The organism is Paenibacillus tianjinensis (assembly GCF_017086365.1).
In the GTDB taxonomy this organism is placed as follows: domain Bacteria; phylum Bacillota; class Bacilli; order Paenibacillales; family Paenibacillaceae; genus Paenibacillus_AQ; species Paenibacillus_AQ tianjinensis.
Genome location: NZ_CP070969.1, coordinates 576,716 through 692,058, shown reverse-complemented (window position 1 = coordinate 692,058; position 115,343 = coordinate 576,716). Strand labels below are relative to the sequence as shown.

General features: G+C 48.9%; 88 protein-coding genes, 2 rRNA genes, 2 pseudogenes and 1 riboswitch (1 of these 93 cut by a window edge). Of the genes and pseudogenes, 22 read left to right on the top strand and 70 right to left on the bottom strand.

The annotated features are described in order from the left end of the window. From JRJ22_RS02975 to JRJ22_RS02965, 3 genes are all read right to left on the bottom strand, one after another. A protein-coding gene (locus JRJ22_RS02975) for a response regulator transcription factor (RefSeq protein WP_206103169.1) crosses the window boundary here: on the bottom strand, positions 1 to 1,069 show its 5' portion. The gene continues 488 nt to the left of window position 1, outside the view; 1,069 of the gene's 1,557 nt are visible here — the first part of the coding sequence; the start codon lies at positions 1,067 to 1,069; its stop codon lies off the left edge, out of view. A gap of 16 nt (positions 1,070 to 1,085) precedes the next feature. Then, positions 1,086 to 2,882 (bottom strand): cache domain-containing sensor histidine kinase, encoded by a 1,797-nt coding sequence (locus JRJ22_RS02970; RefSeq protein WP_206103168.1) that lies wholly within the window; start codon positions 2,880 to 2,882, stop codon positions 1,086 to 1,088. 82 nt (positions 2,883 to 2,964) lie between these two features. After that, positions 2,965 to 4,647, bottom strand: coding sequence for a glycoside hydrolase family 66 protein (locus JRJ22_RS02965; RefSeq protein ID WP_206103167.1), 1,683 nt, complete (start codon positions 4,645 to 4,647; stop codon positions 2,965 to 2,967). A 725-nt stretch (positions 4,648 to 5,372) separates the two neighbouring features. Between JRJ22_RS02965 and JRJ22_RS02960 the strand changes: the two genes are divergently transcribed. Together JRJ22_RS02960 and JRJ22_RS02955 are read left to right on the top strand one after the other, a co-directional pair. Continuing rightward, complete coding sequence (locus JRJ22_RS02960; protein ID WP_232381015.1) at positions 5,373 to 7,895, top strand: glycoside hydrolase family 31 protein; 2,523 nt, start codon at positions 5,373 to 5,375, stop codon at positions 7,893 to 7,895. A gap of 100 nt (positions 7,896 to 7,995) precedes the next feature. Then, positions 7,996 to 8,403: an alpha-amylase family glycosyl hydrolase gene (locus JRJ22_RS02955; RefSeq protein WP_206103166.1), complete on the top strand. Its 408-nt coding sequence runs from the start codon at positions 7,996 to 7,998 to the stop codon at positions 8,401 to 8,403. A gap of 38 nt (positions 8,404 to 8,441) precedes the next feature. On the opposite strand, the gene JRJ22_RS02950 is transcribed toward JRJ22_RS02955, so the two are convergent. After that, positions 8,442 to 10,598 carry a putative bifunctional diguanylate cyclase/phosphodiesterase gene (locus JRJ22_RS02950; RefSeq protein ID WP_232381014.1) on the bottom strand — a complete coding sequence of 719 codons (2,157 nt, stop codon included), beginning with the start codon at positions 10,596 to 10,598 and terminating at the stop codon, positions 8,442 to 8,444. Between the two features lie 213 nt (positions 10,599 to 10,811). Next, a pseudogene (locus JRJ22_RS29635) lies at positions 10,812 to 11,513 on the bottom strand (histidine kinase N-terminal 7TM domain-containing protein); the annotation flags it as partial. A gap of 277 nt (positions 11,514 to 11,790) precedes the next feature. On the opposite strand from JRJ22_RS29635, the gene sstT reads away from it, so the two are divergent. Then, positions 11,791 to 13,032 (top strand): serine/threonine transporter SstT, encoded by a 1,242-nt coding sequence (gene sstT, locus JRJ22_RS02945; RefSeq protein ID WP_206103164.1) that lies wholly within the window; start codon positions 11,791 to 11,793, stop codon positions 13,030 to 13,032. Positions 13,033 to 13,095: 63 nt separating this feature from the next. Here sstT and JRJ22_RS02940 read toward each other — a convergent pair whose 3' ends face one another. Then, entirely contained in the window at positions 13,096 to 14,367 is a 1,272-nt protein-coding gene (locus tag JRJ22_RS02940) for a carbohydrate-binding domain-containing protein (RefSeq protein ID WP_206103163.1), read from the bottom strand. Positions 14,368 to 14,919: 552 nt separating this feature from the next. Between JRJ22_RS02940 and JRJ22_RS02935 the strand changes: the two genes are divergently transcribed. The 3 genes from JRJ22_RS02935 to JRJ22_RS02925 are packed head-to-tail and all read left to right on the top strand — an operon-like array spanning position 14,920 to position 16,037. Then, positions 14,920 to 15,495: an NADPH-dependent FMN reductase gene (locus JRJ22_RS02935; RefSeq protein WP_206103162.1), complete on the top strand. Its 576-nt coding sequence runs from the start codon at positions 14,920 to 14,922 to the stop codon at positions 15,493 to 15,495. A 57-nt stretch (positions 15,496 to 15,552) separates the two neighbouring features. After that, entirely contained in the window at positions 15,553 to 15,753 is a 201-nt protein-coding gene (locus tag JRJ22_RS02930; protein WP_232381013.1) for a (4Fe-4S)-binding protein, read from the top strand. 2 nt (positions 15,754 to 15,755) lie between these two features. Next, on the top strand, positions 15,756 to 16,037 hold the full coding sequence (locus JRJ22_RS02925; protein ID WP_206103161.1) for a GNAT family N-acetyltransferase: 282 nt from the start codon (positions 15,756 to 15,758) through the stop codon (positions 16,035 to 16,037). Positions 16,038 to 16,123: 86 nt separating this feature from the next. On the opposite strand, the gene JRJ22_RS02920 is transcribed toward JRJ22_RS02925, so the two are convergent. The 3 genes from JRJ22_RS02920 to JRJ22_RS02910 all read right to left on the bottom strand — a co-directional run bounded on the left by JRJ22_RS02920 (position 16,124) and on the right by JRJ22_RS02910 (position 18,893). Next, positions 16,124 to 17,281, bottom strand: coding sequence for a cobalamin-independent methionine synthase II family protein (locus JRJ22_RS02920; RefSeq protein WP_206103160.1), 1,158 nt, complete (start codon positions 17,279 to 17,281; stop codon positions 16,124 to 16,126). Between the two features lie 131 nt (positions 17,282 to 17,412). Further along, positions 17,413 to 18,030 carry a hypothetical protein gene (locus JRJ22_RS02915; RefSeq protein ID WP_206103159.1) on the bottom strand — a complete coding sequence of 206 codons (618 nt, stop codon included), beginning with the start codon at positions 18,028 to 18,030 and terminating at the stop codon, positions 17,413 to 17,415. A 62-nt stretch (positions 18,031 to 18,092) separates the two neighbouring features. Next, complete coding sequence (locus JRJ22_RS02910) at positions 18,093 to 18,893, bottom strand: hypothetical protein (protein ID WP_206103158.1); 801 nt, start codon at positions 18,891 to 18,893, stop codon at positions 18,093 to 18,095. A 318-nt stretch (positions 18,894 to 19,211) separates the two neighbouring features. Between JRJ22_RS02910 and JRJ22_RS29630 the strand changes: the two genes are divergently transcribed. Next, complete coding sequence (locus JRJ22_RS29630; RefSeq protein ID WP_222850467.1) at positions 19,212 to 19,301, top strand: putative holin-like toxin; 90 nt, start codon at positions 19,212 to 19,214, stop codon at positions 19,299 to 19,301. A 223-nt stretch (positions 19,302 to 19,524) separates the two neighbouring features. Here JRJ22_RS29630 and JRJ22_RS02905 read toward each other — a convergent pair whose 3' ends face one another. The 5 genes and pseudogenes from JRJ22_RS02905 to JRJ22_RS02885 all read right to left on the bottom strand — a co-directional run bounded on the left by JRJ22_RS02905 (position 19,525) and on the right by JRJ22_RS02885 (position 29,761). Continuing rightward, a complete protein-coding gene (locus tag JRJ22_RS02905; protein WP_206103157.1) occupies positions 19,525 to 21,939 on the bottom strand; it encodes a restriction endonuclease-like protein in 2,415 nt (804 codons plus the stop codon). Next, a complete protein-coding gene (locus JRJ22_RS02900) occupies positions 21,911 to 24,019 on the bottom strand; it encodes an MrcB family domain-containing protein (RefSeq protein WP_332461364.1) in 2,109 nt (702 codons plus the stop codon). The genes JRJ22_RS02905 and JRJ22_RS02900 overlap by 29 nt, the downstream gene beginning before the upstream one ends. Positions 24,020 to 24,162: 143 nt before the next feature. Further along, positions 24,163 to 24,858: a nuclease-related domain-containing protein gene (locus JRJ22_RS02895; protein WP_206103155.1), complete on the bottom strand. Its 696-nt coding sequence runs from the start codon at positions 24,856 to 24,858 to the stop codon at positions 24,163 to 24,165. Positions 24,859 to 25,166: 308 nt separating this feature from the next. After that, positions 25,167 to 25,487, bottom strand: a pseudogene (locus JRJ22_RS02890) (ATP-binding cassette domain-containing protein); the annotation flags it as partial. Between the two features lie 248 nt (positions 25,488 to 25,735). Then, positions 25,736 to 29,761: an S-layer homology domain-containing protein gene (locus JRJ22_RS02885; RefSeq protein ID WP_206103154.1), complete on the bottom strand. Its 4,026-nt coding sequence runs from the start codon at positions 29,759 to 29,761 to the stop codon at positions 25,736 to 25,738. Between the two features lie 626 nt (positions 29,762 to 30,387). On the opposite strand from JRJ22_RS02885, the gene JRJ22_RS02880 reads away from it, so the two are divergent. Then, positions 30,388 to 34,041, top strand: a complete 3,654-nt coding sequence (locus tag JRJ22_RS02880) for an S-layer homology domain-containing protein (RefSeq protein WP_206103153.1) — start codon at positions 30,388 to 30,390, stop codon at positions 34,039 to 34,041. Positions 34,042 to 34,173: 132 nt separating this feature from the next. Here JRJ22_RS02880 and JRJ22_RS02875 read toward each other — a convergent pair whose 3' ends face one another. Both JRJ22_RS02875 and JRJ22_RS02870 read right to left on the bottom strand, forming a co-directional pair. Next, the gene (locus JRJ22_RS02875) at positions 34,174 to 35,136 is read right to left on the bottom strand and encodes a helix-turn-helix transcriptional regulator (RefSeq protein WP_206103152.1); all 963 of its coding nucleotides are present in this window, start codon (positions 35,134 to 35,136) and stop codon (positions 34,174 to 34,176) included. Positions 35,137 to 35,183: 47 nt separating this feature from the next. Further along, a complete protein-coding gene (locus JRJ22_RS02870; protein ID WP_206103151.1) occupies positions 35,184 to 35,753 on the bottom strand; it encodes an SF0329 family protein in 570 nt (189 codons plus the stop codon). 212 nt (positions 35,754 to 35,965) lie between these two features. Here JRJ22_RS02870 and arr point away from each other — a divergent pair, with 212 nt between their 5' ends. Next, a complete protein-coding gene (gene arr, locus JRJ22_RS02865) occupies positions 35,966 to 36,382 on the top strand; it encodes an NAD(+)--rifampin ADP-ribosyltransferase (protein ID WP_206103150.1) in 417 nt (138 codons plus the stop codon). Here arr and JRJ22_RS02860 read toward each other — a convergent pair. Further along, positions 36,373 to 37,365: a tRNA dihydrouridine synthase gene (locus JRJ22_RS02860; protein WP_206103149.1), complete on the bottom strand. Its 993-nt coding sequence runs from the start codon at positions 37,363 to 37,365 to the stop codon at positions 36,373 to 36,375. The two genes, arr and JRJ22_RS02860, sit on opposite strands and share 10 nt — an antisense overlap. Before the next feature lie 188 nt (positions 37,366 to 37,553). Between JRJ22_RS02860 and JRJ22_RS29095 the strand changes: the two genes are divergently transcribed. Together JRJ22_RS29095 and JRJ22_RS02855 are read left to right on the top strand one after the other, a co-directional pair. Then, positions 37,554 to 37,637, top strand: a complete 84-nt coding sequence (locus tag JRJ22_RS29095; protein ID WP_232381148.1) for a putative holin-like toxin — start codon at positions 37,554 to 37,556, stop codon at positions 37,635 to 37,637. Positions 37,638 to 38,086: 449 nt separating this feature from the next. Further along, positions 38,087 to 39,385: an MFS transporter gene (locus JRJ22_RS02855; RefSeq protein WP_206103148.1), complete on the top strand. Its 1,299-nt coding sequence runs from the start codon at positions 38,087 to 38,089 to the stop codon at positions 39,383 to 39,385. Between the two features lie 380 nt (positions 39,386 to 39,765). Here JRJ22_RS02855 and JRJ22_RS02850 read toward each other — a convergent pair whose 3' ends face one another. From JRJ22_RS02850 to JRJ22_RS02840, 3 genes are all read right to left on the bottom strand, one after another. Further along, positions 39,766 to 40,392, bottom strand: coding sequence for a type 1 glutamine amidotransferase family protein (locus JRJ22_RS02850; protein ID WP_206103147.1), 627 nt, complete (start codon positions 40,390 to 40,392; stop codon positions 39,766 to 39,768). A 121-nt stretch (positions 40,393 to 40,513) separates the two neighbouring features. Further along, positions 40,514 to 42,127, bottom strand: a complete 1,614-nt coding sequence (locus JRJ22_RS02845) for an ABC transporter permease (protein WP_206103146.1) — start codon at positions 42,125 to 42,127, stop codon at positions 40,514 to 40,516. Positions 42,128 to 42,153: 26 nt separating this feature from the next. Next, positions 42,154 to 43,035, bottom strand: a complete 882-nt coding sequence (locus JRJ22_RS02840; RefSeq protein WP_206103145.1) for an ABC transporter ATP-binding protein — start codon at positions 43,033 to 43,035, stop codon at positions 42,154 to 42,156. A gap of 319 nt (positions 43,036 to 43,354) precedes the next feature. Here JRJ22_RS02840 and JRJ22_RS02835 point away from each other — a divergent pair, with 319 nt between their 5' ends. Continuing rightward, positions 43,355 to 43,972 carry a TetR/AcrR family transcriptional regulator gene (locus JRJ22_RS02835; protein WP_206103144.1) on the top strand — a complete coding sequence of 206 codons (618 nt, stop codon included), beginning with the start codon at positions 43,355 to 43,357 and terminating at the stop codon, positions 43,970 to 43,972. Between the two features lie 132 nt (positions 43,973 to 44,104). Here the strand turns inward: JRJ22_RS02835 and JRJ22_RS02830 are convergent, their stop codons facing one another. Beyond that, positions 44,105 to 44,302, bottom strand: a complete 198-nt coding sequence (locus JRJ22_RS02830; RefSeq protein WP_206103143.1) for a hypothetical protein — start codon at positions 44,300 to 44,302, stop codon at positions 44,105 to 44,107. Positions 44,303 to 44,575: 273 nt separating this feature from the next. Continuing rightward, complete coding sequence (locus tag JRJ22_RS29625) at positions 44,576 to 44,740, bottom strand: DUF4368 domain-containing protein (protein WP_408637884.1); 165 nt, start codon at positions 44,738 to 44,740, stop codon at positions 44,576 to 44,578. Between the two features lie 569 nt (positions 44,741 to 45,309). Between JRJ22_RS29625 and JRJ22_RS02820 the strand changes: the two genes are divergently transcribed. Then, the gene (locus tag JRJ22_RS02820; protein ID WP_206103141.1) at positions 45,310 to 45,918 is read left to right on the top strand and encodes a transglutaminase-like domain-containing protein; all 609 of its coding nucleotides are present in this window, start codon (positions 45,310 to 45,312) and stop codon (positions 45,916 to 45,918) included. 350 nt (positions 45,919 to 46,268) lie between these two features. Here the strand turns inward: JRJ22_RS02820 and JRJ22_RS02815 are convergent, their stop codons facing one another. The 7 genes from JRJ22_RS02815 to JRJ22_RS02785 form a co-directional block, all read right to left on the bottom strand. Continuing rightward, positions 46,269 to 50,705, bottom strand: coding sequence for a coiled-coil domain-containing protein (locus JRJ22_RS02815; protein ID WP_206103140.1), 4,437 nt, complete (start codon positions 50,703 to 50,705; stop codon positions 46,269 to 46,271). Continuing rightward, positions 50,689 to 51,444 carry a DUF6063 family protein gene (locus JRJ22_RS02810; RefSeq protein ID WP_206103139.1) on the bottom strand — a complete coding sequence of 252 codons (756 nt, stop codon included), beginning with the start codon at positions 51,442 to 51,444 and terminating at the stop codon, positions 50,689 to 50,691. The genes JRJ22_RS02815 and JRJ22_RS02810 overlap by 17 nt, the downstream gene beginning before the upstream one ends. Further along, entirely contained in the window at positions 51,431 to 52,960 is a 1,530-nt protein-coding gene (locus JRJ22_RS02805) for a replicative DNA helicase (protein ID WP_206103138.1), read from the bottom strand. The genes JRJ22_RS02810 and JRJ22_RS02805 overlap by 14 nt, the downstream gene beginning before the upstream one ends. Beyond that, positions 52,948 to 54,000 carry a Wadjet anti-phage system protein JetD domain-containing protein gene (locus JRJ22_RS02800; RefSeq protein ID WP_206103137.1) on the bottom strand — a complete coding sequence of 351 codons (1,053 nt, stop codon included), beginning with the start codon at positions 53,998 to 54,000 and terminating at the stop codon, positions 52,948 to 52,950. The genes JRJ22_RS02805 and JRJ22_RS02800 overlap by 13 nt, the downstream gene beginning before the upstream one ends. 441 nt (positions 54,001 to 54,441) lie before the next feature. Then, on the bottom strand, positions 54,442 to 55,158 hold the full coding sequence (locus JRJ22_RS02795) for a M24 family metallopeptidase (RefSeq protein ID WP_206103136.1): 717 nt from the start codon (positions 55,156 to 55,158) through the stop codon (positions 54,442 to 54,444). A 68-nt stretch (positions 55,159 to 55,226) separates the two neighbouring features. Further along, positions 55,227 to 55,364 carry an HAD family hydrolase gene (locus JRJ22_RS29620; protein ID WP_206103135.1) on the bottom strand — a complete coding sequence of 46 codons (138 nt, stop codon included), beginning with the start codon at positions 55,362 to 55,364 and terminating at the stop codon, positions 55,227 to 55,229. 768 nt (positions 55,365 to 56,132) lie between these two features. Next, positions 56,133 to 56,270, bottom strand: coding sequence for a terminase small subunit (locus JRJ22_RS02785; protein ID WP_206103134.1), 138 nt, complete (start codon positions 56,268 to 56,270; stop codon positions 56,133 to 56,135). 333 nt (positions 56,271 to 56,603) lie between these two features. On the opposite strand from JRJ22_RS02785, the gene JRJ22_RS02780 reads away from it, so the two are divergent. The 6 genes from JRJ22_RS02780 (at position 56,604) to JRJ22_RS02755 (ending at position 64,317) form a co-directional block, all read left to right on the top strand. Further along, positions 56,604 to 59,600: an OmpL47-type beta-barrel domain-containing protein gene (locus JRJ22_RS02780; protein WP_232381012.1), complete on the top strand. Its 2,997-nt coding sequence runs from the start codon at positions 56,604 to 56,606 to the stop codon at positions 59,598 to 59,600. 95 nt (positions 59,601 to 59,695) lie between these two features. Continuing rightward, entirely contained in the window at positions 59,696 to 60,031 is a 336-nt protein-coding gene (locus JRJ22_RS29515; RefSeq protein ID WP_332461363.1) for a helix-turn-helix domain-containing protein, read from the top strand. 239 nt (positions 60,032 to 60,270) lie between these two features. Continuing rightward, on the top strand, positions 60,271 to 60,801 hold the full coding sequence (locus JRJ22_RS02770; protein ID WP_206103132.1) for an IS3 family transposase: 531 nt from the start codon (positions 60,271 to 60,273) through the stop codon (positions 60,799 to 60,801). Further along, positions 60,740 to 60,871 (top strand): IS3 family transposase, encoded by a 132-nt coding sequence (locus tag JRJ22_RS29615; RefSeq protein WP_408637861.1) that lies wholly within the window; start codon positions 60,740 to 60,742, stop codon positions 60,869 to 60,871. Before JRJ22_RS02770 ends, JRJ22_RS29615 begins: the two co-directional genes overlap by 62 nt. Before the next feature lie 548 nt (positions 60,872 to 61,419). Next, positions 61,420 to 63,258, top strand: a complete 1,839-nt coding sequence (locus JRJ22_RS02760; protein WP_206103130.1) for an HSP90 family protein — start codon at positions 61,420 to 61,422, stop codon at positions 63,256 to 63,258. After that, positions 63,259 to 64,317: a hypothetical protein gene (locus JRJ22_RS02755; protein WP_206103129.1), complete on the top strand. Its 1,059-nt coding sequence runs from the start codon at positions 63,259 to 63,261 to the stop codon at positions 64,315 to 64,317. Between the two features lie 162 nt (positions 64,318 to 64,479). Here the strand turns inward: JRJ22_RS02755 and rlmD are convergent, their stop codons facing one another. From rlmD to JRJ22_RS02735, 4 genes are all read right to left on the bottom strand, one after another. Further along, positions 64,480 to 66,030: a 23S rRNA (uracil(1939)-C(5))-methyltransferase RlmD gene (rlmD, locus tag JRJ22_RS02750; protein WP_206103128.1), complete on the bottom strand. Its 1,551-nt coding sequence runs from the start codon at positions 66,028 to 66,030 to the stop codon at positions 64,480 to 64,482. Positions 66,031 to 66,174: 144 nt separating this feature from the next. Beyond that, on the bottom strand, positions 66,175 to 67,068 hold the full coding sequence (locus JRJ22_RS02745; protein WP_206103127.1) for a diacylglycerol kinase: 894 nt from the start codon (positions 67,066 to 67,068) through the stop codon (positions 66,175 to 66,177). Between the two features lie 187 nt (positions 67,069 to 67,255). Further along, positions 67,256 to 68,023 carry a sirohydrochlorin chelatase gene (locus JRJ22_RS02740; RefSeq protein WP_206103126.1) on the bottom strand — a complete coding sequence of 256 codons (768 nt, stop codon included), beginning with the start codon at positions 68,021 to 68,023 and terminating at the stop codon, positions 67,256 to 67,258. Positions 68,024 to 68,026: 3 nt separating this feature from the next. Beyond that, positions 68,027 to 68,317, bottom strand: a complete 291-nt coding sequence (locus JRJ22_RS02735) for a YerC/YecD family TrpR-related protein (RefSeq protein ID WP_019913624.1) — start codon at positions 68,315 to 68,317, stop codon at positions 68,027 to 68,029. Positions 68,318 to 68,755: 438 nt separating this feature from the next. Here JRJ22_RS02735 and JRJ22_RS02730 point away from each other — a divergent pair, with 438 nt between their 5' ends. Then, positions 68,756 to 69,301: a tyrosine protein kinase gene (locus tag JRJ22_RS02730; protein WP_206103125.1), complete on the top strand. Its 546-nt coding sequence runs from the start codon at positions 68,756 to 68,758 to the stop codon at positions 69,299 to 69,301. Positions 69,302 to 69,339: 38 nt separating this feature from the next. On the opposite strand, the gene corA is transcribed toward JRJ22_RS02730, so the two are convergent. The 13 genes from corA to JRJ22_RS02665 all read right to left on the bottom strand — a co-directional run bounded on the left by corA (position 69,340) and on the right by JRJ22_RS02665 (position 81,507). Continuing rightward, a complete protein-coding gene (gene corA / locus JRJ22_RS02725) occupies positions 69,340 to 70,299 on the bottom strand; it encodes a magnesium/cobalt transporter CorA (RefSeq protein WP_206103124.1) in 960 nt (319 codons plus the stop codon). A gap of 252 nt (positions 70,300 to 70,551) precedes the next feature. Further along, a complete protein-coding gene (locus JRJ22_RS02720) occupies positions 70,552 to 71,454 on the bottom strand; it encodes a response regulator (protein WP_206103123.1) in 903 nt (300 codons plus the stop codon). A 3-nt stretch (positions 71,455 to 71,457) separates the two neighbouring features. Next, positions 71,458 to 72,750 carry an ATP-binding protein gene (locus tag JRJ22_RS02715; RefSeq protein WP_206103122.1) on the bottom strand — a complete coding sequence of 431 codons (1,293 nt, stop codon included), beginning with the start codon at positions 72,748 to 72,750 and terminating at the stop codon, positions 71,458 to 71,460. 88 nt (positions 72,751 to 72,838) lie between these two features. Further along, positions 72,839 to 73,489 (bottom strand): amino acid ABC transporter permease, encoded by a 651-nt coding sequence (locus JRJ22_RS02710; protein WP_206103121.1) that lies wholly within the window; start codon positions 73,487 to 73,489, stop codon positions 72,839 to 72,841. 60 nt (positions 73,490 to 73,549) lie between these two features. Beyond that, positions 73,550 to 74,200, bottom strand: coding sequence for an amino acid ABC transporter permease (locus JRJ22_RS02705; RefSeq protein ID WP_206103120.1), 651 nt, complete (start codon positions 74,198 to 74,200; stop codon positions 73,550 to 73,552). Between the two features lie 153 nt (positions 74,201 to 74,353). Beyond that, on the bottom strand, positions 74,354 to 75,211 hold the full coding sequence (locus JRJ22_RS02700; protein WP_206103119.1) for a glutamate ABC transporter substrate-binding protein: 858 nt from the start codon (positions 75,209 to 75,211) through the stop codon (positions 74,354 to 74,356). 32 nt (positions 75,212 to 75,243) lie between these two features. Continuing rightward, positions 75,244 to 75,972, bottom strand: a complete 729-nt coding sequence (locus JRJ22_RS02695) for an amino acid ABC transporter ATP-binding protein (RefSeq protein WP_206103118.1) — start codon at positions 75,970 to 75,972, stop codon at positions 75,244 to 75,246. 356 nt (positions 75,973 to 76,328) lie between these two features. Beyond that, a complete protein-coding gene (locus tag JRJ22_RS02690) occupies positions 76,329 to 77,318 on the bottom strand; it encodes an inorganic phosphate transporter (protein ID WP_206103117.1) in 990 nt (329 codons plus the stop codon). A 13-nt stretch (positions 77,319 to 77,331) separates the two neighbouring features. Further along, complete coding sequence (locus JRJ22_RS02685) at positions 77,332 to 77,949, bottom strand: DUF47 domain-containing protein (RefSeq protein ID WP_206103116.1); 618 nt, start codon at positions 77,947 to 77,949, stop codon at positions 77,332 to 77,334. A 204-nt stretch (positions 77,950 to 78,153) separates the two neighbouring features. Beyond that, complete coding sequence (locus JRJ22_RS02680; RefSeq protein WP_206103115.1) at positions 78,154 to 79,254, bottom strand: DUF3048 domain-containing protein; 1,101 nt, start codon at positions 79,252 to 79,254, stop codon at positions 78,154 to 78,156. A gap of 123 nt (positions 79,255 to 79,377) precedes the next feature. Next, positions 79,378 to 80,154, bottom strand: coding sequence for a DODA-type extradiol aromatic ring-opening family dioxygenase (locus JRJ22_RS02675; protein WP_206103114.1), 777 nt, complete (start codon positions 80,152 to 80,154; stop codon positions 79,378 to 79,380). A gap of 134 nt (positions 80,155 to 80,288) precedes the next feature. Then, positions 80,289 to 81,119: an alpha/beta hydrolase family protein gene (locus tag JRJ22_RS02670; RefSeq protein ID WP_206103113.1), complete on the bottom strand. Its 831-nt coding sequence runs from the start codon at positions 81,117 to 81,119 to the stop codon at positions 80,289 to 80,291. Between the two features lie 187 nt (positions 81,120 to 81,306). Continuing rightward, the gene (locus tag JRJ22_RS02665) at positions 81,307 to 81,507 is read right to left on the bottom strand and encodes a hypothetical protein (protein WP_206103112.1); all 201 of its coding nucleotides are present in this window, start codon (positions 81,505 to 81,507) and stop codon (positions 81,307 to 81,309) included. A 184-nt stretch (positions 81,508 to 81,691) separates the two neighbouring features. Here JRJ22_RS02665 and JRJ22_RS02660 point away from each other — a divergent pair, with 184 nt between their 5' ends. Continuing rightward, positions 81,692 to 82,354, top strand: a complete 663-nt coding sequence (locus tag JRJ22_RS02660; RefSeq protein ID WP_206103111.1) for a DUF1129 family protein — start codon at positions 81,692 to 81,694, stop codon at positions 82,352 to 82,354. A 40-nt stretch (positions 82,355 to 82,394) separates the two neighbouring features. Further along, entirely contained in the window at positions 82,395 to 83,336 is a 942-nt protein-coding gene (locus JRJ22_RS02655; protein WP_206103110.1) for a hypothetical protein, read from the top strand. Between the two features lie 54 nt (positions 83,337 to 83,390). Here JRJ22_RS02655 and ilvA read toward each other — a convergent pair whose 3' ends face one another. From ilvA to JRJ22_RS02535, 24 genes are all read right to left on the bottom strand, one after another. Next, the gene (gene ilvA / locus JRJ22_RS02650) at positions 83,391 to 84,653 is read right to left on the bottom strand and encodes a threonine ammonia-lyase IlvA (protein WP_206103109.1); all 1,263 of its coding nucleotides are present in this window, start codon (positions 84,651 to 84,653) and stop codon (positions 83,391 to 83,393) included. A gap of 195 nt (positions 84,654 to 84,848) precedes the next feature. Continuing rightward, on the bottom strand, positions 84,849 to 87,026 hold the full coding sequence (locus JRJ22_RS02645; RefSeq protein WP_206103108.1) for a methyl-accepting chemotaxis protein: 2,178 nt from the start codon (positions 87,024 to 87,026) through the stop codon (positions 84,849 to 84,851). 435 nt (positions 87,027 to 87,461) lie between these two features. Beyond that, positions 87,462 to 87,701, bottom strand: coding sequence for an aspartyl-phosphate phosphatase Spo0E family protein (locus JRJ22_RS02640; protein ID WP_206103107.1), 240 nt, complete (start codon positions 87,699 to 87,701; stop codon positions 87,462 to 87,464). Positions 87,702 to 87,925: 224 nt separating this feature from the next. After that, positions 87,926 to 89,332 (bottom strand): helix-turn-helix domain-containing protein, encoded by a 1,407-nt coding sequence (locus tag JRJ22_RS02635; RefSeq protein WP_206103106.1) that lies wholly within the window; start codon positions 89,330 to 89,332, stop codon positions 87,926 to 87,928. Positions 89,333 to 89,679: 347 nt separating this feature from the next. Then, positions 89,680 to 90,993, bottom strand: coding sequence for a tetratricopeptide repeat protein (locus JRJ22_RS02630; protein WP_206103105.1), 1,314 nt, complete (start codon positions 90,991 to 90,993; stop codon positions 89,680 to 89,682). Between the two features lie 288 nt (positions 90,994 to 91,281). Next, positions 91,282 to 92,547, bottom strand: coding sequence for a phosphoribosylamine--glycine ligase (purD, locus tag JRJ22_RS02625; RefSeq protein WP_206103104.1), 1,266 nt, complete (start codon positions 92,545 to 92,547; stop codon positions 91,282 to 91,284). Between the two features lie 23 nt (positions 92,548 to 92,570). Then, positions 92,571 to 94,118 (bottom strand): bifunctional phosphoribosylaminoimidazolecarboxamide formyltransferase/IMP cyclohydrolase, encoded by a 1,548-nt coding sequence (gene purH / locus JRJ22_RS02620; protein WP_206103103.1) that lies wholly within the window; start codon positions 94,116 to 94,118, stop codon positions 92,571 to 92,573. Positions 94,119 to 94,561: 443 nt separating this feature from the next. Beyond that, positions 94,562 to 95,176 carry a phosphoribosylglycinamide formyltransferase gene (gene purN, locus JRJ22_RS02615; protein ID WP_206103102.1) on the bottom strand — a complete coding sequence of 205 codons (615 nt, stop codon included), beginning with the start codon at positions 95,174 to 95,176 and terminating at the stop codon, positions 94,562 to 94,564. Then, complete coding sequence (gene purM / locus JRJ22_RS02610) at positions 95,176 to 96,216, bottom strand: phosphoribosylformylglycinamidine cyclo-ligase (protein ID WP_206103101.1); 1,041 nt, start codon at positions 96,214 to 96,216, stop codon at positions 95,176 to 95,178. The genes purN and purM overlap by 1 nt, the downstream gene beginning before the upstream one ends. A 649-nt stretch (positions 96,217 to 96,865) precedes the next feature. Then, a complete protein-coding gene (gene purF / locus JRJ22_RS02605) occupies positions 96,866 to 98,362 on the bottom strand; it encodes an amidophosphoribosyltransferase (protein WP_206103100.1) in 1,497 nt (498 codons plus the stop codon). Beyond that, positions 98,347 to 100,593 (bottom strand): phosphoribosylformylglycinamidine synthase subunit PurL, encoded by a 2,247-nt coding sequence (gene purL, locus JRJ22_RS02600; RefSeq protein ID WP_206103098.1) that lies wholly within the window; start codon positions 100,591 to 100,593, stop codon positions 98,347 to 98,349. Before purL ends, purF begins: the two co-directional genes overlap by 16 nt. After that, positions 100,571 to 101,260, bottom strand: coding sequence for a phosphoribosylformylglycinamidine synthase subunit PurQ (gene purQ / locus JRJ22_RS02595; RefSeq protein ID WP_206103096.1), 690 nt, complete (start codon positions 101,258 to 101,260; stop codon positions 100,571 to 100,573). Before purQ ends, purL begins: the two co-directional genes overlap by 23 nt. Before the next feature lie 5 nt (positions 101,261 to 101,265). Then, entirely contained in the window at positions 101,266 to 101,511 is a 246-nt protein-coding gene (gene purS, locus JRJ22_RS02590; protein ID WP_019913657.1) for a phosphoribosylformylglycinamidine synthase subunit PurS, read from the bottom strand. 121 nt (positions 101,512 to 101,632) lie between these two features. Next, complete coding sequence (locus JRJ22_RS02585) at positions 101,633 to 102,523, bottom strand: phosphoribosylaminoimidazolesuccinocarboxamide synthase (protein ID WP_206103094.1); 891 nt, start codon at positions 102,521 to 102,523, stop codon at positions 101,633 to 101,635. A 370-nt stretch (positions 102,524 to 102,893) separates the two neighbouring features. Continuing rightward, positions 102,894 to 104,189 (bottom strand): adenylosuccinate lyase, encoded by a 1,296-nt coding sequence (gene purB / locus JRJ22_RS02580; RefSeq protein ID WP_206103092.1) that lies wholly within the window; start codon positions 104,187 to 104,189, stop codon positions 102,894 to 102,896. A gap of 6 nt (positions 104,190 to 104,195) precedes the next feature. After that, positions 104,196 to 105,404, bottom strand: coding sequence for a 5-(carboxyamino)imidazole ribonucleotide synthase (gene purK / locus JRJ22_RS02575; protein WP_206103090.1), 1,209 nt, complete (start codon positions 105,402 to 105,404; stop codon positions 104,196 to 104,198). Further along, complete coding sequence (purE, locus tag JRJ22_RS02570; protein WP_206103088.1) at positions 105,401 to 105,886, bottom strand: 5-(carboxyamino)imidazole ribonucleotide mutase; 486 nt, start codon at positions 105,884 to 105,886, stop codon at positions 105,401 to 105,403. The genes purK and purE overlap by 4 nt, the downstream gene beginning before the upstream one ends. A gap of 236 nt (positions 105,887 to 106,122) precedes the next feature. Continuing rightward, a riboswitch (purine riboswitch) is annotated at positions 106,123 to 106,224 on the bottom strand. Positions 106,225 to 106,423: 199 nt separating this feature from the next. Continuing rightward, positions 106,424 to 106,858: a universal stress protein gene (locus tag JRJ22_RS02565; RefSeq protein WP_206103087.1), complete on the bottom strand. Its 435-nt coding sequence runs from the start codon at positions 106,856 to 106,858 to the stop codon at positions 106,424 to 106,426. Between the two features lie 50 nt (positions 106,859 to 106,908). Further along, positions 106,909 to 107,172, bottom strand: coding sequence for a DUF1294 domain-containing protein (locus tag JRJ22_RS02560; protein ID WP_206103085.1), 264 nt, complete (start codon positions 107,170 to 107,172; stop codon positions 106,909 to 106,911). A 94-nt stretch (positions 107,173 to 107,266) separates the two neighbouring features. Beyond that, complete coding sequence (locus JRJ22_RS02555; RefSeq protein WP_232381010.1) at positions 107,267 to 108,511, bottom strand: MFS transporter; 1,245 nt, start codon at positions 108,509 to 108,511, stop codon at positions 107,267 to 107,269. A gap of 264 nt (positions 108,512 to 108,775) precedes the next feature. Continuing rightward, positions 108,776 to 110,914: a DNA topoisomerase III gene (locus JRJ22_RS02550; protein WP_206103083.1), complete on the bottom strand. Its 2,139-nt coding sequence runs from the start codon at positions 110,912 to 110,914 to the stop codon at positions 108,776 to 108,778. Positions 110,915 to 111,114: 200 nt separating this feature from the next. Next, complete coding sequence (locus JRJ22_RS02545; RefSeq protein WP_232381009.1) at positions 111,115 to 111,933, bottom strand: acyl-[acyl-carrier-protein] thioesterase; 819 nt, start codon at positions 111,931 to 111,933, stop codon at positions 111,115 to 111,117. Positions 111,934 to 112,134: 201 nt separating this feature from the next. Then, positions 112,135 to 112,251: ribosomal RNA gene (rrf, locus tag JRJ22_RS02540) — 5S ribosomal RNA — on the bottom strand. 56 nt (positions 112,252 to 112,307) lie between these two features. After that, positions 112,308 to 115,234: ribosomal RNA gene (locus JRJ22_RS02535) — 23S ribosomal RNA — on the bottom strand. Positions 115,235 to 115,343 lie beyond the last annotated feature (109 nt).

The following is a 115,343-nucleotide window of genomic DNA, read 5'->3' as shown; positions in this document are numbered from 1 at the left end:
GGCTGCACGCCTCCAGCTGTACTTGTTCCGGTCTCAAGATCCCGCTCTTCCAGCGTTCAAGCGCAAAATCAATTGCGAATGAAGCCGGATCACCCTTATGAATCATCTCAAAGAAGGGTGTCCAATCATGATTTGCTTCTGTATCTGTTAACGTTTGAACATGATTGACTTCCGATCCGCCCCATCGGTACAAGCCGCCAAGCCCTTCAAAAAATCGTCTTTGGCAAGCCAATCTGCTCTCGGCATATCCCTTAAGTATTCTGCGCACTCCTTGCTCCTGGGCGAAACCCAATGAAGTTGAAATTCCCCATTTGGCTTCGAGCAGCCGCTTCCACTGGTCGAGCTGTTCTTCAACCTCCCCTTCGAGATCCGGGAAGATGAGAAACAGGCTGCTTTCAGCCACCAGCAGTGCGCTTCCTTCCCTCATCTGTTCATAGAACCCTTCCTGCAGTTCCTCTAGCAACAGCTGCACATACAAATATCCGTAATTTTCTCTCCACTCCTCAGCAGCATCCAGCATAAGATGAACACAGACATAGGATTCTTCCAGCCATGCCGGAGCCCAAACGGTTGATTCGGGAAAGGTCTGCTCTTGGGCGATGTATCTTTTGATTTCCTGTTCGACACGCTTTCGGTCCAGATAGAGCGCCCCCTGCTGGTAATGATTAAGTTCGGAATCCTTTCTCCTTTCCTCCTCCAGCATGGAAATACTACGGTGAAGGACGGCAAGAAGGTCTTCCCGCTTCAAGGTCAGCTTTAATAAATAATCAACGGCGCCTAGCTTAAGTCCTTCTTTTACGTATTCAAAGTCACTATAATTGCTGATCAGGATCACCTTTAGCCAAGGACAAAGTGCCAGTGCCTGCTTCATCAGTTGAATGCCGTTCAGCAAAGGCATTTTGATATCTGTGATCAGAATATCGAAGGAAAGACTTTCTAAAGCAGACAATGCCTCCACACCGTTAGCGTAATGGTCTTCAACCGTCATCCCTTCCTTATCCCAATCGATAAATGCACTGATACCATTGCGGATAACAGGCTCGTCATCTACAATAAGAACTCTATACATGGTCTCCCCCTGTCTGCTAATTCTCAGATGCCGATTCTTCAAATTTTCTTAACAAAATGCGTACAGTGGTTCCTTGGTCAAATCCGCTTACAATAGACCATTCCCAATTTCGGGCGTAATAAAGCCGCAACGTGTCATAAATATGGCGCAGACCGATACCAACTTCTCCATTTTCAATAGCAGTCCCCGGGTTGTTCAATGCTTTCAGCTTTTCATCCCCAATGCCTAAACCATCATCTTCCACTACAAATTCCAAGTCTCCTCCACACATCCGAATTCTTATCGAGATCCGTCCGCCCGCATTTTTCGGTACGATCCCATGAAATATGGAATTTTCCACCAATTGCTGCAGCAGCATGCGGGGGATCATAAACTTCTCCGTACCCGGCTCAACGTCCAGGTTCAGACCAAAGGTTTTTTCATAACGAAGCTCCAAAATGATCAGGTACTTCCGGATAATATCCAGTTCCTCTTCCACCGTGATCATACTCCCGCTTTTGCCCATGTTAGCCTCCAGCAGATGGTTTAGAGCGAGCAAAACTTGAGATGCACGGCCGTTCTGGCCGGAATCAATAAGCCACCGCAGCGTGCTAAGCGTATTATAAAGGAAATGGGGATGTACCCGGTGCATGACAGCCCGAAGCTCTGCATGATGCTTTTCGCTTTGTTCATCCTCCACCTGCTGCATTAAATTCCCGATTTCATGCAGCATGATGTTAAACTGCTTGCTCAAAAAGCCGATTTCATCAGAGGTTCGAATGACTGCCCTTACGTTTAGGTCTCCTTGTTGAACGTGCAGCATACTTTGGGTTAGTTGTTTTACGGGTTTGGTCACCCATCCGGCAATGAACAGCCCGATACCGATAGCAATCATGGAGAAAACTGCAGAAGATAATAATATCCAGGTCTGGAGGCGTTCCAGCTGTCCGCTGATTTCATCAACCGGTACTGTCCCTACAATCATCCAACCGTTGCTCAGCAGCTGCTTAACCCCGTAATAAGGTATGCCGTTCATGACAAACTCAAATTCCACTGCATCATCGCCCACAATCCTTTGATACAAGTCGGGATTATTCACCTTCTGGTTGATCATTTCGAGATTGGAATCGATCATGACTCTCCCTCTGGAATCCACAACGAAAAACTTTCCCGTAACTCCGAGCTCCGGCTGCCGGATCGTATTCAGAATCGACTGCCCGTCCAAATGAACCTGCACCAGCCCGATGTTCCGCATGGTATTAAAATCCTTCAGCACTCTTCCAACAGGCAAAACCAGATCCGTATTGACGCCGCCTCCGCTGAAATGGTCGTACTGAAGGCCCTGCCAAACCAGCTCTCCGTCTTTTCTTTTGGCTTCCTTCACCCATTCCAGATCTGACAGACGCAACTGCTTAAGTCCGGAGTCGGAAAAGGTGCCGCTGCCCCACCCTCTTCCCTCCTCCTTCAATAAATAAACGATTTTGATGAAAGAATTAGAATAGACATAGTTATTCAGCAAAGTATTAATATATTGAAAGTTCCAGTTCTCTTCGTACGACGGACTGCTGTTAACTTGCATCGCAGCGCGTTGAATGTTTGGATCGCTGGAAATAAAATCGGAGGCATCTACTCCCACGTTTAGAATAAAAGAGAGCGACTCTGCCGTTTGTTCGGCGATTTGAAGGGTGGATTCCCGTACGTTTTTCTTCAGGATGGAGTCGGCCACCCAGTAGAAGGACCCGCTGGTAAATATGGTCGGGATTAAAATCACGAGCAGGAGGACCAGAATAATTTTGGTGGTGAAGCGATTTGATATTCTGTATTTGTGAAACATAGTGCCTCCTATTTCATTTCTTCCTAAGAGTGTACAAGATGAAAGACTCATTACCAATGTTAATTACAGGAAAAAGAGCCGTCTATTCCTTATACTCGACAACCGCCATGTCCCAATATTTCAGCTTGGGCAGCTCCCATGTCAATACACCGTCCCGCTGCGAGAACGCTAGAGATTGGGGTGAGCCCTGGTTATAATCAGGGGAAGCGAACCACACTTTGGCAACCGGTTTCTCCATTTTCACAGAAACGGCAACATTCCGCCTCTCTGCCGGCTCTGTCTGCTTTCCGTTGCTGTCATTCCATTCCATAGTAGAAGCATCTGTGAAATTGATGAAATGAAATATGTCTTTCCCATCCTTCCTTTTAGTGAAGGACCATACTTTACCTTGCTCAGCTTGATCCGAAACGGCAAGTTCTCCCATTCCTTCGGCTCTCAGTATGGAAGCTTCCGTGTGATCCCGCAGCAGATTCTGATAAGCTACCAGAAAATCGTAATAATGGATCAGCTGTTTTTCCAAATCCGGAGACAGACTTAGATTCTTATGAGGAAAATATTCTTTGGCCAGCATGTTCTCCCCAAGCTCCAGATGAGATCCTCCAGAGGCGAAAATCACCGCATCCGTCAGCAGAATCCCCGGCGTGTTGAACTTTCCCGGTGAGTCGGATAAATGATAATTCATATAAGCGGCTAATACCGTGTTTAGCCGGTTCCCGCTGTATTTCGAATTTTCTTCAATCACTTCTTTCAAATTCTGATAACCCGGATGATTCCCCCATACCTCGGTGTAGAGAAACTTGACGGGAGCTTCACGCGCAATAATTTCCTGACCAAATTGTCCGACTGCGTTCATCACATAATCCACATTAAGCCTCGCTTTGGCTGTGTTCAGGAAAGCAGGATAAGTCTCAGCCAGGTTGATGCTTTTGCCATCATAGGTCCAAAGCGCGCCCCGGTCTCCCAACTGGTCCACATGCCAACCGTCAAAAGGCAGAGCCTCGAACGTCTTGAGTTCCTGGTCGATCAGGTAGTTCTGCCATTCCGGATTAGAGGGATCATACATATAAATATCGCTTGCCCATTCTTTCGGAAGAGGGTGTTTATCCTGCTCAGCGTGCGTTGGATCCTTGTATAAGCCCCATTCCTTCTTCAGACCTTCCTTTTCCCCATCCGCATAGGCCCCAAAGAGCAAATTGTAGTTCATGGCTTTCATGCCACGTTTGTGCGACAAGTCGATATAGCCTTTCACCGTTTCGAATGCCACAGGACGGTTAGCAATGTCTTTCCATTCCGCCAAAGGCTTGCCGTCTTCGAAGGGGATAGGCTGTTGATGCTTATATTGCCAATCATAGAACTGGATACCATTGATATGGAACCGGTTTAGTCGTTCGATTACTCGGGACATCTCGCCCTGATTTATGGCAGGGAAATCGGCTAAATATCCGTAACGGGGGAACTTGCCCCATTCAGAGGAGACGTCAACAGCAATATTCATTTGATCGGCTGTCTTGCCGTTTTGCTCATAGAACACTTCGGCCATATACCCTCTTCCTTCATCCTCGGGGGGATTCCAGCTCCAAGTCAGCTGATTTCCTTTCGTTTTCAGCCTCGCTTCCTCCACAATCCGTTCCATATGCAGATAACGAATATGGAACACTCCGCCGGAAACGGGCTTCTTTAATTTTAAGTGAAACTGGACGCTCTCTCCGGGTTTATAAGCCGCTTTATCCGTAGACAGCTCCTCAAGCAGGGAGCCTCTGTGCATTTGAACATCCACTTTTTGAGGGCCAGAGACTTTGTCAGAAACCTTCTCACAGGCCGATGTTGTCCAAATAGCTGTACAGATTACAAGGGCCGCGGCCGTTCGTATCATCCTGCTAGTTCTCATTCACTCTCACTCCTATCTATAGATTTTTAACATTATCCACTATGTAATCGCTCCCAAACCGTGAGGTGTCCTATATTTTCATAATCGCATAAAATATTGCACCCTCCTGTTTTTTACCTAAAATCCGGAAAATCAACATCCGACTTTATAAAAAATATTAAATACTCCAAAAACCACCAACTGAAGTGTGCTATTTTGCGAAATGCAACAATAAAAAAGGTTGACTTCTTGGCGCTGAGCTTTGTTAAAGAGCTATCCTATAGCCCCATAGAACCATACTTAACCATATATATCCATATTATTGGTAATGATTTGACAACAGGCGAAGTCGCCAAAAAAATAACCTGTTTAAGCGCAAATCTATGCCCGGCGCTGGTTTAGCTTAGGTTGAAGCATTATTTAGGAAACGCTTTCTATTAAGTATATTGACTTGTTCGTTCATCCCGTAGGAGGTTATCCCCATTGTTCATGCCGTTTTTACTTGCTAACTTTGTAGAGGGCACCGGAATCCGGAGTTTTCGCTTTAGGAAAAGGATGTCTGCTTACTAAACTAATTCGGAATGGGAGAGAAATCTATGCGTAAAAAGTTAAGGACTTTGAGCATGTCAAAAAAACTGGGACAAACTGCTATATGCCTGGGTCTGCTGACAGGAACAGTCACGGCAGTGCTTCCGGTCAACGTGGCTTTTGCGGAAACGCAGCCTGAAGCGGATACTCCGCTAGACAAACAGAATCTTAAGCCATTATCCGTACAATCGTTAGAAGCATTGGAAAACGGCGTAAAACTGAACTTAGGAGACTATCAGGGCTATATCAGACTCTTCACAGAGGACATGGCGAAAATCTCGGTAGTGAAGAACGGTGAAGCGGAATACGAGTCCCATGGAATTGCCAAGAAGAATTGGACTACACCTGAGTTTAAAACAACAGAAACAGATAAGGATTACACTCTATCCACTAATGAAATCACAGTGAAAATTAATAAAAGCCCGTTCGGCGTCAAGTTTTTGGACAAGCAGGGTAATGTCATTAACGAAGATGCGGCACAAGGTGTAGGCTATGAGAACGGCAAGCCTTATGTATTCAAGAAAACGGATACGACTGAAAACTTCTATGGATTCGGTGAGCAATCCGGCGGGCTGAACAAGCGAGGCAAAAGTCTTGGCATGTGGAATACGGACGCCTATTCCTATAACAAGGATACAAAATATCTTTATACCTCTATTCCATTCTTCATAGGACTGAAAGATAAAAAGGCATACGGTATTTTCTTCGATAATACGTATCGCTCTTACTACGAAATGGCCAGCGAAAAAGACGACTACTACTATTTCTACGCCAACGGCGGCACGCTGACCTATTACTTCATCAATGGCCCGGAAATCGGTGATGTCATCGATACATATACCGAGCTTACGGGAAAATCAGAAACGCCTCCAATGTGGTCGCTGGGATTCCATCAAAGTAAATGGGGCTATACACCGGAAGAGCTGGTGAGTGTGGCCAATAAATACCGTGAAAAGCAAATTCCGCTCGATACGATGCATTTTGATATCGACTACATGGATGGCTACCGCGTGTTCACCTGGAACGATCAGTACAAGCAAGCACTTCAGACACTGAAGGGTGAGGGGTTTCACGCGATTACGATCAATGATCCGGCTGTCAAGCAGGACGAGAACTATAGTGTGTATCAAGAAGGAACCAAAAATGACTATTGGGCGAAAAATCCGGACGGTTCTACTTTCATCGGTGAAGTGTGGCCGGGAAAATCCGCTTTTCCGAATTTCCTGAAGAAGGATGTCCGCGATTGGTGGTCTGACAATCTGGCTACTCTCTATAATCAAGGGGTGGACGGCATCTGGAATGACATGAACGAGCCTGCTGTTTTTGATGGGCCATTCCATACCATGCCGCTTGACACTGTATTTGAAGATGACAACGGTAAAAAGGTATTGCACACGGAATACCACAATCTTTACGGACACGATGAGGCGGAAGCGACTTATAACGGTGCTCTGCAGCATAAACCGAATACCCGTCCGTTCGTATTAACCCGCGACATGTACGCAGGAACACAGCGTTATGCTGCACTTTGGACAGGGGACAATGTAAGTAACTGGGAGCATTTGCAAATGTCGATTCCGATGAACGCAAACGTCGGATTGTCCGGAGTTCCGTTTGTCGGAAATGATATCGGCGGCTTTGCCAAATCGCCGGGCAATGTTCCGACGCCTGAGCTGTTCGCGAGATGGATCGAGGTCGGTGCCTTCCTGCCGTTTGCCCGCGACCACTATGACAATAGCGCAAAATCAGGACTCGGAAGCGGACAGGAACCTTGGGAATTCGGCAAAGAAGTTGAGGATATCAGCCGGAAATACATTTCGATGCGTTATGAGCTGATGCCGTACTTGTACAATCAATTCAAGAAATCGGCCGATAATGGCCAACCGGTTCAGCAACCGCTTGTTTACCAGTTCCAGGACGATGCGAAAACCTATAACATTGAAGATCAGTACATGTTCGGTGATTCGCTCATGCTTGCACCTGTCGTACAAGAAGGTCAAACGAGCCGTGAAGTGTATCTGCCGGCAGGCGAGACATGGGTGGATTACTGGACAGGAAAAGAGTATGACGGTAACCAGGCCATTACAGTAAAAGCTGATCTTGGAATGCTGCCTATCTTTGTAAAAAACAACTCCATTATTCCTCGTCAGGAAGTAGAGCAGTATACGGATGAGAAGAAGCTGGAAAACCTGATTCTTGACGTTTACCTGAACGATAAAGCCAGCTACAGCTTCTACGAGGACGATGCTGAAACGTTGGATTACAAACAAGGCGAATACAATGTTACAGATTTCCATGTGGAGGAGAAAGATAACCGCATCGAGTTCGAGCAGGACAAAAAGACGCAAAACTATACATCCGATATTAAGTCCTACACGCTTAAACTGCACAACGCCGAGGAACCGAAGAAAGTGCAAGCGGCTGATAACAAATATGCCAAAGCCGGCAATGCAGAAGAATTGAACAAACAGGAACGTGGTTATTACTTCGATTCGGGAGAGCACGTTCTGTATGTCAAAATCCCTGTAAACGAAAACCACAAAGTAAAAATTCAGTAATAAGATTTACGGTCATTGCCGGATAAGAACAGTAAACGGGCTGGAGCGTTTCGGCTTCAACCCGTTTGCTGTATATTCCACAAATCCCAAAGGGGGAGAGATGAAAGTGACTATTGATCTTGCTCTTAACCACACCAGCAGCCAACATGCTTGGTTTCAGGAAGCATCTAAGGATAAAAACAGCCCGTACCGGGATTATTATATCTGGGCTGACTCGAACACCGACCTGAATGAAAAAGGACCCTGGGGACAACAGGTATGGTATGAAACGTATCCTGGTTCCGGAGACTTTTACTACAGCTTGTTTATTGATTCTATGCCTGACTTAAACTTTGATAATCCCAAAGTCCGGGAAGAGATGGTGAGCGTCGGCATGTATTGGCTGAACCAAGGCACTGACGGATTGTGCCTCAATCCGGCAGCCATGCACATCTATGAAGAAGTTGATAACAATGCCGCTTGGTGGGAGGAGTTTAAGCAGGACTTAATACAAAATCCTTTTCAATAGCTGCATTGATTCTCCGCAACCACACTTCCATATTCACTTTAAAAAATCCCTTCTACCTCTGACGCTGGCATTGGTTTATAGAAGTAGTACCCTTGGATCTCATCGCATTTATAGGTGTTAAAGAACTCAACCTGGGATGCGGTTTCAACCCCTTCGGCAATGACCTGAAGCTCTAAGTTTTTGGCCAGCTGAATGATCGTCTTGGCTATGGCTTCATCCTTGTTCCCTGTGGAAATACCGCGTACAAACTGCATGTCAATTTTGATCCGGTCTACAGGCAATGTCTTTAACCGGCTTAAGGAAGAATATCCGGACCCGAAATCATCAATTGAAAGGGATACTCCCAGCTCCTTCAGCTCATGAAGCACATGGACAATATCGTCTTCCCCGTCAGCTGCAGCACTTTCAGTGATTTCTAGTTCAAGATATTTCGCTTCGAGGCCCGTTTCATTTAGGATGCCGCCAACAAGGCTAAGCAGATTCCGCTCCTGGAACTGTACAAGCGATAGGTTCACTGCCATGCGGATGGGCGGCAGCCCCATTACCTGCCACTCCTTAATCTGCCGGCAAGCGGTCTCGAGAACCCACTGGCCAATCGGGATAATCAGCCCGGTCTGCTCTGCCAGGGGGATGAAGGTCGCCGGTGAAATCATTCCTAACTCCGGGTTATTCCAACGGATCAAGGCCTCAAGCCCCACGATTTCTTGGGTTGAAACACTCACTTGCGGCTGGTAGTGCAGCACGAACTCATTTCTTTCCAGTGCCCTGTACAGACTGTTTGTCAGTTGCGTTTTTTGGAGCACCTCTTCTTTCATCGCTGGTGAGCATAAGGTGTACTGGTTCTTTCCCTTTTCCTTCGAAGCGTACATCGCCAGATCGGCATTTTTAATTAATTCCTCTGTAGTTTCGCCGTCTGTTGGATATACTGCAATCCCTGCACTGGCGGTAATGAAAAATTCCTGGTCTTTGACCATCACGGGCTGAGTGATCGACCTCATCATTGTTCCGGCAATCCTCTTAATGTCCTCCACCCGGTCTATTCCAGTGAGCTTGATCAAAAATTCATCCCCGCCAAAACGTGACACCATATCATGTTCCCGCAAACACCTAGATAACCTGACTGCCACTTGTTGCAGCATCTCGTCTCCACCCAGGTGGCCTATGGTGTCATTAACGGATTTGAAAGCATCCAAATCTATGAAAAGCACACCAATGAGATTGCCGGTTCCTCTGGCTGAATGGATCGCCTGTTCCAGCTGATTTTTAAACATGGCATGGTTAGGAAACCCTGTCAAAGCGTCATAATACGCCATGTAGCGGATTTCCTTCTCAGCCTCCACTTTTACAAGCGCATCTGTCAATAAGTTGGCCAGGATTCTCAGCAGCTTCTGATGATTTTCCCCCAAGGATTTCACCGCTTTGACGGATGCGAAGAACAGAATCCCCATAATTCTCCCTTTATTTCTTACCGTAATGGAGATCAGCGACTTCATCTGATGAGACTTAAACGTTTCAATTTCCGCTTCGGCTTCTGGCGGCAGCATCTCCACGTCTATTACATTTACCAGGTCACTGTTTAACATCTCGTTCATCCACCACGGGAATGTATCGCGGGTCAGCTTAGGAATCATGTCCATCGCGGATTCAACGCCTTCATCGCACCATTCAAACACCTTTTGATGTTCGGTTAATCGAACGAAAAAAGTCCGGTCTACCTGAAAGTGCCTTCCGCTAAGCTCTAACAGTTCATAGATTTTCTCATCCAGGTTGGATTCGGTAACCTTAACAAAATCACCGGAAATATGAGAAACCATTTTCTGAAACCTGATTTGCGCTTCATTTTCCTCAAGACGCTGGAGGTATACCCGGTTGACAAAATAGGCCAGCCAGAGGGTGATACCTAAGATCCCAATCCGGGCAAGATAATCCGACCCATCCACCTGCACCATTGTTTTCGGTATTTTCGCCCAAATGTAGATTTGCGTAGTCAGAATTGCAATGCCTATCCACAGGATCATCAGCCGCTTGTTGAAAAGAACGGAGAGCATCACAATAATAAAAGGCGCTGCCCATACGGTAATACTTGCAGAATCAATAAAGTTGACCGCGATCAGAAGGATGGACGCTAACATAATAAGAATGAAGATGTATTCTTTATAATCCGCCTTAATGGGCAGAAATTTAATAATCGTCAATAACGCCCCTATCGCAAAAAAGAAAAAACTGAATAATAAAACAGCGTGGAAATGGGGGGCTTTCTGATTGAAAAAATACTGTGCGGCGAAATTCAGCATCCCACCTATGATGTACACGAAGGACATGATTTTTATAAATCTGTCCATGTTGACTTCACTCAATATTTTCCCCGGTTCAGCCCGGTCGCTTTTTTCCATTCCCATTAGTCCATAACGTTTAATTGCATAGAAAATCGCGGTTGTAGGCAAAAGTAGAATAATAGGTGCCACTTGGATGACTTTATATGATGTATATGCATTTATAATCACATCTGTCAGGGTTGCCAATATCGTAGCTATGGTACATGAGGATATAAACAAATAAGCCAGTTTTTTCTTTAAAGGGTCTTCCGTCTTTCTCCCCCAAGCCCAGAGCAGCAGCAATACCCCAAGGATAAAACTAACGTAATACAGGTTGAAATATACATTCGCCCAGTCGTTCGCTGAAACATTAGCCCAACCCATTGCAGTATTCACAAGCTTGTAATGTCCCCTGGCGGTATCACTATAACCAAACACAAAAACGTTCACCACCACGGGCAGGTACAGTAGCACATAAATCCATTTGGTTTTTAGAATTTTATTTCTCTCCGTCAGAATGAGACAAGAATGCAGCAGTAGGCTGTAAATGGTTCCCCAACCGAGCGAAGTCAGTCTGCGCCAAAAGATAGCAGTTTCATAGTCCGGCGCTGAATTAGAAATAGAAAAACAAAATGCCCATACTGAAACAGATAGAAATACTGCTGAAAAGACCCTATTTAAAGTGTTTCTAGCGTTGATGGATAGCGTGTATATTCCCAAAATGAAATAGATAGCAAACGCAATAAAAAAAACCAAAGAAAAAATAGATGCTAATGACAATATTGCCCCCCCCATCTTTCTCTGCAGATCATGCTTGTCAGAGAGAAACCTTAAGTAATATGACTACACCTATATTTCGGTAAACATCGGAGTTCTTATTAATATCACATGAGTAAAAGACCTGGCCACTAGTGAATAATTACGCACAGTTATTTCCACTCTCACACAACCGGTAAGTTTCATGATAAACTAGGCTAAATATAGTCGCCTTAACATAGTAAAGCAGCTATGCATCAACATAGTAAAGCAACTAGGCTGAATTATATTTTCATATTGATACCGGAGGGAATACATGAACGCATTATTGCTCAAGTGGAACCAAGTCAGCCTAGTAAAACGAATATTTATTGGGATCATAGTGGGTATTGTCCTGGCTTTAGCGATTCCACAAGCAACAGGGATTGCCATTTTCGGCTCCTTGTTTGTATCCGCCTTAAAGGCCGTTGCCCCCGTATTGGTCCTGCTCTTAGTAATGACAGCTATCTCACAGCATAAAAAAGGCCACCAGACAAATATGAAGTCCATTCTTGCCCTTTATGGTTTAAGTACATTTTTAGCGGGGTTGCTTGCGGTTGTTGCCAGTTTTGTATTTCCAGTGACCTTGTCCCTGGTAACGGGAGCGAATGACCTGACTCCGCCAGATGGGATTGTAGAAGTGCTTAAGTCGTTGCTGTTTAAGGTTGCCGACAATCCGGTAAGCGCCCTTATGAATGCTAATTATATCGGGATCCTCACTTGGGCTATCCTTCTAGGAATGGCTTTGAAGAATGCCAAGGATAGCACAAAAAATATGCTTAGTAATTTCTCGGATGCCGTCTCACAAATCGTCAAATGGGTGATCAACTTGGCACCACTGGGCATCATGGGACTTGTTTTTGATTCCATTACAGCCAACGGGCTTTCATCTTTGCAGGATTACGGCAAACTGCTGCTCGTTCTAGTTGGATGTATGCTATTTATGGCGCTTGTGGTTAATCCGTTGATCGTCTATCTGAATATTCGCCGAAATCCTTATCCGCTTGTCCTTCATTGCCTGAAGGAAAGCGGGATTACCGCATTCTTCACCCGCAGCTCAGCTGCTAACATTCCAGTCAACATGAGCTTATGTGAAGAAATGAAGCTGGATAAAGATACGTATTCGGTGTCCATTCCATTAGGGGCTACGATTAATATGGCGGGGGCAGCGATTACGATTTCCGTATTGACGCTCGCTGCTGTCCATACTGTTGGCATTGAGGTGGATTTTGGTACGGCGCTGATCCTAAGCATCTTATCGGCTGTAGCTGCTGCAGGTGCCTCCGGTGTTGCCGGCGGTTCGCTCTTATTGATTCCTCTGGCATGCAGCATCTTCGGCATTCCGAATGATGTAGCGATGCAGGTCGTTGGTGTAGGTTTTATCATTGGTGTGCTCCAGGACTCTTGTGAAACGGCCCTTAATTCATCTTCTGACCTACTCTTCACAGCCACAGCCGAATATGCAAAGAAACGTAAAGAAGGCACGGAATTCGTAATTCACACGAAAAAAAGTGCATAAGAACTAAGAGCAGCAAAAACGCCCGGGAGACCCTGTTCATAAGGATCTCCCGGGCGTTTCATTTTAATGACCCATTCCTCCACCGCCGCCCATTCCACCCCGGCCTCCACCGCCGCGTGATTCCGTGATTTCAGTGATTTGTTCGCCATTGACTGTGACAGTCCCGCCGTTTAATTGAGCTGTACCATCCGCATCAAAGGCGGAAGTGGCTTCTACGTTAATAGTTCCTCCATTAATAGCGATATCACCGTTAGCATCAAAGGCATCCGTATCACCACTACCCATACTAACTTTAATCGTACCGCCATTGACTACAATCGACGCATCCTCATTGACCTTTGGTGTGGCGTTGATACCGTCATCACTCGCATACAATGTGATCTGGCCGTCATTCACGATGATATGATTTGCCTCGATGCCTTCTACAGAAGTCTTAATATCAATAGTGCCTCCATCGATTTGCACAAGGTTGTTTGCCGTGATGGCATCGTCGGCCGCGTTGATATTTAATGTGCCGCCTTCAATGTAGATATTCCCAAGAGCCGCATCATCAGCATTTTCACTATGCAGGGCATCCTTATCTGTATCGATTGTAATCGTTCCGTCGTTGATCAGAATGGCATCATTGGCCTCTATTGCGTCCGCTGCTGACTGAATGGTATACACGCCTCCAGTGATTTTGAGATCATCCTTGGAAGAGATCCCGTTGCCTTGAGCCGATACAATATCTAAGGTTCCGGTTCCATTCAGGGTGATATCAGCTTTCGAGAAAATAACCGCATCCAGATTGGTATCCCCATCCGCCACATAACTTCCGGTAACCTCCATGTGGTTCTCACTGTCCGTGGATGTAACGAATACTTTATCCGCTGCTTTCACATAAATGGCAGGTGAATCATTATTCGTGATACTGACACCATCCAGAACGATTTGAACCTTTGCATCCTCGGCAGCAGCATCAACCGTCACCGTTACATTTTCTACATCACCGCTTAAAACATAGACACCTTCCTCACTCACTGTGACATCCTGGTTGCTTACCAATTTCATTTGTGTTGCCCCAGTAAGATCCGCTGACTGTTCCAAATCCCGGTCACTGAATAATTCGGCTGTGTCGGTAGCAAAAGCTTCCGTGGTTGACGTGGTTGACGTTGCGCTTGATGATGCGGTCGAATCTGCTGACGGTGCGCTTGACGCTACAGCCTGACTTGTTGTTTGCGTAGCTGCAACTGCGACCTCGCTGCTGACCTCTGCCTTAGAGCACCCTGCGATGGATATGGCTAGTAATGCGGCTAAAGTAACGGCGCTTATGCTTTTGATCTTGTTGGTTTTCATTATTGAACACTCCTCGTATTATCAGTTGAGATTATTTTTTTAGAAAAAGGTATTGCTTGATTTAGACAAAGCTTAACGCAGAATACTTAAACCAAACTTAAATAGCTATTTGATAAGGATAGTTAAATAATGAAATAGAATCTGGAAAACAATCAAAACAAAACATTCTATATAGAATTGAACTTAAAAATATACAATAAGGGGAAAGTGGCGGAGGGGAATTTTGGAGCTGGAGGAGCGGTAGCGTCCGCCTGAAAGCTTTCCGCAGGAAAGCTCGCTTCGGAAGCATAAGCTAGGTTTGGATTTCTACTGCGATAAGCAGTTATATTCAAGAAAATTCAAACCTAACAGCGGCCGGAAGTCCAAACATTCTCTGTAGTCACAACCAATCCTAAAATATAAAAATCGCAAGTTTAATTAATATAGTTGTACATTATTTGTACACATTTACTAGCAGGTTCTTTAACGATATTATAAGAACATACCCACTAGATTCTAATGCGTAGATGCTGAATTTCGAGTAGATGATACCAAGAGAAGGGAAGCGTTAGAATGAGCGAAAACAAACTCACCATCACTGCCATATGTGGAAGTCTTCGTGAAGGTTCCTTCAATAGAAGAGTGTTGAAGGCTATGGAAGAGCTTGCGCCAAAGCATTGGGAGATTCATCACGTGGACTTATCGACGATTCCACTTTTCAATTCGGACATCGAGAGCCAAGGCGATCCCCAGCCGGTTGTCGAATTTAAAGAAAGCATTCGAATAGCTGACGGTGTACTGATTGTCACCCCTGAATACAACATGGGAATCCCGGGCGTTCTGAAAAATGCCTTGGACTGGGCTTCACGTCCGGGTAAAAGCTCAGTGCTGATAGAAAAACCTTTTGCAATAGCAGGTGCTACTCCGGGCGGTGGGGGGACAGCGCAGTCCCAAGCCCAGGTGAGACAAACATTGCTTGCCATGAATGCCTACACGATGCCGGGTCCGAAGGTTCTCATCGGCAGCGTTCACGAGAAACTGAATGAAACCACCGGAGAATTAGACGACGAATCAACACTTCGCCATTTGCAAAGATTTCTGACAGCTTTCGAAGAATGGATCTTGGTCTTTAAACAAACTCAAAAGTGAAAGATGTGAAAATGGCTGACTAAGCAGAAGTTATACTACGGTAAAGATATCGAGGTAATGTTTAATTCGGAGGTATGCACTCATTCCGGTTATTGCGTTAAGGGCCTGCCTGGTGTTTTTGATTTAAGCCAGCGGCCTTGGATTAATCCCGATGCTGACACTGCGGAGACAATTGCAAGGCAGATTGACACATGTCCAAGCGGAGCGCTGACGTATAGACGTCTGGACGGTGAATATTCAACACAGAAAGAGGGATGAACATGCATATTGTAGATCATGAACCCGCCAATAAAAGATTTCTTATTCGGGATAACGGTACTGCTGCTGCGGTAATGACGTATGTAACCTCAAGTCCGGAGCTTTACATTATTGATCACACCTTAGTCGAAAATGCTTACCGGGGACAAGGGCTTGGCGATAAGCTTCTCAAAGCTATGGTGGAACACGCGCGGGAAAACGGTATTAAGATTATCCCCTTATGCCCGTTTGCCAAGGGACGTTTCGATCGTATCCCCGAATACGCGGATGTTCTTAATAAATAATCATGAATCCATAATAAGAAAGAAGAGCCTGAGGGTACGAGATTGCTTCGTCTCCTCAGGCTCTTCTCCTATCTGCAATTGATTCATTATCCCCAATATTGCAGGGCAATCTGTTGTCCCTGGTTAATCTTCGCCCACTGTTCAGCTTCCGTTAATTCATTGCCGCCATCACAGGACGCAAACCCGCATTGATGAGACAGCAGCAACCGGTCCTTATCAATAATTTTCGAGGCTTCATCCAGCATTTGAACTACACGGGCCTCATCGTCAAGCGTACTGGTTTTGGAAGACAACAATCCAAGTACAATTTCTGTTTCCGGCTTATCTTTGAACACCGCAAGCGCCTCAAGGGAGCCTGCACGGTCATCATCCCATTCCAGGAAAAAGCGGTCGTACTTCAGCTGCTTCAGGAACAGATTCGCAATCTTCGCATAGGAGCCGCCGCCCATATTCCGGGAGTCATAGTTACCGCGGCAGTTATGCGTCCACATTTTGAGGCCTAAGCTATGCCCGTAATCAATGATGGTGTTGTTAATATCAATAAATTCTGCAGCCAACGCCTGGACTTCTTCTTGATTGATATTCTCGCCGGTATATGGGGAGTTCGGGTTATCATCGGCAAATAGCTCCCATAAGCAATCGTCGAACTGTAGAATCTTGCCTCCGGCAGCCGCGAATTCCCCGACGAAATCCTTATAAGCCTTAACCAGACCGTCTTTAAGCTCATGTCTGTTCTTATATACGGCTTCTGTGCCGCCAATATTATCCGACCACGATAACTCCCCAAAAATATGGGATGGAGAAGGTACGCACAGCTTCGTTTCACGGTCGCCGGCAAGGGCCTGGAGCTTCCTATAAGCATGAATAAAATGATGGTTCGTTCCGCTCAATTCACCTGTAATACGCAGACCAATATCTTTTCTGGTCTCATATTTGGAAGTTCCATCGGTATCTCTGAAGAAGTATCCATGATCCGCAATATAGCGGTCAATCCCCTGGAAGCCCCAGACAAAGTCCAGATGCCACATCGATTTGGAATATTCCCCATCCGTAAGAACGGATAAGCCATTGTTAATTTCTTTATCGACTACAGCCTGAATCGCTTCCGCTTCACACTGCTCATACCCCTGAAAGTCCTGGTAAAAGGGATAACGAATATCATCCCGATGCTCAATCTGATGTTTATATTCCAATAAATCCGCCGGACGCAGCAGGCTGCCTACGATTTGAAATCTATTGCACATAACAATTCCTCCTCAATCTATCGCATTCTTGCTATTGCTTAGATTCTAGCATGGAGGAATATCATCCAGATAACACTTAAAAGTGATATCTGGTTATAGGTAAAAGGTATAGTGGACACACGCATTTTTCATTAAAAAACAAATACCTTCTCGTTCTCTTCCTCATCCACATAGGTAACTCTATGAGCCTCTCTCCAATGATTCCAATTGGTGATGCTATCGACCTCTACACGAAATAACTCCTTGTATGGAAGGCTTAGCGGGTTAGAGAAATCGTAGAAGACAAGCTCATAAGGAGCCGCCCAGTAGCAACCATCTACCACTAAGAGCTTTTTCTGTTCAAAACAAATAATCTCCGCCCAGCAAAAGCCGTGACCTTTATATGCTGCTTCAGGCACGTAATGCTTGGTTTCTTTACCAAATAAATCAACAATGGTGTATCCTTGATAGTCGAGCCCACAGAGCAAATATTCCTTCCCCTGTACCTCAGCCCAACTGAAAACAAAAGGATCGTAGTTTCTGTATATGATGTCGATGAGGTTATCCTCAATATCCGTAACGATTCCTTTGGTATACGTATATATTCTAATTCCGTCTTTATGATAATAATGATGAATTTCAAGCTTGAACTTCCCAGATGGGGAACAGCTTGTCTCAGTTTCATCGGGAACATGGAATTGATCCTGGAAGTATAGCAGTTCTTCAGCTCTCTGGCTGAGGAACTGGGTATCTTGAACAATGTTTCTCATAGGAATTCACCACCTCGTAACCTTAATTTTGAATGTGCTTGTTCCGGGATTAATTCGTTTTCTTATTCACAAAATGCACCAAAATAAAACTCCAGCGCTTCCTGAGAATAGCCGTCATCCCCCTGCCACTCCGCCATAGAGCGAAAATCGGAGCTCCCGCCTCTACCCTTGCGGGGTGTATCACCGGGTACCAGTAGTCCGGCATATCCCCAGATTTCCATCGTCACATCCCGTTCATTCTTACTGGAGGGAAGGACGTCCTTCCACCGCTTCTCCAGCATCCGTGCACTCTCATGGTCCGCACAATCCCGAACCGCTTCAAGCATTCTGGAGAGTATGGCAGCATCCTCAGTAGTAATCTCAAAAAGGTCTTCTTCTTTACTGAATAATTCGAGATCCAGCCAGCAATATAAAAGCCAGTTCAGTCGAATCCCGCCCCATTTGACCCGTTCGAAATTCAGCACATTCAAATCCTCATTTATATAATCCCGGTCTGACATCAATCCGTGAAAATTACAATCCCCGCAGCTGCTGTAATTTGCCCGGACTGAACTACGCTGCTCATAGGTATGCACAGGTAAACCGGAAGTCAGGGCCCAGCTTGAAAGGGCACTCCGCAAATGGACTTTTTTCGTCGACAAACTGTGCAGGAACGCGGCAGCTACCCGCTCCTTGGTAATCGTCTGATGCAGTTCATGCAGCCGACGGATGATCTCGTCATGAGTAATGGTCACAGGATCGAACATCAGCCCTTTGCTTTTGGCATAGTCGAAATTCTCGCCGACAAAAGCATCCGGACTACTCTTCCAACCGGCTGAAGTCCAGAAGGTGTTCATTAGGATTTTTTTGGCCTTTGGGTCCATTGGGTCACTTCCTTTCAACATTCAAAAAGTAATCATGGTAATGTTCGCAATCATCTGTATACATGGTACATAATTCCCAAATATTCCAGAGACATAGTTCTATAGCTTCTCTGCAATTACCTGCTTGCAAGATGCTCATGGCAAGGGTATGCAAATAGAATAAAAACGAAAAAGACGTACAGCCGACTCAGCCGAAACGTCTTTTTGAGGGAATTATCACGAATCACCAAGTATTCAATATTTTCCATTCATGGTATAATCGCAGAAGCAATAGAAAGGCTTATATGGGCGGTCGGCTAATCTCCCGGAAGGGAGGTGATGCCTGTGGAGGTATACCAAGCATTGACGCTAATGATTTCGTTCGCGACTCTGGTTGTGTTGATTCTATCCTTCCACAAAAAGAAATAGACCGCCCCGGTCAAAGGTAGCGGTCCTATTTCGATGGATAACCTTTTAAAGCCTCCGCCCTTAAAAGCGGCTATTGCGCAGAGAGTCGTGTGTCCAGCACGGCTCTCTTTGCCATTGTACGCTGTTTCTGAGTTCATTATACCATGATGACAATGTTTTACAACTCATAGCATAGCCATACTCTCACACTTTCTTCATTCTATATACTTCACTCTATATCAAACTATATATTCCTAACCTCCACAACACTCCCCAAATCCACATACTCCTCATGATCCAGCTTCACCTGCACTCTGCCCTTGCGGCGCTTCTCCCGCCATTCCCGCAGTGCTTCCTCTGTTTCCAGACGGAGCTCGGCAAGCTCCAAAGCCCGGTCCAGGATGTACTTACTGGTGTAGAGCACCGTATAAATCCCTTGTCCGCCAAGCGCAATAGGAGCGGCCAATTGCTTCCATTCCTCAACCGTAAAACGCACATACAGATCCTCCTCCGTACCCGGCCGACAAGGGACTTCCGTAATTTCCTTACGCCGCAGCACCTTCCAATCCGCTACCTTTCCTACCCAGTGAATGCCTGTTTTTGCAGGATCAATGAACTTTTTACGGGATTGGCACATCGCCACATATTCGATTTGGGTAAGGCTCTTCTGACTGGCAAGGTTCTTTAACGGCATATGGTAAAAAGCTTTCCGAACCGCCACCCCCACCTGCTCCGGCCCCCGGACAGAACCGATCAGTACATTTTTGCCCGCAAGCTGATCAGCATAATATTCTCTCGTGCCGCGTGGACGCGTGGATCGCTCGTAAGCTTTTTCCGGACTGTCCCGGATAATCTCATCTAGGAATTGCTCCACCAGGCTTGTGGCATTCGGCAGAAACGGCAGGGCACCAATGTTCAGCAGCTCAATGCTTTTATAGAAACGGTGGTCCTTGAACCGCTCCTCGTCAGGATAGGGAAACAACACATACGCTCCAAACATGCTACGCTCGTATTCCCCGGAGCCTTTCTCCTGATACACAATCGCATCCCGATAACGGTGCATCGTATTAATGTCGTCCTCTTCCGGCCCAGGCTGCCCGTACTTTCCTTGGTAAGGAGTACCTTCGTACGCAGGATTTAAGCGATATTTAGCATCAAAAACATACTTATACTCTTTGATCTGTCCAGCATCCTTTTTCTTCAGGGTTAGCACATTATCCGGGCGCTGACTCAGCGTTGGCGTCTTGTCCGTCCCAGGAATCGCATTGTAGTACAGGATGAATTGCTCCCCGTTCAACGGGTTCTCATAGACCATCTTTGCGCTCTGCGAGCGGTCCAGCGTCACAAAAATCCCGTTCCGGTTCACCTTAATAATATCCTGCTTTACCAGCTTGTACTTCTGCCCCAGCAGCTGATTGAGCTTCAGGAAACACCAATATTCATAGAGCTGAGCGACATCCTTCATGGATAGGCGGAACAGATCGCTTTGGATAGACAGACCTTTGAGCAGCATGAGATAACATCGATAGACCTCACGGTACCCGGGCGCCATCTGCAGCACCAGCGTAACCGACATCTGCTTGAGCACCCCAGCCTCACGCAAAAAATCCATCTTAAGCACCCGCTCAATTTGCGTAAGCATCGTATCCAGCCTTTTGATCAGCAGAGGATCTGCGGTCCGGCTTTTCGTCTTCCAGCGGGTTTTGAGGGCCTTCAGCTTGCCATGAATACGTTCCAGCATCCAGCGGATGAACCGGTTCTCGTTCGTATCATAGGCGAGGCGCTTCCGCGTCTCCATTAGATGTGTGGCTGCGTAGCTCCGATTGCCAATGGTGATGAATCCATGGTTCATGTCTTCCCTTAACCGTTCCGGATGCTTCGCCAGCTCACGGATGTTCTCCCTTCCGGCCTTTTTGACCCGATTGGCATCCACCAGCCGGCGGTCCTGGAGCAGCGCATAATTAGGATTTTTGTTGATCCGCTCAACGGCATCGAGAAGCTGTCTAAAGATATATTGTAGTATCGTAAAAAACTCCGTCAGGCTCTGATGCTGCGTCTCCCGCAGGCCTGTTAGCTGGTAGGTTCGGCGTAGGAAGTCGAATGCCAGATTATAAATTTGTGCATTCACTTCATTCAGAATGTTCTGGTAATCCAGCTTGTAATCCATCTTCGACGGAAAAATCTCCATCTCCACCCGCAGCAGCTGCTGCCCCTCACTCCGGATCTCCCATTCCGTCAGACCAACCTCATTGCCAAAGTTCAGCACACCCGCGAGAAGCGATTCGCCTAGAGGCTTAACCGCCTGCCGCAGCAGCACATTATCATGGTAAAAAGAAAGCTTAGCCCCCGTCTTGCTCTCAATCACCAATTCATACGACTGAGTCTCATAAAAGCATGGAAAGACCTCCTCCCTCGGCTGCCAATCCACCAGCCCGTAAGTCTCCGGCGAAAAAACCTTGATCTGCACATCCCCAAGCCGCTCAGAGCACACAAGCCCAAGCTGTGCATTCACCCACTCCTGATCGGCAGAACGATGAAGCTGCAGCGTCTCCACCGTAGGATGAAAGGGCCTTCCTGACACATAAAGCGTAAATAGCTCCGTCTCAATACGGAGCAATTCCACCGCCTGATTAAGAGAGCCAGAATGAGGTGAATCCATCTTCCTCCAGCCTCCTCAGCATAAAAGCTAATTTACGCGCACTTTGCGGATGCTTGGCCACAGGCGGAACTTTCCCGGAAGCCCATTTCATATACAGCGGGGAGGCATCATCCATAAGCTCCTGCACATTTACCGCTAATTCGGCACCGTTACCGATCGTATTCTCAATCAGGCTGAGCAGAACCCGGCGCACGGAGGAATGACTACCTTGAATGCGCGGCAGAATCTTTTGCAGCAGCTGCCAGTCAAACGCCTCTTCTTCGTCCATCAGGCCATAACGATCGTTATAAATCATATAAAAGCAAATCGCATCCCGTACCCGGAAGCCTACATGAGCATGAATGTCCTCAAGCAGCGTATTAATCTTAACCAGTCTCTCCGTCGTCCGGACAACAAGCTCCTTGTGAGTATCATAGGCGTCTACCAGCTGCAGATAATCCGAGCGGACAAACAGATGATTCAGCTCCGTAAGCTCAGCGGGATCACCCGACTCCTGCCCAATCTCTTGCGGGTACTGCTGCAGATTGATGTAATTGAACTCCAGGGTGTTGGCGCGGTCGAGCACTTTTTTGCTAAAAGGATGCGTCGTCTCGTCCATATTCACCGTCCCGATCAGGAACACATTCTCCGGGATGCCAAGGCCACCATAGGTTTCTTGATCCTCAGGCGTATCCAGCAAGGTAGGAGAGATAAGGTCCTGCGTCTGAATCGCCCCCTCCCGCCATTCCTGCGTCTCCAGCACACTTAACATATCACTGAAATAATGCTCCACCCGGGCCAAATTCATCTCATCCAGGCAGATAAAATAAAGCTTATGCCGATTCTCCGGCTGCCGCGCATCCACTAACACCTTCGTAATCGGACCCGGCTGGAACCTGCCCGAAAGATCCTTATACCCCAGCAGATCCGCTGGATCACTCCAATCCGGCCTTACCGGAATCAAGCTAAACTGCCCATTATCCCGCGTCGCCCCAAGCGCCTCCGAAAACAGCTTCACCAGCCGCGTCTTCCCTGTGCCCGAGATGCCTGCCAGAATGACAAAAGGCTTAGCTTTTAGCGAGAGGTAGAAATTTTCGATAAGATGCTCAGGGAAAAAGAAGCCTTGACGGCGGATGTGGGCTTGGATTTGGTGGAGGATGCCGATTACTTGCTCGTCCTTCAGAGGTTCGGCTGTTTGTGGCAAAGTTTCCACTTCCTCGTTGTTGGCTTCTTCATCCGTAGAAGTCACTGTTTCCACATATAAACGGTAATCTTCTATCACATTCACAAGGTCTTGAATAAGCTGCTCATCGTTCGGTACACTTCCTCGCTCATACTTAATATAAGCTACAGTAGATACCTGATAGTCTTGTCCTAGACCACTATTCACCAGACGAATATTCTCATCTTTATTCATATTAGTAAGCTTAAGAAGCTCTCGAATCTCTTGTGTCCGACTTCGTAGAAAAACATAGCCCTCTCTACGTCCCTTCTCTTGGATAGGCACCGTCACCCCTTGGTTAAACGTAAGATACACCGCGCTCATATCTTCAGCAAACAGATACACAACATATTCCCCATGCTGAGTCGTTTCTGTTATTCGTTTATCCAGGATAGCCAGCCAAGGAACCGTTGCCCAATTGCCTTGACCAACCGAGCCTTGAACTTTGTATTGCTCATCTATGAAAGGTAATGCTTTAAGCTCGGAAGGAAGTGTCTTACGAAATAACGTACCTAATGCATGCTCTGCGAAGGTTTCTTTTTTGGCAGAACTATACTCCGCCATGACCTTCTCCAGATAACCTTGCAAAGAGAAATGCTGCAAAGCAGCATTGTAAGACTGGAGTTCATCATTGGCCAGTCTCTCTAATTGGAAAAGCTCCTCTTCCCCTAGCTGTCTTTGGATCTGGCTATGAAAACCTATGGTGTTATCTTCTGAATTAACAAACAGAATATGTGATAAGGCATTAACCGGACTGTTAATGATATCCTTCAACTGGCTTTTCGGGGCATCCTTCCATAGCTCTCGCCCCGGTGGCTGATCTACCCGGTGTCCTCTTTCTTGTTCAGCTAAGAAATAGCTAAGGAATCGCTCCTTCACTCGGTCGTACGAGACACGATCTTGACTAGTGGCTCTTAACTCTTCTATTAAGGATAAAATCAGGACCATTTTATAGGATTTTTGCTTACGCTTGAAAATCTGTGTGATTGCTTCTGGTAATGGCATGGAGTCCTCCAAGGTGGTTAACGATTTTTAGTAGTCGATGTAATCTTCTCTATATGGAGCTTGCGGATTTCTGAATTTGTAATGTTAACTTGAGTCAGTTGATCATAAATAGACTGAACCTGCACTTGAGAAAATAATTGCTCTGGGCTCTCCGACTTTAGTCGAAGTAGTTTTCTAGAGATAAATTCACTCAACTCCACATCATAAATGACAAGCTCGTCGGATTTAATTTGCCGCAGCTCTGGATCTATGCTAAAGCGGCATCTCATTGTAAATGAAATAATCGATACAAATTTCACTTTAGGAATACCCTTTAGAAGGCTCTCAACGGCCTTAATATGCCCATAGTTTTGCTTTAGCGGATTATACAACTTGTAACGGTTGCTAACTGACCATTGTTGATCCGTTCGCCCACCTTTTATTTCTCCATTGTAGTTTTTGGTTTCAATGACGAATACGCAATACGGGGAAATAACAACATGATCAATCTGAGCGTAGCCTGTAAGAGACTTCGGATTAGGGAGCAACAGATCACTTAAAGATTTACATTCCTTAGGTAGCTGGTCTAGTTGGATATTAATTTTATGCTCGCCCAGCTCCCCGATCCTTGTGGGGGCGACCTTTGGCTTCGCCTTGGTAGTTGGTGCTTTACGCACAGGCTGGGGTGGCTCCGTATCTGGCTTCTTGAAGAGAGACCATAGCGCTTTAAACATAGCACAACCTCGAATCATCTAGATTTACAATATGTATGGTTATTCGACAAAATGGGAATGTATCCCTTCCAATCATAGACGTAAGAAAAAGACTGTCGCCTGGACAGTCCAAATGTAAAGTATGTGTATGTTTAGATTTCGCCGTCTATCCGAGAGAACAGAAGGAGCAGTAAAAGCATTAGCAAGCTGCGTACCATCTTCTTGCAAATAGAGACGTTCATATAGAACGGAGAGCTTTCTTCCCAATATCTTCAAACTCAGGCATACGTGCAATGTCCATAGAGTCAAACAACACCTGAAACGCCTTACTCTTCAAGCAGGACATATTCCGTCTCCTGGCACAAAACCATGGCAACGTTTGCTCTTTGCCTCTGGCCGCCCGACAACTCATCCAGATACCGGTGTTCCAGATCCGGCAGATCCAGAAAGTCGATATATTTTGAGATAATAGCCTCATCTTCATTCGTTAATCTGCCCTTTGAATAAGGAAAACGCTCAAATCCCGCCAGCTGTCTAACGGTGTTCGGTCCAATTAGAGAAGTAAAGCCTGCCTTGGTAATTTCAATATACAGCGGTCGTATGGTTAACTGATCGGTATACAGCTTTCTGGCATTATTTATCTTTATCATAGCGACCTCTTTCTCAGAATCACCACCAGGAAGGTTATTCCGTCAAACAGTTCAATAATATCGGACAGAAGATGTTATTCCGCTCGCTCTACTCAGAAGCTATTATTTTCTTATGTATGACAGGTATGCTCACGTTTGCAGCATGACTTCCATATGCGGGAGCATTAGCGCTCCTATTCTCGCCGCACATAGCAGAAACCGTGGCAGCAATAGCTGTCACGGTCTCCATCATCTTTTATGCGAATTTCTTATTTACTGTACAGTCTGTAGAGGAACACCGCAGCTTCTGCTTTGGTTGTGTTTCCAGTCGGATTGACTTTGTTACCGCTGCCTTCGATCAACCCTTCCTTAACCATCGTAGCTACACTGTTCACCGCATAGGAAGCCACTTTGGACTTGTCGGTGAATCCTTCCAGATCTGCAGCCTCACCCTGAGTCTTCAGCTTCTTCTCAAGCTTCAAGGCTCTTTCGGTCAATACCATCATGTCCTGTCTTGTAATCTTAAGGGCGCTGCCAAATCTGCCATTATCCAGGCCAGTCGTAATACCAAGAGCTTTGGCAATTGCAATTTCATTATAGTAATAGGCGCTCTCCTGTACATCGCTGAAATTTCCATTTACTTTTGCAGTCAGGCCAAGTGCCCGGACAAGGGAGTAAAGGAAATCTGCCCTTGTGATATCGGTTGACGGATTAAATAAATGCCCCTCTGTCTTGAGAATATCCTTTGATGCAAGTACTTCGGCCGCGTTCTTGGCCCATGCTACGCTTCCCAGATCAGTAAAGGTTTTGTATACGTAAGATACTGCGTAGCTGCTGAAATGAGTCGTGGTGAAGGTAACCATACCGGTCTCGGAAGCATAACGTCCACTCGGTACGGTTACAACCTCTCCGCTTCCGTCAATGTACCAGACAACAATCATTTCGGGATTCTTCAACTCATCTGCAGACGGCTTGTAAGGAACGGATACGGTTATAGGTGCAATGGGGTTGCTCCAGGCTATTTCTTTTCCGTCTGCTGTGAGACTTAGCTCTATGATCGGTCTATCGCCGAGAGCTGCCTTCACTTCCGCCGGGAGCTTGGACTTGTCGCTCTTTCCAATCGCAAGCGTTACTTCCTTGCTGCTGCTTTCGGTTGTTCCCGTCAGCATGTTACTTGTTATGACTACCTTACCCAGCTCTGTGGATATCGTGAGTTTGCCATCCTTTGCTCCGCTTGTCAGTGCTGCAGTTGGCAAGCCTACCGAGTATGCATTCACTCCCTGCGCCACAGGTATATCCAGGGTAACATTTTTCTCCATAAACTCCTTTGCCTTATCCAGTTCCAGCGCCTTAACAAATGCAGTTCCATCCTTCACGGTCGTCTGCATGGTTACTTTTTGATCTTGAACAACCGGTGCTGCAGGTGTAGGCGTTGCAGATGCTACAGGTGCAGGAGCTGCGGGTCCAGGAGTTGCCGGTGCAGGCGTTGCCGGTGTTGGCGTTGCAGAAGGTATTCCGGAGCCCGGTGTAGGCGTTGCCTCTGTTCTGCCGTTTGTGACTTTTATGGTGTACGTCTTTAACGTACCGTCTGCAGCCGTTACCTCTATCTTTATATCCGTTCTTGTACCAGGTGTCAGCGTTATGGCTCCGGAAGCTGTACCACTGGCAACAGCTGTGCCGTTTACTTTAAGGGATGACCTGCTGTCTGCCGCTGCAGCAGTAATAGTAATGCTGCTGGCATCCTGCAGGGAAACCTCGTAATCTGTAGTCGCTGCGTTGAAAGCCGGCTGGAGTGTTCCCGCACTCAGTGTCAAGGCGCTGAGGTCTGCATTCACACTATTAGGTACATAGACTCCAAGATCACCAAGATCAATAGCGTTGCTCCGGATGGTCTCGTATTCGCCTGCAAAGTAACCATCCAGATAAGAATGTCCAAGTATAAATCTGTCCGGATTCATGGCACCATAGTAGCCGGCATTAGCATTGCTCTGACCGTCGAACAGGACATAGCTTCCCTGCCATCCGGAACCGGACACGCCCCAGCTGATGATGTGATCGATATATGGGGCAAACTTGGTAAATGTCTTGTAGAGCAGCGCGTACTCATAACCTAAGGCGTCCGACTGTCTGACATTGAGCACTGCCGGAGCGGTTGCGCCTCCTCCAGGGGCATCGGTCGGCATTTTTAGGTCAAGCTCTGAATAGGTAATACCGGACAGCAGGCCCCGGTCAACGAGAGAGGCATAGAGGGCCATTGCGTATTGATTATCGCTTGCAAGGGTCTTGCCAACCGCATCGTGTCCCTGGATACCGATGTCTTCGATAAGAGGTCTTCCGTCATACAGCGGATCGGAGAGCCAGGCGGTATTTAATTCGAGAACCATGTTATATACTGTCCTAGCCTTGCTGCGGGTTGCAAGTCCGTAATCGTTGTAGGTCAGCTTCGGAGGATTGTCGACGATATAAGCGTCAATGCTGCCGTCCTTGTCGTGTCCGTCGAGCTTCATGTACTCCGGAAGGTTAGCGTAATTAGCCTTGTAAGCCGCAGCCATCTTGGCGTTGGGGGCTGCGATGTGCGCGTTTTTGAAGAGAAGATAAATATAATGCTCGGTGATGTCGCCGCCAATCTGATCATCCGACATGGCAGCAAGCCAGTTGGTGTGTTTAAGGCTCGTTCTCCAGCTGTTCGCATCCTCCGGGATGAGTTCGCTGTGGCGGCTTTCGTGAACCTCTTCGTTGAGTACATCCCATGAATTGAAGGGGATTACTCCACGGGACTCGCTTGAACCGTACTTCGTATCTGTAGTCAGGAAGTGCCGCATCACATACATGGTGTGATTAAACTGCACTCTTCTTGCCATTTCTTTGTCTACCTTAACCGTAGTTGTAACGCCGTTGCCAAGCCCGTAGAAATTGGCCGAACCATTGTACCCGGAGGAAAGGTTCGCGGGAATAATCTGAGTCATCCATCCAGGAGCCTGGTTGTACCATGCCAGAACATGGCCGTGAGACTTATACTGTCCGGGAGTTCCGGAATCCCTGATCGCCTGATAAGCGCTGGTCGGGAAACTGTATTCGGCTAAGCCAGGGGTAGTGGCTGCGCCGTTCAGGGCCTCGCCGTTAACGCCTTTCAGCCATTCGGGGCCACGGGGATGCGTTCCATCGGCCTTTAGATTGTTGCCGTCGACAAAGATTTCATAGTGATTGGCTCTGGTTCCGGTTACTGCTCCGGTCCCGATTGCGCCGACCATGAACAGGCCATTCTCCTTATTGTACACACTCTTTAGGGGCGCTACATCACTCTGGTGTTCCTTGTTGACCACGCTCGGAAGCGCAATGCCGTTAGGGTCAGGTGCGGTAATCTGGATGTTAGCGACAAGCAGCATACCGGTTTCTGCAGAACGGGCATTTTCGCCATGCAGCTCAAGAATAAAGTTCGAGGAGACGCCCGTTGAGGCGGTAATGCTATGATGAGCCATGAGCCAGGACTCACCGTTGTAGCTGCCAACCCAGTCAGGATTCAGGTTGTTGTACTGGTAATCCCTGAGGTAGCTATCGAGGTTAGTGTTAGTATTTCTGATTCTCCACCTCATATACTTGCCCTGCGCGCTCTTGGGATAGTAGACATCGAATTCAATCGTTGAACCCTCTGGGACATTTACGGCCGGAGACAACGGGGATTCAATACTTATGCCGCCGAACGTGCTTTTCCCGTTATGGGCATAATTAATCTGGAGCACTTCAGCTTTGCCTTGGGAATCTGAAAAAGGATACGGCATCATTTTGAATGTGCTACCGGCAAAGTCAGCGGGCACACGATTATCAAGTGGCGTTCTTGCCATCCAGTTATTAGTAGGCGCAGTAACCTTTACTGGAACTTTACCAGGACCCGGATCAAGACGGAAATAGGGATCGGAACCATCTGATTTAATATTTTTATTAAAAATCACTATTGCTTCTTTAAGAACGGCGATAGCTTCGTCAGCGGGAGTATTCGCATTGCGCGCGAGCTCAAGAGCATCATTAAGAGCTTTGAGTTCGCTCACATGCACCCATGGAAAAGCCTGGTTCACATCGGAACCATAGACGGCTCCGTAGACAGACTGACTCACTTGAAGCGGGAATTGCTGATTGCCGGTTTTTAAAGCTTCAGCTTGAGCAATGAGTTCATTCAGTTCAACTGTCCCTTCATCTCCGGCTGCAGCAGCCGGGACCGGAGCATACGTAAATACGGAGAACAACATGATGACAACGAGGAGACGGGAGATGCTGATTACACATTTTCTACTGTTCATCTTTGTTTGACTCCTTTTCTTAAGGAAACCTCTAAAGTCTCGTTTTAGAGTCATCCCAATTAATATGTTGTTTTGGTTAGAGATTCGTATTTTCTAATATCCACTCCTTGGCTACGTCAAGTCTGACTTGACGAACAATACAAACACCTCCCTCTGAACAAAAGTGGCTGATCAAACTTGAAAACGCATTCATAAAAAGCAAATGGGTAGAAAGCCTCGATTATCCGCAGCCATGGCATTTGATTGCAGCCCTGCTGCTGTAACAGCTTTCATAATAACAACAGGAGGGGAAAGTCTAAATACGGGTAATGCACGAAACATTTTAATATAATACGAAAATCTTTCACTTCTCATCTGTTCCGAACCTATTCAATGATGATGTGTACTGTCCGATAAGGATAATAGAGACATTCATTTAACTGTGATCCACTACCGAGTGGCCTATGGCATCCAACTCCAGCTCCCTTATGAAGACAAAAAAATACCCCCTCAATCAAGAGAGGGCAATTCCACACGAATACATAATTGAATGTTCCAAGCTAAGGGTAGTCAAAAAAACGAATGTGACAGGGATCAATTACGTTATTTATTTAAAATTTTAAATATAACTATTTAAGGAGAAATTTATGAAGAAGAAATTTAAAGTGAAGTCGATATCGATCCTATCAACAGCTGCCTTGCTTGGTGCCCTGGTACCACATACATCTGCAGCGGAGTCTTTGACCGATATCTCAAACAGCTATGCCAAAGATGCCATTATTGAGTTAGTCGAAAAAGGAATTATCAATGGTACTGGTGACGGCAAATTTAATCCGACAAGTAATATCAAACGACAGGACTTTGCAATTATACTGGCAAAGGCTCTCAATTTGGAGCTTAGCAACCCTCCACAATCATCTACTTTCACAGACGTCCCGGTAAACAGTTATGCCTTTTCTGCTGTAGAAGCCGCTGTTAAAGCAGGCCTTCTTAAAGGTATGGGTCATGGAATATTTGGTACCAATCAAAACCTCACCCGCGAACAAATGGCTGTAATCTTTGTGAATGCACTAGGCGTTAACAGTGCCGGAAAAGGACAGAATTTAACATTTTCAGACGCTAATTCAATTGCCAGCTGGGCTAAAGATGCAGTTGGTGCTGCCGTTGAACTGGGACTTATGAAGGGAAATCCTGATGGCACCTTCAACCCGGTTAATAATGCAAGCCGTCAGGATGTAGCTATCGTCGCTTCTAAGTTTTTAACCGAAAAGACTAAGATTGATGAACAAAAGTCCATACCACCTGTGACACCTACACCTACACCTACACCTACACCTACACCTACTTCTACACCTATTTCTACACCTACATCTACACCTGCACCAACAACAACGCCGGTTTCTGTACCGACACCAATACCTACATCCATAGCTACACCTATACCAACACCAACACCGACGCCAACACCTATATCTACACCAACACCGACACCTATATCTACACCAACGCCTACCCCAACCCCGACACCACAAAATACAGTAGATCTAGAAGCAGCAACCCGGGTAAAGGACCAAATCGCTGCCTTGCCTGCAAAAGCAGAAATTACCCTGGCTAACAAAACAGCTGTCGTTAAAGCACGTACTGATTTTGAAGCTTTAACACCAGCCCAGAAAACTCTGGTAGGGGATATTTCCAGATTAACGGATGCAGAGTCGGCTATTGTTGCGCTGGAAACTCAAGCGGCACTAGACCTTGAAGCAGCCAACCAGGTGAAAGGCATAATTGCTGCCTTGCCTGAAAAAGCGGAAATTACCCTAGCCAACAAAACAGCTGTAGTTAAAGCACGTACTGATTTTGATGCTCTAACACCAGCCCAGAAAACTCTGGTAGGAGATATTGCCAGACTGACGGATGCAGAGGCAGCTATTGTTGCACTGGAAACTCAAGCGGCACTAGACCTTGAAGCAGCAACCCAGGTGAAAACCCAAATTGCTGCCTTGCCTGCAAAAGCGGAAATCACCCTTGACAACAAAACAGCTGTAGTTAAAGCACGTACTGATTTTGATGCCTTAACACCAGCCCAGAAAACTCTGGTAGGGGATATTGCTAGATTGACGGATGCGGAGGCAGCCATTGCTGAGTTGGAAGCTCAAGCTGCTCTTGATCTGGCTGCAGCAACCCAGGTGAAAGAACAAATCGCTGCCTTGCCTGCAAAAGCAGAAATTACCCTGGCTAACAAAACAGCTGTCGTTAAAGCACGTACTGATTTTGATGCTTTAACACCCTCCCAGAAAATTCTGGTAGGAGATATTTCCAGACTGACGGATGCAGAGGCAGCTATTGTTGCGCTGGAAACTCAAGCGGCACTGGACCTTGAAGCAGCCAACCAGGTGAAAGACCAAATTGCTGCCTTGCCTGCAAAAGCAGAAATCACGCTGGCCAACAAAACAGCTGTCGTTAAAGCACGTACTGATTTTGATGCTCTAACACCAGCCCAGAAAACTCTGGTAGGAGATATTGCCAGACTGACGGATGCAGAGGCTGCTATTGCTGCGCTGGAAACTAAAGCGGCACTAGACCTAGAAGCAGCCAACCAGGTGAAAGACCAAATTGCTGCCTTGCCTGCAAAAGCAGAAATCACGCTGGCCAACAAAACAGCTGTCGTTAAAGCACGTACTGATTTTGATGCTCTAACACCAGCCCAGAAAACTCTGGTAGGAGATATTGCCAGATTAACGGATGCGGAGGCTACGATTGCTGAGCTGGAAGCTCAAGCTGCTCTTGATCTGGCTGCAGCCAACCAGGTGAAAGACCAAATTGCTGCTCTGCCTGCAAAAGCAGAAGTCACCCTGGCCAACAAAACAGCTGTAGTTAAGGCACGTATGGATTTTAATCACTTAACACCAGCCCAGAAAACTCTGGTAGGGGATATTTCCAGATTAACGGATGCAGAGTCGGCTATTGTTGCGCTGGAAACTCAAGCGGCACTAGACCTTGAAGCAGCCAACCAGGTGAAAGGCATAATTGCTGCCTTGCCTGAAAAAGCGGAAATTACCCTAGCCAACAAAACAGCTGTAGTTAAAGCACGTACTGATTTTGAAGCTTTAACACCAGCCCAGAAAACTCTGGTAGGGGATATTGCCAGACTGACGGATGCAGAGGCAGCTATTGTTGCACTGGAAACTCAAGCAGCACTAGACCTTGAAGCAGCCAACCAGGTGAAAGGCCAAATTGCTGCCTTACCTGCAAAAGCAGAAATCACCCTGGCCAACAAAACAGCTGTAGTTAAAGCACGTATGGATTTTAATCACTTGACTCCTGCCCAGAAGACGCTGGTAGGTGATATTACCAGATTGACGGATGCGGAGGCAGCGATTGCTGGGCTGGAATTAGTAGCAACAGCTAAAGGGAATTTAAAGGTAACCTACAATGGAACCGATGACCAAGTCACTTTGCCAAGCATTCAAGATGGCGCCGCTGTTACCTGGGCATTAAAAGATTCTATGCAATCTTCTATTGTAGATATTTCGACGGGGAATATTACTCGTGCAGGGTTAACAGCTGATACTGACGTAGTGCTCATAGCGACAATTACCTCAGCAACCATTTCTGATACAAAAGAAATTACCATCCATGTTCAAGCCGAGAGTAATGAACCAGAGACTATTACAAGTAAAGCTATAACCAATTTCGACTTCTCAGTCACCTATGCTACACAAGCCAGGAAAGAAAGCAAAAAGATAACCTCAACAGATTTCCAAAGTAATCCGAAACACTTCACTATTAGTGATGGAACCGTTACAATACCTGTTGACCTAACCTGGAATATTCCGTTGAATGGATTTAGTTCAGGACAGGTAGTAGGCTCAGCGATAGATAGTTTTATCCAAGACTACTGTAATGCACATGGAATAAACTTAGGGGAGCGGACATTAGCTGGAATGGGATTTAGTGACACGTTCTTTATATCCACCTTTAAGACTGGATCTGATGCTTCTGTTACATTAGGCGGGAATGACTGGGCTTATTTCTTTGATAATAACTATTTCACCGGCACAGACGAAGATCATACCAAGAACCGTTCGTTTACAGTTAGTGATGGCACAAACACAGCCACTATTTTGTTAGAATGGGAATATTATGATATGGAAGACTTGGTTAATGACCTAAATTATCAACTAGCTTCAGTGTCAGCGACAGCAATAAAAGTAAATGAGACACAATTCAAACTTGTCGCAGACTCTGCAGCGATAAATTTAACCATTGCTGGAACAGATAAAAATCAGTTCTTCGAAAATTAGAGGTTCATAAGAATTTTTATTGTCGGCGCAGATTCAATATTGCGCCTTTTTTTTATTTTGGCGATATCATTTATATCAATGATTATCCTCATAATAAAACAGCTCCACTGACATCCGCTGTCAATGAAGCTGTTACTGCTGATAATATTCCATTAACTCGGCCGCAGTAGCAACAAGCCTTTCCTTTAAACTCTGCGGCTCTATTACTTGAATCGATTTCCCATAGGGCAGCAGAAAAGAAGGAACATATCTGTGAACGTTCTCCTCCTCAAGGGTAAAGATGGCCTGACCGGCTGTCCGCTCCTTCAGATGATGCCCCAGAAACCAGTGCATACACAGGTCGTCCAGCGCATCCGCCGTACCTTCTATCCTTACAGCCATCACCCCTTCCTTGCCTGCTACATCAGGCAGCAGATTATGCAGGAAGCTGTCGCGGGCCGAAAAACTCTCCGAGCGCTTAAAATTCTCCGCCGTACGCTTGATTGTCAGAATCCGGTCTGCCCGGAAGCTGCGGAGCTCCTTTTTCAGGTGGCAAAAGGCAACCGTGTACCATCTGTTATTCCAGTAGACCATCCCATACGGGTCGATCATCCTGTTCTTGGCATGCTCTTCACGGCTTGTACGATAAGCAATTTCTACAGAGCATTCATTGGCTACCGCCCATTCCAATTCCGCAAGCACCGGCTGGACAGAAGCAGGCGCTGTACGGTTTATCACTTCAAAGCCCGCTAAATGGCGGCTGAGCACCTGCTCCTGCTCCTGATTCGAATACATTTTTAGCTTTGCTGCTGCATTGTCCAATACGTCACTCATAGGGGATCCGGCCTCTTTGGCAAAAAGTGCAGCATGAAGGAGCGCCTTCTTCTCGTCCATATCAAATAGTAGAGGTGCTCTGATCGTATTACTGAGCAGGCTATACCCGCCGTTATGACCAGAATCGGAGATGATAGGCACTCCGCTGGCACATAGCGCATCGATATACCGGTACACGGTCCGTATATTAATTTCCAGCTTCTCAGCGATCTGCTTCGCCGTTATTTTTACGCCGGAGTTCAGCATCCATAGGATGGCCAGCATATTATCTTTTTTCGGCATCACATAAGCCCTCATTTTTCTATGAAATCTGCTAGAAATAGTTTACCTCACAACGCCCCCAGCCGCAGTTCATAAAAATACCGCACAACCGGATGCTTCAGCTCCATCTTCCCGGCCATGCTTAGAATTCGCTTCTTCCCTACTCGTTTATCCACCAAAGCCAGAACATTCATCAAGATATCATCGCTCGCTAGGCTTTCCTCTATAGGAGTAGTCAGAAACTTGTTAGCTACCACTTTAAAATTCGATTTACTTAATGCAGCCTGTGCTGACATAAGCTCTTTGGCATGTTCTGTACTTTTTCTGCTTCTAGCCATTATGATTAAGCGATCCTCCGGTACCGGCCCCTTGGTGGCTTGTCTGACTGCTTCAATGTCGCTACTTGTGACAGGAATTCGGATGTCCGGATCATTTTTGATGTCCAGCTCCGTTTGATACCATCGGATAGGGTTACTTTTATCGCTCATGCCCAGCACGTTCTTTTTATCTACCGAGATATAACAAGTCCCTGATTTATCAGGCAGATAACGGTAACCCGGTGCGCGGTATTCCACCCTTCCATGTAACGCAGGACTGAAAAAGCCCTCCAGTTGTTGCTTCAGTTTGCTCCAGGACATGTAATCCCCCTTTATATAAAACAGCGGATAGAATTGCTTTTGGCAATCCCAACGCTAACGCACAAAAAAAAGCGATGGACACCTTCCACCGCCGCCCTGATCTTCTCTCTACTTTAATTATACTTCGATTTACGATGGATTTACAGACTACAATTTTGCCGGTTTGCCCCCTATACTAGTGTGTACCAATCGCAAAGAAGAGGTGGATCTATATGAATAACCAAAAAGATGTGCTGGATAACGGTCCTTTTTTTCACGGTACAAAAGCAGAGCTGAAGATCGGAGATTTGTTAGAACCTCAACACTTATCTAATTACCAGAATAAAAAATCCAACTATATCTATTTCACGGCCACGTTAGAGGCTGCCAAATGGGGTGCCGAATTAGCAGCTTCTGAAGCCAAGGAAAGGATTTATATGGTTGAACCCTTAGGCGAGTTTGAAAATGACCCGAACGTAACGGACAAGAGATTCCCCGGAAACCCGACACGTTCCTATAGATCCAAATCCCCACTCAAAATCATAGCGGAATTAGGATCATGGGAAAGACACTCCGAAGACCAAATTAATCATATGGTGGAATCTATCAAAATGCTACATGAACAAGGGAAATTTGTAATTTACGATTGATCCTCACGTTCCCCGTCATCCTGCACTTTGCTTGCAAATTCATCGAGCAGCGCACGGACTTCACTTGTGGACTTGGTGTTCATCAAGTTATTTCTTAATTCGCTTGCCCCGCGGAATCCGCGGACATAGATTTTGAAGAAACGTTGAAGGGGGCTGAACGAACGTGGTGCCTGTCCTGAGTATTGATCATAGAGATCCAGATGCAGCCTTAGCAGATCAAGCAATTCCTCACTACTGTGTTCCTTCGGCTCCTGCTCAAACGCAAACGGATTCTGAAAAATACCGCGCCCAATCATAATCCCATCCACACCGTACTGCTCAGCGAGCTTAAGGCCGGTCTGACGGTCAGGGATATCCCCGTTAATGGTCAGCAGGGTGTGTGGTGCCACCTCATCGCGAAGCTTCTTGATCTCCGGAATCAGCTCCCAGTGGGCATCTACTTTGCTCATTTCTTCTCTGGTGCGCAGATGAATGGACAGATTCACAATGTCCTGCTGCAAAATATGGGTTAACCAGCCGCGCCATTCGTCGATTTCGGTGAAACCGAGCCTTGTTTTTACACTGACGGGAAGTCCTCCGGCTTTGGCGGCCTGGATGATCTCCCCTGCGAGTTCGGGACGGCAGATCAGGCCGCTTCCCTTCCCGTTCTCTGCTACATTTGCTACAGGACAACCCATATTAATATCGATGCCTTTGAAGCCTTCTTTCGCCATCCCGATGCTCATCTGACGGAAGTATTCCGGCTTGTCTCCCCAGATATGCGCTACAATGGGCTGTTCATCCTCTGTAAACGTCAAACGCCCGCGCACAGCATGGTGCCCCTCCGGGTGACAATAGCTCTCTGAATTCGCAAACTCCGTAAAAAACACATCCGGTCGGCCCGCTCTACTGACGACATGGCGAAAAACAACATCCGTCACATCCTCCATAGGCGCCAGTATGAAAAAAGGCCGCGGCAAATCACGCCAAAAATTGTTTGTCATATCAATAACCTCTCTATAAATATCAGGATAACGCTTTATCCTGAGTATGTTTTAAATTAGGTCTTTCTGCACGTTTAAACATAGAGTACTAAAATATTCCAAGGCACCGTACAACATGATATAATTGCAAGAGCAATGGAAGGCTTGCAAGGGCGGTCGGCTAATCTCCCGGAAGGGAGGTGAGGCCAATGGAGGCTTATCAGGCGTTGTCACTGATGTTCATGTTCGGCATGTTCATTATTGCTCTGCTTAACTACCTCAAAAAGAAATAGACCGCCCTGTCCAAAGGAAACGGTCTATCTCATGACTGCTATTCCGAAGCCGCCGCCCTTAAAAGCGGCTATTGCAAAAGGGGAGTCGTGTTGGTCGCACGGCTCTCTTTGCATTTTACGCTATTTCTGCCCTTATTATAACATGAGAAGAGGAAATTTCAATCCAAGCACTGTATCAGCGTAGAAGCTTTTGATAGTGTACATCCTTGGAAATTTCAATTATATAATTATTTTCCGGGTTCGCACATGGTAAAATAAAGAAGAATTTACTTTAAGGTGAATTTCATTTCAGGCGATAAAGAAGGAGAAACCAAATGACAATATGCAGCGGCACTGCTCCGTGCAAGGTCTGAACCGGACGAAACTGCACGGAGCGAAGCTTAAGTTCGTCCGTTCGGCTTTGCACTTTCATTGAATCGTTTAGAATTCATTGAAAGAGGAGCAGAGTCATGATAAAAAATTTCAAAATGAACATTAGGGAACTTCGTTCGTTCCTGATTTTATGGATTACACAGTCCTTTTCAGCACTGGGCAGTGCAATGACCGCCTTTGCCTTGGTGATCTGGTCTTATCAGCAGCATGGGTCGGCTCTTACCAGCTCGCTTTTGGCTATCTGTTCCTATGCCCCCTACGTCCTGCTGAGTATCTTCGCAGGTGCGCTGAGCGACCGGTGGAACAAGAAGGCCACCATGCTGATCAGTGACAGCTTTGCGGCACTTTGCACCGTTTCAATCCTTATTCTGATGTCAACGGGTAAGCTCCAGATCTGGCATCTGTATTTGATCAATACCTTGAATGGACTGATGAACACTGTTCAGCAGCCGGCGTCAGATGTAGCTATTAGCCTGTTGGCTCCGCAAAAGCACTACCAGAGGGTTAGCGGGATGCGTTCCTTGTCCAATTCACTGGTTACCATACTAACGCCTATACTCGCCACTTCAATGCTTTCCTTTACAAGTATCCGGGTTGTTATCCTGTTTGATTTGATTACATTCACCACAGCGTTCATAGCGTTGCTATGCTTTGTCCATATCCCGCAAGTTCCAAAGCAGAGCGGCACAGGGAGCGAGACAGTATTACAATCTGCTAAAAGCGGCCTGCGGTATCTCAGGGACAACCGGGGAATTCTGGATCTGATTCTGTTTTTGGCCGTGATTAATTTTACCGCCTCGATCTTTAATGCTGCCCTGCCCGCAATGATGCTCTCACGTGCTGGCGGCGGAGAGTTGGCGCTAGGTATGGTCAACACCGTTACAGGGATTGCCATGATGGTTGGAAGCCTTTCGGCTACGATTCTGCCGCCGCCTAAAAGCCGGGTTCGGGTCATTTTGAATTGCTTGCTGTTTTCCATGAGTTCCGAGAATTTCATCCTTGCCTTCGGCAGAAGTACGCCTGTGTGGTGTTTGGGTGCCATCCTCGGATGGATATTCATTCCGGTTATGAACGCTAATATGGATGTACTTTTCCGCTCAAAAATCCCGATTGAGATGCAGGGGCGTGTCTATTCGGCAAGGAATACGTTACAGTTTTTCACCATTCCTGTGGGATATCTGTGCGGTGGCGTATTGGTTGACAGGGTGTTTGAACCCTTTATGGCAGGGCAGCCGCTGGACAGCCTGTGGGTCGCACTGGTCGGAACCGGCAAAGGCTCCGGTGCAGCTTTGCTATTTCTGGCCATCGGAATTTTCGGTGCATGTTCTTGCCTGCCGTTCCGGGCGGACAAACACATTTGGAGGTTGGAAGAATAGTTTCTTCTATCCCAACTGCAATAAGCACAGGGTAGCTCATACGGCTGCCTTGTGCTTTTAAGTTTCCTGTAAGCTCAAAAAGGCTATGCTTTTCGTTGTCAGAAAAACATAGCCCATACTTGTTTAGGATTTTGCTTTAGTTAATTTAGCAACTGGGCCATTTCAGGCACGGTATACTCCTCGTAATAAAATAGATAGATAACATCCTTGGTTTCTATACTGGATACGATTGACCAATAAGAATCCTTGCACCTATTTTTTTGTTTTTTATTTGTAAAATATACCTTTAGTGAATTCATTTCATTTTCCAGCCGGAATTCACGCTTGGTAACGAAAAAAAAAGAAACGTGGGGATTCCCGCACGTCTCTTCGTTATACTGTCACTGGATAGAATTCATTAACTCGTAGAAATATTTAGGTTCATGAGTTTTATTAAGAAGATACCAAGCGTCTAATGTTACTGGAGACAATACATCCAGCGCTTTTAAAACATGAACAGAAAATTCTAATGGGGCTACTCCGGATGCGGTGATCAATTTCCCATCGGTGACAGCAGATTCCACTTTGTAGTATTCCTCTCCCGTGTAAGAACGGCAAATCATTTTTAGGTAATCCAAATCATTGCTCGTATGCCAACGTGAATCTAATAATCCTGCTTGAGCAAGTCCAAAGGTAGCACCGCAAATTGCTCCAACGACTATCCCTTCCTTTAAACACATCTCGGCAATTTTTAATATGGGCACGTGAATAGCTTCTGTCCATGTATTTCCGCCAGGTAAAATCAGTGCATCTGCGCTTTTAATGCTGCACTCCTCCACTTTAATGTCAGGCATTATTGAAAGTCCGCCCATTGTAGTTACTGGAGTCTTATCTATCCCAACGGTGACTATTTTTGCTGGAGCCAACCCCTTTCTGAAGTATCTTCCAGAGTTCAGTTCGGCGGCTAAATAACCTATTTCCCAATCGGACATGGTATCAAACACATAAAGATATACTGTATTATTCATTTCTAAATGCTCCTCATTAATGAGTGGTTATCCTTATAATAAAACAACTTCACTGACATCTGCTGTCAGTGAAGTTGTTAAAACCCGATAATATTCCATTAACTCTGACTGTCTATAACTGTTAAGCTCCTTCAACCATGTCCCGTCTGCGATATCCAATATAGCCAAACACCATCAAGGCCATACTAATCACTGTCATCGTAATGAAGGTTGCTCCATCAAACTTATCAATTGGCATCCGTGGAATCCAGCTTTGAACGGCTGTTTTTGAAAACCATTCCGGCAAATCTAAAATTCCGCCAAAGTAGTTTAAAGCAAAGGAATAACCAAGATAAGCATAAATCACTTTACCCAGTCTTGGTGCCCAGCCTAAAGCCAAAGCTGCAAGCCCGGTAAAGAACAACACAGACGGCAGGAAGTTATAGCCTGCGGCGATGAAGTCTCCCATATTCATAGATGAGCTGTCACCCATCGCAGAGATTGCTGTACCGCCAAGTCCGCCTGAAGCCAGTAATACTCCAACGACTCCAGCAGCAATTGCCAAAATGACACTCGTCCAATAGAGCTGGGCCCGGGTCACTTTTGTAGAATAAAGCTGGCTCAAATGCAGTCGCGCTTCTTCCGAGAACAGTTTATTAACGATGGCAATAGGTAAAATAGAAACCAATCCAATCATTACCATCATAATCGTTCCAGTAAAAGACGCTTCAATTGAAACTCCTGCTATTGTGAACATTTGACTCATCATTTCATTGCTGCCAAGGAACGTTTGCATATCTCCATAAATCGAACCATAGGCTGCTCCCATAATTACAAAGGCAATCAACCAGCTAATGATCATGCCTTTGTTAAGCTTGATAAACAAGCCGGGTACGGACAACAAAGATTTTTTCGCTGCCTCACGCCCTTCTCTTTCCGGTAAATAGCCTGCCCCCATATCCCGGCCGCCCTCAAGGGTAAAAGCAATAATTACTGCAATGACACAGAAGGCTACGGCCAAAATCAGGGGAAACCAATTATTTTCAGTAAATGGAAAAGTCAGATAGGTCCAACCCATAGGATTAACCATGGAGAAATCAACATTCGATACATCCGTACCCGCACGGACAATATAGAGTAAACCTACAATCCCCAGCGAAGAACCCGTTGCTCCGGAGGAAGTTGGCATAATTTGTGCCATAACCAAGGCAATTACTGCCCCCAAAATACCAGCTATTCCGATCGATGCCCCAAACAGGAATGATCCCTTGGCCGAAATCGTATCTACACCGAAGCTAGCCATAACCCCGCCAATAACCAGCGCCAATACAATATTGATAAACACTACTTCGGCAATCACAGCAAGCGAATTGGCTTGACGGCCTACTTGAAAGGAGCGTACCAGCTCAGTAAGCCCATATTCTTCTTCTTTACGGGTATGGCTCACAACATGCAAAGCAGCTATAATCATCGCAAACAAACCACAGAATAACAACATTTCGTGCGCATACATAGCACCCAGAGTGTAATCAGCTGCGGTATCAATTGGTGTCGGTCCAACCATTGAGATCATAGCGGGATTCTGCAAGGTCTCATACATCCCCTGCAAACCCTGCCCCTTGCCGATTTCCTCAAAAGCTGGAACATACCCGGCTGAAAATAAACCCAGACCTACAATCCAGATAATCAATTTTTTCCAATCCCGTTTCAGATACTGCGCAAATAGTACATTCCACCGTGCAAATTTTTCTTTCATTTCATGTTCTCCTCCGTTCCCAACTCTTAGACTTCATAATGCCGCATGAATAAGTCTTCAAGCGTTGGCGGTACAGATTCAAACCTCTTAACACCCAATTTTGCCGCATTGGTCAATATGTCATTGATATATTCATTATCCGCAGAGAATGTCGCCTGATTACCTTTATGCTTAAAGTCATGGACACCGTTAACGGATGCCATCTCAGCCACATCCCCCTCTGTTACCAGAGTTACTGTAGAACGGGTCAGGTGACGTAATTCATCTAGTGTCCCGGTTTCAACAACCTTACCTTGACGAATGATAACCACCTTATCGGCTAAACGTTCCACTTCACTCAATATATGAGAGGATAGTAAGATAGCCTTCCCTCTATGCTTGATTTTCTCAACCTCATCTTGGAAGACAGCTTCCATCAACGGGTCAAGACCAGAAGTCGGTTCATCGAAAATATACAAATCGGAGTCCACGGACAAAGCCGCAATCAAGCCAACCTTTTGCCGGTTTCCTTTTGAATAGCCTTTTGCCTTTTTCTTAGGATCGAGTTCAAAACGTTTAATCAAATAATCACGCTTATCCTTGTCTCCTCCACCATGTAGCTTAATAAACAGATCAATAATTTCGCCACCCGTTAAGGTGCCCCACAGAGCCACATCCCCTGGAACATAGGAGATCCGCTTATGAATCTCAAGGCTATCCTTCCATACATCCTTGCCAAAAATCTTCACATCCCCGGCATCACGATTAATAATTCCCAGCAAAGTGCGAATGGTTGTTGACTTCCCCGCGCCATTTGGCCCAATGAAGCCCACAACCTCCCCGGCATTTACTGTGAATGTCACATCATGCAGCGCTTTAAATTTCCCGAACTTTTTTTGCAGGCCTTGCACATCTACAATTTTATCCATAGCACTAAAACTCCCTTTAAACAGTTTTAGTAACGTGCTTTCCAGTCTAAAGCAAAGTTAATCCCGGATAAATATGAACTGTTAATGAGGTTAAAATTCATATTATCGAGTTTTGACTTTTGTTTTAAACCAAAGTTCATTTACAGATTCAGTTATATACCTTTTTATGTGCTTAGTCAATTTAAAAATCGTTAGTTTAGAACTATTATCTGTTTGATAACTCATAATTGTAGCTATATAATATATAGGAAAGAAAAATATGAACTATACTCCACAAATATATATTTTATTCATTTGAGATAGAAAGCAGGAATGATAAATGAATGGTTTTGAAAAGCGGACACAGCAGAAGAAAAAACAAGTTTTAGAAGCAACTTTCAACTTGATGAATACAGAGGCAGGCATAGAAAATTTAACAATGGATGAGATTGCTGAGAAATCCAACGTTGGAAAAACAACGATTTTCAAATATTTCGGGAGTAAAGAAAATCTTATCCATGAGGTTTTTAAGTATTTTTTGAATAAAATGGGGGATACCGCCCGGGGAATCATGGCCGAAAATAAGCCCTTCGAAGAAACCCTTATCGCGATGAGTCAGAACAAAATTCAATATCTGGATAAAATCAAAAAAGAGTTTTATTTAGACCTAATGGATTTTTTCACCAAAAAGGGTGATGATGGCTTATCTGTGATGATGCAGCAATACGCTAAGGAAAGCTTTAATATCATGCTGGATTTATTCCATCGCGGACGTAAAGAAGGCAAGGTCGATCTGAAATATTCAGATGAGTTTCTTTTGATTTATTTCCAAGCCTTAGTTGAAGGGATTTCCAGCCCTCACATCTACGACAAGATCCTTCCTTATACCGCTCAATGGACGGAATTGATGATTAAAGGTATTGCTCCAAGTCCTCCGTCCGGGTCAGTCTATAAATAAGACAAACCGCCGATCCAGTGACAGTCACTGTGTATTGGCGGTTCAGGTTATATTCCCCCAATATTCCCGGGCAATCTCTTCAAATGGGAATAAGCTTTGGGTATAGAGAATTGGCACTCCCTAGCTTAATTTTTATTTCACACTATTATTTTTAATGCTTTTCATTTCTATTGTATAAGCAACAACTTGAATTATAAACGCAACTAATGTTACAACAAGCAATACTCCAACTACAGGCAATTTATTATTCAAGTAGTTTATTCCCGATGTAATAATACATAATATAGAAAGGAGCAGAGAAACTCTTAAAGTTTTAATTTTTTTCGCCATTATATTCATCCCTCCTAAAAGTTTAGGATATAATCACTCACAGACTGATATTTGTGGCTTAGTTCCACCCCTACTGTCCATTTTCTGGTTTCACGAAATAAGCTGATGTAGAACACTTCCCTTATCCAAATCCCCCCACGATCAAAGGTACTATCCTTGACTGCACAAAAAAAATACCCCCACTCTTCACTAACACCGCCACCGACTCCACATGACCTTGAGTGTCGGTCACTGTAATTTTAAGCCGTAAGAAAGGCGGTGGGGGTAAACTTATCATGAATGTCTACCGGAGCCGTCCGCCTGTACTTCAATCTTATCAATAAACCTATGCACCATCTCAGGAGTCAGTTCTTCCAACTTCATAAACCGCTTGAGTTCTTTCTTCAGACGAACAACACTTTCTCCTATTCTATTATTACATTGTGTACCCCCTCCCATTGCCAAGTCATCAACAAATGCAGGCTACAACAGAGTTTATGGCTGTTTGACACGCCTGAATTTTTTTGAATACTCGACAGATGTAAAATAAGCGCCTTGTAGGAGGCAAGAAATCCTAAGATTTATGACACTAATGACCATACTTCGAACCAAAAATTTGCATTGAATAAAAATCAATTTTATCGCATAATTATTAACCTTATTTCAAATAGTTTCCATTTTTAGCAGGGGAGGTTCTACATGCTGATAGGAAGGCAGTAATGAGTGATTCAGAGGCGATATATAAATTAATAGAACAGTCCGCAGTTCAGGGACAACTATTACATGTACTCGTGCATCTATTTACGAACACTTACAATGCTTCTTTGTGACAGTTGAAAATACTAAAATAGTAGGAATGACCATTTTACATATATTGGATTTTATTTAGCGGAAATACGTTCATTGGTTGTAAACGCTAATCTAGCACTCCGAGGAATTGGCAAGTTATTAGTAAATAAAATTATTATTCAAAATTCAAGTCATGTAATGAAATTGCAATTTCAAATAAACGTTTGAGAGGGAAAAGAATGGAACTTACATGTGAATCCAGTAACCTGGATGATTATTTAGAAGAAACTGAAGAAGTTGATTATGGTCATTTTTCGATAAAAGATATATCTTCGGAATTATATAGCCAATCGTTAAATGAAATTGAATTTGTTAAGTCCGCTTTTGAATTTGTTCGTGATAACATATCTCATTCTTGGGATATCCAAAGTTCACGCATTACGTGTAGAGCATCTGAAGCCCTTTTCTACCAAGAAGGAATTTGTTATGCAAAATCAAATCTTTTGTGTGCTTTATTGAGGTGCCAAGGAATACCAGCTGGTTTCTGTTACCAACGTCTAACTTTAGGAGATACTCCTGATACAGGTTACGTTATCCATGCGTTAAATGGCGTTTATCTTAGGTCAATTGGAAAATGGATTCGCTTAGATGCACGTGGAAATAAAAAAGGTGTGGATGCTCAGTTCTCACTAAAAGAAGAAAAATTGGCTTTTCCTATACGCGAAGTATACGAAGAAATAGATTATCCTGTAATTTACAGAACACCAAACACAAAAACAACCACCGCATTACTTCAAAGTTCAGATTGCATTAAGATGTATCTTTATGGTTTACCCTCAGACTTGTAGCCGTTAAATTATATTAAACTAAAAGGGATGTTAGGGTAATAATCACGTGACCGCCTAAATCTAAATGGCGGTCATTTTTTTTCAAAATCAACATAGTAGAATAACCAACAACAAAAAGAGGGGTTTAACGCCCCTCTTTACTATATTCGCCAATACACATCAACTATTAGTTTTTCCTAACCAACGATTGCGCCACGGCTCCGATTGAATCTGTTATAGTCGGCAGAACCCTTGATTTTACTGGTTTTTTGTTGTTCGCATTTCGTTCTATTCGGGTTATTCAGGGTGGTTGGGGATACAGTTTATCCCCAACCTATCACCGTTTTAACGCCAATCTAAGAACAATTATATTAAAATAACTCCACCTGGGCGACCGATCCCAGGCGCTCGATTGCTGCTGGAGCGTGGTCCCGGAAATAGGCCTGGTTGATGGCCTTTTCCTTGGTCATGACCTGTTTGCCGGAGCCTGCCGTTTGACGAAGCCTGCAGCTGAACACAATCGGGAAGTAATCCTGCAGGAATTTGCCTGCCGCATGTGCAGTAAGGGCAATAATCTGGAAGCCAAGCTGCTCCGCAATAAAAAATACAGGGCTAAGCACATGGTCGCTGGAGGCCTTGCCGAACGGATTATCCAGAATCACCGTCCGATGCCGCTTCATTCCCGCCTGAATATGCCTGCGCTTCTCCGCCGTATAATTTAGCAGTCCAAGGAACAGGGTCATATTCTTGCTCCATTTTTCCCCGCCGGACCAGTTGTTGGACTGCTCCCAAGAGTAGGAGGCACGGGTTAAGGTGTTCTCATTCGTCACCTTCCGGCAGGTGACCTTCATGGCTTTATCCTGAAGAACGACCTGAAGCAATTGCTTGGTTTCCAGCCATTTTTCCAGGTCTCTCTTCACGGCAGCTTCCTGCTCCAGACCTTCGCCATTGCGATACTTATCATTCTCCAGCTGATCCAGTATCCAATCCAGATGCTGACGAATAGCGCCCTTCCCTTCCTGCTCCTCCCATTCCGGAATGCTGAAGGAGTAGATGGACTTCCACTCGTTCTCCACCTTGACCCTCGTTTTGTTTGGAATATCTCTTAATTCCAACGTCACCTGCCTGAGATGGGAATGGAGGTGGACAATGTACTGCTCCAGCTCTTGATTATGCGTACGCATGGTTTCCTCGGCAATATGATTGGCTCGATGAATCCGGGTCTTCATGGCCAACTGGAAGGATACGATTCCGTCATAGGATCGTGCCTGCTCCACGCCTTGCTCCGCCATTTCCCGAAGCTTGACATCCTTAATCATCTTGCGGCAAAATGCTTTGAACCGGTCCCGGCCTTTGTTCAATATCTCCCTTTCCAGCTCCACGGCCTTGTTGCTGGCATCCAGCCTTTGCAAAGTATCCTTCACAACCCGCTTGCGGTTGTAGCCGAATTCGGATACCGCCTCATCCGTCAATACTGCGGGTGTGATGGCAGGGTTCTCAAAGCCGTGCATTAGCTTATAAGGCGTTAGCTCTTGAATGACGTCCCTGATATCATACAAGTGGGACTTCATCCGGGTCTCCAACTGTTCGAGACCTTGTTTCTCTGTTAGCAGAGCGGCGTCTTCCATCGAGATCCTCTCCGCAATCTTCGATAACGGCTCCATAAACATGATGGGTGCTTTCGCCGAATGATTCTCATTGTACTGTTTGAGGAGCAGATCGGTCACCGACTGCAGCTGGACACATTCGGTGTCCACCCTGCTGTATTCCTCCGACAGACGTTGCACCCTCATCTTGCGGTCTTGTATGCGCCCGAACAGCTCCTCCATGAGCTGCTTGCCATGCAGCGGGAACTCCCGTTCCTCCGACAGATGGGAATGCTCCAAATGCAGCCGATTCATTTCCCGCTCCGCTATAGCCTGCTTCTCCGAAGCTGATCTGCGTTCCAGCTCCAGCTCGCGCCTGCTCTGCGATATGCGCTGACGCTGGAAATACAGGCTCTCCCGTTCCACCTTCAAACGCTCCAGAGAGGCTTCCGCCTCCAGCATGGGATAGCGGGTAACCTCCACGAACAACTCTTGAGTGCTTATCCCTCTTCCTTCATCCTCCACAAGGCGAAGCTCACTCAAAAGATGCTTTTCCCGCTGCCGTCCCGCTTCCATCACACGCATATGTCGGTTGATTCTGTTCTGTAGTCCTTCTCTTTGCTCCTTGAGATGCTCCACATCCTTGCGAAGCTCCTCTACTTCTCTGCCAAGCGCCGTATATTTCCGCCCTTGTTCAATCCAGACTGCGAGCTGGTTCAGTTCATCCTTCTGGTCGCTGATCCTTCGTGTATTCGACTCCTGCATGACTTCCAGTTGTTCAATAGAGGTGCTAATCCTGGAGCTTTCCTGCTCCAATTGCCGGAGCTTCAGCTTGAACTCAGCTAACTGCCCCTCCGCCTCTTGAACCTGCTCTAAAGGGTATTCGGCAAGGTAGCTTGTTACCTTCCCGATGATATCCTCCCAGCGTTTGATTTGGCGCTCTTGCTCCATTCGTTCCAACCGGGTGCCGTCGGCAGCCTGAATAGCCGTTTGCTTCCACGCTGCGAACGCTTCCCGTTTGACATTGCTGCCCCAATGCTCCGGCTCCACCCATGTTCCCCATTGGGAGCCGGATGTCGTCCGGTCCAGCGCAAGGGTGGCCGCCTCGCTGGTCGAGATGACACGAACCGGGTATTGAAGCTGCTCCGCGTAAGCCTGCAGCTTCTGACAGAGTGCAGCCTTCTCATGCTCTACCGCAATCAGCGTCACCGGCCAAAGCGATTGCGCCTGGCCCTGCAGCCCTTCTAAAGAGAAGCCCGTATCCTCCAAATATTCCGTACCTGTTTGGAGCACCGTAAATAAATTAACCCACTTCTGAACCAGCTTCTCAAGGAACGGGTCCGCAACAAAACGCTCCTGATCCCCGTAGTCGTCTACCAGACGGAATGCCAGACGCTCCTTCTGCAGCAGCCGCTCCTTGTCGCTGTTCAACCGGTCCAGGTCTTCCGCCAGCTGACGCTCGATGGAGGTCTGGCGGTCGTAGACCGATTGCAGCTTTTCCCAGGCTGGACGGATCGCCTTTAAACCGAGCAATAGGCTCCGATGGGCCTCAGTCTGCTGATTCTTGCGTTCCTCCAACCGACTCAGAAGGCTGCCGTGCTCCCGGATTTCCTTCTGCACCCGGGATAACTCATCCTTCTCCTGGACCTTCCGGGCGGCCAGCTCCTTGTTCGCCTGTATCAGCGATACATTACTCTCATCCAGCTCATTCTGACGTTTCATCCAAAAGGCAAGCTTGTCCTCGACATTCTCCAGATCTGCGTTAGCCAGGATCATCTTTCGAATGGAGTCCCGCTCCTCCGTTTTGTGAGCTTCCTTGGCTTCCAGCTTCAACAGCCCGTCTTCCAGTCCTCTAAGCTCCGACTCCTGCAGCTTCATCTGCTGTTCATCCTTATGGAGCTTACTTTGGATCTGCAGGCACTCCTGCTCCAAACGCTGCTTGTCTGCCGTCAGCTTCTCCATCGCCGCATGCAGCAAATAAGCGATTTGTCCGCTGTTGCGTGCCCAGGCCTCGTCCAGTTGGCGTTCATCCATCGTAGACTCAAGCTGGTCCAGCTTGACCGAAGCCACCCGCTCCTGCTCCGCGGCCAGCAGCTTCTGACTCCGGTAGTCGGCGAATTGCAGTGAATAATATTCCAGCTCCGACGCATCCAGCTCTTCTGCCGCCTGATGCTTATCGTCCTCCACCAATCCCCGCTGTTGCAACGCAGCGTCCAAGGCTTGCTTTTGCTTCGCGATATGAAGAGAATCCTTGATTTCAGTAAGCTGTACCTTGCGTTCTTTCCACTTGTTCGTCTGCTCCTCCAGCTTCAAGAGCTCCGCGTGTTGAGCTTCCTCCTGCTGTTGGGCGGTCTGCCAATAGGTCTTCGCCTCGGATTGAATGAGCGAATAGGCAGATTGTCGGTCGCGAAGCTTTCCATAGGCTTCTACGTACCGGTCCAGCTCCGCCAGAATGCGCTCATTCTCCTCCACCTTCAGCTTCAGCTCCTTATACCGCTTGAAGCCGTCTCGATGAGTCTGGAACGCAGCGGCAAACTCCCCTTCCGAATAACCGGACATGGATGCCTCCACTACCGGGATCAGCAGCCGGTCGAAGAGCAGTGTCGTGGTCTTGCATTCATCAAAAAAATGTTCAATCCCGCCTTCGGATTGATTAATCTTGGCCATCCATTCCCACTCACCGGAAATAATATGAAGCTGCTCCTCCAGGTACTGATGGTAACTCTTAATGGTCGAAAAAGTATGCGCGGTAACCCTCTTGCTGCACATGGACTGGTAATAATCCTGCATCTCGCCCTTATCGGCCGGACGTTTCTGCCCCCCGGTCTGTCTGACAAAAGGGATGTCATCAATCCCATCCGCATCATGAGCCGGGTAATCGTAAACATAACGAATGGAATCCAGTCCCGCTGAATTCGAATTCAAGAATAACGTTACACAGGTCACGGCGTATCTGCGCGGGCGCTCATGGAGAATCCATTCAATGGCAATATGGGCAGGACCATTCGTAAGGTTAAGAGTCTCCTTGACCTTTCTTCCGGCCAGTTCGGTATGGGGCAGCACGGCTTGCAGCGCCGTCTGGATGAAGACCGTCTTGCCCCCGCCGTTCTCAAGCAGAATGGCTCCATTATGCCCGTCAAAATGAAACGTCTCGTCATTATATCTTTTGTTCCCATCTTCATATACAACGTTGGTAAAACGGATTTTAGAGATGGCCGGCATCCTTCGCCCCCTCCTTCCTCACATGCTCGAATTGATAGAGAAATTCCAATACGCCGCGGTTATACTCCAGTTCCATGAAATAACGCTGCACCACGATCTTCGCTTTTTCCGTCAAATTGATCTCCTGATTCCCGATGTCCTCAATCAGCTCTTGGGCCAGTAGGAATCGCCGGACCATATCGATGAAGCTGATCCGGCTGATCGTATTGCCGCTCTGACGCTGGGCGGTTTCCTTCACATCATCCATGGCCTCCCACTTTTCGACGAGTGCCGTCCAATGATAGGAGAACTCTTTTTCCAACACCTTAAGCTCCTCTTCCGGGAACTGCTTCAGGATGGACAGCCTTTCGTTCACCAGCTCCGTCCACTCCTCCAATCTGATGAAGCTGCGGGTGGGCTCCACCGAGTGATAGCTGTCATAGAAAGCCCCAATAAGCACAATAATCGAAACATACATCAAGTAGATGTCCACGTTCACCGCATTCGCCCGCATGTAATGGCGCTTAATGAAATCATTGCTTACATGGAAGGGGGACAGCCTCGTCTCCGGCATCATATAGAGCTTCTCTCCCGCAACAATCGTCACACAGTCCACCTCACGCGCAAACTGATCCACAAGTCCCCGTATTTCGTCATCCGCTACATATTGCTGCAGCAGCTCCTTGTCTGCATGCCCATCCCTAGCCAAGTTCGTGTATATTCGAAAAGCTTTCATCACCGTTGCATTATCTAGTGCCATCTTCATCCTCCTTCCATGAAGCCACCATATTCTGTATCGTGAATCGCTCGTTCACCTTGACGAGCTCCTTGGCTTCCTCCACAATCAAAGTCCGGTTACCCAACAGCCCTAATACATTTTCCAGCCATTGATTGCGGGCCAGGTCGCTGTCTTCGATCTCCGTCCGCTCTGTTCTAACGGGGCTGCGTTGATGAAGGATGAGCCAGAAGTCATAAAAAGAACGCCGGACCAGCAGCTGCCCCTGCCCCACTTCCCGGATAACCTCCGCCATATCGGACAGCTTTGTGTGTCCTTCCCCTTCCAATAGTCGAAGTAGCCATTCCATATATTGAAGGAAGTCCTCTTTTCTACCCTCTGTATAAGCGTCAGACGCTTGCTCACCGTCATAGTCCATGAACCGGTTGTCACCGGTTGCTCCACTCGACTCTTCCTGGATATTCTGCTCCGCCCATACCGTCAGAAGCGACCATTGCTTTGGCTGCTCCACCAGAAGAAATGGCGCCACAATTCCCTTCATGCTCTCAAGCGGTAGCGGCGAACCGAAGATCAACGAAGCAACGTCCTGTTCGAAATTAAAGGAGTTCAGCCCGGTATAATAGAGAGATTCCTTCGCAGCGGTTAAGGCTTGAGCCTTAAGCTCCATGCTCTGACGGAATAGAACCGTATGCTCCCCGTGAACGATTTCCAGCTCATTGGCGATTCGAAGAATCAACTCATACGGCCTCTGCTCCTTATTCCTCGACGTTTCCGCATGAATTCGGTCCTTCACATCTCTTACAAATTGCCGCAGCTCCTCAAATTCCTCATTTTCCCGATACAAGCGAAGATAAATATCCTCTAACAGCGATTTGTACCGTGCAAACGTCTCCTCCGATACAGTGTTGCGCTTGATTTCATGCTCGAGCTTCTGCATCCGGTCTTGAAGAGACTCTACGTCTACACGCATTTCATTGATTTGTCTGAGGGCCCCATCAAATTCTCCCTTTTCCAATTGCTTGCGGAGCACCAGTTGGTGGATAGATAGCTGAAATTCCATATAAAACTCTTTCGTAGCAAAAACAAGCTCCAATCCATCCTCATCGAGCGTGTAGTATTGGGTGTTGGTCTTCAGGTCAAAGGCATGCGCCTTAATGATCGAAGTGTATACTTGCTCTGTTTCATGGTACTCCCAATTAAAAAAAGTGAAGTCCCGCTTTTTCCCTGAGGCCGGGCGAAATGTCTGAATAATCTGGCGTGCAAGCTCTACAACTTCTTCATGAGGCAGATCGTAGACATCCCGGGTTTGCTCATAGAGAAATTCTGCCAAATCCCTAACACCGGCCTTGCTGTTTCGCAGTAGCTTCTGCTCGAAGAAGTATAGAAGTGTTAGCAGCCCCAGCTCCATCATGTCAATGGGCTTCTGATTGCGGTCGGACTTGCGCTTGGATCTCAGCTCAAATAGCGGATCGAACAACGCAAGCTTCGTCATCCGGTCCCGAAACCCGGACGTGAGCTGCACCACATTTAATCCGTCCATACTGCCGACCTCCAGATCTGGCGAAGCTCTGTCGATTTAATGATTTCCTGAGGGTAATAACCGCCGTTGGATAGAGTTGTTTGAATAGTCAGTTGGATCAGCGCATCAAAATGAGATAAAAAAGCTTCCATCGCCTTCTCATCCTTGCGTTGTGTTTCCTTCCCCTGCGCATATGGCTTTTGAACACATGCTTCATAGAAGGGAATGGCCAGCCGGACCGGCTCGCCATATAAACCATTTACCTTACGGTCAAGTGCGTACCAGATATTAATGCCTTCATGGTCGATATCACCAAAATAATGAAATCGGTGATTGTTCGGATTTAAAGGAAGCTGATAAGAAAGCAGCTCAATGCTTCGGATCACCTTTTTGCCGCTGCCATAGATGAGTGAAGTGAAGGGTACCACCGGTAATTCTTGCAGCAGAGCCTGGAAAGTTGTCTTATTCTCCACAATCAAGTGGTGATGAACATGGGAGTTCGCATGCACCCCTCGCGGGTTGATGGCAAACATAAGCGGGTCCGCTACGGATAGAACCTTCATCTGTTCCCACAGCCTGATCCGGTTCAGCAGCTCCTCACCCCCGCCTTCCGTAATCCACTTCTCGTCTCCCACGAGTTCGAAGCTTCTCTCAGGGGCCGGAACCGGCTCATGGGGCATCGGGAACTCACGCAAATAGGCATCGATCTGTTCAATAAATAGCTGATCCTCCAGCCACACCTCAATAGGCAAGCTGTAATAAGCGTTTAACTTGATATTTGGGTCGAGACGCAGCTCCGCCAGTTGAAGCTCCTTCTGCAGGCTCCTATTCAGCATGCTCTTATTTATGCGGTATTGATAGACAAGCGACGGCTCCTTTCCATTGCGGCCCTGAGCCTTCACCATCTGCAGCACACCGCTCTCCTCCAGCTCCAGAATGGCTTGCGAAAGTTCTGCATAACTGCAATAGGAACCGGAACAAATTGACTCCAGCTCCCAGAGCGTTATGGTCTGTTTTTTATGTTTGATCAGAGAATCCTCTACTTGTTTCTTAATATCCATAACTTCTCCTCAATCTTTAAACCAGCCTATTAAATCTATTATACCAAAAGCAATGCTAATCGCCTGAGTAGGATCAAACTACCAATATGACAAAAAACCGTCTATTTCCACAAGAAAGTGAAAATAGACGGTTCGATGTCCACTTATAGTTTTAGTAACTGCTCACGATTTTCCATTCCCCGCGGGATTGGTTTATCTCCTTAAGCAATTCTTTCTTTCCCTCAATCTGGAGTTAAACTCCCTGCAGCCTCGATAAGGTCGGGATAATAAGAGAACTCGTTCTCATAACGACATGCACACCTCTTTATTCCTGATGACCCCGACAGTTTTGAGCCTTTTATCGATTTGCCATATCAATTTCTAATATCTACGAGTGCCACACATACCAATAAGACAACTCATGCTAATAGGTCTGCCTTTGTTGAACAGAATGACTCATTCCTATAAAACAAGTAATTCTCCATTACGGAAATAATAAATATTCTCCCGTTTAAAGCCATACACTCCATTTCTGTACTTTATATGTGGCTCAAATGTAAATAGTGATCCTTCACTAAGCTTCATCTTATTCCCCGACTCAAAATATCTTCTTTGATCTATATTGAATTCGATTGTGTGCCCCAAGTTTCCAGAAAAATCAAGATTAATATAACCAAGTTGTTGTATAACCTCATTCATATATAAATAAACTTCTTCAAAAGTCATGTCAGGTCTTACAAAATTAATAAATACTTTATGGAGTTCCTTTTCGGCGTTAATTCCATGTGAAAATTCTAATGCAGATTCATTTTTGGTTTTTGCAAGTGCGTCTTCAGCAATAACATTTCCATCGAGCACTATTAGTGTTCGTGCATAGTCTCCCCAATAGGCGTTAATCTCTGGACTAAGATCGATGGTCACGATATCATTCCTGCCGACAGATATATCCGAAGGCGTATATCCCTTACCCGACTCAGAAATGATTGTTCTCTTTCCAACGTGTACAAATGCCCCTACACCGTGATACCAAAAACTATGACTCCCCTTATTTCTCATGATCTCTTCGGCTCTACAAACGATTTCCTTTTCCGTTATGCCTTCTTTAATTATCTCCTGTAATTCGCTTATGGTAGCTTTAGCAATCGATTGAACGTAAGTATACTGTGACAAATGTTCCACAATAAAACCTCTTTCCTACACCTATCTAATTAAGATTCTTCCTTTTGCTTAAATATCTTCCACGTTGCTTAAGCCGTGGCAACAATAATATGAATTCCAGAATCATAACATCTTTTAACAGTCTGATAATTTCTAGGTGATATGGATTTGTCACTGCTGAGCAACGTTCCATCCAAGTCTAATACAATTGCCTGTATGTCCGGCATCTGCAGCTCTCCTCACAAGTAAAACTGATTGAGCAATAGATTAGGCTTAAAGGGTCGGTCGGCTACCTCTCTCAGAAGGGAGGAACAGTGTTTGAAGCAAGATGCTTACGCTAACCTTTGGTTCGCTTATCGTAGCGTTGCTGTCCAATAAACGCAGATAGACCGCCCCCTCTCGCAAAGGTATGCGGTCTATCTGTCGTGTCCTGTTTGTTGAGGCCTACCGCCCTTAAAAGCGGCTATTGCATGGGGAGTCGTGTTGACGCACGGCTCCCTTTTGCATTGTACGCTTGTTCTGCCTTTACTATACCACAAATAAATTAATAATGTAGTAACGTACAATTACTACGCTACTTTACTACATTTAAAAATCCAAGTGGGACTACACCGAACCGGTTGCTCATCAGTTAAAGCCGAGGATTAAGTCAAGTACTCGCTCCGGTGACAACACAAAACCGCAGGGAAGTCCGTTTATATCTTCGCTTTCATGCAGGAGTGCATGGCTCTTCGTGAACCAAGACGAAACTGATCGCTTTCATTGAGCCAACCTACCCATATTCCAGCCTTACGCAGGCCTACTTACACATGTAAAAGTAGCGGACAACATGTTGTTCTCGACAATAGCACAGATACACTGCCACCCTGCCCGAAATGCCATGAAACCGAGTATAGACCTTAGGATTAATCTTAGTTCTAGATAAAAAGAGCTCCGTAGCGCCCCTCTTTGGCTATATAGAAATGCTTCATAAAATAATATCACCTCATTTGGGATCATTTAAGACTCTCCTTCTGTATAACTACCTGAACTGAAGTTTTCTGAAGCAGCCGATACCCCTGCTGCTCAGCCGTTTTGGCGCTGTAGCCTGCCTGAATGGCTGCCTGCGTGACGTTCGATCGGCCAGGTATCATTTCTATTTCACAGATTATACTTCGAGACTTCAACTTCCTGGCACAAAAGTAATATTGGCAAATCATATAGACAAAGCCACCGACTCCACATGTGAGTAAGCAGAGTCAACATGCTATCCATTGTTGCGAACACTACTCCAACTCCTACGTGGGTACCCAAAATAAGTAAACAAATGATAATGGATGTAAGACATGTATATTGTGATAAAAGACGTTACCCTCTATAATAAAAAATGAAAGCGCAAACATAAATCGTTTGCGTGTCAATTCCCGAATATCGATGCGGGTAAGCCTTGGGCGCAACGGATCGAAAAAAAGGAGGATAATAATTTTATGCTAAAACGTTTTGGCAAAGTGCTTGCGTTTCTCTGTTGCTTGGTAATGGTGGCGTCGCTAATGTCTGCCAGCATTGCCGCCGCCACTAACAACACCGAGAACGCAGAAGTACATGATGACGACCTCAGTTCTACAGCTGTTACAAGCATGGCAGCGAATGAGACGCCGACCGCCATGTTCGGAACTCCCGAACTCGGGTCAAACGACCCCCTGTGGAACCTGACAATGGAGCATCTCATCAACAAAAGCAATGTTCCCGGCGACCCAAGACCCCATGCCACGGGCACAGCCAGAATCCTATGGGACCACAACTACCTGTATGCCCGCGTAGTTGTGGAGGACAGCAATCTATATCAGGGAGCCGGCGGAGATTACCAGTACGACAGCCTGGAGTTTTATGTCGGCAACGGATCCGGAGGCTCAAACCAATGGCGTGTCAGCGCGACGGGCGTGTTTTCAGGGCAGTCCGCTCCTGGCAGAGCTGCGTGGACCCAGATCACGGATACAGGATATATCGTGGAGATGAGAATACCCAAAGGAACCTTGACCTTACAGGAAGGCAAGCTTACCTTTGAGGTCTATATCAATAACTCGACGGACAAGGGCGGTGATCGCTATGAAGTCGTTTCCTCTTTCGGAGTTCCAGACGCGGCTTATTCCAGCGATGCTTCATTTAGAGACAGCCTGCAGCTCTCTTCAGCCAATGAAGTGGACACCCGATTCTCAATCACCGCCACGGCGGGACCAGGCGGTGCCATAACGCCGAACCCACCCGGCGATGTTCTGAGACTAGATAAGGGCTCAAGCAAAGAATTTACGTTTACCCCCGATCACGGAAAAATTGTGGATACCGTAACGGTAGACGGCGTGGCCGTGACTCTATCCGCTGGCACTTATACCTTTTTAAATGTTGAAGCTAACCATACCATTCACGTGACATTCAAAAACGATCCGGACGCATTGCTGCTTCCCTTTATCGTATGGAATGACAACTTCGCCCGAGGCGAGTATACGACGGCTGTCATCATTGACTTAGGTGACGGGAAGGCGGCGTTAGGCTCCGAGCTTGATCCGGGCTTGTTTACCGTCTCGGCTAGGAACACGACTCTGAACGGCGACTCGGTGACCTTCGAAGGGACGCGCAAGATCACAAGGGTATACGCCAACGACGAACCAAAGGTACGCGGCTATTTGGGGACGGTAAGCCATTCACCGGATTATCAGGACGGACTGGCAAGCGGCCGTTACATCGTAGTTGAGTTTGAGTTTTATTCAGAGAGCGGCGGCAATATAACGCTGGATGGCAGCAGTAACTCGACAAAGCAAGTTTACAACATCGTCCAAAACGACGGGATCGAACTGACAGAAGGGAGTCCGCTTCGCAACGTAGTTTTTGAACAGGAAAAAGTTGTGAATCCGATCCTTGACAAGTTTACAACACCCACGGGCGATTCGGTCAATCGCGCGCTCTACCTTCAAAAAGATGGCAATGGTAATGTGGTGCAAGGATTGCCGCTGTATGTCTATACCCACGGCAGGTCACGCGGCGGCACCAACGCTGCAACAGACCAAAAAGCGGCCATGAAATCAGCCAACGGCTCGGTCGCTCTAATGAAGAAAATGGAGAAAAACCCCGAAAAATACGCCAGCCACATACTGAATATTTCCTATAATGGCGTATCTACTCCCTCCACAGCCAATGTTAAGAAGGTTATAGACGACCTGGTTGCCAGCGGTGCAGTAGACCCTAACCGTATTTACGCGGCGGGCTTCTCATGGGGCGGCCTGTATACGAACAGCTTAGTTAACGACTACCCCGGCTTCTTCGCAGCCGCCGCACCTATGTCTCCGGTAAACGGATCACCGAACGCGAGCACCAACGCCGCTCACACCGAACTGGCCTATTGGATGTTTATAAATGCTAATAACGTTGGAATATACCAGACTAACCTCACTACCTTCATAAACACTAATATGCCGAAAATGGTCAACGCAAGGGCTTCGCGTTTTGAGAGCAATGAGGCTCTTACGTGGCCTTACAATCAATTTGATCAGCCGACTCAGAGGCCGAATCCGGCTAATACACCTGTCCTGGCTGATTATATAGCGCACGAGGTCGAAGCTGCGGTTCTTTACAACCAGATAACAATGGGGACTTGGAGCATAGCTCCCACAGCACAGTCCTCTAACTTACCTGCTTGGAACAATGACTACACTGACGTCTTTGATTGGATGTTCGCGCAGAGAAAAACACCTCCTGTAACGATGGATAACGCCCCAACCGGGTGGCAGACCCATCCCGTGAACGTAGTCCTTCAAGCGACCGATGCGGGCAGCGGAGTTGCTTCCACGTACTACAGCTTGGACGGAGGAGCCTATACCACCGGCAATTCTGTATCGATTTCATCGGAGGGGATTCACACTCTTCGTTACTACAGCGAGGACCAGGCAGGCAACAAGGAAGCGGTGAAGGAGAAGATCATTCAGATCGATCTGACAGCCCCTACTATTACGATGCCTGACATCTCGAAGCTTCTGATTAGTGATGCTCTGAACTATCCGATTGTGGCATCCGATGCAACTAGCGGCGTGGATTCGGTATCCGTCACATGGGACGGTAAGCCTTCCCCCCAATTAATTACAGCAGCACCATTGAGTCTATCGCTCGGTGTACATTCCATCGTCGTGAAAGCAAGCGATAAGGCGGGAAATTCCGTTACGGTCACACGTCACATAACCCTTTATATGGAAATCGCGCATCTGGACTCGTTGTTCCAAACAGGCAGTGACAACGGCTTCATTACGAAACCTGTTCTGCTAAACAGCCTATTAGCGAAGGTGAAGCAGGTGCAAGCGGCCGGCAACGACGCCAAGAAAACAAGCAATGCCCTGAAAGCCCTTAGCAATGAAGTACGTGCCCAGACGGGGAAAGGACTGGAGTCCGGTTATGCGGCGTTAGTGCAAACTATCCTTCAGTCCTTAGGCAACAAATAAGCTAGGGCAGCAGTGCCACGTTGCAGAAAAAGCCCGCATGCGGTATGAAGTGCACCCCTTAGAATAGACATTGGAATAAACCCCTGGTTTATCCGATGAAATCTAAGGGGTGCATTTTTATGGTGAAAAAAGGACAAAAGTTCACAACGTATTCATATGAGATAAAGCTTGAAGCTATACGCCTACACGTTAAAGAGGGATGGACCTATCGCAGAATCATGGAGAAGTTTAACATTCCTGACCGACACCGGTTGAAAGTATGGATGCGGAAGTACCGGGAACTTGGCGAGCTTGGACTGATGGATGGGCGGGGAATCCCTAAGGAATATGTGAATCAGGATAGTCAGATCCAAAGGCTAATGCGGGAGAACGAGATGCTAAAAAAGTGCTTGGAAATCTGGATGCAGGAGATGAAACGCAGCGGTATATAACGATTGATAGAGTAGCAAATGAATATCCAGTTACTCAGCTTTGCAAAGTTTTTGGAGTCTCCAGAAGCGGATATTACGCTTTTCTAAAGCGCAAAGCATTCGATCGGGACCGAGAAGATAAGGAACTCGTGAAGAAGGTCTATACGCACTACAATGGTGTTTACGGCTACCGGCAGCTTCAACTGTTTTTACTACAGGACCATGGGGTCTGGATGAATCATTAGAAGGTACTTCGGCTTATGCAGGTGCTAGGGATCCGCTCACGAATTCGGCGAAAACATCGCTGTAACTACGCTTCTTCGACCGAAGGGCGTGTCGCTAAAAACCTACTGAAACGGGATTTCAAGGCAGATGCTCCAAACCAAAAATGGGTTACAGATGTTACACAATACCGGGTGGGAGAGTCGTGGATCTACCTCTCCGCGGTGAAAGACTTGTTTAATAATGAGATTGTAGCCTACCAGATGAGCCGGAAAAATGACAATCCACTGGTTCTACAGACCTTTGAGAATGCCTTTAACAAGACAAAAGACGTGACCGGACTGATCGTTCACAGCGACCAGGGATTCCAGTACACGTCTCATGCATACCACGACATGCTGCCAAAGGTTGGCGCCCGAATCAGCATGTCTCGACGAGGAAATTGTTATGACAATGCCTCCATGGAGAGCTTCTTCTCGCATCTCAAAACGGAAGAGCTCTACCCTTATGATATCCGAAATATGGATGAGGCACAAAGGCGAATTGAAAGCCTATATTCAATTTTATAACGAACATCGACCGCAACGAAGACTAAATAAGCTGCCTCCGGTAGAGTACCGGAAGCAGCTTATAGCCTAGGGTCTTTTTTTAGTGTCTATAAAACAGGGGCTTGACCAAATTCGCATACGGGCTTTTTTGCTTTACGGGACATGTTCATGAATACAATTCCGCGCAGATTACTTCCGACTACACATTCCAACATACTTCGCTAAAGCTCATATTGTATCAGATCAGACAAATACCAGTAACCAGATTTCACCTCTTATTTTTGTCTATGGATGCGCATAGCCCATTACTGAAATAGAGTTGTCCTTAAAAAAGTAATAACATACTCCCCTTCACTACTAAGCAAAAGAAAAAGCCCTCCTTAACTAAGAAGGGCATGACACCGCTACTTCTCGTTATTCTCCGTTCTAAACTAATAGTGAACAGTACTACAAAGCGACAATTAGGGATGGTGTATATATATGGAATAATACTGGAAAAATTTGTTTCTTAAAAAGAAGCTCGTGGGTAATATATAGAGCGGCATCCGCATACATAACGGTCTGTTGTTGGCATAAAGGACAATACAGTTGTCCTCCTGTGGATGCTAAGTGCGATTATTACAGAATAGGAGAACAAAAATGAATAATCAAACCCAGGATACATATCGTTTTCAGGTCAACTTAAGCGGTATGATCAACATTTTGTCTAACCATTTGTATAGCAGCCCGAAGGTATTCTTGAGGGAGCTGCTGCAAAATGGCGTAGACGCGATTACTGCACGGCAGGCTTATTCCCAGGGTGGATACGATGGCAGGATTCATGTCGAGGTAAGCGAAACTTCAACCGGGGCGACCTTATTAGTAGAAGATAACGGGATCGGGTTAGACGAGTCGGAAATTCATGAGTTCCTGGCAATGATCGGACAATCCTCCAAGCGGGGCGAGGACTTTCTCCAGACCAACACCTCTTTTATCGGGCGGTTTGGCATCGGGCTCTTGTCTTGCTTTATGGTGAGTGACGATATCGTCATGGTTACACAATCCGCCAAGGGCGGACCTGCACTGGAATGGCGCGGGAAGCCGGATGGAACCTATACGATCCGCAAGCTCGAAGGGATACATGCTCCGGGAACTAAAGTTTTTTTGCGTTGCAAAGAAGGCTCCGAGCCGTACTTCAAGGAAGGCAATCTGCAAGAATGGCTGTTCCATTATGGAGCCCTGCTGCCTTATCCCATCCAATTGGTGTCCAATCAAACCACTCGCCTGATTAATCCGCCTTCCCCGTCTTGGGTCAAAGATCCGCAGCTGGCCCGGAAGCATCGCAGCGAGGTGCTGGCCTTTGGTAAGCAGGTGCTTGGGGAGACGTTCCGCGATTTCATTCCTCTGCATACCTCCTCCGGCCGGACGGGAGGCATCGCCTTCATCCTGCCGCAGGCAGTGAACCTGGGCGCCAAACGCAATCACCGGGTGTACTTGAAGCACATGCTGGTCTCCGAAGCCGCCGACAATGTCCTGCCGGACTGGGCGTTCTTCGTCAAATGCATGATCTGGACCGATGAGCTGCAGCCGACCGCTTCCCGGGAGCATTTCTATGAGAACGTCCAGCTGGAGCAGGTGCGGGAAGAACTGGGGAGCAGCATTCGTCAGGAATTGATGAGGATGGCGGAGTATGATCCGGATCGCCTGCAATCCATTATTTCGCTGCATGCCTTATCCATGAAGGCCCTCGCAGTGGAAGATTCGTCCTTCTACTCCATTATTCACGAGTGGCTCCCGTTTGAGAGCACGTTTGGTACGAAGCCGCTTGGCGAGCTGAAGCAGCAGTCCCCCCTTTACTTTACTGCTACTCTGGACGAGTACCGTCAGATTACTCATGTGGCTTCGGCCCAATCCATGCTGGTGGTGAATGGCGGGTATATTTATGACGCTGAGCTGTTGTCCCTGCTGCCCCTAATTGACCCGGACGTGCAAACGGAACGCTTGCTGCCGGAGGAGGTGTCGTTATCCTTTACCGATATTACACCCCAAGAGCGGCTTGACTACTATGAATCCGTAAGATTGGCAGATAGTGTGCTGCAGAAATTCCGCTGCCAGGTGCAGCTTCGCCGCTTCAAGCCAGAGGAGATTCCTGTACTCTACACGCTGTCCCAGGAGTCCGCTCAATGGCGTGTTATGGAGGCAACCAAAGAAGTGAGCACCGACGCTCTGTCCTCCGTTCTGGGCAGCCTGGGCGCTACGTTAAAAGATGCAGCATACGCAACGCTTTATTTTAACCTGAACAATCCTGTCATTGAGCGGGCATTTCATCCGGCGCACAAGGCAATGCTGCCTACCATTATCGAGATGCTGTACTGTAATGCGCTGATGATGGGACATTATCCGATGAACCGCCAAGAGACAGCGCTTTTGAACAAAGGTATCATTCAATTTATTGATTGGGGTATGACGGCCAGTCATTCAACAGGAGGAGGCGAATAGATGAACCTTACCGGGATGAGTTTTGAAGAGCTGATGGACGAAGCCTATGACATGCCAGGCGGAAAGAGTAAGCTGGAACTGCTGGAGCAGGCGGTACGGGTGGCAGATGCCGCAGGAGATCTCGATCAGGGCTTTGAGGCACGCAGCGAAATCGTAGAGACAGGCAGCTTCCACGGCTATCCAATGAAGGCGCTGGTCGCCTTTTCCTGGCAATTGGGGCAGTATGACAAAAATCCGGACCGGTTTGATAGCTTCACCTTGCTGTGGTCCTACAAGTGGGTTCTGGATCGCATCACTTCTTTTCCAGAAATTAGCCGTGTTCAGATCGAGAACCTGCTGGAGGACATGAAGATCCGTTTTGCGGCCGAAGGCTATAGCAGCCGTTCCTATCACTATTACCGGGCACATATCTTCGCGGAGTTTGGAGAGCTGGACAATTCTCAGGCAGAATGGGATATCGTACAGTCCATGGATCGGGATGAGATGAGCGATTGTCCAGCCTGTGAGCAGAACCGCCTTGTCGAGTTTCTGGCGAAGCGGGGAGATGACGAAGGAACCGTGAAGGCGGCCGAGCCGATTCTCAAAGGTAAAATGAGCTGCGGCGAGGTGCCTCATGTGACCATCACGAAGGTGCTGTTTCCTCTCCTGCGGCTGGGCCGTCAGCAGGAAGCAGATAAGCTTCAGAAGAAAGGCTTCAAATTGGTAAAGGGTAACCGCGATTTTCTGTATCATCAGGGAGAGCACATCGGTTACCTGACCTTGACTGATCCAATCAAGGCACTGGAGGTCTTTGAAGAGTATATCGCGTCCTCTCTCGATCATGAGAACCCGGTCGACCGGATGATATTCAACGCCTATTCGGCCAAGCTGTTCCGACAGCTGGCGGGAGAATCCATCCGCTTCCAGGTCAAGCTTCCGGCAGGACACCCGTGTGAGCACCAGTCCGGGGAGGTAACGTTACTTGCGAAGCACTTCCAGCAAGACGCTCTCGCCACAGCGGAAAAGCTGGATAAGCGAAACGGTAACGATTACTATACCGCACTCCTGCAACGATTGTAGACTGTGTTCCTGTTCCAGTTTCACATTTTTATTATAGGCACAGTGTTAGACGCAATAATGCCTTATACTAACCTTTGATGCGCTTATCGTAGCGCTGCTGTCCCAATAAAAACAATAGACCGCACTGCCGGCAAAGGCATGCGGTCTATTTGATTCCGGTACTCAAAAACCCTTATAAATCAAGGAACAAACAGCCTCCACATGCACCGTATGCGGGAACATATCCACCGGAGTGACCTCCACCGTCTTATACCCGCCATCCTCCAGCACCCGCAAATCCCTCGCCAGTGTCGATGGATTACACGACACATACACCACACGCTCTGGCTTCATCGCCAAAATAGTATCCAGTAAGCGCGGGTCGCAGCCTTTACGCGGCGGATCGACCACGATCACGTCAGGTGTGACGCCTTGCTCTTTCCAGTTTGGAATGACATCCTCGGATGCTCCTACTTCGAACACTACGTTGTTCATATTATTAAGCCGGGCATTTCCCCGGGCATCCTCAATAGCTTCAGGCACAATCTCTACACCGTAGACCTTAGCCGCGTGCTGCGCCAGGAACAGCGAGATTGTCCCGATGCCGCAATAGGCATCGATAACCGTCTCGTTGCCAGTCAGTCCGGCGTATTCTACAGTTTTGCCGTACAGCACCTCAGTCTGTGCCGGGTTCACCTGATAGAAGGAACGCGCCGAGATCGCAAACTGTACATCTCCGATGTAATCGTAGATAACATCTCTGCCCCACAGGACACGGGTTTCGTTGCCGAAGATGACATTCGTACGCTGGGTATTGACGTTCTGGCAGATGCTAACAACAGCCGGAAGCTGTTCGCGGATGCTGCCGAGCCAGGCGTCCAGGTGCGGGATGTCCCGGCCGTTGGTTAAGAGGACGAGCATCATTTCGCCGGTGCGGAAGGCTTTCTTCACGACTACGTGACGGAGCAGTCCGCGTCCGGTTTCTTCATCATAGGCGGAGATGCCAAGCTCTCTGCCGATACGTTTCACCGCAGCTACAACATCGTCGTTGTGTTCGTGCTGTATCAGGCACGTCTCCATATCGACGATCCGGTGGCTGCCGCGGGCGTAGAAACCGCCGACGAGGCCGCCTTCGGTGACGCCGATTGGTACCTGAGCCTTGTTGCGGTAACGCCAAGGCTCGTCCATACCCAGTGTAGGCCGGACAATAATGCCGTCAGCTTGAGCCCCAGGAGCACTTCCACTCGCCACGCTATCTCCCTCAGCCGCCACACTTTCCTTCCCTGCCGAATCACCGACACTTCCAGCTTCCGCGCCTCTTCCCGGCGCCCCAGCTACCCCTAGCTTCCCGATCCGCTGAAGGTTGTCCACCACCAGCTGGCGTTTCCACGCCAGCTGGGCGGTGTAATCCATATGCTGCAGCTGGCAGCCGCCGCATTGGTCGTAGATCGGGCAAGGCGGCGCGATGCGGTCGCCGCTGGCCTGCACAAGCTCCAGCAGCTTAGCGTAGCCATACTGCTTCTTGGTCTTAAGCACCTTGGCCCGGACCTTCTCACCGGGCAGGGCTCCAGACACAAAAAGGGTAAAGCCTTCTACGCGGCCTACCCCTTCGCCTTCATGGGTCATGCCGATGATATCGAGCATAACCTCGTCATTCTTATTCACTGGCAGTCCGGCGGCAGGCGCCGTGCCTTCCCGGCGGCTTGCGCTGCGTCCACTGCGTTGTTTACTCATGCTATATATTCACTTCTTTCGTGTTCTTCTAATACAAAAGCTCCAGCTGACCCGGGCGAGCCACCGCACGAACCAAGTGGAGCATTTCTGTCATGTTGCCGTCTTACAATGCGGCCTCACAGCCGAACCCCGTGTTCCCAGCCCTCAATGATTCTGGGCAAAAATCCGCAGATGCTGCGGCAGGATCTGGAACTTGCCCGGAAGGGTGCCGCCGAGTTCTCCGTCCAGATTGAGCTGGACGTATCCCGGAGAGGTGACCTCCATCGCGTCGGTACGGAAGTACACAACTTTCTTGTCCTGCAGATGCTCACCGCGGCTGGCCAATGTGACCAGACGGATGAACTCGGCAAGGTTGCATTTCTTGACGGCAATGACGTCAAACAGGCCGTCGTCGATGCGGGCATCCGGGGCCAGCTTCTCGAAGCCGCCGACAGAATTAGTGTTGGCGATCAGGAAGAGCATGAACTCGTCATGGATCAGCTCCTGGCCGTTCGCCCGGATGTACAGCTCCTGCGGTGACAGGCTGGCCATTTTCTCAATCCCCTTGAGGTAATAAGCCAGTTGTCCCATCATCGTCTTAAGTCTGCTGGGAACCTCGTATGTCAGCTCGGTCAGGCGGCCGCCGCCGGCTATATTAATAAAGTATCGGTCGTTGGCTTTGCCGAGGTCAATCAGGCGCGATTCCTGGCGCAGAATCAGATCGCAGGAATCCTCCCAGTTCTTCGGAATGCCCATCGCCCGGGCAAAATCATTGGTAGTACCCAGCGGCAATACGCCGAGCGGGGGAAGATTGGGCTTCTCCGCCATACCGTTAATAACCTCGTTCAGCGTGCCGTCCCCGCCGGCTGCTATGATCAGATCATAACATCCGCGTTCAACCGCTTCTGCCGCAGCTGCGGTAGCATCGCCTTCTCCGGTTGTAGCATGACAAGTTGCTTCAATGCCGCCTATATCCAGCCGGTCCAAAATGTCGGCGAGTCGCTTTTTCATTTCTTCCCGTCCAGAAGTGGGATTATAAATCAATCTCGCAGTTTTCATTACCGGAACGCCACCTGTTTATATAATAGATAACCTTACTGATTATACCCAATTCAGCACCCTACAAGCAATGTTGGAGACTAACCGGCGAATATATTTATGCTAAATAAGCTTCCTCAGCAGGCAATCTAAATATATGTATGCGGCGGCAGCGGAAATCAGCACTCCCGGAGTGTGAAATCCGCAATTAATGAACCCGCAGCTTCTCCAGCATCTTGAGCACCTGCTGCTCAATCCAGTGCGGCAGCAGCGGATGCGGCAGCAGCGTGCTGCCTGAATAAGCATACCTCAGGCCCTCAAGCCGCTTCGGAATGACTACTTTAGTGAAATAGCCCTCACTTAGAAAGAGCGGAGCCACCAGGACATCATAGCCCTGCCCGATCCAATATTCAGCCCGCTCTCTTACATTCTCCGGGTTCAGCAGACCGTAATCAGCTGCTGCCACTCCGCTGACCTGGCGTACCCGCTCCGCCAGGGAGGAGATGCCAACTTCCCAGCGCTGGCGGAAGCCGTCATGTATGCTGCCATGCCCCACGAGGAGAATGACCTCCCGCTCCGGGTGGACAGACAGCTCCCGCAGCTTGTCCCAGAGCATTACGGCAATATCCGGATCATCGTCTACCGGGTAGCCGTAATGCACTTTAGCCTGTACCTCGAAGCATTCCAGATCGGTCTCGCGTTCAGGGGCAGGCTTCGCCCCAAGCGCATACTCTATCTCATCGATATGCGTACTTCCCGAAGAAACAAACAAGGGGATCACAATGATATCTGTGACCCCTGCATATTCCAGCTCATTTATACCATCTTGAATCAAACGGCCTTCTACCAGCTCCAGAAAAGAAACCGCCACCGGCAGCTCTTTCTCCAGCGATAAATGGCCCACTGCTTCATCTACAATCGAAACCCAGGCCTTGTCGCGGGAGCCATGACTGATAATAAGTACGCCCGGCTTCATATCTTAACGCCCCAGACGTTCCAGCGTTAATTTATAACCGTCATTACCGTAATTCAGGCAGCGCTTCACCCGTGAGATCGTCGCTGTGCTTGCTCCGGTCTCGGCTTCGATTTGGTTATAGGTAGAGCCTTTGCCGAGCATGCGTGCAACCTCCAGACGCTGAGACAGCGACTGAATTTCGTTTACGGTGCACAGATCGTCAAAGAACACATAGCATTCTTCCATATTTTTCAAGGTTAGAATCGCTTCAAATAATTGGTCAATACTTTTATCGTTTAGCTTCTTAAGCTGCATCGTAGATCATCCCCTAAAAGTTTGGTCAGCATCATTTTCACTGATTAAGCATTATTCAAAACTGACTTTAAAACATTTAAAAATATAAATATTAACAGACTATCTTGCCTCTACTATATTGTACTGGAGCAGTTTTTTCAAGCATTAACGATTTCACGCTGTAAAGAACGAAAACAATGGACAACTGTCCACCACGGGCGCACACATTCTTATGTAACCGAAACCCTGCTTCCTCTACTCTATAGGATTTACCGCCTTAATTATAGTACTACATAAGCGCCGAAAATCAAGCATGGACACGGTTTCTTCACTTCCGCATCCCCCTGCTGGGCATTCGCCCTTTTCCGCTGCTATCCCGGTCACCCGGGCGTTTGTCTATACCTTATGTTCGCCTATGACATACAGTATAGCAAACCACTAACGAAGGAATGTGATGTTATGCCTAACCATTACTATAATCATTCCAGCCGGGATAGACGTTCACTGGCCGGTCCGTATAATTACTCCCCCTATCCCGGAATCGGTTCATACGTCCAGCCGCCTCCCCCTGTGGAGGCCGGAATGTTGCCTGCGCTTGGGACGGAGGCGGCAGAAGCAGCGCTGGCTGTGCCCGTAACCGAAGCTGCTGCTGCCCCAAAAGCCGGCGGACTGCTGGGCGGTCTCGGCAATCTCGGCAATCTGGCCAATATGGAGCAGCTCAAAGGCATTATAGACCGGATGGGCGGGATCGACGGGATCGTAAACTCCATGGGCAAGGTACAGAAGGTGATGCAGGGCTTTCAGCAAATGGCACCGATGGTGAAGCTCGTTATGGGCACCTTCGGCAAGAAGAAAGGCTCGGGCGCACTGGCTGCAGAAGAGGATGCTGCCCTGTATAAGCCCAAATCACGCAAAAAAAGACGCCCCTCCACGCAGCGCCGCAAATCACCACCTAAAAATCGCCGTAAGTCTTCTCCTGCCTCTGTGAAACGCCGCCGCACTTAGCGGTGGCGTTTTACTTTTTTACCGCAGACTCTTCCGTCCTACTTAAACCAGCCGCTCCGCCGGAACCACTGGAACATGCCCGCCCCCAGCCCCAGCATCAGCAGCAGGATCACTGGATACCCGTATGCCCAGTCCAGCTCCGGCATCACTCTGAAGTTCATTCCGTAGATTCCCGCGATCAGGGTCAGCGGCATGAACACCGTCGTGATCACAGTGAGTGTCTTCATTATGGAATTCATCCGGTTGGAGTTAAGTGAGATGTAGCTGTCCCGCAGATCGGCGGTCATTTCCCGGTCGACCTCAATCATGTCGGTCAGCTTCAGCAGATGATCATAGATATCGCCGAAATAAATCCGTTCCTCCCCGTTGCTCTGCACATGCTGCGAATTAACGATCCGGTACATCAGATCACGCATTGGGACAATCGTCCGGCGCAGCTTCAGCAGCCGCCCCCGCACATTGAATACCTGGCTCATCAGCTCTTCCACCGATTCCGTGCTGCCCATGCTCTCCAGGTCCGCCAGCTCGTCTTCCAGACTGTACAAGCTGGGAAAATATTTGTCGACCAGCTTATCCATCACGGTGTAGGCGGCAGCCATCGGTCCTCCTGACCATCCTTTGCGGCTGTGAATCTCCCCTTGCACGATCTCCCAGGCTTCATCCATTTCTGATTTCTGCTGGTGATGATAGGAGACGAGGAAGCTTTTATTTAAGAACAGGTCTATTTCCTCCGCGTCCAGCGTCACTTCATTGAGCGCATGCAGCACTAAAAACTGCACATTCTCATAATAATCCAGCTTAGGCCGCTGCAGGACATGCATGCAATCCTCAATCGCCAGGGGGTGAAAATGAAAGTAAGTGTCGAGCAGGAGCGTTTCCTCCGGTGTTGGGGAGGCGAAATCGGCCCAGATCCAGGCATAATCAGCTATTGTTATGCTCTGAAGCGGCAGATCTGTCAGCAGCTCACCTTCATGTGTTACCGCTAGTGTACGTATCATCTATGAGTCCTCCGTTTAATCCTGTTTCCTATGTAGATAGAACTTGGTAATCTTCTATTTTGGATGGGCTGTGACTACAGAGAACATTTTTTTCAAGTTCATCTATTGTCGGCAGCGGCATTAATGTTACCATTGTACAGCATACGGCGGCTTCTGCCCAAATCCCTGTTCATCTGCAAAAAAATAACCGCCAGCCCGCTCTTCAGCGGTTCCGGAGGTTGTCTTATTGTTATGCTCTGACCGTCCGCAGGATTAGCGGCCCAGGCCTTCCAGCAGCTCCAAATGCAATACCTGCAGGAACTTCTTCAGATTGACCTTCACTTTGCCTGAATCCCGGCCCAGCTCGATCTCTTTCATCTTCAGCCGCACCTCTTCAAAGTCGAAATAGAGCGGCGCATAATGCTCAAACTTCGGATTCCCGTAATCCGTCAGCCCGATCGAAGCCAGATTAGTCAGCCCGGCAGACAAAGCGCGGCGCAGGCGCTGTTCAATCGCTTTGACCTCCTTGGCGGCTTCAGCAGGAGACGTCTTATAGGTAGCCGCAGCCATTTCATATAGCTCCTTGAGCGGGGGAAGGGTCCGGTTATCCTCTCTGGCGGCTGTAAGCTCCATCATCAGAATGATATCCCGGCTCCCGGCCTCAGAGATCATGCCCATATTCATCAGAATCGGCTGGATAATCTCTTTTACAGAACGTTTATTCACTGCGGCCGGCGCCAGTCCGAACTGCAGCCCTTCCAGCTTGCCGAGACTCAATTTGATCTCATCCAGGTAACGGTTAATCGCATAACGCTCATTCACTTTATGCAGCACGGACTCGACTTCGATTTTATTGATCGGCTTACGGATGAAGAACTCGATTCCGCTGCGGTAGGCACGGCCGACCATATCACTGTTCTCGATCTGTGAGATCATCACGAATTTGGAGCGGCAGCCCTGGGCCTGCAGCGAATTAATTGTCTCAATCCCGTCCTGGTCCGGCATCAGCAGATCCATCAGCACAATATCCGGACGTTCCTCCAGAATCAGACGCACTCCGTCCTGCCCGCATTCCGCGGTACCGGTCACTTCGCCAAGTCCGCTGTCCTCAATAATATGCTGCAGCATTCTTCTGGCCGACCCGTCGTCATCTACTATACAGAAAGATAGCGGCATTCCCTATTCCTCCTCCTTCCGCAGCTTTGCCGTCGGTAAACTAATCTGAAACCTGGCCCCTCCATGCTTTGAGGCATTATCGACTGTAAGTTGTCCTCCGAATAAGTCCACAATGTCCTTCACATGCGACAGTCCAATCCCTGTAGCCGCAACGCCCTCCTGATCGAACTTCGTGGTAAAGCCCGGCTCGAACAGCAGCTCACGGTCACGTTCAGCAATCCCGCCGCCGCTGTCCGCTACTGCAAAGACCGTATTCTCCCCATCCTCATACACTTCAAGGGACACAATGCCTTCAACTTTTATCACTTCAACCGCATTAGCCGTGAGATTACCCAGCAGAGTTAACAGAGGGATGTAGCTCGCGGTGATATAATCAGAGTTCATCATCAGTATAAAATGAATTTGCTTGCCCAGCATTTCAGCGTACTTGGCATTGCTCTTGAGCGTAAACTTCATGATCACAGACAGCGGCAGATCGCCGGTCGCCTCACGTTCCACAAGCTTCACCAGACCCGCCAGAATGCGCTGTGAATCCTTCTTCACTTCATGAATCTGCTGGGTAATGTCGAGCACCTGACGGCTGTAGGGCCTAAGCTCTTCCTCCGCCTTGAGGCTGCGGTACAGATCATAGCTGCTTAAGGTCACACGCTCCAGCGTTCCGATTGATTTCTCCAGATAAAAAACTTCCCCGTACAGCCCTGAGCCGAAGCCTAACATCTGCTCCATCCGCCGGTTCTGCTCCCGCTGCGTAATCCGCATCTGGCTGACAGAAATACTGCTGTATACCCCGGTTGTAAAATAAGTACGAATCACCGCAATCGCCATCAGAAACGTCCATTCATTCAGCCGGAAGGTAGCCGAGTCCAGCACAATCAGCCGGGTAAGCAGTTCCATCTCGTTCGACAGCAGATCAATAATCGCCGCAACGCCGCCAAGGACCAGAGGGTGGAACGTATCCAGCCGGCTTTTGATCAGACTCATCAGCACCGCGAACACAATATAATAGACCATCGCTGAGAAATGGCTGTTCAGACTCTGAAGAAACGAACCTCCGCTGCCGGCTGCAGCATCCATCCCGGTGCGGAATAATAACACGGTGACACCGGTGGCGATTCCCGTAGTAATATATGGCAGCCGCCTCATTAAAAGCAAAAACAGCAGAAAAGCGCTGCTGCCTAGTGCAATCCGGAAGATGTCGCCGTCAAACGGATTTATTTTGAATTCCCCGGCCACTGCTGTCCCCAAAGCTACCACAGCAATCTGCAGCGCCCTGGATTTAAGTATAGATTGTCCCATCGCCCACTGCTCCTGCCAAGAGATGTTGTCAACTATACTACCATAACCCCCGCTTCTTTTATATGCTATGGTATTGGTTTCCGCTAAATCAGGCCGTTTTATGCTCAAGTCTTCTCGAAACCAGCGACAGCAGATAATTCACTGCGAAATACAGCACGGCAATCAGGAGCAAAACAGGAATCGTAAAGCTTTCCTTCTGCCCCATCACAATCTTCGCATTATGTATCAGTTCCGGCAGGGCGACGATTGTCGCGAGTGAGGTATCCTTGAGCAGGGAAATGAACTGGCTGACGAGCGGCGGCACCATATGACGCAGTCCCTGCGGAAGCACGATATGCCATAGCGTCTGGAAGCTGCTGAGTCCGGACGAACGTGCGGCTTCAATCTGTCCCTTGTCAACGGCCGTTAGTCCCCCGCGCACAATCTCCGCAATCATCGCAGCCTCAAAGATCGTGAGTGCGGCAATCGCCGCAGTGGTCAGCCCCATCTTGATTCCTACCTCAGGCAGTGCGAAGCGGACGAAGAAAATAATCAGCAGCAGCGGCAGGTTACGGATCAGCTCGACCAGAAAGAACATCACCGGCGAGAGCACCGGCACTTCCGCATAGCGGATTACACCGACAATTACGCCAATCACAAAGCTCAGGATGATCGACACAAAAGCCACAATCAGTGTAAGGTAGAAGCCGTCCATCAAAAAACCTAAATTAGCGGCTGAAAATGCACCGGCAAAATCCATAGTATCCCTCCTTGCTAGTTATCAAAGTGTTTCAAAATCTTAATTCAGGGAGTGTGCCTATTAGTACTTCCGCTGCAATCTGCGCTCCCATACACGGACGCCATAACTGAGCGGCAGTGTCAGCACCAGATAGAATACCGCTACAAAAATATAAGTATCGAAGGTGCGGTAGGTCTCTGTAGAGATGCTGTCTGCAAAATACATCAGGTCCATCCCGGCAACAATGGTCAGCACGGAAGAGTTCTTAATCAGGTTAATGAACTGGTTCCCAAGCGGCGGAATGACCAGCTTAATAGCCTGCGGCAAAATTACATGCATCATCGTCTGGATATAGCTGAGTCCGGAGGAACGTGCCGCCTCCATCTGCCCTTTGGGGACAGCCATAATTCCTGCACGGATCGCTTCTGCAATAAATGCCGAGGTGTACACAGCCAGACCAATCGTTCCAGCCTTGAAGCCATCAAGAGGAAAACCCAGTGCTGACGGGCCATAATAGAAAATATACACAACGAGCAGCAGCGGAATATTACGGACGAACTCGACGTATCCCGTTCCGAACCAGCGCAGTGCCTTCACTGTGGTGATGCGGAACACCGCTATTACCGCCCCGAGCAGGAAGCTGCCGATTAAGGCCAGTACACTGGACAGGATCGTACCCCAGAAGCCCTCCAGATAAAGCCCGAAATAATCGGTTAATATCGAAAAATCCATTGTTCTCACCTACCCTTGCCTACAAGATAATTAGTTGGGCTTACTTACTCTATTCCTATGCGTTCTGCCCTTTTACAAGAAGAAACGGCAGAGCCGTCCTTTACAGGGCCGGGTACCGTTTCTGTAATCCTTATAAGGGCAAGACCTGTTCACTTATTTCGCTGGAGCTTTACCGATCCATTTGGTATAGATGGCGTCGTATTCGCCGTTTGCTTTCAGTTCAGCCAGTGTATCATTAATGGCCTTAACCACATCCGTGTTGCCTTTTTGTACAGCAATGCCGTACGGCTCATCGGTGAACGGTTTTCCTACAACTTCATAACCGTCATCCTGGGAAGCCATACCGTACAGAATCGCATCGTCGGTTGTCAGCGCATCCCCTTGACCTGCCTTCAGGGCTGCGAATGCATCCTGATAGTTATCGAATTCCAGGACCGTTACACCCGGAACCTTCTCTTTAATGTTCTTGATCGAAGTAGCACCCTTGGAGCCCAGGATCTTGGTATCCTTGGTTACACTTTCAAGTCCGGTAATCGGACTGCCTTTCTTCACGAGCAGCGATTGTCCGGCCTGGAAATACACGTCGGAGAAATCCACTTCCTTCTTGCGTTCCTCGGTAATTGTCATTGTAGCGACAACCATATCGATTTCGCCGTTATTCAGCATCGGAATGCGTGTCTTGGACGTTACTTCCTTCAGCTCAATAGCATTTTCGTCACCCAGAATGTGTTTGGCAATTGCTTTGGAGATATCAATATCGAAGCCTTCAACCTTGCCGGAGGCAGGATCCTTCAGTCCGAACAATCTGGTATCATATTTAACTCCAACCAGCAGCTTGCCGCGTTCCTTAATCTTGGCGATCGCAGCAGAATCCGCTGCTTCCCCGGCGGCATTGCCGCCGCTGGCTGCGGTATTATTGCCCGCATTGTTGTTATTTCCGCATCCGGCAATGACGAATAATGCAGCGACGATCAGCACACTTAACCATTTGAAGCTCTTCAATTTGTTCATTTCTCTTCCTCCCCGTAATCTATATATTTTGGTTAATGACTTAATACACGGCTGAGAAACATCCGGGTCCGTTCTTCCCGGGGATTTGCGAAGAATTGCGCCGGCTCGGCTTCCTCCACAATCTGTCCCTGATCCATGAAGATGACCCGGTCAGCCACTTCTTTGGCAAAGCCCATCTCATGCGTAACCACTACCATGGTCATACCTTCATTGGCCAGAGTACGCATTACATCGAGCACCTCGCCGACCATCTCTGGATCAAGCGCCGAGGTCGGTTCGTCGAACAACATAATCTTCGGCTTCATCGCAAGCCCCCGGGCTATAGCCACACGCTGCTGCTGCCCGCCGGACAGCTGGGAAGGATAAGCATGGGCTTTATCAGCAATGCCGACCTTCTCCAGATAGTACATCGCTGTCTTCTCAGCTTCTGCCTTGCTTAGTCCCAGTACTTTGACCGGTGCTAATGTAATATTGTCGATCACCTTTTTGTGCGGATACAGATTGAAATGCTGAAACACCATTCCGATCTCCTTGCGCAGCTTGTTGATATCTGTTTTGCGTTCATTCACCGTTATTCCATCAACAGTTAGTCCGCCGCTGGTTATCGTCTCCAGCCGGTTGATGCAGCGCAGCATGGTGCTTTTGCCGGACCCGGAAGGGCCGACTACGACAACTACTTCCCCTTCCTGTACATGAAGGTCGATGGTTTTCAGCACATGAAATTGTCCATAATGTTTCTCTACCTGATGAAAGTCGATCAACGACAGGCCTCCTTTACACACTTCTAGTTATAAGCTTTCTTAAGCTGCTCACTGTCAGCTATGGTAACACTTAAAACACACCTTACTGTAGAGACTACCGAAAACTATATAATCCTACTCAATTTTTCAAAAAATCATGTCATTTTATTTTCAAAAAGTGAGATATTTCATTTTCTTTTTGCCCCAATTAATGTTTTTTATCAATTTCATGTAACTTTTAGTGACGTTTCTCTCTTGTAAATAAGCAAAAAAGACACCCTTCGGTGTCCTCGGCCCAATCTATGGAATTTCTGGCTACCCAACAAAAAAAGATGTCAGCAGCCGTTCTTGGCCTCTAACATCTTAGTTACCCTGTTCTAGAAGAATACTTTAAAGATGATTCCTGCCAGCACTGCGCTGATTGGAATGGTAATAAACCAGGTAATGACAATTCGGCCCGCTACTCCCCATTTCACAGCAGAGAAACGCTTAGCTGAACCCACGCCGAGAATCGCCGATGTAATGGCATGCGTGGAGCTTACCGGCAAATGCAGCATAGTGGCCGAGAAAATGACCGATGCAGCAGAGATATCTGCGGCAAAACCGTTGATTGGCTCAATCTTAAATATCTTGGTGCCCATTGTTTTAATAATCTTCCATCCGCCAATCGAGGTCCCGAGGGCCATAGACGTTGCGGCGGCGATTTTAACCCACAGCGGCACTTCCATGCTATCCAGACGTCCCGAGGTTACCAGTGCAAAGGTGATAATCCCCATTGCCTTCTGGGCATCATTGGTACCATGCGTAAAGGACTGCAGGGCAGCCGTCAGTACCTGCATCGTACGGAAGCCTTTGTTCACTGTATGTGGACTGCGCTTGGCAAACACCCACTTGAGAATTGTCATGACGATATAACCGATTACAAAGGCGATCAGCGGGGAGAATACCAGCCCCTCAACGATCTCGATGAACCCGCTCCACTTGATGTGGTCCGAACCGGCTCCGATATAGACCGCACCGGCCAAAGCACCGATCAGGGCATGGGAGGAAGAGGACGGAATACCGAGCCACCAGGTGATCAGGTTCCAGATGATAGCAGCTATCAGGGTTGCGGCTACAATGTCTATACCGTTAGTAAGCAGCGTTGGATCAGTGATACTGCCGCCGATCTTCTTGGCTACGCCTGTAAACATAAGCGCCCCGATGAAGTTCATCAGCGCTGCCATAATAATGGCTGTACGCGGCTTAAGCGCACGTGTCGAAACAGAAGTGGCGATGGCGTTGGCCGTATCATGGAAACCATTGATGAAATCGAACGCTAGCGCGAGAAATATAACAAAACTGAGCATTAATAATGATGTTTCCATATCTTAGAGCCCCTTATGAATTGCGCATGATGATCGATTCCAGCATGTTGGCTACGTCTTCACATTTATCAGTGGTCGTTTCCAACCGCTCGTAAAGCTCTTTGCGCTTAATCAGCTCGATAGGATCTGTAACGGTCTCGAACAGGTTTTTGGTGCAGATACGAAGAACCTCGTCACCCTGATTCTCCAGATCATTCAGACGGATCGTATACTCACGAATCGCCAGAAGCTTTTTCTGGGAGAGCAGATGAACCGCTTTTTGAATTTCATAGGCAGACTGGCGGAGAATTTCCGCGAATTGCACAATATATTCATCCGCGTCCAGCAGGTTGTACATATAGAACCGTGAAGCTGAAGCCTCCAGACCATCCATAACATCATCCATGCTGGTGGTCAAATCCATAATGTCGTCACGCTCAAGCGGAGTGATGAACGTTTTGTTCAGTTCCTTGATGATAGTGTGCGTGTAGGTGTCGCATTGGCTTTCGTACTTTTTCATCACCGCAGCGAAATTATCGACATTATCCCGGAGACTGGTAATATTCTGAGCGAAGTAATCTGCCGCCTGGACAATGGTATCCGCCATATTTTCCAACGTCTCAAAGAAAATATCCTTTTTTTTCAACTTCATTAGTTTAAACCCCTTTACATAATATTGCCTTGAAAACGGAATGTCTTCCAAATGTAAGCAGCTTGAAAATGAATGACAACCTTTGTTATCTTAACATATCAGCCGAAGGGATAGAAGTAAAAGAACCGAACTTTTTTACACGATATTAACAATTCCCCGGAATGGACAAATTCATTCTCTGAACCCGCTTTTTTCCGGTCAAAATCAGCCCTGGCTTGGTGAAACCGGAACCTCCACATGACTGTTGAATGTAGGGTTGTTCGGTACGATCAGTATATGGGTTACCCCTGGATACATCAGCGCTTCCGTGCCGTCTGTCTTTACAAAGCGGATGATGTCTCCCGGATTGCGTGCCCATTTGCCCTTCAGGACTGTTCCGCGCTGGAAGAGCAGCGCCTCTCCGCCCAGCTCCACATCGACTTGAAGTCTGCCTACATCGTCAAGCACCTTATGATCCGCTCCAATCACCATGACATTGGCAGCCTCCACCGGACTATTATTATTCAGATCCAAATGCGGCTTACCGTTGACCGAGCGGAGATAGGTTCGGCGCTGGACATCATATTTATAGCCTACCGTATAGCTTTTGAGCAAAAAATTCACGTTCAGCTCCGCTGCAGCTTCCCCTTCAGTCGGAAGAAAGTCGGGATCGGTGAACTGGTAACCCGGAACCCCTACACTCTCGGCATAGCCCAGCTTTGCAGCACCTTCACGCAGCTTTGCTGCGTTGCTGTACAAATTATGCGGCGCTTTGCGTTCCTTGTCCCGCCAGAAATAAGCACCGGCCTTGCCGATCTCGTCCATATCCTCTTTCTTCTGCCGCTGGAGGATGGCATAAGCTGCCGGACTGCCGCCGGCATGCACCGTTATTCCGCCATAGCTCTCGCCGAGATCAATCAGATAAGGGCGGATGCTGCGGATCGGGCCGATTTTGACCACTCCTGTATGGCTCTGGAATATCCCGATGATCCGGGTGATTCCGCCTTCGGCCAGCACTTCGTACAGGATGTCGGCCTCACTTATCCCGGACTGCGGACGGGCGGCTGGCGCATTGTTGATCATGACGGCGAGCGGACGCGGCAAACTGCCCTCCTGCACGGGAAGGCCGGTTAGTCCGGACACCTGTTGTGCTGCCGGTTCAGCAGTGGGTGAGGTCTCCGGTATTGTGCTTGGCAGCGGAGACAAGGTAGGAACGGCCGTAGGAGCAGCCTCAGGCGCCGGGTTCTCCGACCCGCAGGCGGAGAGCAGGAGGGCAGCTAGCAAAATACCGGATATCATCCGGGAAGGATAGCGGTTCAGGGGCATCAGTTTTTGTTCCTCCTATTAGTTTCTTCCATTTAATCACAGCATGGCCTATTTGTCTTGAGCCTGCAAATAAAAAGGATACAGCCTCTTTATCGGCTGTATCCTCAGGTTATTGTATTTATGCTAATCGACCATCCAACAATTAAGACTGAGCGTGCCGTACTGGTAAGCTTGAATCATCAGCTGTGCCTGCCTGCCGGCATCGGCAGTGCCCATAATGTAAAACAGCGGGACAAAATGCTCTTTGCCATAAGAGGGAACGGCATCCCGTACATGCGGCGCCTTCTTCTCGTATGCGAACAAGGAAGGCAGATCCCAGCTTTCGAGTCCTCTGGCGATCCAGGCGTCGAACTCCTGAGCCCAGGATTCGGGCTGATCATCCTGCTTCAGCATGCGCAGATTGTGTACGAGCCCGCCGCTGCCGAGCAGCAAAATCCCTTCTTCACGCAGCGGAGCCAGCATCCGCCCGATCGTATACTGTTCCTCAGGCGAGCGTAAAGAATCCACTGATAATGCCACAACCGGAATGTCGGCCTGAGGGAACATTTTCTTAAGAATGACCCAAACGCCATGATCCAGACCACGGCCCAGAACCGGCTGGTGCGGGAGATTGCTCTGGTTAAAAAGCTCGGAAATCCGGCTGCTAAGCGCTGGATCGCCAGGTGCCGGGTAGGTCAGGGAGTACATTTCTTCCGGAAATCCATAGAAATCATGCTGCGTTTCGTGCTGTGCATCTACCGTAATCAGCTGTTCGGGACTGTCCCAGTGTGCAGAGAATACAACGATGCCCCGGGGCGTCCCCAGATCCTGACCAAGGCGCTCCAGGAAACGGGTATATTCGTTATCCTCGAGCGCGAGGACCGGAGAGCCATGCGCAATAAAAAATGCCGGTAATTTCATAGGGAGCCAACCTCCTCCATAACCCAGTATATGGTCTGCCCCTTTATTTTAACCCTATTTACCGGTGATTGCGAGTGAGCTTCTCTGGCAGAGGGGCTGGCCGCTATATCTGACGCCATCTTATACCTCGGATACTATATCATCCAGTTCTGCCATTCCTGCTGTAAATGCTCCTGCTGGTTCATCCAGTCCTTGGTCCGTTTCAGCACCTGTTCCTGCGCCGGGCCGGATGAGAAGGTATGATCTCCCTGGAAGATGATTTCTTTATCGCAGCGTCCTTCGGGGCGTGTCCAGAACAGCTTCTGGTATAGGAACGCATAATCGACCGGAATCACATCATCGGAGGTGCCATGAATGACCAGCACATCGCCGCTGAATTTGCCGGCCTCCTGAAAAGGCTGGAACGCCGCAAGGGAGTTGAAATACACGGGAGTAAAGGAATAACCCGCATAATCGGCAGAGCCGGCTTTGACAGACAGGTCGTAGGCGTCTCTGCCCACGATCTTCACAATATCATTGAACGGATAGCCAACCGCCGCCCACAGCACAAGGTTCTTAACCCGGCGGTCGCGGACGGCGGTCAGAAGTGCTACCGCTCCCCCGAGGCTGTGACCAATCAAGGTGACGCGCTGCGGATCGACATCAGCTGAGCTGATACCGTAGTCCAGTACTGCCCTCGTCTGGGCAATCATCGATTCCATGTCCTCACTGCCGTAATTACCGCTGCTCTCACCGCAGCCTGCATAATCGAAGCGGATTACCATATATCCGTCCTGGGCCAGCTCACGCGCAGCCTTAACAAAAATCCGGTCAACACCGATCCGGTTACCCACAAACCCGTGGCAGATGACCGCCAGAGGCACCCGGTCCTTGCATCGTCCAGAGGTTCCCTTGTCCCGTGATGGATAGTGAATGCTCGCTGTAAGTTCTTCCTGGTTATGCCGGATTACAATATTCCGCTCCATTGCAGTATCCCCCTCCAAAAGTAATGCTATTTTAAATTATTATAATTCCGATTACTTTAGTATGATTAATATCTTTATTATACGTTTTACGCTCTTATTGTCAATATCCATACACCTAAATGTGAACAGGAATAGGCCTCCTCTGCTCCGTGGGAGCAAAAGAGGCCGGGCCTTCCCATAACTTCACTCAATCGTAGCTGTTGTGAAACATATCATGGGTTTCCTGGCGGCCTTCCCAATCCTCGAAGCCGGTCTCCGAATCCTGTCCTGCAGCATCCCACAGACTGAAGCCGTCAGAATTGCCCCAATCTCCCACTTGGTTTGTCTCTGTAGGTGCGAAGCCGTCACCCATGAATTTACCTACCTCTTCTTTCTTCTCATGTCCCATAACGCTACCTGCCCTTCCTAAGCTATATTTGTGAAGCTAATCACAATTTCAGTGTTCACTCTTCCAAAATAGATTATTCATGGCAAGTCGAAAGGGTTGTCCTTGCACACAACCGCCGTGCAAACGTATACTCTAGGTTAAAGGCTAACCCGATTAACCACTATTGGAGGTTTACATCCATACTATGAAAGTCAAAGCCATGATTAAAGAAAACAATGCCCTGCGGGAACAAATGACCCCGTTTAACCGTTCCTACTTTGAGGATATGATTCTGGCTATGCGGGCAAGCCGGGTAGACCCGGTACGTGCGGAGGAGCTGCTTCTGGAAGCGGCGGCACTGCTGCTGCAGGGACAGGGCAAAGGCAGAAACGCCAAGCAGATCTTCGGGGAGCATCCGGAGGATTATTTCAAGGATATTATGGGCAGCGTTCCAGCGCGGCCAGAACGCAGCAAACTGAATTATTACCTGATGATTGCGTGGACGGCGCTGACCCTATTTTTCGGCGTAATGGCCATTGCCGGGCTCTTCATGGAGTGGAGCGGCGGTTCGGCCGATATGTTCGGCAAGGTTAGTGTATTTACGCTGATCGTTGTAGGCTTGGGTTCCATCGTGCTTATGGAGCTGCTGATGAGATGGATGTCTTCACTGTCAGAGAATGATGCGCCCAAAGCCAAGACTTTCGATATTAAGGCACTCGGCATCTATGTCCTAGTTGCTGTCGTTGTGATTTTTGCCGGGATATTCCTCGATAATCTGTTCCCGGTGATTACAATATCACCCTGGGTAAGTCTGATTATTGGTCTGGCCGGCGGGCTCGGACTGAAATTTATTTTTTTCAAATCTTAGATTTTTTATCCTACTTCCGACAACACAGGGGGAAACTTCGATGAAGAAGCACAGTATTCTAATCACTGCACTCGCCCTCACACTTGGACTGCAAGGAGCCGGCATAACCGTTCATGCCGAAGGGACAGCTGCCGACACCTCTGCCGGAGCCGGGAAGACTCTTACTGCGGCCAGTACCGGCAGCCATGCCCAGGCGGTTTATAAAGCTGCTCTGCCGCTCCTGGCAGACTCCGCAAGGCTTCCGCAGGCCATCCAATATTTGAACAGCAATATCTATGCAGTCAGCCCTTACCAGGCTACTGTTCTGACCCTGAAGCTCGAGAACCTCCATAAGGCGGCACTTCCTGTCTGGGAGAGCAGATTCAGCGGCAGCTCTGTACAGCGGAAGCTTACCTCCGTTTACAAAGCAGGGATCAGCATGGCTAAGCTGGCCGAGAGTACAGAGGACGCCACCCTGCGCACCTTACTGAAAAGTGCCGGGGAGAGCGGGTATAAGCTGGAGACGGCCGAGGGCTCCTTTTTCCCGGTCATTGATTACGCCGCCTACCGCAAATATAAAGTGTACGTAATGAGTGACATCCGCGATTATATAACGATTATGGCTACGGAGTCGGATCTGCCCTCTTCCAAGGATAACGGACTGGTCATCGGCTGGTCCGAGGTTGCCGCCAGAGCGTTGAACCAGGAGCAGTTCGTCCAGCACTATCCCAAGTCTAACCGGATCACAGCGGTCAAGGCACTGTATCGGATGTATGTCACCAATACCTTTTACGGACAGAACAATACACCGCTCTTCCACTATGACAATCTGGAAATGGATTTGGAGGCACAGAAGGCCTACACCAGTATTCTGTCTAAAAACAACGGCAGCAGCCCGTACCTGCAGAAGCTTGACGGCCTGATGAAGCTGCTGAAAGAGAACGGCTATAAGCAGGATGCCAGCGTAGAGAACTATTTGAAGGAAGAAGTCCCACTGACTTAGAATAAACAGAAAGGCCCGCCCCGGAATTGCTCCGAGACGGGCCTTTTTATTATTTTAGATCAGCATATTGAATAAATTAGGCTCCTTGTTAATCTCCGTATAATCGACGCCCTTCTGCTTCATCCGTTCGATAAGCGGCTCATAATCTTCCCGCTGGAACAGCTCAATCCCGACAAGCGCCGGCCCGTTCTCTTTATCATTCTTCTTGGTATATTCAAAACGGGTAATGTCATCATCAGGTCCGAGCACTTCGGCCAGGAACTCCTTCAGCGCACCGGCACGCTGCGGGAAGTTGATCATGAAGTAATGCTTGAGTCCTTCATAAATGAGCGAACGCTCCTTAATTTCCTGCATCCGGTCAATATCATTGTTGCCGCCGCTGACGATACAGACCACGGTTTTGCCGCGGATTTGATCCCGGTACATGTCGAGTGCCGCAATAGGCAGCGAGCCTGCCGGTTCAACAACAATGGCATTCTCATTGTACAGCTCCAGAATCGTCGTGCACGCCTTGCCCTCCGGCACTTTGACCACATCATCCAAAAGACGGGCACAAATATCATAGGTTAATCCGCCGACACGCTTCACGGCAGCCCCATCTACAAATTTATTAATCTCCGCCAGGGTGACAACTTCTCCGCATTGCAGGGCTTCACTCATGGAAGCTGCCCCTGTCGGCTCCACACCGATGACCTTCGTCGCAGGACTTACGGTCTTCACATAGGTGGCTACGCCTGCTGCCAGACCGCCGCCGCCAATGGTGACAAACACAAAATCCGCCGGCTTGTCCAGGCTCTCCATAACCTCCATGGCAATCGTTCCGTTACCGGCAATAATCCGCGGTTCATCAAACGGGTGAATCAGGGTCATGCTATGATCTACGCAAGCCTGAAGGGCCTCTTCATACGCATCATCAAAGGTATCCCCCTTGAGAATAACCTCCACAAATTCACCGCCAAAGCGCCGGACCTGCTTGATCTTCTGGTTCGGTGTCGTGCTTGGCATATAGACTTTCCCTTTAATCCCCAGCGCTTTGCAGGAGTAAGCTACCCCTTGTGCATGGTTCCCCGCACTTGCGCAGACAATACCCTTGGCTCTATCTTCAGCAGGCAGGCTGCGAATCATATTGTATGCGCCACGAATCTTGAAGGAACGGACAATCTGCAAATCTTCGCGCTTCAAGTATACATTGCAGTCATACTTGGCTGACAGCACCGCATCCAGCTGAAGCGGCGTACGGACGATTACCTCCCGCAGCACATGGTGTGCCCGCACAATATCTTCCATTCCTACGATCCGGTCTTCGCCGTCTCTCATCAATTCCTCGCCTCACTGTCTCTATCTATAATTTCCGCTTCTTGTAACATACTCTTCCAAGGACATTTTATCAAGAACTGTCCTCTCCAGGCAATACTCAACAGGCAAACATACAACATAAGTATTCACATAATCCCATAAAAAACCAGCTTTGCGCCTTGGCCGCAAAGCTGGCTTACGAAATACTTTGAACCTTTATGCCTTAAATCTGGATACGGCCTGCTGCAGCAGTGCCGAGCTATTCTTAATCTCGTCCATCTCCGTCACGATCTCACCAGATTTACCGATAATCTGCTCTGCCTGGACAGCAATGCTGCTGGCCCCTTCTGCCCCTTCGTTCGCAGCGCTGCTGGTCTCTCCAATCGCTGTCAGCATGCTCTGAATAGAGGCGAGAAGCTGTTCGGAAGTGGCACTGAAATCCGTCACGAGCTCATCAATGTACCGGGCATCCTCACTGTACCGCTGACCGGTCTCCTGCATGGAATCGTAATCTTTCAGCACTTGGCTGTCCATAAAGCGCAGCATACTCTCCGCACCCTCAACAAGCTTGGAGACCGCCTTTACAACGGATTCGGTTACGTCCTGGATCTCCGTAACAGTCGTGCGTGAAGTTTCAGCCAGCTTGCGGATCTCCTCAGCTACAACGGCGAAGCCCCGGCCTGCATCACCCGCTCTGGCAGCTTCAATGGATGCATTAAGCGACAGCAGATTGGTCTGCGCGGCAATTTCAAGAATCGCGCCTGACAAGGCCGTGATCTGTGAGATGGACCCCGCCTGCTCTATCGCACTGCGCAGCTTCTCCTCGCTCTGCCCGTATACCACATCCGCTTGCTGCCTGGACCGGATAGCAGCTTCCTTCAGCTTATCAGCACGTTCATTGATCTGTCCGGCCGCCTCGGCGCCTTCCTGGGCTTTACGGGCAATGCCGCTGATCGCAGACTCGATTTCATTCGTGCTGGCGTTCATTTCCTGCATAGTAGCTGCCGTCTGCTGCATCCCGGCCGACAACTCCTCGGTTATCGCCGAGATTTCCGAAATACTCCCGTCGAGTACAAATACATTCTTCTCGGTGTTGTCCAGTGCCTCCGAGATACTGTGTGAGCTTAGCTTAATGTCCTGTATCAATCTCTGCTGAGAAGAAATCATATCGTTAAACCCCTCCGCCAGCACACCAATTTCATCTTTCGCCGTAACACTGGCCCGCGCTGACAGATCCCCCATCATGGCTTTCTGGAACGCTGCTGTCAGAATGGGAATCTGCTTCAGAATACTGCCCGAGACCAAATAGAGCAGTACTAACATCACTACAACAGAAATAATAATCGACAGGAAGAATATCAGCTTAAACGTCTGCAGTTCCTTCTCAGCATTCTTCTGGGGAACCATTAGTGCAACGGACCACTGTTTGTCCACCGCTGGCGCATAGGAGACATAGCTGGCTTTGCCGTCGATATCCGTCAGGATCACATTCGCGCCCCACTGAACCATTTTTTCGCCGACAGCCTTCCAGTCTGCTCCAAGATCGCTCATTTTCTGCAGCAGGATATTATCAGTGTCGGGATGATAGATAAACGTCCCCGTCTTATCGATCAATATGGCAAATCCGCTGCCGTTGTAATTAAAAGCGCTCAGCGCCTGGATAATCTGCTCCGTTGAGATATCCGCCCCGGCCACCCCGATCAGCTTGCCGGCGTCATTCAGGATCGGCGCTGTAACACTGACAACCATTTTCCCTGAACCAGCATCAATGTAGGGATCCGTCACCGTCAGCTTGTTGTTCTGGACCGTGGTAGCATACCAGCCGCGTTCCTTCATATTGAAGTCTGCCGGAGGCTCGAACTCATCCTGGGTAATGACCTTATTCACCGCATCCAGGCCGATATATACATTGAGCAGATTCTTGTTGCTATCCTTAATCAGGTTAAGCGTCTGAATTAATTCGCTGTACCCCTCAGTGGTCTTGACCGTATCCGCAGAATCCACCTGTGCGATGAAGTTGCGGACATAGGCGTTCGCATTCAGCAATTCCACACTGTCTGAGGCGGGCTGGATCAGATCACCCACCTTCACACTGATTTTTTCCTTCTCGTAAGAAAGGGAACTGTGCAGATCGTCTACGATAATCTGTTTGGCATTGCTATAAATAACTACCGATACAATAACGAAAATAGCCACAACAGACAAGATCACGGACAAAAACAGCTTGCTGCGAATCCCCATATTCCGGACTTCACCAATCGACGACTTCCAGGCGCGCGGCTTCGCGTTCTCCTTGGACCGGTACGAAGGCGGAAGGGCTGCCCCGTCCACTGCCTTCAGCTCAGGCTTCTGCCCCTTCTTGCTTATCTCTTCCTTGATTTTTCTTAGTGCCATAGGGCTCCCCACCTTTTATAAATATGAGCCGACAGTTCTCTCTTCTGTATGCTGCCTATGCATTCGACTTATTTCTGCTTATTTCTGCAAAAAAACTCTTTATCCCTTTAACGTTTTGCATCGAGCTGTGAAAAAACTGTGTCCATGTCAGCTTTTTTCAGAAAAAAGCGAATTAAATAAACATTTTCATCAGTAAATATTCATTTATTAACTTAATTATCGGTAAAACCGGGGTTAATGATGAGTTTAATGTTAGGTTTAATATCATTGAAGGGGTGTTGCGTTCAATAAAGATGGAGTAATTGGCAGAATAAAAGCAGGGGAATCGCAAAAAGAGGATGCGGATGCGGCAGAGATCAATTCAAATGTTGTTCAAGCGTTTTGCCGCAACCACGTACAGGTACTGCCCTATGATACTTCTGTGAGTGGAGTCGTTCAGATATAACGCAGACGCAGCGATTGTGCCGGCCATAGCCCCTCGCCCGCGGGTTCATTGCTGTGCAGGGAGCCCATTAACTCTTTGAAGTAATGCCGGTTGTATTCATTTATAAGTTCGTCGAGTACCATCGATTGATGGAGCACGGCGGGATGGCCCAGGTAGAATTGCTCTTCGAGCTTATTTAAGTTGTGCCGGGCTTGTTCGATACTTTGCTTGAGAATCTCTGATTCTTTCACCTTTTATCCCTCCTTTCGATAGTATTGTAAAAGACTATGCCTTTCTCCATGTGAAATTTTTTTCAGATAAATATTAAAAATTATGAAAAGAAAAAGACCAGCCGGGGGGCTGGTCCGTGAATATTGAGCTAATGATGAATTAGAAGAATTAGCACCCGCCATGAAGACCTGAAGGGACAATACTGCCTGCAGATACTGCAGGAACCACAGCTGCCAACAACAAACTACTTGCCACTAACAATGCCGCCACTTTTCTTTTCATGTTTACCAATCTCCCTTTTCATTAAATTTTGATAATTTCGTTGTATATCAAAAGTTGCGTAATCCCGGAATTTCTCAAACAATCGTACAAATGAAAGAATACGTGTATCTTTATTGATGCAATTAGCTATCACTAAACCAGCTAGAAGGTATTTAAAGCCTTCTGGGAAAGCCTTTCTGGATAAATAATAATAAGCTAATTCGTAAAAGCATAGTGTAGACTCTTCAGCTATAATCTGATGCGTGTACATACCTATGGACTCCGGTTGCGGCGTTGCATAGGCCAAAATTCGTGACTTATACTTCTCAAGAATAGGGTCTATGTCAAAATCAAATTTATTAGCAGCACTTGCTATATTATGGATCCCTATCAGCAGCTCATCTTCATTATGATCAATGAATTCTGCATAGTCAGATATGACACTTTCGTGCCCAATCCTGAGCTTATAGACGAAAATATTGGCTTTGGCCCAACCCTTAAACAGCTGAACCCACTTCTGCGTTTCTTCATCCTGGTCCTTCACCCAGCTTAAGTCGGCATATTTATATGCATATTGAAGCGCCTCTTCATAAGCACCTCTCGCATCACAAACACCGCCGCGGAGCAGATAGGAAAATGTTAAATAGACAAAGAGCGGTCTTTTAAGTTTCTTTCTAGCTTCCCCTCTCCTATGTACAAGCTTTGAGGGCAACTGCAGCTGTATTTTTGCTTTGTTTCCCAGTTCTTCTACGATTTCGTCAACCTTATCCCAACGTTGTAATGACTTGTATGTATTCGCTAACTCCCTCAAGGCATCGAGTTGATCCGTTTCATCCAGCCTGTCCACAAAAGGTTCAAACTGTATGGCTGCTTGAAGATTGCGCTCCTGATTATCACCTAAGCGAAGCGTAAACAGCCGGTACTGGCAAAAGGCCAGACGCTCCGAGTGCTGCCTTCGTTCACTTGCAGCAACGCCTTCATAGAGAATAATAGCAGCCTTATGTTTACCCGCAGTAAGGAACTCTTCAGCAACTTCAAACAGCAGCGGCGAATAAGTCAAGTTGTCGAGCAGTAGCTGCACTGACCGGCGGATGCAATCCAGACTGTCCAGCTCCGCACAGCGGAAAAGGAACGGCCTGATTCTGCGCCAGTTAGGCACAGTCTCTACGATACACTCCTGAATATATTGCACATAGTAATAACCTTCCGGCAGGTTCAGCACCTTAGTCATCCTGTCCAGTTGGTCAACCGCCATAATCCTGTTTCCTTTCAGAATGGAGCTGACGGTGCCGGCATTCAGGCCTGCCTTCCTGCCCAGTTGGCTGAGATTCAAGCCTTCCCGTTCGATGAAATCTTCCAGCTCGCTGCGAATCGTGGTTGTGTAGTTCAATTAACCACCCCCTAAAAGGAACATCGGCAGTACATGCAGTATCCTCTGCTTCTTCGCTGATAACTGATAACATTTTCTAATATATTACAAATATAGCCAATTATTTTAGGCTCGTCAACAGTTTTTTTCTCTTTTTCCCCATTTTTTTTGCAGCATATTATATAATAAAACTTTTGTCCTACTTTGATGATAAAACCTATGTATTTAGACCAATACAACATAAAATAGCCCCACAAACTGGGGCTTTAGCTCCGATGATTACTCAGGTACTTTGACGGGATTCCAAAACATATCCATTCTTATCCTTAAAAAAAGAGCTACCGGGATTTCCCGGCAGCTCTACATCTCTATTGCTTCAGCATCCATTTTAATAAATCCGGCACACTTGCCCATAAACGGGAATGCATAATAACGTATTCAATCGCTTCATTGGAGTCACCCATGCCGACAAAATCCGGAAGATTATGCGGCAGCCGTTTCACACCCAGTAAATAATCAGGCACATGCTTGTTCACTCCGCGCGCTACACGGTAGAGCATTTTTAGCTGGGAGGTGATTCCGTTCTTTTTATACTCCAGGACAATCCGGTCATAGGCAAAAGCTGCTGCGGCATCCTCCTTGCCGTATTTCTTAAGCACCTGCTCCGCCTCTTTCAGCTGATTGCTGTAGAGGTACACCGCAGCCAGCAAATAACGCGCTCCGGTATTGTCATCCGGATTAAGCTCCAGAATATGCTCCAGCGTCTGTGCCGCTTCTTCCGCTTTTCCGCCAAACCAGCAGGATTCGGCATAGCTCTTGCATATACGAATATAAGGACGGGTTTCATGAAGCCCCCAGAAATGACCTTTATTCTCAGCAAAAAAATCCTCGCCCAGCTCACGTCCGCCGGCAGCGATCCCTGCTTTCAGCAAAGCCCGTGCTTCCTGCTCATTCTCTGACTCCTCGGCGAGGATCAGGTAGGCATCGGAGTTATCCGGATAGATCTCCAGTGCCGCTTCCGCCAGCTGAATCCGCCGCTTCACAGAGGTGGCTTCCATGGATTTGTGCAACAGCATCTGCGATTTCTCTCTGGGCGTGCCCGGGCCGTTAAGGACGAGCAGTTCATCCGATTCTCCGTTCATGCCGTATTCCTCTATATAGTTAAGTATCTCCTTCACCTTACGGGAGATGGTTGCCGTGGTAACCTCATACTTTTCGGCCAGCCCAGTCTGGGTCAGAGTGAAGCCGTATTCCTCTGATAATATATATTCAATGGCCGCGCAGAACGAGCCTGATTTCTTCACCGCAGGTTTGGTCTGGCGGGAGAAGCCGTTCCAGAGAACCAGTGCTTCAAAAATCAGTTCCCGCTCGTACTGCTCCCTCATGCTCTCAATCAGCTGCAATGCCAGCTGTTCATGGGCCGGATGCTCCCATTTCAGCTCACGTGCAACCATTTTTTTCAGCTTGGTCAGCGTAAGCTTGCTTTCAGGCCGGACGATTGCTTCTGGAGCCGCTGGCATCGCCTCCGGTTCAGCCATTACAGCCTCGCGGGCTGCCGCCTCTTCCGTTGTTACGAGCCGCAATATAGACTCCACCGCTGACGTTTCTTTACCCAGGCAGCATCTTTTGTATTTTTTCCCGCTTCCGCATGGGCATAAGTCATTTCTTCCAACCTTACTCAAAAGTGATTCCCCCTTAAATCTGTGGCTAGCCATTCGCATAAGCGTATCGCTACTTTTGCACTATAAGTATCATTTCCCGGCACGAGGCATTCTATATAAGACAACAGGCATGCCGTACGTAAAAAACTGATTTAAAAAAGGCCTTTCCATGAAAGGAAAGACCCTTTATCTGTATATATCCGCACATTTTCCCCCGTACGTGTTGTATTATAGCACTTCTTCTATCACTTGTCAGTCCTTTTTTGGGACTAATAGCGTAAAAATTTGCTAGGTTGCAGTTCTTTATCCTCAGATCAGTGCCTTCATGGCAATATCACTGCGGTTCTGCTTTCCAGCGAAGTGAATCTTATCCGCGCTTGTGTATGCTGCATTGCGGGCTTCGGCAATATTCGCCCCCCTGCCTACAATACCCAGTACACGTCCGCCGTTCGTGATCCAGCGCCCTTCCTCATCCCGCGCCGTGCCTGCATGGAATACGAGCCCGTCTCCGGCTTCCTCAAGCCCGGTAATTGGCACGCCCTTCGGATAAGCTCCCGGATAACCTTCGGAGGCCAAGACCACGCAGACAGCCGCTTCATCGCTCCACTCAATGTCGATATCAGCAAGTCTGCCTTCAGCCACCGCCAAAAAGATCTCCAGCAGATCGCTCCGCAGCCGCGGCAGAACAACCTGTGTCTCCGGATCGCCGAATCGCGCATTGAACTCGATCGTCTTAGGCTTGCCGTCCGGTGAAATCATCAGCCCCGCGAACAGCACGCCGCTGAAGGAACGGCCTTCCGCTACCATGGCTTTGGCCGTAGGCTCAATAATCGTCTCGACTGCCTCGCGGATAATGGCTTCATCAATATGCGGCAGAGGCGAATAAGTCCCCATACCGCCTGTATTAGGCCCCTTATCACCGTCAAATATTGGCTTGTGATCCTGCGCAGCCGCCATCGGGCGAACGGTCTCTCCGTCGACAAAAGCGAGAATCGACATTTCCTGTCCGGCCAGAAACTCCTCAATCACGACCTGGGCGCCGGCTTCGCCGAACACCTTGGCTACCATAATATCACGCAGCGCCTGCTCGGCTTCCTCGCGCGAATACGCAACGGTAACTCCTTTACCGGCTGCCAGTCCATCGGCCTTAATAACAATCGGCAGTCCCTGCCCGCGCAAATAGGCAAGCGCAGCTTCATAATCGCTGAACTTCTCGTAGGCTGCTGTCGGAATATGATATTTGTGAAGCAGATCCTTCATGAACGTTTTGCTGCCTTCAATTTCAGCCGCATTCTTGCGCGGACCGAATACCGGAATGTTCTGCGCTTCGAACGCATCGACAATTCCTGCAGCCAGGGGGTCATCAGGACCGATGACCGCAAGTCCTACCTCTTTCTCTTTGGCGAAGGCCGTCAGCTTATCGAACTCAAATACACCGATCGGCACACACTCTGCCAGCTGGGCAATCCCGGCATTGCCGGGTGCACAGTAGATTTTACCGGCTGCAGGGCTTTGGGACAGCTTCCAGATGATCGCATGCTCCCGGCCTCCGCCGCCGACCACTAAAATATCCATTGAAATGAAATCCTCCCGACTGTCTAGTGTTTGAAATGGCGGACGCCGGTGAAGACCATAGCGATTCCGTATTCATTGGCAACCTTGATGGATTCCTCGTCTTTGATCGACCCGCCCGGCTGAATAACCGCGGTGATGCCTGCTTTTGCCGCCATTTCCAGAGTATCGCCCATCGGGAAGAACGCATCGGAAGCGAGAACAGCACCCTTGGCTTTGTCAGCCGCCTGCTCGATAGCAATCTTCGCTGCGCCCACCCGGTTCATCTGGCCTGCACCGACGCCGACCGTCATATCATCCGCTGCCAGCACGATCGCATTGGACTTCACATGCTTAACGACCTTCCAGCCGAACAGCAGCTGCTTCAGCTCTTCTTCGGTAGGCTTGCGGTCAGTAACAACCTGCACCTCATCCGCATTTACGGAGTGTACATCGCTCTCCTGCACAACCATGCCGCCCTCGATTGAAGTCACAACAAAGCTGCTCTTGCGCGCCGCTGCGGCACTAAGATTGCCGATCTTGAGCAGACGGATATTTTTCTTCTTCGTCAGGATCTCCAGCGCTTCCTCAGTGAAGCCCGGCGCCAATACGATTTCCAGGAAGATATCCTTCAGGAGATTTGCAGTATCCGCATCAATGATCCGGTTAGCGGCAACGATTCCGCCGAAGATGGAGGTCGGATCGGCGTTGTACGCTTTCTGATAGGCTTCGTACACACTGGTTCCCACGCCTACTCCGCAAGGATTCATATGCTTAACAGCCACCACAGCCGGCTCCTCGAACTCCTTAACGATTTGCAGCGCCGCATTGGCGTCGTTGATGTTGTTGTAGGACAATTCCTTGCCGTGCAGTTGCTCGGCTGCTGTCAGTGTATCCTGCGCCGCAAGCGGTTTGCGGTAGAATGCCGCCTTCTGGTGCGGATTCTCCCCGTAGCGGAGACCCTGGATTTTCTCATAAGTAACAGTATAGCGCTCCGGCAGCGGTTCACCGGTCACATTGGCCAAATAATCGGCAATCAGGGCATCGTAAGCCGCCGTATGGCGGAACACTTTTGCCGCAAGACGTTTGCGGGTTTCAAGGGTCGTATCTCCCCCTGCACGCACCTCTTCAAGCACATTGGCATAATCCGCAGCATCCACAACCACGCTGACAAAAGCATGGTTCTTCGCCGCGGAACGCAGCATCGTCGGTCCGCCGATATCGATGTTCTCGATCGCTTCCTCGTACGACACATCCGGCTTGGCAATCGTCTCCGCGAACGGATACAGATTCACCACCACCAGGTCGATGTAACCGAGACCCAGCTCAGTCATCTGCCGTGTGTGCTCCTCATTGTCACGAACCGCAAGCAGGCCGCTGTGTACAGCAGGATGCAGCGTTTTGACGCGTCCGTCCATGATTTCGGGGAAGCCTGTTACATCGGAAATACCGATAACCGGTACGCCTTCTTTAGCCAAAAGTGTGCTAGTGCCGCCTGTGGAGATAATTTCTACGCCTAGTGCAGACAACTCGCGGCAAAAATCCACGATGCCCTGTTTGTCCGATACGCTGACCAGCGCTCTTTTGATACTCACTTGAATAGTCCTCCTCCGGATGATGCAAGATTAGTGTTGTTTGAATAAAACTTGCGGTCGAACTTCTATGAATCGCTAAACTCTAGAAAAAAGAGGATCTATTGTACTTTGTACAACAGATGACAGGTGAATCCATCTGAAAATAGAATCTATTACATTTTGTGCAGCAGATTTTCAGGTTAATGCTATTTTGACCTCATTTTAAAGACAACAATTGTACGGAATACAATAGAACGGACTATACAGTTGATCAGAAGGGATTCTATTGCACAAAGTACAACCAGATCCATCCCAGGTGAATCCTGTCACACTACGCGGAATGCATTCGTCAAGACAACCGGCATTATAGCCGTCAAACGACACCCTCCGAACTTTGTGCAATATTTCCCGAGAAATATCAGAACCTGCGGATGGTGATGCTATGCAGAAGGTCGAATGGCAGCTTACTGCCGGACAAGAACATGCCTGCCGTTCAGCTCAACTTTTCCGGCTGCAAAAGCACGGACAACCTCCGGATACAGCTCATATTCAATCTGGTGAATCCGCTGTGCCAGTGAATCAGCCGTGTCCCCAGCTTCCACCGTAACACTGCGCTGGGCAATAACCGGTCCGGTATCCATGCCACCGTCGACAAAATGCACGGTCACTCCTGTAAGCTTCACACCGTAATCCAGTGCCTGTCCAATCGCATCCTTCCCGGCAAAGGCCGGCAGCAGCGAAGGATGGATGTTGATAATCCTTCCCGCAAAGGGCTCCAGCAGCACCGGACTGATCAGCCGCATGTAACCGGCTAGTACAATCAGCCCGATGTCCCGGCGCTTCAGCTCGGCCACAATCTCCGCCTCATACAGCTCGCGGCTGGCGAAATCCTTCGGCCGCAGCAGGAGGGCGGGTACGCCCGCAGCCTCCGCCCGCTGTGCTACAGGCGCTTCCGGCCGGTCAGAGACCAGCAGCTCAATGCTTCCCTCACCAAGCTGCCCGGCTCTCTGCGCTTCAATGAGTGCAGCAAAATTGCTGCCCTGACCGGAAGCAAATACAGCGATCCGGCTGGAACTCATCAGACCTCAGCTCCTGTAAAGGTAACGATGCGCTCCCCTTCGGTCACCGTTCCGATCAGATAAGCCTCTTCTCCACTTGCTTTCAGCAGCTCGAGCGCACGCTCACTGTCTGCAGCAGGTACTACCAGTACCAGACCGATTCCCATGTTGAAGGTGGTGAACATATCGCGGTTCGTTACACTGCCTTTCTCCTGCATCAGGCCGAAGACCGGCTGGATCGGCCAGGAGCCGTAGTTAATTTCTACATTCACGTTATCCGGCAGCATCCGCGGAATATTCTCGATAAAGCCTCCGCCTGTAATATGCGCCATGCCTTTAACGGTCAGCTGCTCCAACAGGGCTAGCAGCGGTTTTACGTAGATTTTAGTCGGTGCGAGCAGCACGTCCACAAGCGGAGCGCCAAGCTCAGGAACCACATCGTTCAGCTCATAACCCGCCTGCTCCAGCAAAAGCTTGCGCACCAGCGAAAAGCCGTTGCTGTGAATACCGCTGGAGGCAAGGCCGATTACAGCATCTCCAGGAGCAATGTCTGCACCGGTAACCAGCTTGGCCTTATCCGCTACGCCCACTGTGAATCCGGCAATATCGTATTCGCCGGCAGCGTACATGCCCGGCATTTCAGCCGTTTCGCCGCCAATCAGCGCGCAGCCTGCCTGATGGCAGCCTTCAGCAATTCCGGCCACGATGGCTTCGATCTTCTCCGGCACGACTTTATCGCAGGCCAGATAGTCCAGGAAGAACAGCGGCTCTGCACCTTGTACGACGATGTCGTTGACACACATCGCTACAGCGTCGATGCCAATTGTGTCATGGCGGTCTGCCGCGAAAGCGAGCTTGAGCTTGGTGCCGACACCATCGGTTCCCGATACCAGCACCGGCTCTTCGTATTTATCTTTATTAAGGCCGAACAGTGCGCCGAATCCGCCAAGCTCTGTCATGACCTCCGGACGGTATGTGCGCTTCACATGCTTCTTCATGCGTTCTACCGCTTCATTGCCAGCCGCAATATCCACTCCGGCGTTTTTATAAGCTTCCGACACTTTTGGACACCTCATCTTTAATTAGTTTAGAACGCGTGATTCGGGGCGGCAGGGATTCTCTGGTGGTTATTGGAGCGCCATTCCAAGGAAAGTTTGGACTTCCGGTCGCTGTTATGGGCCGATTTCCTGATTTAAACCGCGATCCGCGGTAGAAATCGGCCCATAAAGGCGAACGCTACGCTCCTACAGTTCCAAACTTCCTCTCCATGGCTTCCAACCACCGGGGTAACCCCCGCCGCAAGCCGAAGTTTGCGCCTTGCACAGGGGCAGTGGCTCCGCGCTCTTGGCGAAGCCAAGCGCCTCGCTAAGCGAGAGCCAGCCCGCTTTTGCGGAGCAAACAGACGGGGGCGCGAGCCTCGGGCGCGGGGCGAAGCCGCGCCCATCAGAGCTAGTAAACCCTCGCTTTTGCGGAGCAAACAGCCAGGTTTACGAGCCAGTTGCCCGGCGGGGCCGCAGGCCGCCATGGCCCGCAGCGCCGTAGAGCGTGTCCGCAGGACAAAGCGGGCACCCGCACCCACGCCATCTTAGCAAGTTTAGAGCAAACTCCTACCGCCGAGCTTTCGGGTGGCCGGAGGGCTGAGCCCTCCGGAATCCCCCTTTGCAAGGGGGACTTAGGGGGATGGACACCACGACTTAGGGGATGCCTTCGTCAGCAGCTGCACCCATCCTTTTCTTCCCCGCCGAAATCCACCTGCGTCGGGTAATCATTATCGAAGCAGGAGAGGCAGAGGCCTCCCTTATACTCATTGCTGCTGTAGCCGCCGATGGACTGGATCAGTCCCTCCGGTGAGAGGAAGGAAAGGGAGTCGGCGTTAATCTCCTCGCACATTTCTTGAATAGTCTTGTAGGACGCAATCAGCTCGCGGCGGTCCGGAGTATCGATACCGTAGAAGCACGGATTCTTAAACGGCGGCGAGGTGATCCGCACGTGCACTTCAAGCGCTCCGGCCTCGCGCAGCAGATTAACGATCCGGCGTGAGGTCGTGCCGCGGACGATCGAGTCGTCGATCATGACGACGCGCTGGCCTTCGACAACGCGGCGCACAGCGCTAAGCTTCATCTTTACGCCCTGCTCGCGCAGCTCCTGGCTCGGCTGGATGAACGTCCGGCCGGTGTATTTATTCTTGATCAGTCCAAGCTCGTACGGGATACCCGTCTGCTCGGCATAGCCGATAGCTGCGGAGATACTGGAATCCGGCACTCCGGTTACAATATCCGCATCCACAAAGGATTCCAGCGCCATCCGGCTGCCCATCCTCTTGCGGGCGGAATGAAGGTTTGCGCCGTTGAGGTCACTGTCGGGACGGGCAAAATAGATATATTCCATCGCACACAATGCTTTGCGCTTTGGTTCTGTAAAACGGTCTTCCAGGAAGCCGTTCTTGTCCAGCACCAGCAGCTCGCCCGGTTCGATATCACGCACCAGCGTGGCCCCGATGACTTCAAGTGCGCAGGACTCGGAAGCAAAGACATACGCTTCACCGAGGCGGCCCATCACCAGCGGGCGAAGCCCGTGCGGATCAGAGGCAACGATCAGCTTGTCGTTGGTCATAAGCAGGAACGCGAAGCCGCCGACGAGCTGGCGCAGCGCATCCTTGGCCGCTTCGACAAAATCCTTCGGCGAACGCGCAATCAGATGCGCCAGCACCTCGGTGTCGCTGGTGGTCTGGAAGATGGAGCCGCTCATTTCAAGCTGCTTGCGGATCAGCGGCTCATTCACGATATTACCGTTAGTGGCAATTGCCAGATCGCCGTCGCGGTACTTGAAGACCAGCGGCTGCGCATTGGTCAGCCGGCTGTCTCCGCTGGTGGAATAACGCACATGTCCAATGGACATGTCACCGACCAGCGAAGCGATTTTGTCCTTGTCGAAGACTTCCTTAACAAGGCCCATGCCGCGGTGGTAGTTGAAATCACGGCCGTCTGCTACGCAGATGCCTGCGCTCTCTTCCCCACGGTGCTGCAGGGCATGCAGTCCATAATAAGACATGGAGGCGGCTTCCGGGTGTCCAAAGACCCCGAAGACGCCGCATTCTTCTTTTAACGTGTCAAAAATATCTCCCGAGCCCGTTCCTTCATTGTAAAAGTCGCCGGTCCACAGGATGGGGGTCTCCTGCTTGTTCCCGGTCTTTACTTCATAAGACATGGAATAGCATCCTCCCAAACGGATTTGAGTTCTGATACAGCCTCATCAAGTGCGGATGCACCGTCCAAGGATACGCGCAGTCTGTCACCGCCGACAGTTCCGATGATTTCCACCGGTACGCCGTAAGCAGCAACGGCTGCTTTGAGTTCTTCCGCACGGTCAGGTGCTGCTGTCAGCACAATGCGGGATTGGGTCTCGCTGAACAGCGCTACATCCGGACGCAGTCCGCCAGCAGACAATTCCACATTAGCACCGATACCGCCGCTGATGCAGCTCTCGGCCAGTGCCGCTGCCAAGCCGCCTTCGGACAGGTCATGCGCAGAGCGGACCAAACCGCTGCGGATCGTACCTAGTACTGCGTCGAGCAGCTTCTGCTCCGTAGCCAGATCCAGTGCCGGCGGACGGCCTTCGGTCAGACTGTGCACGGCATATTGGAATTCGCTACCGCCAAGCTCTGCTTTGGTTACACCCAGCAGCAGAATAGCATCGCCTTCCTGTTTGAAGGCTTGTGTCGTAATGTGATCCGTATCTTCAACCAGCCCAACCATGCCGACAACAGGGGTCGGGTAGATGGCGCCGGAAGCATTTTCGTTGTACAAGCTGACGTTTCCGCCGATAACCGGCGTATCGAGCACACGGCAGGCTTCTGCCATACCTTCTACGGCACGTTCCATCTGCCAGAAAATCTCCGGCTTCTCCGGGCTGCCAAAGTTCAGGTTGTCCGTAATCGCCAGCGGTTTCGCGCCGGAGCAGACAATATTGCGGGCCGCTTCACTTACCGCGATGCGTCCGCCGACTTCAGGGTCCAGATAGACATAACGTCCGTTACAGTCTGTGGTCATTGCCAGGCCTTTGCGTGTGCCGTGAATCGTAACCACTGCTGCATCGGAGCCCGGACGAACCGCCGTGCTGGTGCGGACCATGTAATCGTATTGGTTATACACCCAGGCTTTGCTTGCCACTGTAGGCGAAGCCAGCACCGTGCGCAGTGCGCCGCCCAGATCGGTAACTTCTTCATAACGAAGGGTATCTACGTTTGCATTCTCTTCATAATAAGCCGGAACTGCCGAAGGCTTCTTGTAGATTGGGCATTCATCTACCAGTGCCGTTACCGGCATATCTCCGACAACCTCACCGTGATGGAACAGCTTCAGGCGGCCGTCATCCGTTACCTTGCCCACTTTGCGGCAGATCACGCCCCAGCGGTCAAAAATCTCCTGTGCCTGCGCTTCATCCTTAGGCTCAACCACGAACAGCATCCGTTCCTGGGATTCGGACAGCATCATTTCATAAGGCGTCATACCTTCTTCACGCTGCGGCACCTGATCCAGGTACAGCTCCAGGCCGTTGCCCGCTTTGCTGGCCATCTCAGCGCTGGAACAGGTAAGGCCTGCTGCGCCCATATCCTGAATACCAAGCACGATTCCGCTGTCGATCAGCTCGAGGCACGATTCCATCACCAGCTTCTCCATAAACGGATCGCCGACTTGTACCGCTGTTTTCTTGGCTTCAGATTCCTCGCTCAGCTCTACAGAAGCAAAGGTAGCCCCGTGAATACCGTCGCGTCCGGTAGGAGGACCTACGTAGAACACGGGATTTCCAACACCTTTGGCGACACCGCGCTGGATTTTATCATGATCAATCAGTCCGACACACATTGCGTTAACCAACGGATTGCCATCATAGCTGTTGTCGAACATAATTTCCCCGCCGACGGTTGGAATGCCGATACAGTTACCGTAGCCTGCAATCCCGGACACGACATGCTCGAACAAATATTTCACCCGGTCGCTTTCAAGCTTCCCGAAACGCAGGGAGTTCAGCAGCGCTACCGGTCTTGCACCCATGGAGAAAATATCGCGGATAATCCCGCCCACCCCGGTCGCCGCGCCCTGATAAGGCTCTACTGCCGACGGATGGTTGTGGCTTTCGATTTTGAATACAACCGCCTGGTTGTCTCCGATGTCCACGATGCCCGCGCCTTCGCCCGGTCCCATCAGTACACGCGGACCGCTTGTCGGGAAACGTCCAAGGAGCGGCTTGGAGTTCTTATACGCGCAGTGCTCGGACCACATTACGCTGAATACGCCGATTTCCGTATAGTTAGGCTTGCGGCCCATGAAAGAAGTGATGAGCTCATATTCGCTGTCCGATACTCCGAATTGACTGTAGATTTTCTGCTCCGCGATTTGCTCTGCGGTCGGCTCCTTAGCGGATACTTGCTGCGTCATAACGATCCCTCCATGTCTTGAGAATGGATGTAAACATCCGTTTGCCGTCTTCCGAACCCAGCAGGCTGTTCGCTGCCCGTTCCGGGTGAGGCATCATGCCTACTACATTGCCTGCAGCGTTGCTGATTCCCGCAATATCGGCTACCGAGCCGTTCGGGTTATCGCTGTATGTGAACACGATCTGATTGTTCGCCTGCAAACTGGCAAGCGTTTCTTCATCACAGTAATAATTGCCTTCGCCATGTGCGATCGGAATGACAATTTCTTCATCCTTCGCATAATCAACTGTAAACGGGGTTGTGTTATTAACGACCTTAAGCACCGTGTCATGACAGCGGAACTTCATGGACATATTACGGCGCAGTGCACCTGGCAGCAGCCCCGCTTCGGTCAGAATCTGGAACCCGTTGCAGATGCCAAGCACGAATTTGCCCTGCTCCGCCGCTTTGGCCACTTCGGCCATAACCGGAGCAAACCGGGAAATCGCGCCGCAGCGCAGATAGTCACCATACGAGAAACCGCCCGGCACGAGAATGCAGTCATACGCCGACAAGTCCGTCGCGGTATGCCACACATAATCTACAGGTTCACCAAGGCTGTCCTCTACCGCTTTGTAGCAGTCAATGTCGCAATTGGAGCCTGGAAAGACAAGTACAGCAAATTTCATGACTTTTAGTCCTCCAATTCGTAGCGGTAATCCTCGATCACCGTGTTGGCCAGCAGCTTTTCGCACATTTCCTTCAGGCGTCCTTCCGCCTCAGCGCGGTTGTCCGTATCGAGAGTCAGCTCCATGTATTTGCCGATACGCAGACTTTCAACTTCCTGGAAACCTACCGAATGCAGCGCCCCTTGCACTGCTACACCTTGGGGATCGAGCACGCTTTTCTTGATGGTGACATAGACTGTCGCTTTTAACATACGCTTGTAGTTCCTCCTAAAATTTAATGAGCCGACTAAGGCCTTCATCCACAAGAGACATCCGATTAACTGTAAAAGTGCATTAGCGCTTATACTGCGGTCATCTTACATAAAGACTGGCTTACAAATCCTTACCGGTTAGACGGTGATAGATATCCAAGTAACGGCGGCTGGTTTCTTCCACCACTTCAGTCGGCAGAGGGTCCGGCGTGCTGTTCTTGTCCCAGGAGGATGCGGAGAGATACGTCCGGACCGGCTCCTTGTCCATGCTGTCAATTTCAATATCCAGCGCATATTTATCTTTAGCCCAGAAGCGTGAAGCATCCGGCGTAAAAATCTCATCGATCAAAATCACTTTGCCGTCCAGCAGGCCGAACTCGAATTTGCAGTCCGCGAGGATGATGCCGCGCTCATTGCAATATTCTCTGGCAAAAGCGAACAGCTTCAGGCTTTTCTCCTTCAGCTCAAGCGCCAGTTCTGCACCGATTTGCTCCTGCATCTGCTCGAAGGGAATGTCTTCATCGTGTCCTACATCATTTTTAGCCGCAGGTGTAAAAATCGGCTCAGCCAGCACGGCGTTTTTGCGCAGTCCTTTGGGAAGCTCAATACCGTTAACTTTTCCGGTCTCCTGATACTGACGCCAGCCTCCGCCTGTTATGCAGCCGCGCACCACACATTCAATATCGATCCGCTCTGCTTTGCGTACGACCATGACGCGGTTTTTGAGTGCCTCGCGGTCCCGTACAATGTCTCCGAGCTGATCCACATCAATGTGTACCACATGGTTTTCAATGAGATTTTTGGTCTGGCCGAACCAAAAGGCGCTAAGCCGGTTCAGCACATTGCCTTTGTCCGGCACCGCCGGGTCGAGCACATAGTCAAACGCGGAAATCCGGTCCGTAACGACGATCAGTACATGCTCCCCCAAATCGTACAATTCGCGAACCTTACCTTTATAGAGCAGCGGTGCATTTACGAGATCCACAGCCGTGGAAACGGCAGGGTATGTCATGACCTTTCCTCCCTTGAACGAATGATCTTGCATCTATACTTGAGCTGGAAGCGCAGGAACGCTTTATTCCTTCAATCCGAATCGGCAGGAATTGAAATACCCATCAGGTTAATAGGATCACTGCAAGGAATGTTTGGACTTCCGGCCGCTGTTATGTTTGGATTTCTTGATTAAAGCCGTTTTTAACGGTTGAAATCCAAACATAAAGGCGGACGCTATCGCTCCTACAGTTCCAAAATTCCTCTCCGCTCCGAATTAACTGATTCCATAGTTCAATCCTATCGCTGCGCTCCTGAACAGCAGCTGTGCGTGCTACAGCCCGTATTAATCTCCAGCTCCTTAGTTCACCACTAACTTACCTTTTAATAAGTTAGATAAGTTCCAGCTTGCGGAAAATGGTGTCCACATGCTTAAGGTGCCAGGAAGGATTGAAGGCATCATCGATTTCCTCCGGACTAAGCACGGCAGTGATCTCTGGGGTAGCTTCGACGATGTCGCGGAACTGGGTCTGTTCTTCCCAGGCCTGCATCGCACGCGGCTGCACGGTATCGTACGCCTGCTCGCGGCTGAAGCCTTTGTCGATCAGCTTGGTCAGGATGCGGCCCGAGAATGGAACACCGTAGGTGCGGTTCATGTTGCGCTTCATATTTTCCGGGAACACAGTCAGGTTCTTCACAATGTTGCCGAAGCGGTTCAGCATGTAGTTCAGCAGCATCGTGGCATCCGGCAGGATAATCCGTTCCACAGAGGAATGGGAGATATCACGTTCATGCCAGAGCGGCACATTCTCGTAAGCTGTAACCATATGGCCGCGGATCACGCGCGACAGTCCGGAGATGTTCTCGCAGCCGATCGGATTACGTTTATGCGGCATCGCAGAGGAGCCTTTTTGACCTTTGGCGAAGGCCTCTTCCACCTCACGGATTTCGCTCTTTTGCAGCGCGCGGATTTCGGTGGCAAATTTGTCGAGCGATGTTGCTACCAGTGCAAGTGTAGCCATATATTCAGCATGGCGGTCACGCTGCAGCGTCTGTGTTGAGATCGGAGCCGGGCTCGTTCCCAGCTTCTTGCAGACGAATTCTTCCACGAACGGATCAATGTTGGCATAGGTGCCGACTGCACCTGAAATTTTACCGAATTGAACGCCTTTAGCCGCATGACGGAAGCGCTCCAGATTACGTTTCATTTCCTCATACCACAATGCCATCTTGAGACCGAAGGTTGTAGGTTCGGCATGTACACCATGGGTACGTCCCATCATCGGGGTATCTTTGTAGGCGATCGCTTTATCCTTGAGAATTTCGATGAAATTGATGATGTCCTTCTCCAGAATCTCGTTCGCCTGACGCAGCAGGTAACCAAGTGCTGTATCCACAACATCTGTGGAAGTTAATCCGTAATGCACCCATTTGCGCTCTGCACCCAGGCTCTCTGATACCGCACGGGTAAAGGCGATTACGTCATGACGGGTTTCCAGTTCGATCTCATTAATCCGGTCAATATCAAATTTCGCATCCTTACGCAGCTTGGCGGCGTCTTCCTGTGGAATAACCCCCAGTTCAGCCCACGCTTCACAAGCGCAAATTTCTACTTCAAGCCACGCATTAAATTTATTTTCTTCGGTCCAAATGGCCCGCATCTCAGGTCTGCTGTAACGTTCGATCATATCTGCTCAGTTCCTCCAAAGGTTAGTTTGCTCTACCCAGGACAATCCGTGGCCGGTATCCTTGCAGAGCAGGTTGATATGGCCCATTTTTCGGCCGTTTTTGCTCTCGGTCTTACCATATATATGAAGCTTGGGAACAATCCCAAGCCGGTTGGCTACTTCATCAGCCTGTCCGGTCCGCTGAATCACACCGTCCAAATGCTCTCCAAGTACGTTCACCATGACCACCGGGGTAAGCAGTGAAGTCTCACCGAGCGGCAGATTGCAGATCGCCCGGATATGCTGCTCGAACTGTGAAGTCACACAGGCGTCCATGGTATAATGCCCCGAATTATGCGGCCGCGGAGCCAGCTCATTGACGAATAAGTCCCCGTCATCTGTAACGAACATTTCTACAGCCAGCAGTCCGACTGCATTCAGTCCGGACACCAGCCGTTCGGCCAGTTCGCAAGCCCGCTGCCGGATTTCCTCCGGGACTCGCGCCGGCACAATAGACAGATGCAGGATGTTATTCACATGAATGTTCTCCGAAGGCGGAAAGCACTTCACTTCACCAGAGGTGCTGCGCGCGGCAATGACGGAAATTTCACACTTGAATTTCACGAATTTCTCCAGCACCAGCTCCGGTACCTCAGCTCCTTCTGCAGCATTGTGTGCCACCTGCCGGAAGGCTGCTTCCAGCGCGGAAGGCTGGCGGATGACGGCTTGTCCCTTGCCGTCATATCCCCCTGTGGCGGTCTTCAGCACACAGGGGAGGCCCAGTTCGGCAGCCGCAGCGGTAAGCTCAGCCAGACTGCCGACCTTGCGGTATGGGGCAACGGGCACGCCCGCAGCCTCGATCGCGGCCTTCTCGCGCAGCCGGTGCTGCGTCGTATACAGCAGCGTGCTGCCCTGCGGCACGTACGATTCCTCCGTCAGCAAGGCGGCTACGCCGGCGTCGACGTTCTCGAACTCGTACGTGATGACATCCGCGCGCTGCGCCAGCTCCCGCGCCGCGCCCCGGTCATTGTAAGCCGCAGTGATCTGCGGCGTTACCTGCCCGCAGGGCGCATCCGGCGCAGGGTCCAGCGCCACGAAGCGGTAGCCCATGGCGCTGCCGGCCAGCGCCATCATCCGGCCGAGCTGGCCGCCGCCGAGCACGCCGACCGTCGTCCGGCCCGGCAGCAGCGTGCGGGCTGCATCCAAAGCGCCGGCCTTCAATTCTTCCTGCCTCATAAGCTGTCGCTGCTTTCTAGCACTTCGCGCTCTATCGCTTCACGACGCTGCTGCACCCGGCCTTGAACCTCCGGGTCAAAGGCACCGATGATCTGCGCCGCCAGCAGTCCTGCATTGGTTGCCCCTGCACGGCCAATCGCCACCGTTGCCACCGGGATCCCTCCCGGCATCTGCACAATAGATAGCAGCGAATCCAGGCCGTTCAGTGCCTTGGTCTGCACCGGCACACCAATAACGGGCAGAATCGTCTTTGCCGCGACCATGCCCGGCAGATGTGCTGCACCGCCCGCTCCGGCAATAATAACCCGGAGGCCGCGTGCTGCTGCTTCCTCCGCATAGCGGAACATCAGATCCGGCGTACGATGTGCGGAGATGACTCTTTTCTCATACGGAACTTTCAGCTCTTCCAGCACGGCACAGGCATGCTCCATCGTTTCCCAATCGGATTTGCTGCCCATGATAACCCCAACCTGCACAGACATGTTTCAACCTACCTTCTGCTCAATATAGAAACTCATTTGCATTAAGTTGTCCCGTTTCATACTAGTTTTCCATAAATTCGAAAAAAAAAGCCCGGATTCCAGACGCATTTTGCTGCGGGTGGACCCAGACTACTGCAGGAATCAGGAGAGGACTGCTCTGCTATCCGCCAAAGGCGGAGATAGAGTAAGCGCAGAGCTCGCCGCCCCGGATACCGGAGCGGCACTTAAGAGCTGTTCTAGTCATCCTATTTCCTCGTAGTCCGGCAATTTACGGTTACCGGGTAGAAACTTCCGGGCCCTATTCCCGGTTTTATACGAGCTCTTCATAGGTTCAGTTTAACAATGCCCTACACTTCGTGTCAACTTAAACACGAACATTGTTATTTCCAACCGTCAAAATGTTCGCTTTTGGGCACAATCAAATTCCTGAAAATGGCTAATCGAACAGCGAATGGCCTCTTTCTCCACGTTTATGCTTCCTGTAGAACTATAGAAAAAAGGGAGGAACACCTAAGCGTCCCGCCCGCTAACCCTCTATTATTTTACGACCAGTACCGGAATCCGGGAGCTTTGTACCACATTATGGCTTACGCTGCCCAGGACAAATTCACGTATTCCTCCAAGTCCGCGGCTGCCGATGACAATAACATCCACATTCTGCTCCTTGGCATAATTCAGAATCACTTCAGCAGGAGAACCCTGCAGCAGCTCAACAGTCGCATTCAGACCTTCCTCTTCCAGACGTCCCTTCACTTCTTCCGTGGTCTGCACTGCCAAATCATAATAATCCTTGTTCACTGAAGCCGGCAGAGGCGCGAGAGCTTCCCCGATGAAAAACCGCGGGAATTCGAATGCGTGTACGACGTAAATGGAGGAACCGGGAGTTACCTTAGCCAGTTCGATCGCCCGCTCCAATGCCTGATTGGAAGCTTTTGAACCGTCATAGGCGAGCAAAATTTTAGAGAATAACATATACGCCACCTCTTTCTGTTTTGTGTAACCAGTAGCCTACCTTCTAAACACTATCTTAAAAAATACCCATACAGCAGAATGTTAAGCAGCAGCAGCAGCGGAATTCCGATCAGGAAGGAAGTATGCCTTGTTTTATGCCGTTTGCGGTACATCGCAATCCATATACCCAGTGCGCCGCCCATAAACGCCAGCAGAAACAGCGTCTTCTCAGGCACACGTTCGCGCCGCGCGCGGGCTTTATTCTTATCCTCGGACATCACCACATACGCGATGATATTAATCAGCACAAACCACAGCAGCACGCCCCTGACCATCTTTCCGGCCCCTCCTTCTTGCATCCTATCTACTTTCTATTATATTCCCCTTTGCCTCAAAAAACCAATAATCCTCACATTAGCTGCAAAGTATCTACCTCGCTCTGTGAAGCTTTTGGGCAGCTGCTACGGGCTCACGAATCCATACCCAGGATAATACCGCAGCCAGTGCCGCGGCAAATCCGCCCAGCCAAAAACCGCCTCTGAGCCCATAGGCAGCACTCATCCATCCGGCTACAAATGGGCCTCCTGACATGCCAAATGCATAGACTGCCTGATAGAAGCCCATCGCTGTAGCCCGTTTAAACGACTCTACTCCCGCTACCGACTTGCCCAGAAGCAATGGAAAAATCAGACCTTGCATAAAACCGTTCCCCACCTGTGTAGCACACAGCGCAGCAAGCGTCGGCATGGACGGAATCAGCAGGGTGAACAGCGCACTTCCGGCAAAACCCAACAGCAAAGTTCCTCTATCCCCGAACAGCCTGCCGAACATCCGGGAGCCGTATAGAGTGGCTGCAGCATGCGGAACCATAAAAGCCAATGTCAGCCAGCCTAAGCTTTCCTTACTTGCACCAATATCCAGCGCCTGATTCGGCGTGTAGCCGAACATCGTAATGAAGAGAACACAATGCGCCAGTACGGACAACAGCGAAACTTTGACCAGCAGCGGTTCCTTCATTACACCCGCCAAGTCCCTGAGGCGGATCCCGCCTTCGCGTTTCGCCTGTCTCTGTTCAGGTAAACGCAGTGCAAGCAGCATAGCAAGTACTGCTACAATACTTCCGGCTATAAAAGGAGTATTCCAGCCCCAATGCTCAACCATGTAGCCGCTGATCATCATGCTGGATAATTGGGCAATGACGGTGGTGAACTGGAGCATCCCCATCGCCCGCCCCGCTTCCTCCTTGGGAAAATACCCCGCAAACATTACCGAGTACACGACCCACGCAGAGGCTGCAATCCCTGACACAGCCCGGGCCACTAATGCCCAGACCGGATCTGCGCCGGCCATAAAGATTAGACAGCTCGTGCCGCTAGCGACCAGGCCCAGATAAATGAACGGCCGGCGCCGGTTCAGATAATCCGATCCGATGCCGATCGGCAGCCGGAACAGAATCTGCATCAGCCCGTACACGCCAAGTACCGCACCGACCATAACATAAGAAGCACCGAGATGCTCCACATACGGTGAGAGTACCGGGACATAAATATATGAAGAGAACCAGAACATAAATACGATAGCTAAAAAGAAAATCCGGCTGCTTCCTTTTTCATTAGAAGTTCCAGCCGCCACTTGTTCCTGATCATACTGTCTACCTGCTTTTGAAGGTACCACTCCAAAATCACTCCATTCACATTTGCAGGGATCTTTCCTCCCAGCCTAATTCTTTCAGTAAACCATATCTCTCCTACATATAACAGTAGCAATCTTTTTTCATTTCACGTTAGCAAAAATCACAGTATACTCTCACGCTTTTAATCTGCGCAATCCTTTAACCTAAACAAGACTGCAGATCATCTCCGCAGTCTTGTTCACGCACTTTTACCCGAAGTTAATTTCCATATCAAGGTATAAACTGTCATGGTAAACCAGCTTGGACTATTCTCTCTTTGCCTTTGCTTCCATTGCGGCTTTGAGCAGATCGCCAAGATTTGAGCCTACACTTTCCGGCTTGCTATACTGCTGTACCAGCTTTTGCTGCTCACGCTTATTGATATGTTTATGGTCCTTATCCATGGTTTCGGTTATTCCGCAGCCCAAACACTGCACATAGAGCCCTGCCTTGCCCTCTTTAAGCTCCATTTTCTTATGACACTGCGGACAGCGGCGGTTGGACAGTTTCTTTTCTCCTGCCCGGGTATAACCGCAACCGTCTGCCGGACATACCAGCAGCTTGCCGCGCTTCGTCTTCTTTTCTAACATCCTTGTTCCGCATTCCGGACAATGACTGCTGGAGACGTTATGCGGTTTGTATTCCGCTCCGCTGTTCTTGACACCGGATACCAGCTCCTGTGCCATACTCCGGATACCCTGCAGGAAAGGCTCCGGCTTACCCTGCCCGCGAGCGATCTTCTCGAGTTCGGCTTCCCAGCGCGCGGTCAGCTCCGGTGTGCGCAGCTGCGTCGACACCAGCCCTATCAGCTGTTTGCCTTTACCGGTCGGATGCAGCAAATTGCCTTGGCGTTCAATCGTGTCCGAGCTAACCAGCTTCTCAATGATATCTGCACGTGTAGCCGGGGTTCCCAGCCCGTGCTTCTCCATCTGAGTCAGCAGCGAAGCTTCATTATAACGCTTTGGCGGTTGTGTCCGTCCGGGACGGATATTACAGCGCTGCACTTTTACAGTCTCGCCTTCGCGAAGCTCCGGCAGCTTCACCGTACTCGCTGCAGGCTCCTCAGCCGTATTCTCCTCATCTTCATCACTGCTCATATCTCCGCCATAAACCTCACGCCAGCCGGCATCCTTTACTGTCGTGCCTTTGACATGAAAGCTCTCTCTTTCAACGGTTACCGTCACAGCCACAGCATCATAACGTGCCGGCGGATAGAACAAGCTGATAAAGCGGCGGACAATCAGATCATACAGCTTCCGCTCCTCTGCACTGAGCTGATTCAGCAGAACCGTCTGTTCGGTTGGAATAATCGCGTGATGATCGCTTACCTTGCTGTCATCCACAATCCGTTTCGTTATCGGCAGCGGCTTACGCAGCAGAGGTCGTGTTAGTGCTGCATAAGGGCCGACAGCAACACTATCCAGACGTTCCTTCAAAGTCGCTGTCATATCAGAAGTCAGATAACGGCTATCCGTACGAGGGTAAGTAACCAGCTTATGCTGCTCATACAACCGCTGCAGCACACTCGAGGTCTGCTTGGCCGAGAATCCGAACTTACGGTTAGCATCCCGCTGCAGCTCTGTGAGGTCATAAGCCAGCGGGTGCGGCTCGCTTTTTTCACTCTTCTGCACCTTTGTGATCCGTCCTGTGCTTCCAGTGAGCTTGTCTTTAAGCGCAACTGTCTTGTCCTTCTCAAAAATACGCCCGTCCCCGCCCGGGGCACGCCAGCCTGCCTGAAGACTTCCGAAATCAGCAGTCAGCAGCTCATACTCCTGCGAACGGAAGCCGGTAATTTCATTCTCCCTGTCCATAATCATGCCCAGAGTCGGTGTCTGCACCCGGCCGGCTGACAAGGGCGCACCGAATTTGCAGGTGAGAGCCCGGGTAACATTAAGCCCGATCATCCAGTCCGCCTCGGCACGGCAGCGTGCTGACTCATACAGCCGGTCAAAATCCCGTCCGTGGCGCAGCGACGCGAACCCCTCCTTAATAGCCTTATCCGTCTGCGAAGAGATCCACAGCCGCCGGAACGGCTTTTTCCAGCCCGCCATGTTCATAATCCAGCGTGCCAAGAGTTCTCCTTCACGCGCTGCATCCGTGGCGACGATCAGTTCCTCAATATCCTGCCGTTTCATTAGCTGCTGTACTGCCTTGTATTGCTGGCTCGTCTCCCGCAATACCTTCAGCTTGGTTTTTTCCGGCAGAATCGGTAAGTCTTCCAATGCCCAGGCAGCAAATTTATGATTATAATCCTCCGGCTCAGCCAGGCCGACCAGATGCCCCAGCGCCCAGGTTACGACATATTTAGGACCTTCAATGTAACTCTTCTGTTTATTCCCGCAGCCTATCACCCGGGCAATTTCGCGCGCAACCGAAGGTTTCTCCGCAAGCACTAATACTTTCATAATTCTCTCCCTTCCAAATCAACAATTTATTATACCATTAATCAAAAGCCTGCAAATCAACAGGCTGTTTCATCGACTCAAAACCCTGTCTTCAACGGCAAACAAGCCCGCATCTGCTCAGCAGACACAGACTTATTTGGATATGACCTTATTCATGCAGCAGCCCCTTAAACCGAGCATCTGCAGTACCGTTCTAGAACCTATTGTCCAAACCTCAGACAAGCCTCAAAAAATACCCGACCCTCGTCTTGGCCTCGTACATAAATGCCCTCTTCAGTCCGGGAAGAACGTACAATACTAATTTCCTCACCATACTTCGCTTCCTGTGCATAAGTTATCTGCAGGCCGGTTAGCTTCGATTCTTCCCATTCCTCTAAAGTGAGCGCATCGCAGCATAAATCTACATACCGTGCATTGTTAAGGTGTCCATTATTGTCAAGTCCGCTATACCTAACCTGATAACGATAAGCCTCCTGCAAAGGAACATCTGCGGGTATCACTACTTTATCCGGCAGACTCCCCACTGAATCCTCAAGGTATGGCTCAACGGCTATCGGGAGGGCTGACGGCCGGAGTATCTTGCGTTTATCAATATCTACAAGAGCCCAAATCGAACGCGCCGACGCAATTTCTACGCTATTCTCATCAAAAATTCTATAATCACGCTGCCAGAGTGCTCCTTTGTTCCCTTTGCTCCAGGTATGTACTTTAAGCATTTCGTTTGGTAAAGGCAGCCGGTGAATATCCACAATAAGCGTAATAACCATCCAGCCCATTCTTGCCTCAAGCATTTTATCTATACTTAACCCCAGACTGCCTACTGCTGAATCCGCAGCACGCTGCATAATATCCAGAAGAAAGGACAGCTTGCCTTTGGACTGAAAATCAGTGTCACTTGCATGTACCGTAAAATCCTCTGTCCACAAAAGATTACTTTGCTTGTCCATAACATTACGCCCCTTTACGTATTCATTCACATTATCCAGTGAAGTATCCACATAATCTATATCTCTATCCACACAAATTGGGGAGTACTTTTTAAATTTATTGGAACTTTTAGAAGCTATCCACATGTGCATAAGTTTTCTTTTCCGCTCTGGTTATGCACAAATAGTTATAATAGCAACCCAATGCTTCATCATTCCATTCCCATGACACTTATCCCCATTACTAAAAGACACAAAAAAACCATTGTCGATGACTCAACAATGGCTTGATGTGCTTGGCGGCGTCCTACTCTCCCAGGACCCTTCGGTCCAAGTACCATCGGCGCTGGAAGGCTTAACGGTCGTGTTCGGGATGGGTACGCGTGGAACCCTTCCGCTATCGCCACCAAACGGCAGGCTTAATCGCCTGAAAACTGAATCCGAAACGAATCTGCGTTCTTCGAAATTTGGATAAGCCCTCGACCGATTAGTATTGGTCAGCTCCATGCATTACTGCACTTCCACCTCCAACCTATCTACCTCGTCGTCTTCAAGGGGTCTTACGTATTGGGAAATCTCATCTTGAGGGGGGCTTCACGCTTAGATGCTTTCAGCGCTTATCCCGTCCGTACGTAGCTACCCAGCCATGCTTCTGGCGAAACAACTGGTGCACCAGCGGTACGTCCATCCCGGTCCTCTCGTACTAAGGACAGCTCCTCTCAAATTTCCTGCGCCCACGACAGATAGGGACCGAACTGTCTCACGACGTTCTGAACCCAGCTCGCGTACCGCTTTAATGGGCGAACAGCCCAACCCTTGGGACCTACTTCAGCCCCAGGATGCGATGAGCCGACATCGAGGTGCCAAACCTCCCCGTCGATGTGGACTCTTGGGGGAGATAAGCCTGTTATCCCCAGGGTAGCTTTTATCCGTTGAGCGATGGCCCTTCCATGCGGTACCACCGGATCACTAAGTCCGACTTTCGTCCCTGCTCGACTTGTAGGTCTCGCAGTCAAGCTCCCTTATGCCTTTGCACTCTTCGAATGATTTCCAACCATTCTGAGGGAACCTTTGAACGCCTCCGTTACTCTTTAGGAGGCGACCGCCCCAGTCAAACTGCCCGCCTGACACGGTCCCCGTACCCGCTTAGGGTACCAGGTTAGAACCTAGATACGATCAGGGTGGTATCCCAACGGCGCCTCCGCAGAAGCTTGCGCTCCTGCCTCTACGGCTCCCACCTATCCTGTACAGATCGTACCCAAATTCAATATCAAGCTGCAGTAAAGCTCCATGGGGTCTTTCCGTCTTGTCGCGGGTAACCTGCATCTTCACAGGTATTAAAATTTCACCGGATCTCTCGTTGAGACAGCGCCCAAGTCGTTACGCCATTCGTGCGGGTCAGAATTTACCTGACAAGGAATTTCGCTACCTTAGGACCGTTATAGTTACGGCCGCCGTTTACTGGGGCTTCGGTTCATAGCTTCGGGTTACCCCTAACCACTCCCCTTAACCTTCCAGCACCGGGCAGGCGTCAGCCCGTATACTTCGCCTTGCGGCTTCGCACAGACCTGTGTTTTTGCTAAACAGTCGCTTGGGCCTTTTCACTGCGGCCCCCTCGGGCTATTCACCCTACCGAGGCACCCCTTCTCCCGAAGTTACGGGGTCATTTTGCCGAGTTCCTTAACGAGAGTTCTTCCGCGCGCCTTAGAATTCTCTTCTCGCCTACCTGTGTCGGTTTGCGGTACGGGCACCTTCTCCTGACTAGAGGCTTTTCTTGGCAGTGTGAGATCATGACCTTCGCTACTGTAATTTTCGCTCCCCATCACAGCCCAGCCTTAATAGTGTGCGGATTTGCCTACACACCAGCCTCACTGCTTAGACGGACATCCATCAGTCCGCGTCACTACCCTCCTGCGTCACCCCATCGCTCATAGCGGATTACGGTGGTACAGTAATTTCAAACTGTTGTCCTTCGACTACGCCTTTCGGCCTCGCCTTAGGTCCCGACTTACCCTGAGCGGACGAGCCTTCCTCAGGAAACCTTGGGCTTTCGGCGGATCAGATTCTCACTGATCTTTTCGTTACTCATACCGGCATTCTCACTTGTATGCTGTCCAGCGCTCCTTACGGTACACCTTCAACCCACATACAACGCTCCCCTACCCCAGATGCAAAGCATCTAGCCATAGCTTCGGTGGTGTGTTTAGCCCCGTTACATTTTCGGCGCAGAGTCACTCGACCAGTGAGCTATTACGCACTCTTTCAATGGTGGCTGCTTCTAAGCCAACATCCTGGTTGTCTGTGCAACTCCACATCCTTTCCCACTTAACACACACTTGGGGACCTTAGCTGATGGTCTGGGCTGTTTCCCTTTTGACAATGGATCTTAGCACTCACTGTCTGACTCCCGGCAAGAAGTAAATGGCATTCGGAGTTTGACTGAGCTTGGTAACCCTTGCGGGCCCCGCACCCAATCAGTGCTCTACCTCCACCACTCCATTCACCGAGGCTAGCCCTAAAGCTATTTCGGGGAGAACCAGCTATCTCCGAGTTCGATTGGAATTTCTCCGCTACCCCCACCTCATCCCCGTATTTTTCAACATACGTGGGTTCGGGCCTCCAGTGCGTGTTACCGCACCTTCACCCTGGACAGGGGTAGATCACACGGTTTCGGGTCTACGTCCACATACTTAGTCGCCCTATTCAGACTCGCTTTCGCTGCGGCTCCGGCTTCTCACCTTAACCTTGCATGTTAAACGTAACTCGCCGGTTCATTCTACAAAAGGCACGCCATCACCCCTAAAACGGGCTCTGACTTTTTGTAAGCACACGGTTTCAGGTTCTATTTCACTCCCCTTCCGGGGTGCTTTTCACCTTTCCCTCACGGTACTGTTTCACTATCGGTCGCCAGGTAGTATTTAGCCTTAGCAGATGGTCCTGCTGGATTCATACGGGGTTTCACGTGCCCCGCACTACTCGGGATCCGTCTCGGAGGGAATACAGTTTAGGTTACAGGGCTTTTACCTCTATCGCGGGCCTTTCCAGACCTCTTCACCTACCATATTCCTTTGTAACTCCATGTGAGACGTCCCACAACCCCAAGGGGCAAGCCCCTTGGTTTAGGCTGTTCCGCGTTCGCTCGCCGCTACTGACGGAATCACTATTGTTTTCTCTTCCTCAGGGTACTTAGATGTTTCAGTTCCCCTGGTCTGCCTCTACATACCCTATGTATTCAGGTGTGAGTAACTGCGAATTACCACAGCTGGGTTTCCCCATTCGGACACCCCCGGATCAAAGCTTGCTTACAGCTCCCCGAGGCAGTTTCGTTGTTCGCCACGTCCTTCGTCGGCTCCTGGCGCCTAGGCATCCTCCGTGTGCTCTTATTAGCTTAACCATGCGTTTTCCGTTAGGAAAATCGCCAGCATTGCTATAATTGAAACTTGTTTACACAAGTTCAGCTTAAAGAATGTTCTAAAACGCAAATTCGTTTCGGTATCCAGTTT

Coding starts and splice junctions, on each gene's coding strand:
- JRJ22_RS29095 (WP_232381148.1), top strand. CDS start 37,554: ATGGAGGCTTATCAGGCGTTGTCACTGATGTTCATGTTCGGCATGTTC.
- JRJ22_RS02690 (WP_206103117.1), bottom strand. CDS start 77,318: ATGGAAACATCATTATTAATGCTCAGTTTTGTTATATTTCTCGCGCTA.
- JRJ22_RS02735 (WP_019913624.1), bottom strand. CDS start 68,317: ATGCAGCTTAAGAAGCTAAACGATAAAAGTATTGACCAATTATTTGAA.
- purB (WP_206103092.1), bottom strand. CDS start 104,189: ATGATCGAACGTTACAGCAGACCTGAGATGCGGGCCATTTGGACCGAA.
- JRJ22_RS02720 (WP_206103123.1), bottom strand. CDS start 71,454: ATGCCGCTATCTTTCTGTATAGTAGATGACGACGGGTCGGCCAGAAGA.
- JRJ22_RS02940 (WP_206103163.1), bottom strand. CDS start 14,367: ATGAAAACCAACAAGATCAAAAGCATAAGCGCCGTTACTTTAGCCGCA.
- purF (WP_206103100.1), bottom strand. CDS start 98,362: ATGTCTTATGAAGTAAAGACCGGGAACAAGCAGGAGACCCCCATCCTG.
- purD (WP_206103104.1), bottom strand. CDS start 92,547: ATGGATATTTTAGTGGTCGGCGGCGGAGGCCGGGAGCATGCGATCATC.
- JRJ22_RS02645 (WP_206103108.1), bottom strand. CDS start 87,026: ATGGCACTAAGAAAAATCAAGGAAGAGATAAGCAAGAAGGGGCAGAAG.
- JRJ22_RS02665 (WP_206103112.1), bottom strand. CDS start 81,507: ATGGGACATGAGAAGAAAGAAGAGGTAGGTAAATTCATGGGTGACGGC.
- JRJ22_RS02675 (WP_206103114.1), bottom strand. CDS start 80,154: ATGAAATTACCGGCATTTTTTATTGCGCATGGCTCTCCGGTCCTCGCG.
- JRJ22_RS02810 (WP_206103139.1), bottom strand. CDS start 51,444: ATGGCACTAGATAATGCAACGGTGATGAAAGCTTTTCGAATATACACG.
- JRJ22_RS29515 (WP_332461363.1), top strand. CDS start 59,696: ATGAAATCTAAGGGGTGCATTTTTATGGTGAAAAAAGGACAAAAGTTC.
- JRJ22_RS02805 (WP_206103138.1), bottom strand. CDS start 52,960: ATGGACGGATTAAATGTGGTGCAGCTCACGTCCGGGTTTCGGGACCGG.
- JRJ22_RS02910 (WP_206103158.1), bottom strand. CDS start 18,893: ATGGACCCAAAGGCCAAAAAAATCCTAATGAACACCTTCTGGACTTCA.
- rlmD (WP_206103128.1), bottom strand. CDS start 66,030: ATGAGTAAACAACGCAGTGGACGCAGCGCAAGCCGCCGGGAAGGCACG.
- JRJ22_RS02895 (WP_206103155.1), bottom strand. CDS start 24,858: ATGTTTAAAGCGCTATGGTCTCTCTTCAAGAAGCCAGATACGGAGCCA.
- JRJ22_RS02655 (WP_206103110.1), top strand. CDS start 82,395: ATGAAGAAGCACAGTATTCTAATCACTGCACTCGCCCTCACACTTGGA.
- JRJ22_RS02840 (WP_206103145.1), bottom strand. CDS start 43,035: ATGGATAAAATTGTAGATGTGCAAGGCCTGCAAAAAAAGTTCGGGAAA.
- JRJ22_RS02705 (WP_206103120.1), bottom strand. CDS start 74,200: ATGGATTTTTCGATATTAACCGATTATTTCGGGCTTTATCTGGAGGGC.
- JRJ22_RS02785 (WP_206103134.1), bottom strand. CDS start 56,270: ATGATACCTGGCCGATCGAACGTCACGCAGGCAGCCATTCAGGCAGGC.
- JRJ22_RS29630 (WP_222850467.1), top strand. CDS start 19,212: ATGCCTGTGGAGGTATACCAAGCATTGACGCTAATGATTTCGTTCGCG.
- purN (WP_206103102.1), bottom strand. CDS start 95,176: ATGAGTTCCAGCCGGATCGCTGTATTTGCTTCCGGTCAGGGCAGCAAT.
- JRJ22_RS02905 (WP_206103157.1), bottom strand. CDS start 21,939: ATGGATTCACCTCATTCTGGCTCTCTTAATCAGGCGGTGGAATTGCTC.
- JRJ22_RS02845 (WP_206103146.1), bottom strand. CDS start 42,127: ATGAAAGAAAAATTTGCACGGTGGAATGTACTATTTGCGCAGTATCTG.
- JRJ22_RS02550 (WP_206103083.1), bottom strand. CDS start 110,914: ATGAAAGTATTAGTGCTTGCGGAGAAACCTTCGGTTGCGCGCGAAATT.
- JRJ22_RS29625 (WP_408637884.1), bottom strand. CDS start 44,740: ATGGGAGGGGGTACACAATGTAATAATAGAATAGGAGAAAGTGTTGTT.
- JRJ22_RS02585 (WP_206103094.1), bottom strand. CDS start 102,523: ATGACATACCCTGCCGTTTCCACGGCTGTGGATCTCGTAAATGCACCG.
- purS (WP_019913657.1), bottom strand. CDS start 101,511: ATGTTAAAAGCGACAGTCTATGTCACCATCAAGAAAAGCGTGCTCGAT.
- JRJ22_RS02660 (WP_206103111.1), top strand. CDS start 81,692: ATGAAAGTCAAAGCCATGATTAAAGAAAACAATGCCCTGCGGGAACAA.
- JRJ22_RS29620 (WP_206103135.1), bottom strand. CDS start 55,364: ATGCCGGACATACAGGCAATTGTATTAGACTTGGATGGAACGTTGCTC.
- corA (WP_206103124.1), bottom strand. CDS start 70,299: ATGATACGTACACTAGCGGTAACACATGAAGGTGAGCTGCTGACAGAT.
- JRJ22_RS29615 (WP_408637861.1), top strand. CDS start 60,740: ATGATATCCGAAATATGGATGAGGCACAAAGGCGAATTGAAAGCCTAT.
- JRJ22_RS02730 (WP_206103125.1), top strand. CDS start 68,756: ATGCCTAACCATTACTATAATCATTCCAGCCGGGATAGACGTTCACTG.
- purK (WP_206103090.1), bottom strand. CDS start 105,404: ATGAGGCAGGAAGAATTGAAGGCCGGCGCTTTGGATGCAGCCCGCACG.
- JRJ22_RS02770 (WP_206103132.1), top strand. CDS start 60,271: ATGCAGGTGCTAGGGATCCGCTCACGAATTCGGCGAAAACATCGCTGT.
- JRJ22_RS02955 (WP_206103166.1), top strand. CDS start 7,996: ATGAAAGTGACTATTGATCTTGCTCTTAACCACACCAGCAGCCAACAT.
- JRJ22_RS02565 (WP_206103087.1), bottom strand. CDS start 106,858: ATGTTATTCTCTAAAATTTTGCTCGCCTATGACGGTTCAAAAGCTTCC.
- purQ (WP_206103096.1), bottom strand. CDS start 101,260: ATGAAATTTGCTGTACTTGTCTTTCCAGGCTCCAATTGCGACATTGAC.
- JRJ22_RS02915 (WP_206103159.1), bottom strand. CDS start 18,030: ATGAGAAACATTGTTCAAGATACCCAGTTCCTCAGCCAGAGAGCTGAA.
- JRJ22_RS02860 (WP_206103149.1), bottom strand. CDS start 37,365: ATGACAAACAATTTTTGGCGTGATTTGCCGCGGCCTTTTTTCATACTG.
- JRJ22_RS02560 (WP_206103085.1), bottom strand. CDS start 107,172: ATGGTCAGGGGCGTGCTGCTGTGGTTTGTGCTGATTAATATCATCGCG.
- JRJ22_RS02700 (WP_206103119.1), bottom strand. CDS start 75,211: ATGAACAAATTGAAGAGCTTCAAATGGTTAAGTGTGCTGATCGTCGCT.
- JRJ22_RS02850 (WP_206103147.1), bottom strand. CDS start 40,392: ATGAATAATACAGTATATCTTTATGTGTTTGATACCATGTCCGATTGG.
- JRJ22_RS02885 (WP_206103154.1), bottom strand. CDS start 29,761: ATGAACAGTAGAAAATGTGTAATCAGCATCTCCCGTCTCCTCGTTGTC.
- purL (WP_206103098.1), bottom strand. CDS start 100,593: ATGACGCAGCAAGTATCCGCTAAGGAGCCGACCGCAGAGCAAATCGCG.
- JRJ22_RS02835 (WP_206103144.1), top strand. CDS start 43,355: ATGAATGGTTTTGAAAAGCGGACACAGCAGAAGAAAAAACAAGTTTTA.
- JRJ22_RS02815 (WP_206103140.1), bottom strand. CDS start 50,705: ATGCCGGCCATCTCTAAAATCCGTTTTACCAACGTTGTATATGAAGAT.
- JRJ22_RS02830 (WP_206103143.1), bottom strand. CDS start 44,302: ATGGCGAAAAAAATTAAAACTTTAAGAGTTTCTCTGCTCCTTTCTATA.
- JRJ22_RS02880 (WP_206103153.1), top strand. CDS start 30,388: ATGAAGAAGAAATTTAAAGTGAAGTCGATATCGATCCTATCAACAGCT.
- JRJ22_RS02755 (WP_206103129.1), top strand. CDS start 63,259: ATGAACCTTACCGGGATGAGTTTTGAAGAGCTGATGGACGAAGCCTAT.
- JRJ22_RS02715 (WP_206103122.1), bottom strand. CDS start 72,750: ATGGGACAATCTATACTTAAATCCAGGGCGCTGCAGATTGCTGTGGTA.
- JRJ22_RS02970 (WP_206103168.1), bottom strand. CDS start 2,882: ATGTTTCACAAATACAGAATATCAAATCGCTTCACCACCAAAATTATT.
- JRJ22_RS02685 (WP_206103116.1), bottom strand. CDS start 77,949: ATGAAGTTGAAAAAAAAGGATATTTTCTTTGAGACGTTGGAAAATATG.
- sstT (WP_206103164.1), top strand. CDS start 11,791: ATGAACGCATTATTGCTCAAGTGGAACCAAGTCAGCCTAGTAAAACGA.
- JRJ22_RS02930 (WP_232381013.1), top strand. CDS start 15,553: ATGTTTAATTCGGAGGTATGCACTCATTCCGGTTATTGCGTTAAGGGC.
- JRJ22_RS02920 (WP_206103160.1), bottom strand. CDS start 17,281: ATGTGCAATAGATTTCAAATCGTAGGCAGCCTGCTGCGTCCGGCGGAT.
- JRJ22_RS02855 (WP_206103148.1), top strand. CDS start 38,087: ATGATAAAAAATTTCAAAATGAACATTAGGGAACTTCGTTCGTTCCTG.
- JRJ22_RS02925 (WP_206103161.1), top strand. CDS start 15,756: ATGCATATTGTAGATCATGAACCCGCCAATAAAAGATTTCTTATTCGG.
- JRJ22_RS02745 (WP_206103127.1), bottom strand. CDS start 67,068: ATGAAAACTGCGAGATTGATTTATAATCCCACTTCTGGACGGGAAGAA.
- JRJ22_RS02875 (WP_206103152.1), bottom strand. CDS start 35,136: ATGCCGAAAAAAGATAATATGCTGGCCATCCTATGGATGCTGAACTCC.
- JRJ22_RS02800 (WP_206103137.1), bottom strand. CDS start 54,000: ATGGATATTAAGAAACAAGTAGAGGATTCTCTGATCAAACATAAAAAA.
- arr (WP_206103150.1), top strand. CDS start 35,966: ATGAATAACCAAAAAGATGTGCTGGATAACGGTCCTTTTTTTCACGGT.
- JRJ22_RS02760 (WP_206103130.1), top strand. CDS start 61,420: ATGAATAATCAAACCCAGGATACATATCGTTTTCAGGTCAACTTAAGC.
- purE (WP_206103088.1), bottom strand. CDS start 105,886: ATGTCTGTGCAGGTTGGGGTTATCATGGGCAGCAAATCCGATTGGGAA.
- JRJ22_RS02935 (WP_206103162.1), top strand. CDS start 14,920: ATGAGCGAAAACAAACTCACCATCACTGCCATATGTGGAAGTCTTCGT.
- JRJ22_RS02710 (WP_206103121.1), bottom strand. CDS start 73,489: ATGGATTTTGCCGGTGCATTTTCAGCCGCTAATTTAGGTTTTTTGATG.
- JRJ22_RS02965 (WP_206103167.1), bottom strand. CDS start 4,647: ATGCACAGAGGCTCCCTGCTTGAGGAGCTGTCTACGGATAAAGCGGCT.
- JRJ22_RS02680 (WP_206103115.1), bottom strand. CDS start 79,254: ATGCCCCTGAACCGCTATCCTTCCCGGATGATATCCGGTATTTTGCTA.
- JRJ22_RS02670 (WP_206103113.1), bottom strand. CDS start 81,119: ATGGAGCGGAATATTGTAATCCGGCATAACCAGGAAGAACTTACAGCG.
- JRJ22_RS02960 (WP_232381015.1), top strand. CDS start 5,373: ATGTCAAAAAAACTGGGACAAACTGCTATATGCCTGGGTCTGCTGACA.
- ilvA (WP_206103109.1), bottom strand. CDS start 84,653: ATGAGAGACGGCGAAGACCGGATCGTAGGAATGGAAGATATTGTGCGG.
- JRJ22_RS02870 (WP_206103151.1), bottom strand. CDS start 35,753: ATGTCCTGGAGCAAACTGAAGCAACAACTGGAGGGCTTTTTCAGTCCT.
- JRJ22_RS02780 (WP_232381012.1), top strand. CDS start 56,604: ATGCTAAAACGTTTTGGCAAAGTGCTTGCGTTTCTCTGTTGCTTGGTA.
- JRJ22_RS02820 (WP_206103141.1), top strand. CDS start 45,310: ATGGAACTTACATGTGAATCCAGTAACCTGGATGATTATTTAGAAGAA.
- JRJ22_RS02740 (WP_206103126.1), bottom strand. CDS start 68,023: ATGAAGCCGGGCGTACTTATTATCAGTCATGGCTCCCGCGACAAGGCC.